At 62.4% G+C, this 115,343-nt stretch carries 101 protein-coding genes and 4 pseudogenes (2 of these 105 running past the window's edge); 77 read left to right on the top strand and 28 right to left on the bottom strand.

Annotation, left to right across the window (positions count from 1 at the left end; translation table 11 throughout):
* A protein-coding gene (locus tag BSE24067_RS02565; RefSeq protein ID WP_244130488.1) for a purine-cytosine permease family protein crosses the window boundary here: on the top strand, nucleotides 1–1,413 show its 3' portion. 105 nt of this gene lie to the left of the window's left edge; only the last 1,413 of its 1,518 coding nucleotides appear in the window; its start codon lies off the left edge, out of view; it ends in the stop codon at nucleotides 1,411–1,413.
* Here BSE24067_RS02565 and BSE24067_RS02560 read toward each other — a convergent pair.
* Nucleotides 1,395–1,805 (bottom strand): hypothetical protein, encoded by a 411-nt coding sequence (locus BSE24067_RS02560; protein ID WP_151064854.1) that lies wholly within the window; start codon nucleotides 1,803–1,805, stop codon nucleotides 1,395–1,397. The two genes, BSE24067_RS02565 and BSE24067_RS02560, sit on opposite strands and share 19 nt — an antisense overlap.
* A gap of 57 nt (nucleotides 1,806–1,862) precedes the next feature.
* Here BSE24067_RS02560 and BSE24067_RS02555 point away from each other — a divergent pair, with 57 nt between their 5' ends.
* Complete coding sequence (locus BSE24067_RS02555; protein WP_151064855.1) at nucleotides 1,863–2,474, top strand: cysteine hydrolase family protein; 612 nt, start codon at nucleotides 1,863–1,865, stop codon at nucleotides 2,472–2,474.
* A gap of 445 nt (nucleotides 2,475–2,919) precedes the next feature.
* Here the strand turns inward: BSE24067_RS02555 and BSE24067_RS02550 are convergent, their stop codons facing one another.
* Nucleotides 2,920–3,297 carry a YXWGXW repeat-containing protein gene (locus BSE24067_RS02550; RefSeq protein ID WP_151064856.1) on the bottom strand — a complete coding sequence of 126 codons (378 nt, stop codon included), beginning with the start codon at nucleotides 3,295–3,297 and terminating at the stop codon, nucleotides 2,920–2,922.
* A gap of 598 nt (nucleotides 3,298–3,895) precedes the next feature.
* On the opposite strand from BSE24067_RS02550, the gene BSE24067_RS02545 reads away from it, so the two are divergent.
* Nucleotides 3,896–4,978 (top strand): porin, encoded by a 1,083-nt coding sequence (locus BSE24067_RS02545; RefSeq protein WP_151064857.1) that lies wholly within the window; start codon nucleotides 3,896–3,898, stop codon nucleotides 4,976–4,978.
* 186 nt (nucleotides 4,979–5,164) lie between these two features.
* Here the strand turns inward: BSE24067_RS02545 and BSE24067_RS02540 are convergent, their stop codons facing one another.
* Nucleotides 5,165–5,563 (bottom strand): GreA/GreB family elongation factor, encoded by a 399-nt coding sequence (locus BSE24067_RS02540; RefSeq protein ID WP_151064858.1) that lies wholly within the window; start codon nucleotides 5,561–5,563, stop codon nucleotides 5,165–5,167.
* Nucleotides 5,564–5,659: 96 nt separating this feature from the next.
* Nucleotides 5,660–5,878 carry a hypothetical protein gene (locus BSE24067_RS02535; RefSeq protein ID WP_151064859.1) on the bottom strand — a complete coding sequence of 73 codons (219 nt, stop codon included), beginning with the start codon at nucleotides 5,876–5,878 and terminating at the stop codon, nucleotides 5,660–5,662.
* A 201-nt stretch (nucleotides 5,879–6,079) separates the two neighbouring features.
* Here BSE24067_RS02535 and BSE24067_RS02530 point away from each other — a divergent pair, with 201 nt between their 5' ends.
* Nucleotides 6,080–6,409 (top strand): DUF4148 domain-containing protein, encoded by a 330-nt coding sequence (locus BSE24067_RS02530; protein WP_151064860.1) that lies wholly within the window; start codon nucleotides 6,080–6,082, stop codon nucleotides 6,407–6,409.
* Between the two features lie 151 nt (nucleotides 6,410–6,560).
* On the opposite strand, the gene BSE24067_RS02525 is transcribed toward BSE24067_RS02530, so the two are convergent.
* Nucleotides 6,561–7,022 (bottom strand): CBS domain-containing protein, encoded by a 462-nt coding sequence (locus BSE24067_RS02525; protein WP_151064861.1) that lies wholly within the window; start codon nucleotides 7,020–7,022, stop codon nucleotides 6,561–6,563.
* A gap of 177 nt (nucleotides 7,023–7,199) precedes the next feature.
* Between BSE24067_RS02525 and ribA the strand changes: the two genes are divergently transcribed.
* Both ribA and BSE24067_RS02515 read left to right on the top strand, forming a co-directional pair.
* Complete coding sequence (gene ribA, locus BSE24067_RS02520) at nucleotides 7,200–7,850, top strand: GTP cyclohydrolase II (protein WP_151064862.1); 651 nt, start codon at nucleotides 7,200–7,202, stop codon at nucleotides 7,848–7,850.
* Nucleotides 7,851–8,070: 220 nt separating this feature from the next.
* Nucleotides 8,071–8,937, top strand: a pseudogene (locus BSE24067_RS02515) (integrase arm-type DNA-binding domain-containing protein); the annotation flags it as partial.
* A gap of 238 nt (nucleotides 8,938–9,175) precedes the next feature.
* Here the strand turns inward: BSE24067_RS02515 and BSE24067_RS02510 are convergent.
* From BSE24067_RS02510 to BSE24067_RS02470, 10 genes are all read right to left on the bottom strand, one after another.
* A complete protein-coding gene (locus BSE24067_RS02510; RefSeq protein ID WP_151064863.1) occupies nucleotides 9,176–9,766 on the bottom strand; it encodes a disulfide bond formation protein B in 591 nt (196 codons plus the stop codon).
* 14 nt (nucleotides 9,767–9,780) lie between these two features.
* On the bottom strand, nucleotides 9,781–9,936 hold the full coding sequence (locus BSE24067_RS32875; RefSeq protein ID WP_367647118.1) for a DUF5993 family protein: 156 nt from the start codon (nucleotides 9,934–9,936) through the stop codon (nucleotides 9,781–9,783).
* Between the two features lie 272 nt (nucleotides 9,937–10,208).
* Nucleotides 10,209–12,299 carry a flagellar biosynthesis protein FlhA gene (locus BSE24067_RS02505; RefSeq protein ID WP_151064864.1) on the bottom strand — a complete coding sequence of 697 codons (2,091 nt, stop codon included), beginning with the start codon at nucleotides 12,297–12,299 and terminating at the stop codon, nucleotides 10,209–10,211.
* Nucleotides 12,296–13,435 carry a flagellar type III secretion system protein FlhB gene (flhB, locus tag BSE24067_RS02500; protein ID WP_151064865.1) on the bottom strand — a complete coding sequence of 380 codons (1,140 nt, stop codon included), beginning with the start codon at nucleotides 13,433–13,435 and terminating at the stop codon, nucleotides 12,296–12,298. Before flhB ends, BSE24067_RS02505 begins: the two co-directional genes overlap by 4 nt.
* Nucleotides 13,432–14,229: a flagellar biosynthetic protein FliR gene (fliR, locus tag BSE24067_RS02495; RefSeq protein WP_151064866.1), complete on the bottom strand. Its 798-nt coding sequence runs from the start codon at nucleotides 14,227–14,229 to the stop codon at nucleotides 13,432–13,434. The genes flhB and fliR overlap by 4 nt, the downstream gene beginning before the upstream one ends.
* A 7-nt stretch (nucleotides 14,230–14,236) precedes the next feature.
* On the bottom strand, nucleotides 14,237–14,509 hold the full coding sequence (gene fliQ / locus BSE24067_RS02490; RefSeq protein WP_054928525.1) for a flagellar biosynthesis protein FliQ: 273 nt from the start codon (nucleotides 14,507–14,509) through the stop codon (nucleotides 14,237–14,239).
* Entirely contained in the window at nucleotides 14,509–15,255 is a 747-nt protein-coding gene (fliP, locus tag BSE24067_RS02485) for a flagellar type III secretion system pore protein FliP (protein ID WP_151064867.1), read from the bottom strand. Before fliP ends, fliQ begins: the two co-directional genes overlap by 1 nt.
* On the bottom strand, nucleotides 15,252–15,593 hold the full coding sequence (fliN, locus tag BSE24067_RS02480) for a flagellar motor switch protein FliN (RefSeq protein WP_151064868.1): 342 nt from the start codon (nucleotides 15,591–15,593) through the stop codon (nucleotides 15,252–15,254). Before fliN ends, fliP begins: the two co-directional genes overlap by 4 nt.
* Nucleotides 15,594–15,600: 7 nt before the next feature.
* Entirely contained in the window at nucleotides 15,601–16,389 is a 789-nt protein-coding gene (locus BSE24067_RS02475; protein ID WP_170297472.1) for a FliM/FliN family flagellar motor C-terminal domain-containing protein, read from the bottom strand.
* Nucleotides 16,390–16,586: 197 nt separating this feature from the next.
* Nucleotides 16,587–17,495: a flagellin N-terminal helical domain-containing protein gene (locus BSE24067_RS02470; protein ID WP_151064870.1), complete on the bottom strand. Its 909-nt coding sequence runs from the start codon at nucleotides 17,493–17,495 to the stop codon at nucleotides 16,587–16,589.
* A gap of 881 nt (nucleotides 17,496–18,376) precedes the next feature.
* Between BSE24067_RS02470 and BSE24067_RS02465 the strand changes: the two genes are divergently transcribed.
* From BSE24067_RS02465 to BSE24067_RS02380, 18 genes are all read left to right on the top strand, one after another.
* Nucleotides 18,377–19,120 (top strand): response regulator transcription factor, encoded by a 744-nt coding sequence (locus tag BSE24067_RS02465; RefSeq protein WP_151064898.1) that lies wholly within the window; start codon nucleotides 18,377–18,379, stop codon nucleotides 19,118–19,120.
* A 23-nt stretch (nucleotides 19,121–19,143) separates the two neighbouring features.
* Nucleotides 19,144–21,543, top strand: coding sequence for a sensor histidine kinase (locus BSE24067_RS02460; RefSeq protein ID WP_151064871.1), 2,400 nt, complete (start codon nucleotides 19,144–19,146; stop codon nucleotides 21,541–21,543).
* Between the two features lie 273 nt (nucleotides 21,544–21,816).
* Nucleotides 21,817–22,137, top strand: coding sequence for a flagellar hook-basal body complex protein FliE (gene fliE, locus BSE24067_RS02455; protein ID WP_151064872.1), 321 nt, complete (start codon nucleotides 21,817–21,819; stop codon nucleotides 22,135–22,137).
* Nucleotides 22,137–23,783, top strand: a complete 1,647-nt coding sequence (gene fliF / locus BSE24067_RS02450; RefSeq protein ID WP_151064873.1) for a flagellar basal-body MS-ring/collar protein FliF — start codon at nucleotides 22,137–22,139, stop codon at nucleotides 23,781–23,783. Before fliE ends, fliF begins: the two co-directional genes overlap by 1 nt.
* 25 nt (nucleotides 23,784–23,808) lie before the next feature.
* Nucleotides 23,809–24,819: a flagellar motor switch protein FliG gene (locus tag BSE24067_RS02445; protein WP_174904685.1), complete on the top strand. Its 1,011-nt coding sequence runs from the start codon at nucleotides 23,809–23,811 to the stop codon at nucleotides 24,817–24,819.
* Entirely contained in the window at nucleotides 24,816–25,493 is a 678-nt protein-coding gene (locus BSE24067_RS02440; protein WP_151064875.1) for a FliH/SctL family protein, read from the top strand. Before BSE24067_RS02445 ends, BSE24067_RS02440 begins: the two co-directional genes overlap by 4 nt.
* On the top strand, nucleotides 25,490–26,797 hold the full coding sequence (locus tag BSE24067_RS02435) for a FliI/YscN family ATPase (RefSeq protein WP_151064876.1): 1,308 nt from the start codon (nucleotides 25,490–25,492) through the stop codon (nucleotides 26,795–26,797). Before BSE24067_RS02440 ends, BSE24067_RS02435 begins: the two co-directional genes overlap by 4 nt.
* Nucleotides 26,794–27,258, top strand: coding sequence for a flagellar export protein FliJ (locus BSE24067_RS02430; protein ID WP_151064877.1), 465 nt, complete (start codon nucleotides 26,794–26,796; stop codon nucleotides 27,256–27,258). The genes BSE24067_RS02435 and BSE24067_RS02430 overlap by 4 nt, the downstream gene beginning before the upstream one ends.
* Nucleotides 27,259–27,273: 15 nt before the next feature.
* Nucleotides 27,274–28,635 carry a flagellar filament capping protein FliD gene (fliD, locus tag BSE24067_RS02425; RefSeq protein WP_151064878.1) on the top strand — a complete coding sequence of 454 codons (1,362 nt, stop codon included), beginning with the start codon at nucleotides 27,274–27,276 and terminating at the stop codon, nucleotides 28,633–28,635.
* Complete coding sequence (gene fliS / locus BSE24067_RS02420; protein WP_151064879.1) at nucleotides 28,632–29,021, top strand: flagellar export chaperone FliS; 390 nt, start codon at nucleotides 28,632–28,634, stop codon at nucleotides 29,019–29,021. The genes fliD and fliS overlap by 4 nt, the downstream gene beginning before the upstream one ends.
* A gap of 6 nt (nucleotides 29,022–29,027) precedes the next feature.
* Nucleotides 29,028–29,327, top strand: coding sequence for a hypothetical protein (locus BSE24067_RS02415; protein WP_151064880.1), 300 nt, complete (start codon nucleotides 29,028–29,030; stop codon nucleotides 29,325–29,327).
* Complete coding sequence (locus BSE24067_RS02410) at nucleotides 29,324–30,523, top strand: flagellar hook-length control protein FliK (RefSeq protein ID WP_151064881.1); 1,200 nt, start codon at nucleotides 29,324–29,326, stop codon at nucleotides 30,521–30,523. Before BSE24067_RS02415 ends, BSE24067_RS02410 begins: the two co-directional genes overlap by 4 nt.
* A 271-nt stretch (nucleotides 30,524–30,794) precedes the next feature.
* Nucleotides 30,795–31,523 (top strand): FliA/WhiG family RNA polymerase sigma factor, encoded by a 729-nt coding sequence (locus BSE24067_RS02405; protein WP_151064882.1) that lies wholly within the window; start codon nucleotides 30,795–30,797, stop codon nucleotides 31,521–31,523.
* A gap of 55 nt (nucleotides 31,524–31,578) precedes the next feature.
* The gene (gene motA, locus BSE24067_RS02400; RefSeq protein WP_151064883.1) at nucleotides 31,579–32,451 is read left to right on the top strand and encodes a flagellar motor stator protein MotA; all 873 of its coding nucleotides are present in this window, start codon (nucleotides 31,579–31,581) and stop codon (nucleotides 32,449–32,451) included.
* Entirely contained in the window at nucleotides 32,448–33,473 is a 1,026-nt protein-coding gene (locus tag BSE24067_RS02395) for a flagellar motor protein MotB (protein WP_151064884.1), read from the top strand. Before motA ends, BSE24067_RS02395 begins: the two co-directional genes overlap by 4 nt.
* A 78-nt stretch (nucleotides 33,474–33,551) precedes the next feature.
* On the top strand, nucleotides 33,552–33,839 hold the full coding sequence (locus tag BSE24067_RS02390) for a flagellar biosynthesis anti-sigma factor FlgM (RefSeq protein ID WP_151064885.1): 288 nt from the start codon (nucleotides 33,552–33,554) through the stop codon (nucleotides 33,837–33,839).
* The gene (locus BSE24067_RS02385) at nucleotides 33,836–34,261 is read left to right on the top strand and encodes a hypothetical protein (RefSeq protein ID WP_151064886.1); all 426 of its coding nucleotides are present in this window, start codon (nucleotides 33,836–33,838) and stop codon (nucleotides 34,259–34,261) included. The genes BSE24067_RS02390 and BSE24067_RS02385 overlap by 4 nt, the downstream gene beginning before the upstream one ends.
* Complete coding sequence (locus BSE24067_RS02380; RefSeq protein WP_244130487.1) at nucleotides 34,248–35,009, top strand: glucosaminidase domain-containing protein; 762 nt, start codon at nucleotides 34,248–34,250, stop codon at nucleotides 35,007–35,009. Before BSE24067_RS02385 ends, BSE24067_RS02380 begins: the two co-directional genes overlap by 14 nt.
* A 37-nt stretch (nucleotides 35,010–35,046) precedes the next feature.
* Here BSE24067_RS02380 and flgA read toward each other — a convergent pair whose 3' ends face one another.
* Entirely contained in the window at nucleotides 35,047–35,763 is a 717-nt protein-coding gene (flgA, locus tag BSE24067_RS02375) for a flagellar basal body P-ring formation chaperone FlgA (RefSeq protein ID WP_170297474.1), read from the bottom strand.
* Between the two features lie 238 nt (nucleotides 35,764–36,001).
* On the opposite strand from flgA, the gene flgB reads away from it, so the two are divergent.
* The 23 genes from flgB (at nucleotide 36,002) to BSE24067_RS02260 (ending at nucleotide 57,953) form a co-directional block, all read left to right on the top strand.
* Complete coding sequence (flgB, locus tag BSE24067_RS02370; protein WP_151064888.1) at nucleotides 36,002–36,370, top strand: flagellar basal body rod protein FlgB; 369 nt, start codon at nucleotides 36,002–36,004, stop codon at nucleotides 36,368–36,370.
* A complete protein-coding gene (gene flgC / locus BSE24067_RS02365; protein ID WP_012339176.1) occupies nucleotides 36,370–36,768 on the top strand; it encodes a flagellar basal body rod protein FlgC in 399 nt (132 codons plus the stop codon). The genes flgB and flgC overlap by 1 nt, the downstream gene beginning before the upstream one ends.
* A 5-nt stretch (nucleotides 36,769–36,773) precedes the next feature.
* On the top strand, nucleotides 36,774–37,499 hold the full coding sequence (locus tag BSE24067_RS02360) for a flagellar hook capping FlgD N-terminal domain-containing protein (RefSeq protein ID WP_151064900.1): 726 nt from the start codon (nucleotides 36,774–36,776) through the stop codon (nucleotides 37,497–37,499).
* Nucleotides 37,496–38,665 carry a flagellar hook protein FlgE gene (locus tag BSE24067_RS02355; RefSeq protein ID WP_151064889.1) on the top strand — a complete coding sequence of 390 codons (1,170 nt, stop codon included), beginning with the start codon at nucleotides 37,496–37,498 and terminating at the stop codon, nucleotides 38,663–38,665. The genes BSE24067_RS02360 and BSE24067_RS02355 overlap by 4 nt, the downstream gene beginning before the upstream one ends.
* Before the next feature lie 4 nt (nucleotides 38,666–38,669).
* On the top strand, nucleotides 38,670–39,395 hold the full coding sequence (locus BSE24067_RS02350; RefSeq protein WP_151064890.1) for a flagellar basal body rod protein FlgF: 726 nt from the start codon (nucleotides 38,670–38,672) through the stop codon (nucleotides 39,393–39,395).
* A gap of 51 nt (nucleotides 39,396–39,446) precedes the next feature.
* Nucleotides 39,447–40,232 carry a flagellar basal-body rod protein FlgG gene (gene flgG, locus BSE24067_RS02345; protein ID WP_170297475.1) on the top strand — a complete coding sequence of 262 codons (786 nt, stop codon included), beginning with the start codon at nucleotides 39,447–39,449 and terminating at the stop codon, nucleotides 40,230–40,232.
* Entirely contained in the window at nucleotides 40,232–40,897 is a 666-nt protein-coding gene (flgH, locus tag BSE24067_RS02340) for a flagellar basal body L-ring protein FlgH (RefSeq protein WP_151064892.1), read from the top strand. The genes flgG and flgH overlap by 1 nt, the downstream gene beginning before the upstream one ends.
* A 59-nt stretch (nucleotides 40,898–40,956) precedes the next feature.
* Nucleotides 40,957–42,081, top strand: coding sequence for a flagellar basal body P-ring protein FlgI (locus BSE24067_RS02335; protein WP_151064893.1), 1,125 nt, complete (start codon nucleotides 40,957–40,959; stop codon nucleotides 42,079–42,081).
* A 14-nt stretch (nucleotides 42,082–42,095) separates the two neighbouring features.
* Entirely contained in the window at nucleotides 42,096–42,428 is a 333-nt protein-coding gene (locus BSE24067_RS02330; RefSeq protein WP_151064894.1) for a flagellar biosynthesis protein FlgJ, read from the top strand.
* Between the two features lie 46 nt (nucleotides 42,429–42,474).
* Nucleotides 42,475–43,815, top strand: coding sequence for a flagellar hook-associated protein FlgK (gene flgK, locus BSE24067_RS02325; RefSeq protein ID WP_151064895.1), 1,341 nt, complete (start codon nucleotides 42,475–42,477; stop codon nucleotides 43,813–43,815).
* Nucleotides 43,816–44,233: 418 nt separating this feature from the next.
* Complete coding sequence (gene flgL, locus BSE24067_RS02320; RefSeq protein WP_151064901.1) at nucleotides 44,234–45,148, top strand: flagellar hook-associated protein FlgL; 915 nt, start codon at nucleotides 44,234–44,236, stop codon at nucleotides 45,146–45,148.
* 10 nt (nucleotides 45,149–45,158) lie between these two features.
* On the top strand, nucleotides 45,159–46,238 hold the full coding sequence (locus BSE24067_RS02315) for a hypothetical protein (RefSeq protein ID WP_151064896.1): 1,080 nt from the start codon (nucleotides 45,159–45,161) through the stop codon (nucleotides 46,236–46,238).
* A 1,052-nt stretch (nucleotides 46,239–47,290) separates the two neighbouring features.
* On the top strand, nucleotides 47,291–47,806 hold the full coding sequence (locus BSE24067_RS02310) for a CS1 type fimbrial major subunit (RefSeq protein ID WP_174904682.1): 516 nt from the start codon (nucleotides 47,291–47,293) through the stop codon (nucleotides 47,804–47,806).
* An 11-nt stretch (nucleotides 47,807–47,817) separates the two neighbouring features.
* Complete coding sequence (locus tag BSE24067_RS02305) at nucleotides 47,818–48,363, top strand: hypothetical protein (protein ID WP_151063587.1); 546 nt, start codon at nucleotides 47,818–47,820, stop codon at nucleotides 48,361–48,363.
* A gap of 365 nt (nucleotides 48,364–48,728) precedes the next feature.
* Nucleotides 48,729–49,241 carry a hypothetical protein gene (locus BSE24067_RS02300; RefSeq protein WP_151063588.1) on the top strand — a complete coding sequence of 171 codons (513 nt, stop codon included), beginning with the start codon at nucleotides 48,729–48,731 and terminating at the stop codon, nucleotides 49,239–49,241.
* Nucleotides 49,242–49,252: 11 nt separating this feature from the next.
* Complete coding sequence (locus tag BSE24067_RS02295; RefSeq protein WP_151063589.1) at nucleotides 49,253–49,807, top strand: hypothetical protein; 555 nt, start codon at nucleotides 49,253–49,255, stop codon at nucleotides 49,805–49,807.
* Between the two features lie 455 nt (nucleotides 49,808–50,262).
* Nucleotides 50,263–50,778, top strand: a complete 516-nt coding sequence (locus BSE24067_RS02290) for a hypothetical protein (protein WP_151063590.1) — start codon at nucleotides 50,263–50,265, stop codon at nucleotides 50,776–50,778.
* Nucleotides 50,779–50,789: 11 nt separating this feature from the next.
* Nucleotides 50,790–51,353: a hypothetical protein gene (locus tag BSE24067_RS02285; RefSeq protein ID WP_151063591.1), complete on the top strand. Its 564-nt coding sequence runs from the start codon at nucleotides 50,790–50,792 to the stop codon at nucleotides 51,351–51,353.
* 475 nt (nucleotides 51,354–51,828) lie between these two features.
* Nucleotides 51,829–54,330, top strand: a complete 2,502-nt coding sequence (locus tag BSE24067_RS02280; RefSeq protein WP_170297437.1) for a TcfC E-set like domain-containing protein — start codon at nucleotides 51,829–51,831, stop codon at nucleotides 54,328–54,330.
* Nucleotides 54,293–55,630 (top strand): hypothetical protein, encoded by a 1,338-nt coding sequence (locus tag BSE24067_RS02275; RefSeq protein WP_151063593.1) that lies wholly within the window; start codon nucleotides 54,293–54,295, stop codon nucleotides 55,628–55,630. Before BSE24067_RS02280 ends, BSE24067_RS02275 begins: the two co-directional genes overlap by 38 nt.
* Before the next feature lie 203 nt (nucleotides 55,631–55,833).
* Nucleotides 55,834–56,610, top strand: a complete 777-nt coding sequence (locus BSE24067_RS02270; RefSeq protein WP_151063594.1) for a fimbrial biogenesis chaperone — start codon at nucleotides 55,834–55,836, stop codon at nucleotides 56,608–56,610.
* A 271-nt stretch (nucleotides 56,611–56,881) separates the two neighbouring features.
* Entirely contained in the window at nucleotides 56,882–57,397 is a 516-nt protein-coding gene (locus tag BSE24067_RS02265; RefSeq protein ID WP_151063595.1) for a CS1 type fimbrial major subunit, read from the top strand.
* Between the two features lie 10 nt (nucleotides 57,398–57,407).
* Nucleotides 57,408–57,953: a hypothetical protein gene (locus tag BSE24067_RS02260; protein WP_151063596.1), complete on the top strand. Its 546-nt coding sequence runs from the start codon at nucleotides 57,408–57,410 to the stop codon at nucleotides 57,951–57,953.
* Nucleotides 57,954–58,277: 324 nt separating this feature from the next.
* Here BSE24067_RS02260 and BSE24067_RS02255 read toward each other — a convergent pair whose 3' ends face one another.
* Complete coding sequence (locus tag BSE24067_RS02255; RefSeq protein WP_170297438.1) at nucleotides 58,278–58,595, bottom strand: transposase; 318 nt, start codon at nucleotides 58,593–58,595, stop codon at nucleotides 58,278–58,280.
* Between the two features lie 85 nt (nucleotides 58,596–58,680).
* Between BSE24067_RS02255 and BSE24067_RS32870 the strand changes: the two are divergent.
* The 3 genes and pseudogenes from BSE24067_RS32870 to BSE24067_RS02245 all read left to right on the top strand — a co-directional run.
* Nucleotides 58,681–59,019 (top strand): annotated as a pseudogene (locus BSE24067_RS32870) (DUF2827 family protein); the annotation flags it as partial.
* Nucleotides 59,020–59,535: 516 nt separating this feature from the next.
* Nucleotides 59,536–60,210, top strand: a complete 675-nt coding sequence (locus BSE24067_RS02250) for a response regulator (RefSeq protein WP_170297439.1) — start codon at nucleotides 59,536–59,538, stop codon at nucleotides 60,208–60,210.
* On the top strand, nucleotides 60,207–63,566 hold the full coding sequence (locus BSE24067_RS02245) for an ATP-binding protein (protein WP_151063598.1): 3,360 nt from the start codon (nucleotides 60,207–60,209) through the stop codon (nucleotides 63,564–63,566). Before BSE24067_RS02250 ends, BSE24067_RS02245 begins: the two co-directional genes overlap by 4 nt.
* Before the next feature lie 200 nt (nucleotides 63,567–63,766).
* Here BSE24067_RS02245 and BSE24067_RS02240 read toward each other — a convergent pair whose 3' ends face one another.
* Together BSE24067_RS02240 and BSE24067_RS32255 are read right to left on the bottom strand one after the other, a co-directional pair.
* On the bottom strand, nucleotides 63,767–64,150 hold the full coding sequence (locus BSE24067_RS02240; RefSeq protein ID WP_151063599.1) for a type II toxin-antitoxin system VapC family toxin: 384 nt from the start codon (nucleotides 64,148–64,150) through the stop codon (nucleotides 63,767–63,769).
* Nucleotides 64,147–64,260: pseudogene (locus BSE24067_RS32255) on the bottom strand (type II toxin-antitoxin system VapB family antitoxin); the annotation flags it as partial. The gene BSE24067_RS02240 and the pseudogene BSE24067_RS32255, both read right to left, overlap by 4 nt.
* Nucleotides 64,261–65,227: 967 nt before the next feature.
* Here BSE24067_RS32255 and BSE24067_RS32865 point away from each other — a divergent pair.
* The 5 genes and pseudogenes from BSE24067_RS32865 to BSE24067_RS02220 form a co-directional block, all read left to right on the top strand.
* Nucleotides 65,228–65,776, top strand: a pseudogene (locus BSE24067_RS32865) (ESPR domain-containing protein); the annotation flags it as partial.
* Between the two features lie 141 nt (nucleotides 65,777–65,917).
* On the top strand, nucleotides 65,918–76,816 hold the full coding sequence (locus BSE24067_RS32740) for a YadA-like family protein (protein ID WP_279612897.1): 10,899 nt from the start codon (nucleotides 65,918–65,920) through the stop codon (nucleotides 76,814–76,816).
* Nucleotides 76,817–77,082: 266 nt separating this feature from the next.
* The gene (locus BSE24067_RS02230; protein WP_151063601.1) at nucleotides 77,083–77,811 is read left to right on the top strand and encodes a hypothetical protein; all 729 of its coding nucleotides are present in this window, start codon (nucleotides 77,083–77,085) and stop codon (nucleotides 77,809–77,811) included.
* Nucleotides 77,812–78,259: 448 nt separating this feature from the next.
* Nucleotides 78,260–78,985 carry a response regulator gene (locus BSE24067_RS02225; RefSeq protein ID WP_151063602.1) on the top strand — a complete coding sequence of 242 codons (726 nt, stop codon included), beginning with the start codon at nucleotides 78,260–78,262 and terminating at the stop codon, nucleotides 78,983–78,985.
* A gap of 98 nt (nucleotides 78,986–79,083) precedes the next feature.
* Nucleotides 79,084–79,608: a S8 family serine peptidase gene (locus BSE24067_RS02220; RefSeq protein WP_151063603.1), complete on the top strand. Its 525-nt coding sequence runs from the start codon at nucleotides 79,084–79,086 to the stop codon at nucleotides 79,606–79,608.
* 75 nt (nucleotides 79,609–79,683) lie between these two features.
* Here the strand turns inward: BSE24067_RS02220 and BSE24067_RS02215 are convergent, their stop codons facing one another.
* From BSE24067_RS02215 to BSE24067_RS02205, 3 genes are all read right to left on the bottom strand, one after another.
* Complete coding sequence (locus tag BSE24067_RS02215; protein WP_249043805.1) at nucleotides 79,684–83,154, bottom strand: ATP-binding protein; 3,471 nt, start codon at nucleotides 83,152–83,154, stop codon at nucleotides 79,684–79,686.
* A 302-nt stretch (nucleotides 83,155–83,456) separates the two neighbouring features.
* Entirely contained in the window at nucleotides 83,457–84,098 is a 642-nt protein-coding gene (locus tag BSE24067_RS02210; RefSeq protein WP_151063605.1) for a response regulator, read from the bottom strand.
* Between the two features lie 968 nt (nucleotides 84,099–85,066).
* Nucleotides 85,067–86,095: a hypothetical protein gene (locus BSE24067_RS02205; RefSeq protein ID WP_151063606.1), complete on the bottom strand. Its 1,029-nt coding sequence runs from the start codon at nucleotides 86,093–86,095 to the stop codon at nucleotides 85,067–85,069.
* A 728-nt stretch (nucleotides 86,096–86,823) separates the two neighbouring features.
* Between BSE24067_RS02205 and BSE24067_RS02200 the strand changes: the two genes are divergently transcribed.
* Together BSE24067_RS02200 and BSE24067_RS02195 are read left to right on the top strand one after the other, a co-directional pair.
* Nucleotides 86,824–89,730 carry a YadA-like family protein gene (locus BSE24067_RS02200; protein WP_170297440.1) on the top strand — a complete coding sequence of 969 codons (2,907 nt, stop codon included), beginning with the start codon at nucleotides 86,824–86,826 and terminating at the stop codon, nucleotides 89,728–89,730.
* Nucleotides 89,731–90,219: 489 nt separating this feature from the next.
* Nucleotides 90,220–91,275 (top strand): N-acyl homoserine lactonase, encoded by a 1,056-nt coding sequence (locus tag BSE24067_RS02195; RefSeq protein ID WP_244130485.1) that lies wholly within the window; start codon nucleotides 90,220–90,222, stop codon nucleotides 91,273–91,275.
* A gap of 446 nt (nucleotides 91,276–91,721) precedes the next feature.
* Here the strand turns inward: BSE24067_RS02195 and BSE24067_RS02190 are convergent, their stop codons facing one another.
* The 3 genes from BSE24067_RS02190 to BSE24067_RS02180 form a co-directional block, all read right to left on the bottom strand.
* Nucleotides 91,722–92,477: a hypothetical protein gene (locus tag BSE24067_RS02190; protein ID WP_151063608.1), complete on the bottom strand. Its 756-nt coding sequence runs from the start codon at nucleotides 92,475–92,477 to the stop codon at nucleotides 91,722–91,724.
* 52 nt (nucleotides 92,478–92,529) lie between these two features.
* On the bottom strand, nucleotides 92,530–93,138 hold the full coding sequence (locus tag BSE24067_RS02185; protein WP_151063609.1) for an acyl-homoserine-lactone synthase: 609 nt from the start codon (nucleotides 93,136–93,138) through the stop codon (nucleotides 92,530–92,532).
* Nucleotides 93,139–93,347: 209 nt separating this feature from the next.
* Nucleotides 93,348–93,791, bottom strand: a complete 444-nt coding sequence (locus BSE24067_RS02180; RefSeq protein ID WP_151063610.1) for a DUF4902 domain-containing protein — start codon at nucleotides 93,789–93,791, stop codon at nucleotides 93,348–93,350.
* 73 nt (nucleotides 93,792–93,864) lie between these two features.
* On the opposite strand from BSE24067_RS02180, the gene BSE24067_RS02175 reads away from it, so the two are divergent.
* Nucleotides 93,865–94,584, top strand: a complete 720-nt coding sequence (locus BSE24067_RS02175; RefSeq protein WP_151063611.1) for an autoinducer binding domain-containing protein — start codon at nucleotides 93,865–93,867, stop codon at nucleotides 94,582–94,584.
* A gap of 37 nt (nucleotides 94,585–94,621) precedes the next feature.
* On the opposite strand, the gene BSE24067_RS02170 is transcribed toward BSE24067_RS02175, so the two are convergent.
* On the bottom strand, nucleotides 94,622–95,329 hold the full coding sequence (locus BSE24067_RS02170) for an MgtC/SapB family protein (RefSeq protein ID WP_151063612.1): 708 nt from the start codon (nucleotides 95,327–95,329) through the stop codon (nucleotides 94,622–94,624).
* A 364-nt stretch (nucleotides 95,330–95,693) separates the two neighbouring features.
* Complete coding sequence (locus BSE24067_RS32735) at nucleotides 95,694–95,822, bottom strand: hypothetical protein (protein ID WP_279612896.1); 129 nt, start codon at nucleotides 95,820–95,822, stop codon at nucleotides 95,694–95,696.
* 230 nt (nucleotides 95,823–96,052) lie between these two features.
* On the opposite strand from BSE24067_RS32735, the gene BSE24067_RS02165 reads away from it, so the two are divergent.
* From BSE24067_RS02165 to BSE24067_RS02150, 4 genes are all read left to right on the top strand, one after another.
* Complete coding sequence (locus tag BSE24067_RS02165) at nucleotides 96,053–97,201, top strand: metallophosphoesterase (RefSeq protein WP_151063614.1); 1,149 nt, start codon at nucleotides 96,053–96,055, stop codon at nucleotides 97,199–97,201.
* A gap of 204 nt (nucleotides 97,202–97,405) precedes the next feature.
* Entirely contained in the window at nucleotides 97,406–98,008 is a 603-nt protein-coding gene (locus tag BSE24067_RS02160) for an alpha-ketoglutarate-dependent dioxygenase AlkB family protein (RefSeq protein WP_151063615.1), read from the top strand.
* A gap of 318 nt (nucleotides 98,009–98,326) precedes the next feature.
* Nucleotides 98,327–98,533: a hypothetical protein gene (locus BSE24067_RS02155; RefSeq protein ID WP_151063616.1), complete on the top strand. Its 207-nt coding sequence runs from the start codon at nucleotides 98,327–98,329 to the stop codon at nucleotides 98,531–98,533.
* A gap of 386 nt (nucleotides 98,534–98,919) precedes the next feature.
* A complete protein-coding gene (locus BSE24067_RS02150) occupies nucleotides 98,920–99,852 on the top strand; it encodes an IclR family transcriptional regulator (protein ID WP_151063617.1) in 933 nt (310 codons plus the stop codon).
* A gap of 124 nt (nucleotides 99,853–99,976) precedes the next feature.
* On the opposite strand, the gene BSE24067_RS02145 is transcribed toward BSE24067_RS02150, so the two are convergent.
* Nucleotides 99,977–101,056 (bottom strand): porin, encoded by a 1,080-nt coding sequence (locus BSE24067_RS02145; protein WP_151063618.1) that lies wholly within the window; start codon nucleotides 101,054–101,056, stop codon nucleotides 99,977–99,979.
* Between the two features lie 449 nt (nucleotides 101,057–101,505).
* Here BSE24067_RS02145 and BSE24067_RS02140 point away from each other — a divergent pair, with 449 nt between their 5' ends.
* From BSE24067_RS02140 to BSE24067_RS02070, 15 genes are all read left to right on the top strand, one after another.
* Nucleotides 101,506–101,823, top strand: a complete 318-nt coding sequence (locus BSE24067_RS02140; protein WP_011354710.1) for a non-heme iron oxygenase ferredoxin subunit — start codon at nucleotides 101,506–101,508, stop codon at nucleotides 101,821–101,823.
* A gap of 1 nt (nucleotide 101,824) precedes the next feature.
* Nucleotides 101,825–102,136, top strand: a complete 312-nt coding sequence (locus BSE24067_RS02135) for a recombinase-like helix-turn-helix domain-containing protein (protein WP_021161516.1) — start codon at nucleotides 101,825–101,827, stop codon at nucleotides 102,134–102,136.
* Nucleotides 102,137–102,196: 60 nt separating this feature from the next.
* The gene (locus tag BSE24067_RS02130) at nucleotides 102,197–103,267 is read left to right on the top strand and encodes an aromatic ring-hydroxylating dioxygenase subunit alpha (RefSeq protein ID WP_151063619.1); all 1,071 of its coding nucleotides are present in this window, start codon (nucleotides 102,197–102,199) and stop codon (nucleotides 103,265–103,267) included.
* Complete coding sequence (locus BSE24067_RS02125) at nucleotides 103,260–104,030, top strand: SDR family oxidoreductase (protein WP_151063620.1); 771 nt, start codon at nucleotides 103,260–103,262, stop codon at nucleotides 104,028–104,030. The genes BSE24067_RS02130 and BSE24067_RS02125 overlap by 8 nt, the downstream gene beginning before the upstream one ends.
* Before the next feature lie 34 nt (nucleotides 104,031–104,064).
* A complete protein-coding gene (locus tag BSE24067_RS02120; protein ID WP_059526452.1) occupies nucleotides 104,065–104,592 on the top strand; it encodes a cupin domain-containing protein in 528 nt (175 codons plus the stop codon).
* An 18-nt stretch (nucleotides 104,593–104,610) separates the two neighbouring features.
* Complete coding sequence (locus tag BSE24067_RS02115; RefSeq protein ID WP_151063621.1) at nucleotides 104,611–105,507, top strand: alpha/beta fold hydrolase; 897 nt, start codon at nucleotides 104,611–104,613, stop codon at nucleotides 105,505–105,507.
* Nucleotides 105,504–106,361 (top strand): IclR family transcriptional regulator, encoded by an 858-nt coding sequence (locus BSE24067_RS02110; RefSeq protein WP_151063622.1) that lies wholly within the window; start codon nucleotides 105,504–105,506, stop codon nucleotides 106,359–106,361. The genes BSE24067_RS02115 and BSE24067_RS02110 overlap by 4 nt, the downstream gene beginning before the upstream one ends.
* Nucleotides 106,358–107,155 (top strand): SDR family oxidoreductase, encoded by a 798-nt coding sequence (locus BSE24067_RS02105; protein ID WP_151063623.1) that lies wholly within the window; start codon nucleotides 106,358–106,360, stop codon nucleotides 107,153–107,155. Before BSE24067_RS02110 ends, BSE24067_RS02105 begins: the two co-directional genes overlap by 4 nt.
* Nucleotides 107,148–108,818, top strand: coding sequence for a thiamine pyrophosphate-binding protein (locus tag BSE24067_RS02100; protein ID WP_151063624.1), 1,671 nt, complete (start codon nucleotides 107,148–107,150; stop codon nucleotides 108,816–108,818). The genes BSE24067_RS02105 and BSE24067_RS02100 overlap by 8 nt, the downstream gene beginning before the upstream one ends.
* Nucleotides 108,811–109,650, top strand: coding sequence for an aspartate dehydrogenase (locus tag BSE24067_RS02095; RefSeq protein ID WP_151063625.1), 840 nt, complete (start codon nucleotides 108,811–108,813; stop codon nucleotides 109,648–109,650). The genes BSE24067_RS02100 and BSE24067_RS02095 overlap by 8 nt, the downstream gene beginning before the upstream one ends.
* Before the next feature lie 84 nt (nucleotides 109,651–109,734).
* Entirely contained in the window at nucleotides 109,735–111,225 is a 1,491-nt protein-coding gene (locus BSE24067_RS02090; RefSeq protein ID WP_151063626.1) for an aldehyde dehydrogenase, read from the top strand.
* A gap of 18 nt (nucleotides 111,226–111,243) precedes the next feature.
* Nucleotides 111,244–112,206 (top strand): VOC family protein, encoded by a 963-nt coding sequence (locus BSE24067_RS02085; RefSeq protein WP_151063627.1) that lies wholly within the window; start codon nucleotides 111,244–111,246, stop codon nucleotides 112,204–112,206.
* Nucleotides 112,203–113,447: an NAD(P)/FAD-dependent oxidoreductase gene (locus BSE24067_RS02080; RefSeq protein WP_151063628.1), complete on the top strand. Its 1,245-nt coding sequence runs from the start codon at nucleotides 112,203–112,205 to the stop codon at nucleotides 113,445–113,447. The genes BSE24067_RS02085 and BSE24067_RS02080 overlap by 4 nt, the downstream gene beginning before the upstream one ends.
* 38 nt (nucleotides 113,448–113,485) lie before the next feature.
* On the top strand, nucleotides 113,486–114,886 hold the full coding sequence (locus BSE24067_RS02075) for an MFS transporter (RefSeq protein ID WP_151063629.1): 1,401 nt from the start codon (nucleotides 113,486–113,488) through the stop codon (nucleotides 114,884–114,886).
* 283 nt (nucleotides 114,887–115,169) lie between these two features.
* Nucleotides 115,170–115,343, top strand: the start of a protein-coding gene (locus BSE24067_RS02070; protein ID WP_151063630.1) for a PPC domain-containing DNA-binding protein. It continues 228 nt past the right edge of the window; 174 of the gene's 402 nt are visible here — the first part of the coding sequence; it begins with the start codon at nucleotides 115,170–115,172; its stop codon lies beyond the right edge, outside the window.

The raw sequence follows: 115,343 nt of genomic DNA, 5'->3' as shown, positions 1-115,343 counted from the left end.
GGATGCAATACGTTTTCCACGTCGGTACTCGGCAGCTTTCCGGTGCTGGTCGGGCTGTCGTTCAAGGCGGGCGTCGCCGCGATCGTGCTCGGCGTGCTCGCCGGCACCTGCATCCTCGCGCCGATGAGCCTGTTCGGCCCGCGCAACGGGACGAGCGACCCCGTGTCGTCCGGCGCGCATTTCGGCATTCACGGCCGGATCGTCGGCTCGTTCCTCGCACTGCTCACGTCGATCGCATTCTTTTCGCTCGCGGTGTGGAGCTCCGGCGATGCGCTCGTCGGCGGCGCGCACGACATGGTCGGCGTGCCGGTCAACGGTTTCACGCTCGGCGCTGCGTACATGGTGTTCGCGGTGCTCGTGCTGATCGTCTGCATCTACGGCTTCCGGTTCATGCTGTGGGTCAACAAGATCGCCGTGTGGGCGGCGAGCCTGCTGTTCGTCGCGGGCCTGTTCGCGTTCGCCGGGATGTTCGACATGGGATACGCGGGTACGGTGAACCAGGGCAGTGCGGGTTTCTGGGCCGCGTTCGTCGGCGCGGTGCTGGTCGCGTTGAGCAACCCCGTGTCGTTCGCGTCGACACTTGGCGACTGGGCGCGCTACATCCCGCAGCACACGCCGAAGCGTCGCGTGATGGGCGCCGTGTTCGCTGCGCAGCTCGCGACGTTCGTGCCGTTCTTCTTCGGCCTCGCGACCGCGACGATCATCGCGTCGAAGGCGCCCGCGTTCATTGCGTCGAACGATTACGTCGGCGGGTTGCTTGCGGTGTCGCCACGCTGGTTCCTGCTGCCGATGTGCGTGATCGCGATCATCGGCGGGATGTCGACCGGCACGACCGCGCTGTACGGCACCGGCCTCGACGTGTCGAGCATGTTCCCGCGCGCCCTGAACCGCGTGCGCGCGACGCTGCTGATCGGTACGATCGCGATCGCGTTCATCTTCATCGGCCGCTTCTGGTTCAACCTCGTCGAAAGCGTCGCGACGTTCTCGACGCTGATCGACACGTTCAGCTGCCCATGGATGGCGATCATGGTGATCGGCTACGTGACGCGCCGCGGCTTCTACCTCGCGGACGACCTGCAGGTGTTCAACCGCGGGTTGCGCGGCGGCCACTACTGGTTCACGCACGGCTGGAACCTGCGCGCGATGGGGGCATGGCTGCCGGCGGCGTTCATCGGGCTGTCGTTCGTGAACCTGCCCGGCCAGTTCGTCGGGCCGCTCGGCCATCTTGCCGGCGGGCTCGATCTCAGCGTGCCGGTGTCGCTGGTGGTCGGCGGTGCGCTGTATTTCGTGCTGCTGACCGCCTATCCGGAAGCAGAAGGCGTGTATGGCCCGCGCGGACGCTTTCTCGTGCGCGGCGGCAAGCAGACGGCGCGCGCGGTCGGTGCGCCGGCGATTCAGCCGAAGGGGTACTGAGCAGCGAATGCAGTGGAATCCGCGATGCCGCCGTGCGGGAGAGCCGCCGGCGGCATCGTCGTTTCCGGATGCGCGACGGCTTGCGGGCATGTGAGCGTGGCCGCGGTCTCACGATGCAACCGGCGGAGAAATGCGCAAAAGGGGGCTTGTGGATGGGTGGCGAGGTTTCCGCCCGGGTTCGTGATGATGGTGTACGACGACCGCAGGCGTGGCACGAAGCGCCTGCGGCCGCACTGCCGCACGCGCACAGCGAGCAGGTTGGCCCGATTCTGTCGGACGTTGTCCTGCGGGCGGCTGTCGCGCGACGGCGCGCGGCCCGACACTGGCGCCTCGCGGTCGCGGCAGGCCGGTTCCCGGACGGCAATCTGCCGCGCGGCCGCGTACGGCGGCACCGGCGTTGCCGCACCGCCGTTCCATTCGACGTATCAACCTGGAGTAGAGAGCGACCCATGCAACATCCGACCATCCGCACCCTGGCCGGCGCGAGCGCGCTGACGTCGATCGACGCCGCCCGCACCGCGCTGCTGGCGATCGATTTCCAGAACGAATATTTCAGCGGCCGCCTGCCGATTCCGGAAGGGCCGCGTGCGCTCGCCAACGCGCAGCGCGTGATCGCGTTCGCCGATCGTGCGGGCATTCCCGTGTTCCACGTCCAGCACGTCGGCGCGACTGACGGCCCGCTCTTCGCCGATAGCAGCGACGGTTTCCGCTTTCATCCGGACCTGCAGCCGGCGCCGCATCATGCGGTCGTGAAGAAGACGTCGGTGAGCGTGTTTCCGACGACCGACCTCGACGCGCGTCTGAAGGCGGCCGGTATCGACACGCTGATCGTCACCGGGCTGATGACGCATGCTTGCGTCGCAGGCGCGGCACGCGATGCGGTGCCGCTCGGCTACGCGGTGATCGTCGTCGACGACGCGTGCGCGACGCGCGACCTCGACGTCGCGGACGGCAGCACGGTGCCGCACCGCGAGCTTCATCGCGCGACGCTGGCCGCACTGTCGGACACCTTCGGCGACGTGCTGACGACCGAGCAGGTACTCGCGCTCGACGTCGCCTGACGCGCGCGGCCGACGCCCGAGCGTGGCGCGCGTGCGCGACATGCTCAATCGGCGCGGCCGGGCGGGGCGTACACCTTTTGCCGCGGAAGCACGTTTCGATCGCAGGTGCGTGCGCGATCAGGACATCGTGTCGCGTTCGTGGTTTTTTCAGGTATCGGCTGGATCACGTCCCGGTGCTCGACGACCTGCGGTGGCGGCCGGGTCGCCCCTGGCCGCGCTGGCGGCTCACGCGGCTGTCGCAGCGGCAAGCAGGACGGCGGAGGCAATGGCGTCGGGGGAAGCGGAGCGATGTCCCGCAGCGGGCTGCTGAAGGTTCGTGGACTCGATATTGGCCGGGTCGCGCACGGCGCTCGCCAATGTGCGATCGAACGAGGCGGCTGGCCCGCCTTGCGTATCCGCGCCGGCCATCGGACCGGCGCGTGCGTCTTCCCGCCTGATTGTCTATTTATCGCCACGCGCCATCGACGTAGACCCACACCTGTCCCTGGCGGCGCCAGTAGCCGGGCACCCACCGATGCCCCGGGCGCCGCGCGAGCCATCGGCCGGGCACCCATATATAGCGGCCGCGCTGCCAGCGCCAGTAGCCGTCGGCCCACACATACCCGTGCGGCCGTGGCGGCGGCGGCCGGCGATCGCGGCGCGGGGGCGGCGGCGCGAAGCGCGGACGATCGGAATACGGTGGCTTGCCTGGCCCACGGTCAGGGCCGGGCGGTCGATATCCGGGCGGCGGGACGGGCTGGGCCGAGGCGGTGCGTAGCCAGCCGCCGGTGCCGACGAGGGCGGCAGTCAGTCCGATGGCACGCAACATCGAGCGTCGATTCATCGCGGATCCTCTTATATGTGATCGGAGCTGCCTTACATTAGCCTGCCGGTCCTGCGGACGGGTTACGGCCGTCGTTAAGCCTGTTACTGCATGTCACGACGCGCGGGCGCTCGAATGGCGGTTTCCCGCGGCAAGGGTGGACGTGCGTGCGCGGATCGGATCGGCCAAGCGGCCGCATGTTTACTGTTCGAGCCGCGCGTTTTAGGCGACCGGACCCAGTATTTGAGATTGGTTTAAGTAAAAATTACCGTTTTTGCGCGGTTCCGACGATTCCGCTTGTTGTTTCTATGCAACCGTCAAGACGATGACATGAAAGAATGGTGGGATGAAAGGCTCCAAAAAGCTGCCGTCAAGAAGACAAAAAAAGACGTTAAAACAAATACTTATAACTCGTCCCCACTTTCATTATTTCTAGTTCTGGAAAAGCTTATTTCTTTATTTGCAGATCGCTCCCCTAGGGTACACCCCTAAACTCACGGTTCCCAAACGGGCAACTATCCGGGCGCAGCCAGCAGGACCGATGGCGTTTCCGGGCGGTTGCAGACCGTTTATGAACAAGGTCGCGAGACCTGCCTCTTTTTAGAAGGGAGCTCCACGAATGAACAAGACTCTGATCGTTGCAGCAGCTGCAGCATCGTTCGCTACCGTCGCTCACGCGCAAAGCAGCGTCACGCTGTACGGCGTGCTGGACGCAGGCATCACCTATCAAAGCAACGTCGCCGGCAAGTCGCTGTGGTCGATGGGCTCGGGTATCGACCAAAGCCGTTTCGGCCTGCGTGGCTCGGAAGACCTCGGTGGCGGCCTGAAGGCAATCTTCACGTTGGAAAGCGGCTTCGGCATCGGTAACGGCAAGCTGGGCAACAACGGCGGCATGTTCAACCGTCAAGCATTCGTCGGCCTGTCGAGCCAGTACGGCACGGTCACGCTGGGCAAGCAGTACGATGCAACGCAAGACTACCTGGCGCCGCTGACGGCAACGGGCACGTGGGGCGGCACGTACTTCGCGCACCGCGGCAACAACGACCGCCTCAGCACGAACGGCGACGTCGCACTGAACAACTCGGTCAAGTTCACGAGCGCGAACTACGCTGGCCTGCAGTTCGGCGGCACGTACTCGTTCTCGAACAACCAGAACTTCGGCAACAACCGTGCGTACAGCGGCGGTCTGTCGTACCAGTTCCAAGGCCTGAAGCTGGGTGCAGCGTACTCGCAAGCAAACCTCGGCGACGGTACCAACGCCAACGGCGCGACGAACATCGCTTCGCAAGGTCGTATTCGTACGTACGGTGCGGGTGCTGGCTATGCATTCGGCCCGGCACAAGTCGGTGCTGCATGGACGCAATCGCGTATCGACAACGTCCCGGGTCTGGTCGGCGCGTTCCGCACGGACAACTACGAAGTCAACGCAAAGTACAACCTGACGCCGGCTCTCGGCCTGGGCGCAGCTTACACGTACACGAACACGAAGGTCGACGGTGGCAGCTCGCACTGGAACCAGTTCGGCGTGCAAGCTGACTACTCGCTGTCGAAGCGCACGGACGTGTACGCACAAGCTGTGTACCAGCGCGGTGCGAAGGGCAATGCGATCGGCACGTCGATCTACAACGGCGACAACACGACGCCGGCTAGCTCGTCGATCAACCAAACCGCAGCAACGGTTGGTCTGCGTCACCGCTTCTAAGCGTGACGGCTGGGTAACCAGCATCGCAGCATCTGAAAAGGCGCCTTCGGGCGCCTTTTTTTCGCTCATACGTTTCGATGGTGAAAGCTGCTGCCATGGTGGAATCGTGCGGACACAAAAAAGCGAGGCCTGGCCTCGCTTTTTCGTCATGCGGCGCCGATGCCGCGCGGTGAACCGGCAGCGGCGTCAACGCGTGTATTCGCCGTTGGCTTCCGGCTGGAACACGATCGCCGCGACCTTCATCAGTTTCTCGACGCCACTCGGCTGCAGCACTTTCACCACTTGGCCGCGTTGCGTACCCAACAGCGCCATGCCGACCGGTGAGAACACGTTCAGGCGACCGAGTTCGAGATTGGCGTCGTCCGGATAAACGATCGTCCACGTGGTTTGCTCATGCGAGCCCTCGTCGACGAGCGTGATCTGCGAATTCATCGTGACGACGTTTGACTTGACGGCGTCGGGCTGCACGATGTCGGCGCGTTCGAGCAGCGTATCGAGCATCGTCTGGAAGCGCGGGTTGTGCTCGGCGTGCTTCTCGAGGCGAGCGACATCGAGTTCGGTCAACTGATAAAGGCGTTGTTTCATGGTGGTTCTCCAAATGATCGGCAAGGGGCAGGCGTGGCGTGCCTATGAGGATCGCCCGGAGCCTGACTGACGTGGCTCCGGCAGGAGACCGAGGCGTCAGATCAGGCGCCGGGCAGGGGCGAGCGGTGCCTGGGCCGTGCGTCGAACGTAGGGGTGCGCCGGATGGCTGATGCGCGCACGCACGCCGGCCGAAACGGACGGCGAAACCGAAAGAAGCGTGGGCGCATACATGGCAGGCAGGGTACCGACGATGTGAAGATAACCTTTCGATTTTACAACAAAACCTTGCGAATCGGTGATTCGTCTGTCGGCCATTCGTCAGGCATTGTTGTCGAAATGATTCAAGTGAGAGCGTTCTCGTCGCGCAATCGCGATGGATATTTTCCAAAAACGCAACGCTGTATGTTCAAACCAAGGGTTTCCCCTTGGTATGGCGCGCACTACACTTGATCCATCGCTTCAGACAGTCCTGTGCCGGAGGCGACGCCAACAGAGAACACATTTCGGAGGTCCATCATGAAGTCGATCATCTACGCAGCGATTGCCGCGTCCGTCCTTGCCGCCCCGATCGCATCGTTCGCACAGTCCGATCAGAGCTTGACCCGCGACCAGGTCAGGGCCGATCTCGTGCAGCTCGAACAGAATGGCTACAAGCCGCTCGCGAGCGACGCGCAATACCCGCAGGACATCCAGGCCGCGGAACAACGGATCCAGCCGAACCAGCCGATGCTCGCCCACGCCGATACGAGCGGCTATGGTGCGGTGGCGACGGCCGCGGGCCAGTCGGGCCGGCGCATGACGCGCGAAGCCCCGAATCCCGTGAATTCGGTCTACTTCGGCAACTGAATACTCCCGGTCTGCCCGAGCACAGCATGTGACCGACGGGACGCGCGCGACTAGCGCGCGTCTGCGTCAGCAGAGCAGAACCTCCGTCGCCGCATTCCGGCGGCTTTACCGCCCAGACGCTCACGCGTTTGGGCCTTTTTTGCTGCGCGGCTCAGGCGGACGTGACGGCTGGCGTGCCGTGGATATAGTGCTCCAGCTGGCTGATCGTGAATTGCTGGTCAGCAATCACGCTCTTCACCAGGTCGCCGATCGAGATCAGGCCGACCAGCTTGCCGCCGTCCAGAACAGGCAGGTGGCGCATCCGGTGCTCGGTCATCAGCGCCATGCACTCGTCGGTGGACTGTGATGGTTCGACGTAGCGAACCTTGGCCGTCATGATCTCGTCCACGCGCGTGTCCTTCGACGAACGCTCCTGCAGCACGACCTTGCGCGCGTAGTCGCGCTCGGTGACGATGCCCGCGATTTCGTCGCCGTCCATGACCAGCAGTGCGCCGATTCCCTTTTCCGCCATCAGCTTGATGGCGTCGTAGACGAAGTCGGTTTTCGCGACGGTGTAGATGGTGCGGCCGGAATCCGGCTTGGCTTTGAGAATTTGCGCGACAGTCGTGCTCATTTGCTTTCTCCGTGTGCGGAACAATGCAGGGAAGGCAGGGCGTGATGCGCGGCACCCGACGGGCCCAGTATAGCCGGGCCGGCGGCGGCAGTCGCGTGACGTTTCCAGATTAGCGGTAAACTCCGGTCACGCACCATCCACACAACTCCTACATTCCTGATCGTTTCGACTGAATTCATGATGTCTTCGCGTTCCCAATCGCCCACGCCGGGCAATGGCCAGGCCGACGAGTGCGTGACGCTCGTCGCCACCGCGTCGCTGCCCACGCGCTACGGTACGTTCACGTCGTACGCTTTCCGCGTATCGGGCACCGATGCCGAACACCTCGCGCTCGTGATGGGTGACGTCGCCGGAGATCAGTCCGTGTTGACGCGGCTGCATTCCGAGTGTCTGACTGGCGACGTGTTCGGCTCCTACCGCTGCGATTGCGGCGAGCAGCTGGACCTCGCGCTGCGCTACATCGCGGCGGAGGGCCGCGGCGTGCTGCTGTATCTGCGCGGTCACGAAGGGCGCGGCATCGGCCTGAGCAACAAGATCCGCGCATACGCACTGCAGGAGCAGGGGCGCGACACGGTCGAAGCGAATCTCGACCTCGGCTTGCCCGACGACGCGCGCGAATACGATTCGGCCGCCGCGATCCTGCGGATTCTCGGCGTGACGTCGGTGCGCCTGATGAGCAACAACCCGAAGAAATTCGACACGCTCGTGAAGCACGGTATTCCCGTGTGCGAACGCGTGGCGCTCGCGGTGCCCGTGCGTGAGGAGAACGAGCGTTATATCCGGACCAAGCAGGCGAAGTTCGGGCATTACTTCGAGGAAAACGAGTAGGGGAATTTCGGACCAGTCCGGACTGGTCCGTGCTGATCCGGTAACTTATTTAAGTTGTTGAAATATAAAGATAATCATCGGGATTTCCGCGCTCTTGCTGCCGCTTCGACGCTTGTCTGCGCTTGGCTGAACTTGCCGCCTTGGCGTAGGTTTCTGTGGCGGTGTGCAGGAAACCTACGCCGCGTATGCTCCTCTTCCGGAAACCCTGCGCCGAGAGAAGATGCGCTTTGACGCCCGTATCGTCGCTAAGCCGCCGGTTGGCGAGCACATGACCTTGAGGAGCTTCCCGGGCTTCGCGTTCAGGCTTCGGCGTGTCGCAAATCGTGGACGTATCGCTACAAGTCGCCGGTAGACGGCCGCATGCCGCAGGTGAAGCTCGGCGAGTGGCCCACGATGGCATTTGCTGCAGCGATCTCCGCATAGGAAAAGAGTCGCGCCGAGCGCGATTCCGGCACTGAGCTTTCCGCTGCACGTCGAAACCGGGAAGAGGCGGCTGCTCGTCCATCACAGACCGGTTACACCGTCAGGCAGCTGTGCCGCGACTATCCGGAAGGTCATGTAGAACCAAATCGGAAGACGAAGGGAGCAGTTGAAGTCGCGCGTATGTTCAAGGCGATGCTGGGGCCTATTGCGGATGCTAGCGCTGCGACCATCACACGCGCCCAGGCGTTTGATTTCCTCGATTCATATCGGTCGACGCCGATGCTCGCGGCACGCCTTCGCATGGAGTTTGGTCGTGCCTGGAACTATGCGCTTGATGCCGGGCGTCTTCCCGACACCACTGCGAATTGGTGGAAGGATGTTTTAAGAGGGCGACTGAAGAGCAAAGGGCGCAAGGTCGAGGGGAAATACACAGGGATGCAGAAGCGAGTGCTCTCGGTGGGCGAGCTTGGCACATTGATCCGGTGGTTGCCGAATTTCAGTTTGACTGTTGCCGATGCGCTGACGCTCTATCTTTGGACTGGCACGAGCGGGGCGAGATCGTCGCCATGGAGTGCGCCGAGGTAGCTGAGGAATCTGACGGCCTCTGGTGGACTATCCCCAAACATGAGACCAAGGGTTGCAGAACGAGAGGGCAACGGATCTCGATCCGCGCATTTGAAATTGCGGCCAGTAACTTGCTCCAAGTAAGCGAAGTGGCATCGGAATCGATGCCACACGTGCCGGCCGTGCGGCGCAACACGTGCAGCGTGTCAAGTCGTGGAACAATTGATGGATGTGCTGGAGTTCGTCAGGTGCTTGGCCGTGCGTATCGTATGTGCCATTGCCTTTATTTTCAAACGTACCATCATTTCACATAGAATACTGCCCGCGTTCCGGAATGCTCAATTCTTGCGGAAACGTTCGAGCAGCTCGTACACGACTGGATCGCTCGCGCACTGACCGCCGCCGCATTCGAGCAACGTCGATACGAGATTGGCGACGATCGTAAGCCCGAAGACAGCCATCACGATTCGCCCGCTGGTACTCATCATCGACGCGGGTTGCACGGTATTGCTTGTGCGGCGGACAGCAAGCAGCAAGGAAACATACAAAATGATCAATACCGACGCGATAAAGCACCATGTGTAGAAATGCAAACCCCACAGGGCTGAACCATACGCTCCGGAATCAGGCGTGATGTGCAAGAGTACCTGACGTCCTGCGATGACGCCGGTTGCGACAGCACTGACGAGCACGCAGCAATAATGTGCGCCGCGTACACCGTATCTGACGTTCATTGCGAATCCAATCCCGGCGAGGATCAACCCGACGCGCTGCAGTAAACAAAGTGGACAGGGCAGCTCATCGAACGCAAGTTGATAATAGAACGCGATGAGCAGTGCCGCACTAATGCCAACCAATGCAAGGATGTCTAGCGTATTATTCGTCGGAGCGATGTCGCTCCTATCGTCTCGGAGGATCTTCATTTCCATTATCGCTATGTCCTTTAGAAGAATAGATTGAGCGAATCTGTCGCGTGATGAGCGAATGAGGAAAGTGCCGAGATCAGCGCGACGACGAACAAATAGATCGTCGTGCGTGAACGTCTGCCGTATATCGTCGAGATGAACGATGCTAGTGACAACAGGAACGGAAGAAACATGAAAATTTCGAGTCCTTCTGGTGGTGGTTAACACGAACAACGTGACGAGGTTGGGTCAAGCGACCGTAAATAGATTACCTGTCACAGGCTGGAATAGAGAGCCGGGAAGGTCGCCGTAGCGATCGTGGAAGATGCCGCATTTGCGCTCCCCTTATCTTGGGATGACGCTACGATCGGCGCTCGTCATAAGTAGTTTTCCATTCCTCCTGTCAGCGTCTGTATTGCCGATTTGGCGATTACACGGGTCCTCAGTTGAGCTTTCCCCTCGAGCGTCATCCGAGCGCGCCGACAATGTTGACCTCCTTATTGTCGGGAACTTCGTTGTAGGAAAGCACGGTGAGGTCTGGCGAGAACAATTTGGCGTATCGCGCGAGCATCGGGCGAATGCGTGGCACCACGATCAGCACCGGAGCGGAGCCCATTTGCTTCAATTGTTCGACCACCGCCGGCATATGGGTCTGCAACTGCGAGAGCACGTTCGGTTCGACAGGGAAATTGTCCAGCGGCACACGCGTGCCCGATTGCTCCGCGAGACTTAGCGCATTCAGCAGAATGTTCTCGAGTTCCACCGTCAGGCTGAAGCCTTTAAGCGCCTCGTGTTGGGCGCCAAGTCCGGCCACGATCTGGCGGCGCAGTGCGCAGCGAACTTCAGCTGCGAGCAGTAGCGGGTCCTTGGTGGTTTCTGCGGCCTCCACCAAAGTGGCAGACACAGTTTCGATGTCCTTGATCGACACGTTCTCGGCCAACAACGTACGGAATACCCTGCGCAACTGACTGTGCGTGAGGCATTTTCCCAGCGCATCGGCCAGCACTGGTGCAATGGCCGCCAGGCGTTCGATGATGGCTGTCACATTGTCGTAGCTGAACAGGTCGGGGATCGTTTCGCGAATCAACTTGGCCGCATGCGTGGCGATCACCGTCGCGCAATCGACGACCTGGTAGCCGAGGCCGAGTGCTTGGGCCTTCTGGTCGGGCTCGATCCACGTGACCGGCATGCCGTAGGCAGGGTCGATGTCGGGTGTGCCATCCAATTCCCCGTAGACGGTAGGTGACGGAATGGCCATCAGCTTTCCCGGTTGCACTTGGGCCTGAGCCAGTGTGGTGCCGTTGAGCATGATGGTGTAACTGGAGGGGGGCAGGCTCATGTCGTCGCGCGCGCCGATGGGCGGTAGCAGGAAGCCGAGTTGTTCCGATAGGGTTTGTCGGGTGCCATGCAGGCGGCGCACCAGCGGCGCGCCCTGAGCGCGGTCCAACATCTCCACCAGCTTGTAGCCGAGGGATACCGAAAGCGCGTCCACATACGGCAGGCTGCTCCAGTCGAACGATTCGTTGCCGGGCGCCGCTAGCGTGGCTTGCATGACGCGGGCGGTTTCTTCCGCCTCGACCGCTGCGGACGGCGAAGTACGCTGCGTCATCCGATAGCCGACGTAACCGAGTACTGCTGCAAAGCACAGAAACACCAATGTCGGCATGCCCGGGATCAGGCCCAGCGCGGCCATCAGTGTGGCGGCGCTGAACAGTACCAACGGCGAAGCCAGCAACTGTTGGCCGACCTGTTCCTCGAAGTCGCGTGCATCGTCGATGCGCGTGACAATCACCGCGGCGGCGGCGGACAGCAGCAGGGCGGGTATTTGCGCGACCAGGCCGTCCCCGATGGCCAGCAGCGCATACTTGTGGAATGCGTCGCTTGCAGGCAAGCCGTGCATGATTACGCCGATGATCACGCCACCGATCATGTTGGTGATGAGAATCAGAATGCCGGCGATGGCGTCGCCCCGCACGAACTTCGATGCGCCATCCATGGCGCCGTAAAAGTCGGCTTCGGTCGTAACATCTTTGCGGCGTTGCTGGGCCTGTGTCTGTGTGATGACACCGGCGTTCAGATCGGCGTCGATGGCCATCTGCTTGCCGGGCAGCGCGTCGAGCGTGAAACGCGCCGACACTTCCGAGATGCGCTCCGCGCCCTTCGTGACCACGACGAAGTTGATGATCATCAGGATCACGAACACGACGAGCCCGACCACGAAGTTACTGCCGATCACCACATTGGCGAACGATTCGATCACTTGGCCGGCTGCGCTCGCGCCCGTGTAGCCATTGAGCAAAACGACGCGTGTCGATGCGACGTTCAATGTCAAACGCATCAGCGTGGCGGCCAGGATAATGGTCGGGAAGGCCGAGAAGTCCAGCGGTCGCTTGACGGTCACGGCCACCATGACCACCACGATGGACAGCACGATGTTGAACGTGAACATGATGTCCAGTGCTGCTGGCGGAAGCGGCAGGATTACCATCGCCAAGATGGTGAACAGGGCGAGAGGCGCAGCGAACTTCAGGCGCTTGAGTAGGTCGTTCACGTTCATCGGGATTGGGACTTTTGCAAGTGTTCGGGAATGGTGATGCCAGTGGGCAGCGATGGTGAGACGTCGCGTCTACCGCTGCGGAATGCCTGGATCTGCAGGACGTAGGACAGCACCTGTGCTACCGCGCGATACAGCTCCGCCGGAATTTGCTGATTGACCTGGCTGGTGTGGTAGATCGCACGGGCCAGCGGCGGCAGTTCGAGTACCTCGACGTTGTGTCCGCGGGCGACGTCGCGAATGTACAGCGCGGCCTCATCGACCCCCTTGGCTACCACGTACGGCGCTTGTGCACGCGTTACGTCGTACTTGAGTGCGACTGCATAGTGGGTCGGGTTCATCACCACCACGTCGGCGGTCGGCACCGTCTTTCGGATCCCCTGGCGCGCGAGCTGGCGCTGGATTTGGCGGATGCGGCTCTTGACCTCGGGCTTTCCTTCGGACTGCTTCATCTCCTCTTTGATGTCACGCTTGCTCATGCGCTGGCCGCGCTTGAAGATGATTTGTTGCACTGGTACGTCGACTAGTGCGAACACGATGATGATGCACGTCAGCGTGAGCGCGGAGGACAGGAACAGGTTTGCCCCACCGGTCAGTGCATCGGCTAGCGGCGCGCCTTGCAGGCGAACGAAGCCGCTCAGGTTGGAGCGGCAGACGAGGAAGAGCGTAGCCATCAATACGAGGGCCTTGAGCACGGTCGTGCCGAACTGCACGTAATGCTTGCCGGACACCAGGCGCTTGAGCCCGGAAAGCGGGTTCAGGCGGTTCAGCTTCGGCATGACGTTCTTGTGGCTTATGCTCCAGCCACCCGGTACCAACGACGCGACGACGATGCCGGCGGGCACTGCGGCCAGCGGGGCAAGCATCTTGCACAATAGCAGCACCGCTGCAGGAAATAGCATCGACGCAGCATTGCCGATCGTGTCGTCGCCGGAAAGGTCTGCAAACGACAGCGCGAAAATGTGCTTGAACTCGACCAGCCACGCCGGCGTTAGTACGACGATGAGCTTGAGTGCAACCAGAATTCCCACGCACGTGCCGATATCTCGCGAACGTGCAACCTGGCCTTCCATTCTGGCTTTGCGCAGTTTCTGCGGGGTGGCCTTTTCGGTCTTGTCGCCGGTTTGCCGCTCGCTCATTGCATTGCCCCGTTGCCGATGGGTCGCGTCGCGAGTCCATCGTAGAGTTCTAGAACGTGCTCCACCATGCGGCCGTAGTGATCCGGCAGTGACGGCAACAGCAGCGTCAGCAGTAACAGCCCGAACATGGTCGTAATCGAAAAGCCCAACGCGAAAAGATTCAGTGCTGGTGCCACGCGATTGAGGAGGCCGAGGCCGACCTGTACAACCAGCGTGGCGAACATTACCGGGAGCGCCAACGCCACGGCGGCGGAGAAGACCCAGCCTACTGCGAATGCGAGATGCTTGAGCGCGTCGAGGTCAAAGGCAAAACGACCGACCGGCCAGACTGCAAAGCTGCGCGCGATGACACCCGTGAGAATCAGGTGGCCGTCAACTGCGAAGAACAGCAGGATGAACACCACGTACATAACGCTGGTGAGTACGTCGGCCATCTGACCATTCATCGGGTCGTTGATCTGCGCCATGGACAGGCCCAATTGCGACGACGCGATGGTGCTGAAAACCTGCAGTGCGCACAGCACGAGATGGAACACGAAGCCGAGCAGGCCGCCTATCAATACCTGTTCGGCGATGGCAGCCACACCTTCGAGCTGCAGCAGGTCGAGCACGGGCATCGCCGGAATACCGGGCTGTATGGCTAATGCGAGGATGAGGGCGATCAGCAGGCGAATGCGCACAGGGACCATCGCGTCACCCAGGATCGGCGACGCTGCCAACGCGGCGGCGATTCGGCAGAAAGGCCAGAAGATCGTGTTCGCGAGCGGCAGGAGCTGGGCAAGGACAATTTCCATTGCCGAGTCACCCGGTCAGTTGTGCGGCGCGGCTGAAGATCTCAACCGTGTAGTGCATTACGCGGCCGGTCATCCACGGGCCAGCCAGCGCCAGCGCGACCAGCGTCGTGATCAGGCGCGGAAGAAAGCTCATCGTCTGCTCATTGATTTGCGTCGCGGCCTGGAATATGGCCACCAGGACACCGGTGATCAGGCCTGGTGTAATCAGCACGAGGATGATGACGAGCACCAGGCGCAACGCGTCGACGGCGAAGCTGGCGGCCAGATCGGGAGTCAGCATCAGTAGGCCTTCACGCTGGTAATGAGGGTGTTGACGGTAAGTGACCATCCGTCCACCAGTACGAACAAGAGCAGCTTCAGCGGCAGTGAGATGACGAGTGGCGACAGCATCATCATTCCCATTGCCATCAGCACGGACGCGACAATGATGTCGACGATCAGGAACGGGATGAACAGCATGGCGCCCATCTGGAACGCAGTCTTCAGTTCGCTCAGCACGAACGCCGACAATTTGACCAGGAACGGCTGCTTCTCCGGATCCGTGATTTTTTCGGTGCCGGAGAGTTTGGCCATCTGCGCGAGCGTGGCCTTGTTCGTCTGCGCAAGCATATAGCGCCCCAGCGGTTGTTCTGATGTCGCGAGCGCGGCCTGCATGCTGATCTTGCCTTGGTCGTATGGCACGAAGGCCTTTTGCCAGATTTCCTCGCCGACCGGGCGCATCGTAAGCATGGTCAGCACCAGCGCGACACCAGTAACGATGCGCCCCGGCAATCCTTGCTGCAAACCTAGCGCCTGCTTGACCAGCGACAGCACGATCACATAGCGCAGGAAGCTCGTCATCGTCATCAGTAGCGCGGGCAGTAGCCCGAGCAGCGTCATCAGAACGAGGATCTGAGTTTTGACCGTGAAGCCCTGGCCGCCGACGCCATCGGACGCGAGCGTCAGCGTGTCGGCCTGCACGAGTGCGGGCATGGCGAAAACGGCTAACGCCAGACCCAGATGGGGCATGAGGTCGCGATTCTTCATGTCGCAAGAGAATTGAGGTCGTCGAGTTCGATGATGCGTAGGCCGTAGTGTTCTCCCGAGACGACGACTTCGCCCAAGCCCACCGGCGTACCGTTTACCTTGATGATCAGTGGTTCGCCGGCAAGGCGATTGAGCTCCACCGTCGAGCCGGTTTCGTACGACAGCAGATCGGCTAACGGTACGGTGGCCTCCCCCACCTCCAACGTCAAGCGCACGGGAATGCGGCGCAGCATACGCATCGGGTCGCGCGGAGAAGCAGGTTCGGCGATGGATTGCGGATCGCCGCCCAGATCCAGATCGCCCAACGCGGAGAGATCAAGGTCGGTGGTCGAAGTCATGTTGGGGTTACTCCACGGGTTCGAAAGAAGTAATCCACAGCGCGCCTTGGTGTTCGGCCAAGGCTGCGCGGTAGAGGCGGACGTTGTTGACGAGCACGTCCACGGTATCGGGCAAGCGAACAGGCAACACGTCGCCTGGCCGCATACGAAGCAGTTCGTCAAGGCGCATGTTCTTGGACACCACGTGCACCGACATCGTGACGGGGATGCACACGTTGGCCGGAGCGCTATCGGGTGCACGACGCAGATGCTTAGCATCGAGGCGTGCAAACAAGTGGTCGAGCCACATATCGTCCAATGCGAATTCGACGTCGCCGCCAACCCTGCGCAAGCGGTCCGAGATGGTCATGCGCAAGACGCGGCCCCCCGGGCCGGGCAGAATGTCCCCACTTGGCAAAAAGGTTTCTGCCTGATCGCCGAGCATCGCTGACGCAAACGCGGTGAGCAGCGCGGTGTGTTGTTGTGCCGCAAAACGCCGTTCCGCCCCAGTTTCTGGCGCTGGAGCGGTCGGTACGGCTTCGTCGAGCGAAGTGCCGTAATGACAGGCCAGTAGCGCCAGCAGTAGCTCGCGATCGCAGCGCACTGAAATCTGTCCATGGTTGCATGCGTAAGTGCGCCAGACGTCCGCATTGCGCGACCGCATCGCGGCGATAGAGACCTCAGTAACGACGAAGCTCGTGCCACGGCGCAGATTGAACCGTTCGTGAAGGGAGTGTTCGATTCTGCGCTTGATATCTTGCAGCACATCCTCAAGCAGATGGTATGGACGCCCCAGCGTGCACGGATCAAGCACCACCGGAGATGCGGCTCGGCTGCTGCGGGAGTGGGAGGGAGATGCTGACACGGTCAAGGGGGTGCTTTGAAGAAGAGTTGGCGCCATTGTCTGCAGCGTGCGGCACGGAGCGGAGAATGTTGAACAGAGTTTGAACACCCAAAAAAAACGACCCGCTTGTGGCGGGCCGGTTTTGGACTCCAGTGAATCGGGGGTAGTGCTTACTGGAGCAGCGACAAGACCATCTGGTTCATGCTGCTGGTTTGCTTGAGCATGGACATGCTGGCTTGCAGCAGTACTTGCTGCGAGCTCATCTTGGCGGATTCCGATGCCATGTCGGCGTCCATGATGCGGCCTTCGGCGTCGGCCGTGTTCGTCGACATGTTGGCCAGGTTGTTGTGGGTGTGCTCGAGGCGGTTTTCTGCCGCACCGATGGCCGAGCGCAGCGCGCCCACGTCGTCAAGCACGTTGTTGATCAGATCGATCGTCGCGTTGGCGGTGTCGGTCAGTTCCGTGCCGGGCACTTCAGGCTTGCCTGCATCCGGGCCCTTGTAAGTTGCCGACAGGCCTTCGAACTTGGTGTGCGCGTTTGTGACGTGCTTGGAGAAATCGACTGTCATCGTTTCGTCCTTGGTCGCGCCGATCTGGAAGGTGATTTCCTTGGTCAGGCGACCGCCCTCGCTCGTTACCTTGTCGTCTGCACCTTTTACTTCCTTCTGCATCAGCTTGGCGCCGCCATACGACGTGTTTTTCATGATGTTGGACAGTTCCTTGCCCAATGCATCGTACTCGGCCTGCATGGCAGACTTTTCGTTTGCCGAGGACGATCCGTCAGCGGCCTGCGTGGCCAGATCCTTCATGCGGTACAGAATGTTGGTGACTTCCTTCATCGCGCCGTCCGCCGTCTGGAGCAGCGACGACGCATTTTGCGTGTTCTGCATGGCCATGCCCATGCCGCGGGTTTGCGCTTGCAGGCGCACGGCGATCTGCAGGCCGGCGGCATCGTCCTTCGCGGAGTTGATGCGCAGGCCGGTGCCCAGGCGGGTCATCGTGGTGTTCAGGCTGCTGCTCGTGTTGCCGATGGCCTTCTTGATGTTCATGGCGGCGGCGTTGGTGTGCAGGCTCAGCATGGTATGTAATCCTTAAGTCTAGACTAGGTTTGGGGTATTTGTTTGTCGCTGCTCACTTGTCAGGAGGCGACGCCTGTTCAAGACGGCAGGCGATCCACAGACGTTAAATCGAATCGAGTGGGTCTGGCTGGAGATGCGGCGCGGCGGATGTGCAACGTCGAGATTGCTTCTCCGCTGGCTGCGGAATTCTTTCCATTTGAGCGATGCCCAGCGATGGCGCGATGAGTTGCTGCAATAGCGTCAGTGCAAACTGGCCGCGGCTTTGTGCCGCGGACTGATCTCCCGTATGTCCGTGCGCGCTGAGATAGGCAAGCTCGCCACGGGGGAGGCATTGATTACCGCTGTGCTGACGTTCCCTCGCGTAGCGACATGCTATTGATCTGGTCCGTCTAATGTGGCGACTCCCGGAAATAAGAGTTGTCTGATATTGGGCGCAGCGGATTTCGCTCACACTTTAGCTATGCAGTGAGATCTGTATCGCAGGTACGAATGATGTTGGCTTGAGATTCGGATCTGGCCGTGCGAACTTCAGACTTGGCATTTTTCTCGACGCTGGTCCGAGCTCGGGTTGCCCGTCTGTTGTTGAGAAACGTACGAGTTCGGTTTGACCGATGCGTGATCTTCGATCCCAGGGCGTTTCTCGCACCATGTGCATGCGCGGGCTGCTGATGCAGCGCCGAGCGATTTCAGCTGCGCTGAAATGTTTGCGGCCTCGCGATATTTTTTCGCGTCAACGACTCCGCAATTCGTAGTGTGCATTCTGTCTACCCTCGCGGGGAAAACTCCGCTGCTTAACCGTGGGCTCCATGAATTCCGTTCGATCGCGTATTGACGGGATGCGACAGTGGGTGCCTCCCAAAACCCTCATCAGTCTCGCAATCATGTCGACAGTCCCGCCCGCCGATGCAAAAAAGCCGCGCATTGCGCTCCTGGAAGACAACGTCGCACATGCGAGAACCGTTCGGCACTGGCTCGAGGCCGCGGGCTACGATGCCATTGTCGAGCACGACGGCAGCCGCTTTATCGACCGCATCGGCCACGAGAAGGTCGATATGCTTCTACTCGATTGGGATGTGCCCGGCATGACCGGCATCGACGTACTGATAGACATGCGCAAGCGGGTCGACTATCTGATTCCGATCGTGTTGCTCACTCAGCATGACGACGAGCGCGATATCCTGCACGGCTTGAGCTGCGGGGCAGATGACTATCTGGTCAAGCCTATAAGCGAGCGAATGTTGATTGCGCGCGTTATCGCACAGTTGCGCAAATGGTACCCGGGGGTCCAGCGCAATCAGCAAATCAAATTTTCCGGCTTCATCCTGGACGAGACCACGCGCACGGCGACGTTGCCCGACGGCGAGCAAGTCTCGCTGCCTGAGCGCGAATTTTCCATTGCGCTGTACCTGTTCGCGCACGCCGGGCGCGTGGTGAGTCGCGATGTGCTGCTCAAGCAAATTTGGGGTGCCGCGGATTCGTCGAATGTCGGCACGTTGGCGACCTATATCACGCGGGTGCGAAATGGCCTTCGCCTGCGTCCGAACGGGCTCAGGATTTCGAGCGTGTATCGCTACGGGTATCGCCTCGAGCGGTTGGCGGATGGTGCCGACAACGACCTGGATTGAGCTTGCAGCAAGCTGGTGGATCTATGCGCGCACTCATTTCCCGCTTGATGGCGATCGGCCCCTTGCGCGGCCTTATGGTCCTTGCGATGCTGGCACTGGCTGCGTTGAGTGGCAATCCCAGCAGCGGCGTAGTGTCGGGCGCGCTTGATCGTGTGCTGTTCGATATGATGGCGCAGGTGGTTGCGCATCGGTCGACGCGACAGGTGGTGGTCGTCAACATCGATGAAGGTGCGGTCGCGCAACTGGATCCGCATGGCATGGACGCGTATTTGGCTCAATTGCTCGGCGCGCTTGGTAAGGCGCGCAGCGTCACGCTCGATTTGCCGCTGTGGCCCGGGTTCGATTATTCGAGTCTGCGCGCCGGCATGCGAGCATGTCGGCATACCGTGTTGGTCGAGCCAAGCCTCGCTGGGCACGCAGGGAGCTGTTCAAGCTTGCTGCCGTCGGCACTCAGTTCGCTTGCTGCCGCGCGCAGCCAGCGAATCGTTACGATGGGCCACTATGGTGTGGTGAGTGGTTTCGTACCTTACCGTCAGTCTTCGGGTGTTCGCTATGCACACGTTGCGCTCGACGCGCTGCGGGTGGCGGGCATCGAACCGCCGTTGCCGGTCGCTGATTTCGTCAAGCCGTACGCGCAGTCGATTGGGGCTGCACGCACGCCGGCGGTGATGACAATGCTGCCGGCATCGATGCACCTGACACAGTATTCGGATATTGATGTGCTGCAGCAACGCGTACCCGCGGATGCGTTCGATGGGAAGGTGGTATTCGTCGGTAGTCAGGCGTGGGGCGCGGGGGGGATGTTCCAAATCTCGTCGCTCAATTCGCACGAGGTCACGCGCTCACAACTCGACGCGCTCATCGCTGACGCCGTGGCTTCGGGCAATCTTGCGCGCGAAGCGCCCGCTGTCGTCGGGGTATCGATCTATCTGGTCCTCGCGTTCGGCGTCGTGCTGATCTGCGTGTTTGTTCCCGGTCGGGCGGTGCATCTGGCGGCGCTCGGCTGGGGCGTGCTGATCTTCGCCGTTCCACTGGGAATGTTGGTATTCCATATCTGGTTGCCGCTGGGGCTGCTTCCGGTTGTTTGCCTGCTGATCTACGGCTTTTTTGCGTGGGAGAGACATGCTCGCATGCTCTCGATGTTGCGGGGCGAGTTGCGCGAATGGGGGGCAATCGCGGCCACGATTCGTCCGCAGGACGGTGCAGCCGCGGTCGCTGCCCCTTCCGAGCGGTCCGACGAGTTGGCCGGCATCAAAGCAGCGTTGCTGCAGGTACGCGGCTGGCAAAAGCTCTATGTCGACATGGTCAACCAGTTTCCGTATCCAGTCTTTCTCACGATGGGCGGCCACGTTGCTGTATGGAACGCGAAGGCCGCCACTTTGATGCGCGAGGACGCCGCAGGTGAGCTGACTGACGCTCGATTGCCATTCATGCAGGTTGAGCGGCTCGTGGCCGAGAGCGTATGCAAGGGCGGAGACACCAGCCGCGAAATCGAATGGGGCGGCCGCACCTACATGCTGATGTGCGAGCGGCTGTCGAGTGGGGCGAGCGGGGACCCTTCTTCCGACGGCGACACGCAGATGTCCCATCTGGTTTGTCTGATCGATCTTTGCGATCTGAAGGGCTTTGTCTCGCACGACAAGTGGATGTTGCGCCATATCGCCCATGACCTGCGCAGTCCATTGACGGCCATCCTGTCGTTGATCGACCGCCGGGGCGCGTCCGTCGGCAGCAGTCCTGACGTGGAGTCGGATCGCGCTTTCCTGAGCGATCTACGGCAGCAGGCTTCGTATTCGTTGCGTATTGCGAAGGACTTCATGCAGTTGAGCCGCGCGGAACGGCTCGATCGGACCGAATTCGAACCAGTGGCGCTGAGCGAGGTGGTCGAAGAAGCGGTCGACCAGAACTGGCTCGCGGCCGAGCAAAAGGGCGTCGTGTTGCGCGCACCGGTATTCCTGGTCGAAGACACCCTCGTTAGCGGAAATGGTGACATGCTCATGCGTGCGGTCGTCAACGTGCTGGACAACGCGATCAAGTATTCGCCGCCTGGTGCCGTAGTGTCGCTCACCATCGGCTCGGCTGGCGACGGCGCACTGGTACTGAAGGTGACTGACAGCGGCATCGGGATGACTGACGACACGGTCCGTCGCCTGTTCGAGCCGTTCTTCCAGGCCGAGCGCAAGGCAGACGGCAGCGCCAGCGTCGGATTGGGGTTGCCTTTCGTCAAGGCCGTGATCGAAAGGCACGGCGGCACGGTTGCCGTGCACAGTGTGCCAGGGAGCGGCACCGTGTTCGAGCTGATCCTGCCACGCATCCCGGCGGAGAAGCGATGCGTTGGAATGCCGGAAACGGTCGGCGCAACCCGTCCTGCGACGATGGCCATGACTGCAGCGCTCGCGCGTGACTGTCGGTTCGCGATATAGCGCGATGCCGGGGTCGCACGTGAGCCGCGCGTCATACTTTCGACCGCAAGGGCCTGACGTCTGACGGCACGGACGCTCGGGACCGGGCTCGCCTCGAAGCGCGTTCCTCCGGTTGTACCGGCTCATTTGCCGTATGGTCGTTCTCTGCCCGATTGAGCACGAGCAGCAGTGACAGGCTGCCGTTAGCGGGCCAATCAATGTTTCGTTGAACATTCTCGTTCTACGACGGATGACGTCCCAGAATCTGCGCCAGATATCCAATCTGGAGCCGCCATGACTGTCGACCTCTCGAGCGCGATGCTCGATTCGATTCGCCAATCCGTCATCCCGAACAACGATGACCCGAAAACCGAAGCCGCCTCTGCCGACATCGCGGGAGGCTTCGCCGATTTACTCAAGCAGGCCGTGCATCGCACGGATGCACAACAACATCATGCCGACGATCTCGCCGCCGCCGTGGAAACAGGCACCAGCGATGACCTTGTCGGTGCCATGCTTGCCAGCCAGCAGGCAAGCCTGTCCTTCTCCGCAATGGTCCAAGTACGCAACAAGGTCATGAGCGCTTTTGACGACATCATCAAGATGCAGGTTTGATGAGGACCGCAAACGTGCTTGCTCAAGTCAAGGCTTACATCGCGCGCTTCGCGTCTCGCGGCCATTTTCGATTGCCGTCCCCCGCGACGCTGTCCAGACTGGCGCCCATCGTCATCCTAGCGATTAGCCTGTCCGCGTTGACCATGATGCTGATGCATCGTCAGGACTCGCGCTACAAACCGCTTTTTGGCTCCCAGGAAGCCGTGGTCGCCGCCGACATGATGGCCGCGCTGGACGCCGAAGGCATTCCGTACCGTATCCACCCGGACAGTGGCCAGGTGCTGGTGCCGGAGCAGAAGCTCGGTGCTGCGCGCATGATGCTGGCCGCCAAGGGCGTGGTAGCCAAATTGCCGGAGGGGCTGGAGCAGGTAGACAAGAGCGATCCGCTGGGCGTCAGTCAGTTCGTGCAGGACGTCCGTTTTCGGCGTGGTCTCGAAGGCGAACTGACGCAGAGCATCATGGCGCTCGAGCCGGTGTCGTCGGCTCGTGTGCATCTGTCGATTGCCAAGTCGGCGTCATTCATTCTGGCCGATGGCGACAAGAGTTCGGCGTCGGTAGTGCTCACGCTCAAGCCGAACCGAAAGCTGACCAAGGAGCAGATTGCCGCGATAGTCGCGCTGGTGGCAGGCAGCGTGGCAAACCTGGACCCGGCGCGCGTGACGGTGATAGATCAGGCAGGCAATCACCTGTCTGCGCAAATCGATCCGGTACTGGGAAATTCCGCACTCGACAGCGAATTGGGTTCGCAAATGCGCGAACAGGTATTGCGCAATATTCGCGAGTTGCTCACGCCTGTGTTGGGTGACGGCAACTTCCGCGCGAGCGTTGCCGTCGAGCTGGACCACGATCGCGTGGAAGAAACCCGCGAGCAATACGGCGAGGCGCCGAAGATTACACAGGAAGCGATTCGCGACGAGAAGGACATCGGTCAGGCCGCGTTGGGTGTACCAGGTTCGTTGTCGAACCGCCCGGCGCCGCCATCGGCTGCCAGCATGCCCGAAGCGCCACACTCGGCCAAGAACGCGCAGACACGCCAATACGCTTACGACCGCAATGTCGTACAGATCAAGCGCAGCCCCGTGCGCGTAAAGCGCCTGAACGTCGCGGTGGTTCTGAACAACGCCGCCGCACCCGGCGGTGGAAAAGGGTGGGCGCCCGCGCAACTTGCGCAGGTGGACACGATCCTGCGCAATGGCTTGGGCATCGATGCCGACCGTGACGATGCACTGACGGTGTCGTCGCTGGACTTCCGCGGCACGCCGGTGACCGTATCGCAGCCGTGGTGGAAGCAGCCCGACAACATCGTGACGATTGGTACGTGGGCAGTATGGGCATTGGGTGCGCTGCTCGGATTCGTATTCATCTTCCGCCCGCTGCTCAAGGTGCTTCGCATTTGGGCCAACGGCGGGCGTGATCCGCAGTCACAGGGCGCCAACGCTGTATCCGGCGGCGCGGAAACCCCGGCGCTTGCGGCAACCGCCGACGGCGACACGCAACCGCTGCTGCTGGCCGACGCCGATCTCCCGCCGATTGGCTCCGGCGCAGACGTGCTGATTGCACACCTGAAGCATCTGGCAGCTCAAGACCCTGAGCGCGTTGCCGAAGTCATCAAACCCTGGATTCGAGACGATGAGCACACCAACTGACGTACCCGCGACCGTGGACACCGCCATGACGGCAGGCTCGCCAGCCCGGAATCTTGCCGCGGTGGAGCGTGCTGCCATCATCCTGCTCAGCATCGGCGAGGAAGCCGCAGCGGGCGTGCTGCGATGCCTGTCGCGCGAGGAGCTGCTGGACGTGACACTCGCCATGTCGCGCATGCAGGGCGTCAAGGTGGACGCTGTGCAGGACACCATCGAGCGCTTCTTCACGAATTTTCGCGAGCAGAGCGGCGTACGTGGTGCTTCGCGCTCGTTCTTGCAGCGCTCGCTGGAGATGGCGCTCGGCGGTGTGGTGGCTAACAGCGTGCTCAACAAGATCTACGGTGACGCGATAGGCCCGAAGATGGCGCGCCTGCAGTGGGCACAGCCGCAGTGGCTTGCCGACCGCCTGCGCGATGAGCACGTACGCATGCAAGCCATGTTCCTCGTTTTCTTGCCGCCTGAGCAGGCGAGCCGGGTGATTCAGGCGCTGCCCGAAGCACGGCGCGAGCAGGTCCTGCTCGACATCGCGCGTCTGACCGAGATTGATCATGACCTGCTGCGGGACTTGGAAGACGTGGTCGACTGTTGCATCGCAAACCTTGGCACACAAAGCACGGCCGTCGAGGGTGTGCGGCAGGCCGCCGACATCATTAACCGTATGCCGGGCGACCGTGCCCGCATGGTGGAAATTCTGCGTGCTCGAGACCCGGAGCTGGTGGCAGCGGTGGAAGACCTCATCTACGATTTCGCGGTGATCGCGAACCAGGATGATGAGGTGATCTCCGTCATTCTCGAACATGTCGACACGGCGCTATGGGGCGTGGCGCTTAAGGGTGCCGACCCGGCAGTGCGCGACGCATTGTTGCGCTCGATGCCGCGGCGCGCGGTGCAGGCCTTCGAGGAGATGTTGCGCCGCACGGAACCCGCACTCCCCAGCAAGGTTGAGTCGGCGCGCCGCGACATCATGGACATCGTACGAAGACTTGCCGACGACGGTGACATCGAACTTCGGCTCGTGGCGGAGGAAGAACTTCGATGAGGACGTACCGACGCTACGCGTTTCCGTCGCTGGCGCGCATTCGCGCGGCAAGCGAGCAGCTTGACGGATTCACCGCGCCCGACGAGGTTGGCCAGCGCTCTGAGCAACTGCATGTACCACCGGCCGCAGAATTGCTTGACGAAGCTCGGCACGCGGGTTACGCGGACGGCTTTGCCGCCGGTGAACAAGTCGGTGCCGAAGGCGCACGCCGGGATGTGCGTTCTGCATTAGATGCGTTGGTAGCGCCAGTCGACGCGCTGATCCGTGGCTTCCAGTGCGCGCAGCAAGCGTATCGAGCCAAGGTGCGCAGCGAAGTGGCTGAGCTCGTTGGCGATGTTTCCCGTCAGGTCGTGCGTGCGGAGCTTGAAACCCGTCCCGAGCGGATCCTTGCGTTTGTGGACGAGGCCGTCGGCACGCTGACCAAACCGCCCGAATCCGTCAGCGTGCGGCTGAACCCGGCCGATTACGCGCGCCTGGCTGAAGCGGCGCCCGACCGTGTGCAGGGCTGGCAACTGGTGCCGGACGACCGGCTCGAGCCTGGCGAATGCCGCGTGCGGGCCGACGACATTGAAATGGACGCGGGCTGTGGTCAGCGCCTTGTCGCCTGCATCGAACGGATTACCTCGCAGCTTGCGCATGCCCATGCCGAGGACTCGGACGGGGTGCCAGCATGAACCATTCCATACTCGGCAAGCTCGACCTTGGCGACGTGCCCGTCGCGAGGCCGGTAGGGCGCTTGTCCGCCGTCTCGGGCCTCCTGCTTGAAGTGACCGGCTATGCATTCGAAACCGGACAGCTCGCACGTATCGAAACCGCTTCGAATGACTGGCTCGATGCACGAGTGGTCGGCTTTCGGGAAGGCGTGTCGTATCTGATGCCCTTCAGGCCTGCGGAAGGTTTGACCGCGGGCGCACGTGTGTTCGGCGATGAAGGTGCGCGCACGCTGTCGATCGGCGCTGCTTGGCGGGGCCGCATCGTCGATGGCCTCGGTGAACCGATCGACGACCGTGGTCCGCTCGTCGGCGACGCGGTGCTCGATCTGGCTCCGCCGCGCGTGAACCCGCTGCGCAAGCAGCCGGTGGAGGGTGTGATCGACGTTGGCGTGCGCGCGATCGACGGCATGCTGACGTTGGGCCGCGGGCAGCGCGTTGGCCTTTTTGCGGGCAGTGGCGTTGGCAAGAGCGTGCTTCTCGGCATGATCGCGCGCCAGGCCGCGGCCGATGTGGTGGTGGTCGGCATGATCGGCGAGCGTGGCCGCGAGGTGCGAGAGTTTATCGAGCACTCGCTTGGCCCCGAAGGCTTGTCCAAAGCCATCGTCGTGGTCGCACCTGCCGATGAATCTCCGCTGATGCGTTTGATGGCGACCGAGCTGTGCCACGCCATTGCCACACACTTTCGCGATGCCGGCAACGATGTGCTGCTGATGATCGATTCCCTCACGCGTTACGCGATGGCGCAGCGGGAAATCGCGCTGGCGCTGGGCGAGCCGCCAGCCACACGCGGCTATCCGCCGTCGGTGTTCGGCATGTTGCCACGCCTGGTGGAGCGTGCGGGCAATGGCGAAGGTGTGGGCAGCATGAGTGCCATCTACACCGTGTTGGCTGAGGGCGACGACGAACAGGACCCGGTGGTCGACACGGCGCGTGCGATTCTTGATGGCCACATCATGCTCTCGCGCGATCTCGCCTCCCAGGGGCATTACCCGGCGATCGACGTGCTGCGCTCGGTCAGCCGCTGCATGTCACTCGTGGCGCCGCGCGAGCAGATCGACGCGGTGCGCAAGGTGAAGCAAATGATGTCGCGCTACGCCAATGTTCGCGATCTGATCCCGCTGGGAGGCTACGTGGCCGGCGCGGATCTTGTCACCGATCACGCCGTGAAGATGCACGACCGGATCGAAGCCTTCCTGTGTCAAGCACAGGACGAGGTCGCGCCGCGCCAGGCGACGCTCGATATTCTGACGGAGATTGCTGCATGAACGCCCGACATGTCGTTGCCGGACTATCGCAACTCGTTGCGATGCGCGCGAAGGAGGTGGATCGGCTGGCAGTCGATGTCGCCGCGCGCGACGCGGAAGGCGCTCGCTATCGTCATCATATTTCGCAAATGACCGTGCTGATGCAAAGCGTTGGCACCGGTACGCAAGTACATCCCGAGCACGCAATGAACGGTGCGCGCTATCGCTCCGCGCTCGCCAATCTGATTCATCTGCACCAGCGCCGATTGGCAAAGCACGAGGCATTGGTCGCGGGCCTGCGCGAGGATTTGTGCCGCGCACGCCTGCGGTACGAACAGATCGATCGGGTTCGCAGCAGAAAGCTTGGCGCGCTCGAGCTCGAGAAGCGCGCACGCGATCGCAAACTCGAAGACCAGCAGGCTTCCCAGGCATGGCTGCGCAGGCGGCTGTCGCAGCGACGTTCGATATCCAACCCATTCTGATCAAGCGAGGACGCCATGTTCGGCAATATTGGAGACCCGGTGGTAAGCGCCAAGGAGCTTACCGAAAAGTACATGCAGAATGCAGTTCAGCGCCTGAAAAGCCAGAAAGCGGGCAACGCGGTTGCCCAGGCCGGGCTCACCCGGTTACAAGGCGCGTTGATTTCGTTTCAGACCGCGTTGAAGGGCTTGTCCGGTGTCGGTGGCATCGTCAAACAAAAGGCTTCGCTGTCGAACCAGGCGCTGGGCGAAGCCACAGCGGCGGCCGGTGCACAGCCCGGTCGTTACGCGTTCTTCGTCAAGCAACTCGCGTCGGCGCATCAGGTGGCCTTCAAGGGCCTCTCGTCATACGGCGCCAAGGACGCGGGCACACTCGGGATCGCACTCGCGAACGGCGAATCGTTCAGGGTAGATCTATCGGCGGCCAATGCCGACGCGAACGGCAACGTGTCGCCGGCCGAACTGGCTCGCGCGATCAACCAGGCCGTCGACAACAAGGGCAAGGTGTCTGCGTCGATCGTCACGATCGAAGGCGAGCAGCGTCTCGTGCTGACCTCAGGCGGGACCGGCGAGGCCGGTGCCATTTCGCTCGACACCAGCGGCATCCGCGATGCAGCGCTGTCTGCTGTGCTGTCGGGTGCGCCAGACGAACTGTCGATGGCACGAGACGCCATATTCAGGCTTGGCGGGGAGAGCGGGGTCGAGATCAAGCAGTCCAGCAACACTTTCACCGGCGTTCACGGCGTGTCCGTCACGTTCAAGCAGTCGATGGTCGAAGGTGACGCCCCGTTGTTGCTCGATATCGAGCTCGACCAAGGCGGCACGGCCGACACCGTGCAGGCGTTTGTCGATGCATATAACAAAGCAACGGGCGTACTGGCCGAGTTGACGAAGGTCAACCCTGACGATCCGTCCAGCGCCGGGCCGTTCGTCGGCGATGCCGGTGTGCGCAACCTCCAACAGCGGATGAACGCGCTGTTGCGCGCCACAGTGGGCGAGAAACGGATGTTGGACTACGGCATCTCGGCGGACCGTACCGGCAAACTGTCGCTCGATACGGGCAAGCTGAACGCCGCGCTGGCCAAGAACCCCAACGGCCTCGACGCGCTGTTCGCCGATTCCGAGAAGGGCATCGTCGCGCGCATGGACGCCTACCTGAAGACATGGACCTCGTCCGTCGACGGTCAGGTCAAGCGCCGTCAGGATTCCGCTGAGCTTATTGAGCAATCGTTAAAGAAAAAGGAGCGCTCGCTCGAAGTGCAATACCGTCAGGTCTATGGCCGATATCTGACCCAGTTCACGCGCGTGGCGGAGCTGCAGAAGCGGATGGAATACACGAAGCAGTTGCTCGACGACCTCCTTGGCGGAAACAAGAAATGATGACCCGAAATGGTTATGGCAATTACCAGACGACGAACCTGGCGAGTCAGGCGGCAAGCGCTTCGCCGGTGCGGTTGGTGATTGTGCTGATGGATGGCCTGCTCGACGAGATGGCGCGCGCGCGCGCCCATATCGAGGCCGAACGCTACGAAGAGAAGGGAAACAGCCTGAACAAGTGCATCGGGATGCTGCATGGTTTGGCCAGTGCACTCGATTTCGACGCCGGCAACGAGGTCGTCGTCAACCTTGCTCGGCTATACGAGTACTGCACGGTACGCTTGAATGAAGCTGGACTCACTCTGGATCCGCTCCTCATCGATGAAGTCTCGACGCTGATCCGCACGCTGCGCGCGGCGTGGGAAGGCGTCGATCAACGATTCGGATGATAGACCATGGACCAGAGCGACTATGTGCTACGACTTGCAATGCGCGTACGACAAGCGATTGCGAAGTGCGATTTCGACGCGCTGGTGTGCTTGAGCGTCGAAGTACACGATATCGTGAGCAACATGGCAACCGGAACGGCGTTGACCGCTGCCGAACTGGAAGCACTGAGACTTCTGACGATTGCGCACCGCGTCGCTATTTCGTTATTGGAAATTGAATCCGAACGGCTGATCGAGGCGATGAACGATCTCAATGATCGCCGCGAAGCCTGGCAGGCCTATGCCGTTCAAGGGAGCCAGCAATGATGACCGGTCTATCGGCAGTGGCCGACCTTGCACCGGCAGCAGCTACCGACGGCAGCGCCGTGCTGGCTGCAAGGCTCAGCGTGCAGCGACCCGTATCAACCGATGATTTCGAGTCCTTGCTGGTGGAGGGCTCCGAATTGGACGACAGCCCGGAAGCCGCGGCGGATCCGGTGCCGGTGCTGGACCCGCGGCCGACACTGGCGCGAGCACCTGAAGCCGAACCTCCGGCTATCGACATGCCGTCGTCGCAGGACGGCGCGGTGGCCGCACCGGGCCTTATGCAGGCGCCGGAAGCACGTGCAGTCGACACGGTCTCACCGGGCCGGACGACAAGCGACACACCGGTCGCCATCGAAGCAATGCCGCGCCTTCCCACCATCGCTTCGTTGCCGGCACATACGCACAGGACCGCGCAACCAGTGGACTTGTACCGGCGCGGCGCGATCGAGCAAGGGGTTTTGCCGCTAATTGATGCGAACGAACCGGTGGCGCCCATGCTGGCCGCGCGCCTGTTCAACCATCGGTCGAGTGCGGTACCTGGGGCGCTGTTGAACCGAGGCATGAATGTCGCGACGACGCACGTCTCGCAGATCTTCGGCCCGCTGGCATTCGGTGACGCAACCGCGCCGACCGGGCCATCTGCCGTCGTGCCCCACAGCGAGGTAGGCACGGGCGCAACACAAGCGGAACTGTTGACGGACGCGGCAAGGGTGCCGGAAACGGCACAGGTAGTGATACCTGCAACGGCAACGGGCGTGCCGACCGCGCGTCAGCAGAAGCTGATCGATGCGCTGGGAGAGCGCCTGAGCGTACAGATGGCTCAGGGCATGCGCCAAGCCGTGATCCGACTCGAACCGGGTTCGAACGGATCGATACGCATCGAATTGCGCCAGAACGCCAACGGCATGGCAGTTCACTTGTCAGCCACTCACCCCGAGGTCGTTTTCCAGTTGCAGGCGATCGGAGAAAGTTTGCGCCAGGATCTCTGCGCGCGACACGGTGGCGACGTGACCGTGCAGGTCTCGGCAGGTCGGCAAGGCCATGGGGACGCGAGCGGCTCGGGCGGCCGTGAGCACCACCCACGCGATGACGCGCCCACGCGAGGGCCTGGTGGCGGATTGGCCTCCGCCGGCGGCGATTCGTCATTCGAATTGGCGGCGTGCGAACTGGCGTACGTGAAGAGCGCGACGACATGAACCGGAATGCACGGCAACAAGGGCGACACGCGCCGTGCAATCTGATGCCGGATCTGCTGCTTTCGGCTAACGGAACGAGTTGCGCGAACGGCCGCCGGCGCTGAGCGAGATGGCCCGAAGCGTACCGGCCGCGCACGCTGGCCGATGTGCGGTGCATTGAACAGCCCGAATCAGCAGCATTGCTCAATTTGGAATACGAACATTTTGCTGCGGCACCAATCGCACGCTCTCGTAACGTGACGGTAACGAAGGCCATGATGGACCGAATACGATGACTGCAACGATCTACACCGAATACCAAAGTGTACAGCGCGAGAACCAGACGTTGTCCCCCGCTGATGAGGCGCGCTGGATGGCGCAGTATGCGCCGCTGGTGAAGCGCATCGTGCGCAAGCTCGCGTCGCAGGCGGGTGGGGCGATGGAGGCCTGCGACCTCGAGCAACTCGGGCTGATGGGCCTGCTCGAAGCGCTGCGTCGCTACGGTGAGCCCGATGACGAATTCGAGCATTTCGCTCTATTTCGCGTGCGGGGCGCGATTCTGGACGAACTGCGCCGCCAGGACTGGCGTCCGCGCTCGGCACGCCAGGGTGCTCACCGTCTGCGCAGCACCGAGCGAGCACTGCGCCGGGAACTGCGCCGCGATCCTACGAAAGAAGAAGTGTGCAACGCGCTGGAAATCGGCGACGACGAATACGAGCAGTTGCAACTGGACGACTGCGCACAAGAGTTCGTCAGTTTTGACGCGTTGCTGGAAGAGGACGCGGAACGGTACGAGTGCGGCGGCAGCGATGGCATTGAACACCGCGCCATGCTGCGCCACTCGCTTGAACAGGCGCTCGGCGTGCTCGATGCGCGCGAGCAGCAGATCATCCAGCTCTATTACGAATTCGATCTGAGTCAAGCGGAGATCGGGGCGGTGCTGGGCCTGACGCGGGCTCGAGTCTGTCAGATCAACAAGAGCGCTCTGGTCAAGATGCGCAAGCGCCTCGCTCAGCATTGACATTGAAGAATATTGCGCCGCTCCCGTCGGACGGCGCCCAGGTCGGGAAGGAAACATGCAACAGATATTTGGAATTTTGATCGTGCTTGGCTGCGTATTCGGCGGCTTCATATTCATGGGCGGCGACTTCCGCAAGCTCTGGCAGCCTGTCGAATTGCTGATCGTCGTCGGCTCGGCCATTGGTGCGCTGGTCCTCGGTAATTCGCGCCACGTGCTCGTCGACATGGGCAAGCAATTGCGTAAGGTGATGGGCAGGCGCAAGCGCACGGCCAACAAGGAGCTCCAACGCCAGCAACTGCTGCTGATGTATGAGCTCTTGAACATTGGCAGAGACCTCAAGGCGCTCGACAACCACGTTGAGAACCCGCACGAAAGCCGGTTGTTCCAGCGCTACCCGCTGGTGCTGCAGGGCCCCGAGCTGCTTACCTTCATTGTCGACAACCTTCGCTTGATGGCGATGGGCAAGATCAGTTCCCACGAGCTGGAAAGCGTGCTCGAGCAGGAGCTGGTTGCCATTCAAGAAAACATTGAGCTGCCATCGCGCTCGATCAAGAAGATTTCGGAAGCCATGCCCGGCTTTGGCATTGTGGCTGCGGTATTGGGCGTGGTGATTGCGATGGGCAGACTGGGAGACGGCGCCAGCGCGGCCGAGCTGGCCGAGAACGTCGCAGCCGCCATGATTGGCACGCTTATCGGCATTTTCTTCTGTTATGGCGTTTTGGATCCGGTGTCGAACCTGATCAAGCAGGCGATGAAGGCCGAGATGTCGGAAATGGAATGCATGAAAGTGATACTGGTGGCCTTTGCTGGCGGCAAGCCACCGCTGCTGGCGATCGATGCAGGCCGTCGCATGATGCAACCGGCCTGCAAGCCAAGCTTCGCGCAGCTCGAGGGCTGGATCGGACAATTGGACGCGGGGCGTGAATGAGCTTTGATAGTACTCACGAAAGCGTCACAACCGAAGAAGCACCCGTCGCGCCCGCGGCGGCCAATCCTGGCAAGCGAGGCGAGCGCCGCGCGGCCCCGGTGGACTTGATCGTCAAACGCTCGCCGCGGCGCGATCACGACGACGATCACGACGGTGGCTGGAAAGTTGCGTTCGCCGATTTCTGCCTCGCACTGCTGTGTGTGTTCATGTTGTTGTGGGCGCTCAGTGCGCGCGACGAGGAGACGCGCCGCAAAATGGACGCGATGGTCGACAGTGCACTATACGACGACGACACGGACATGTCGGCCGGCCCGCCGTTGGGGCTGAATACTCACGCGTTGCAGGACGCCTCGGCGTCGCGCATGGCGGGCGAGGAGGCTGGCGACGTAAAGCGCGGCCAGCCGATGGCGGACAGCCGCGAGGCGATGGACGCGCTTGCCGAGCGTGTGCGCAAGCTCGGCAAGGACGCGGGAGTGCTCGACAACGTTCAAGCGATCGTTACGCCAATGGGCCTGCGGGTCATGCTGCACGATACCGAAGAGCGTGGCGTGTTCGTCAGCGGTGGCGCGGTACCATCCGAGCCGTTTCGACCGATGCTGATCAAGCTGGGCGCGCTCATGGGCTCGATCGGCAATCCACTGTTCGTAATGGGGCACACTGACTCGGTGCCCTATCGCAACTCGGACTCTGGCGCGCGTTCGAACTGGGATCTGTCGGTGGATCGCGCGATGTCCGCCCGGTCGTGGCTGTTGCAAGGTGGCGTGAACTCCGGGCAAGTGATGCAAGTGATCGGCATGGCCGACCGGGCGCCGCTGGTGAGCAATCCCCGCGCCGCAATCAATCGGCGCATTGAATTTCTGGTGCTGACGCCGGAACGCGCCCGTGCTATCTGCGCCATGTTCGGCCCCACCGGCCAGGTAGTGCCGCTGACGCCGGGCATTAACGCCACGTCGGCCGGCGATCCTGACGCGGGCCGCGTCGGTGCGGAGGTCGGTGTCGAGCTCGACAAAAAAAGGACTTAACAGATCGATCCGCTTGCTCGTTCTGAAGGAGTGAGAACGGGTAACAATTTTGAGGGCCGCGGGCCTTAGGGTGACATCATGCGAATTGCTAATCTGGCGGCACACGCCGCAGTCAATGGAGCGGAAGGCGTACAGCGTTCCGAGGGCGCGCGCCACAACCGTACTGTGCCGTCTACTGAGGTGGTGCACGAAAAGACCCGTGATCGCCTGGCGCTGGATGCAGCCCGCGCCGCGCTGGACGAGGCGCCGGAAATCGACATGGTTCGCGTGGCTCGCGTTCAGGCCGAGCTGGCTGCCGGCAAAATTCGGTTCGATGCCTGCAAGCTGGCGGGCACGATTCAACGTTATCACGGAGGTGGTGAATGACGGGAGCGGGTTCCCTTCAGCAACTGCTCGTGGATGTTATCGCCGACTGCGTCGGCTACCGCAGGCTTGTGCAACTGCTGGAAGATCAGTTTGCAGCGGCGCTGCAACTCGATACCGTGAGGCTTGGCGTACTTGCAGGTGTGATCGCGGCCGAGACCGATGCGATCGACATGCGGCGTCGCCACCGCATCGAGCGGCTCGGTCACGCTCGGGGTGCGGTGGTCGCGCTTGGCCGGCGTCTGTTGGGCGACGACAGGCACGCAATGCAACGGGCATCGTTCGTCGAGCGATGTGAGGAAGTGAAACTGCTTGCAGCGCGATGCCAAGCCCTCACTCGGCGCAACAGCGGCCTCTTGGTCGCGCAGTACGAGGTGATGCAGCGCCTGATGTACGGGGAAAGCCACATCTATGTTCCGACCTGACGTCGCATTCGTGCCCGCCGCGGCGGGTCCGATTGCCCGCGAGCCCTCTCCCGTTGCGCCCGCAAGCGAGATGGCGATGGGCTTTGGTTCGTTGTACGCGTCGCTGAATCGCGATATCCACGGCACTATCCGCAACGGCTTCGGCCGCTCGACCGAGCCTCAGCTTTCGTCGCAGACGGCAACGTGGACCAATGTGATGCGAGCCCGCGCGGAAGCGCTCGCGAAGCCGCAGCAGGGTGTCGTGGGAAACGGCGCTCCTGCGACGGGGCCGAACTTCGCCGATTCAGATCAGCGGGCCTTTCTGGCCGAGATCATGCCGCACGCTCGTCGTGCGGGCGCGATGATCGGCGCGGCACCGGAACTGATTGCCGCGCACGCGGCGCTTGAATCCGGCTGGGGCAGCAAACCGCTGAAGAACGTACGCGGCGAGACCACGCATAACCTGTTCGGTATCAAATCGACTGGCGGATGGGCGGGCGAGTCGGCTGCTGCCGTCACCACCGAATATGTGAATGGTTCGGCCGTTAAGATCGTCGACCACTTCCGCGCGTACCGGAGCTATGGCGGTGCGTTTCACGATTACGCGAAGCTGCTGCGCGATTCGCCCCGCTATGCCGGCGTGCGCAACGTAGGCGACGACGCCAGCGCATTCGCCAGCGCACTCGAGCGCGGTGGTTACGCGACCGATCCTGCGTACGCGGCCAAGCTCGTGGACATGGTAGGGCTGGTCAAGCGGATGGTTCGCTGACGTTCGTCGCGGCCGCGTGCCGGCAGCCGCTTTACCGCTACTTCGTAACGCCAACCGGCTCGACGGTGTCGGCACCCGTCACCCGCGCGAAGATCACTTTGCCAGTACTCGCGTTTTTCACGCGGATAACCTCGTCGATCGCGCCATTCTGCATGGCCGTGCCCGGCACGGATACGTGTATCGGCCCGGTATTCGCCTCGATTTGGACCGCCTGGCCGCGGCGGATGGTTTCCGCGCGGTCGAGTAGCCGCGCCTGGATCACCTGGCCGGCCTTTACCGTGCGGCGCAGCATGCGCCCAACAGCGAGGGTGGGATCGGTCAGCGCATCGGGGGTGAGCGCAAAGTCGCGGACATCCTGCTTGAAATCCGCTTCGTTGAGCGTGTGCCCGGAGCGCAACGCTGTTGCCGCTACCAGCACGGGCGTGTCGATGTGAGCCTTCACCAGATAGGTCGTGGCGCGCGGTTCACCCTTGCAGCGCACTGAAAAACGCATGCGGGTCAGCGTCTTGGTGTCCGTCGCGGCGATTTCGTAGGGCTCGCTGCACGTCGGGGCGGGCCGACGCGGGGACGACACCGCGACTGAAGCATCGGGTTTGGCCAGCGCGCGATCGGCAACATAGCGCGCGAGCCACGTCAGAGCCGCTTTCTCGACCTGCGGGACGGCCGGATCGCCTGGATGCGCCGTGGCGGGGGCGGGTGCCTGCGCAAAGGCTGCAAGCGGCATCGCCAACGCTGCGATTACTGCTGCCAGCACCACATGCTCGTGCGGTCGATTGCGGGAGTGTGTCGGAGGCATCGCATCCTTTTTCTTGAACTGAATGTCGCTCGATTATAGGGCGCGGCGCGGCTGTAGCGAACGCTCGAGCGCCGTGTTCAAGTTCTGTAAAACCTCTTCGCGGCAACGTTCGCTGGCCCGTAACCTCCACCCGGTCTATGACTCAACCGCTGCCCGGTAACGACCGCGTGGCACTTTCCGGAGGCAAGCCGCCACTATGGGATTGAATCTCGAACAAGCACTCGGCGTACATTCGGCCGCACTCAAAGTGCGTGCCGAACGCACCAGGCTCCTTGCATCGAACTTGGCCAACGAATCGACGCCGGGCTACCAGGCGCGCGATCTGGACTTCCGTGCGAGCCTCGGCTACGTGCTCGCCAACGATGCCTTCGATGCCGCGCTGCGATTCGGTGGCGATGAACCGATGTATCGCGTGCCCAGCAGTCCCTCGCAAGATGGCAACACCGTCGAACTGGGTGTCGAGCAGGCGGCGTTTTCACAAAACGCGGCAGATTTCCAGGCAAGCCTGACATTCGTCAACATGAAAATCAAGGGTCTGAAATCCGCCATCACGGGGAACATCTGATGAGCTTCAAGGACATTTCGCAGATCGCGGGTTCGGCGTTGTCCGCGCAAACCGTGCGACTCAACACCATCGCCAGCAACCTTGCCAATGCAGGTACGTCCGGCACCGAGGAAACCGCGTACCGCGCACGCAAACCGGTATTTGCGTCGGTGTTCCAGAATGGTGGTGCGCGCGTGCAGGTGCTGGATGTGATTGCCACCGACGATGCGCTCGCTGCTCGACATGAGCCGGGCCATCCGCTGGCGGATGAAAACGGCATGGTGTTTTACTCGAACGTCAGCGCCGTCGAGGAAATGGCCGACATGATGGCCGCATCACGCGCTTTTTCGACGAACGTCGAGGTGCTCACGCGCATCAAGGGTATGCAGCAGGACCTGCTGCGCATGGGTGAGGGTTGAGCGCGGTGGATATCCGGAACAATGTCAACAACCTCACTGGCACCGCCGGTTCGGTCGCCACGCCGACGGCCGGCAATGGCGGAGGCGATGTGTCCGCCATGTTCACCCGGCTGTTGGTCGCGCAGGTCAAGAATCAAGATCCGCTGGCGCCGATGGAAGCCAACCAGTTCGTGACGCAGTTCGCGCAAATGAGCCAGGTGGAAGCCATGCAAACGCTTGCCAACCTTGGCGCCGCCAACGCCCGGACGCAGGAAAGCATGCTGGTGGTGACGCTCGGGTCACAAGTCGGATCACAAGTGCGCGTGCGATCGGAAAAGGTCGAGTTGGGCGATGCGGTGGTCGAAGGAGGCTTCAGGCTCGAATCATCGGCGTCGGAGGTCGGCGTGATCCTGACCGATCGGAGCGGCACCGAGTACAGGGTTTCGCTCGGCGCAAAACAGGCGGGCGACGTCGGCTTCAAGATCGACCCCGCGGAGCACGGTCTGCCCCCCGGCAATTACATGCTCCGTGTGGTCGCCGACTCCGGCGAGAAGCCCCCCGTCGAGCTCGATGGCAATCTGCAAAGCGTGCGTCTCGGAACGGATGGTCGCGTGATCTTGACGATCGCGGGCATTGGTGATGCGGCGGCCACGGACATCACTCGCTTTCTCGGCCGCTCGAATCAACAACGTATGTCCTCGGAAACCGCGTCTCCCCAGAGTCTCCCCATTTCAAAGAGGTTCCAGTCATGAGTTTCAACATCGCGCTCGCCGGCATCAACGCCATCAACGGGCAGCTCAACCAGATCAGCAACAACATCGCCAACAGTGGCACGCTCGGCTTCAAATCGGGCCGCGCCAACTTCGCGTCGAGTTACATCAATGCGATGCCGTCGGGCGTATCGATCGGTTCGACCTCGCAGTCGATGGACGTCACCGGAAATTTTTCCGCGACGGGCCGCGGCATGGACGCCGCGATCGCAGGCAAGGGGTTCTTCATCTCTCGCGACACCGACGGCTCGATGGTGTATTCGCGCGCCGGTGTGTTCAACATCGACAAGAACGGCAACGTGACCGATTTCATGAGCCGCATCGTGCAGGGGTATGGCGCGGACGGCGCATTGGGCAGCCTGACGATTCCGACGGGCGCGATTCCCGCACAGGCGAGCAGTTCGCTGGAATACGTCGGCAATATGTCGGCCGACTGGACCAAGCCGACGGTTTCGCCATTCAACAAGGATGATCCGAAGTCGTACAACGGCATATCGGCCGCCACCGTGACGGATTCTCTCGGCCGCGAGCACACCGTCACCCAGTATTTCGTGAAGGATGCGGGCAACAAGATGCAGGTCTATTACGCGATGGACGGCCAGGCTGTCGGCAGCCCCGTCGAGCTGAGCTTCGACAACGCCGGCAAGCTGGTCACGCCGACCGCCACCGTTGAGCTTGACCTCGGCACGCCGACCGACGCCGCACCGATGTCGATCGCAGTCAGCTACGCCGGCACGACGATGTTTGGCGGCAAACAGACGACCGACAAGAGCCGGGTGGACGGCTACAAGGCCGGCACCGTGACCGGGGTGTCGCTGGCTGAGGACGGCTCGATCGAGGTGCAGTACAGCAACGGCAAGAAGCTGTCGGCCGGCCAATTGGCCATCGCGACGTTCCAGAACGAAAACGGCCTGGTGCCGGTGGAGGGTTCCGGCTGGCAGGCCAGCTCCGCTACCGGTGAACCGCTGGTCGGCAAGCCGGGCACCGGCATGGCCGGCAAGCTTGCCGTGCGCGCAGTCGAGCAGTCGAACGTGGACATGACCGCGGAGCTCGTGAGCCTGATGGGCGCGCAGCAGAACTACCAGGCCAACTCGAAGGTGCTGTCGACCGAAAACGAAATGATGCGCGCGTTGATGCAGGCGCTGTAACGCGATGGACAATTTCCTCTACACCGCGATGACGGGCGCCGAGCATTCGCTGCGCGCGCTCAACGTGCGAGCCAACAACCTTGCCAACGCGCAGACCAGCGGCTTTCGCGCCGATCTGGCCAGCGTGACAAGTGAGGCAGCCAGGGGTTATGGCTACGACTCGCGTTACCACGCAACGCTCACGTCGACGCATGTGAATCACGAACCGGGCAAGATCAGCGAAACGGGCCGCACGCTGGACGTGGCCATCGACGGAGCCGGCTATCTTGCGGTGGAAACCCCGCAGGGCGTCGCATACACGCGAGCTGGCGCGCTCACGCTCGACGGCGACGGCGCGCTGACCCTGAACGGTAACGCCGTATTGGGAGAGGGCGGTCCGATCGTGCTGCCCGAGCACGATGCGTTGACGATCGGCGCGGACGGCACGATTTCCGTAGTGACGGCGGGCGAGAAGGGTGTGCAGGACGCGGGTCGCCTGCTGCTGGTGAACCCGGAGCCGACCGACCTGGTGAAGAACCCGCAGGGCCTCATCGTTTCGCGCACCGGTACCGACTATCCGGCCGACGACAGCGTGACCGTCAAGGGCGGCCATCTGGAAGCCAGCAACGTGTCGGCCGTCGAGGAAATGATGCAGACGATGTCGCTCACGCGCTCTTTCGAGATGCAGATGAAGCTATACAAGGTGGCCGATGAAATGGCCGATGCCGGCAACCGGCTCATCCGTGGGTAAGCGGTCGGGTGGACCGACGCCAAACGAATCAACCAACACTCAAGAGCGACGATGAATCACGCAATGTGGATCAGCAAGACGGGCATCCAGGCCCAGGACGCGAAGCTGCAGGCGATTGCCAACAACCTTGCGAACGTCAACACCGTCGGCTTCAAACGCGATCGTGCCGTTTTCGAAGACATGTTCTACCGTGCGGAGCGCCAGCCCGGCGCGCAGGTATCGGACAACGCAACGGGGCCGGGTGTGCAACTCGGCAACGGCACGCGGATTGCCGGCACGCAAAAGGTGTTCACCACCGGCGCGCTTCAGGAGACCGGCCAGCCGCTGGACGTGGCTATTGTCGGCAATGGCTTTTTGCAGGTGGAAATGCCGAACGGCGAGGTGGGCTACACGCGCGCCGGCCAGTTGCGCCTGAACGACCAGGGCCGCCTGACCAATGCACAGGGCCTGCCGCTCATGCCGGGTATCGACATTCCACCTGAGGCGGTGGGTATCACCATCAGCGAGAACGGGACTGTGTCGGTTTCGACGGGCGCAGGCAAGACGCTGGCCGAAGTCGGCCAGCTTCAGCTTGCTCAATTCGTGAATCCGGCTGGCCTGCTCGCATTGGGCGGCAACCTGTATGCAGAAACCGTTGCCAGCGGCGCGCCCACCGAAAGTGAGCCCGGTCAGAATGGTATCGGAACGATCAAGCAGGGTGCGCTCGAGGGCTCCAACGTATTGGCCGTGGAAGAAATGGTCGAGATGATCGCTGCCCAACGCACGTACGAGATGAACACCAAGGTGCTGTCGGCTGCCGACAACATGATGCAGTACCTGTCGCAGGCTGCGCGCTGATGACGCTTACCCGCTTCGTTGCCATGGGCGGTGTGCTGGCCTTGCTGGGCGGTTGTGCGACCGGGCCGTTCGATCGTTCGCTGCCGGACTTCGACGACAGCATGCCCGATACCGTTTTCGATGTCCGTCGAGGCACGGCGGGCGGCGTGCTGGTTCCCGATCAGGCGTGGTCGCTGACGTCGGACGTGCGCGCTTTCCGCGCCGGCGACGTGTTGACGGTGGATCTCGAAGAGTCGACCCAGGCGAGCAAGAAGAGCGGCACGCAGGTTGGCAAGGACAGCAGTCTTAGCGCCAAGAAGCCGTCACTATTCGGCAAGGCACTGCCGGTCGAGGCCGAACTCGGCACGAAGAGCGGGTTCAACGGCGCGGGTTCCAGCTCGCAGCAAAACACGCTGCGCGGGTCGGTGACGGTCGTGGTGCTGCGCGTGATGCCCAACGGCCTGCTGCAAGTGCGGGGCGAGAAGCGCCTCGTGCTGAACCAGGGCGAAGAGAACGTGCGTCTGGCGGGTTACGTGCGTGCTGCCGACATCGATTCGAACAATCGTGTGTCATCTCAACGCGTGGCGAATGCGCGCATTACCTACGCGGGCCGCGGGTCGCTGGCGGACGCAAACCAGCCCGGCTTGTTGACCCGATTCTTCAACAGCCCCTGGATGCCGTTCTGAGTTGGCGACGACGAGCGAACCGAACCAGGTCGACGCCCGATCGACCGCAGGATGAAACGATGAAACCATTCCGACTAACAACCCGTGTCGCCGCCCTGGCTATCGCAATCGGTATCGCGCTAAGCAGTACGATCGAAGCGCACGCTCAGACCGTCGGTAGCCTGGTCGACGTAGAGGGCGTGCGTGAGAATGCGCTCGTCGGCTACGGTATCGTGGTTGGCTTGGCCGGATCGGGTGACGGCACGCAGGCCAAGTACACCACCCAATCGCTGACGAATATGCTCAAGCAATTCGGCACGCGACTGCCGGAAAATATCAACCTGCGTTCGCGCAACGCGGCCGCGGTGATAGTGAGCGCGACTTTCCCGCCGGGCTATCGCCGCGGCCAGAAAGTGGACGTGACCGTTTCATCGCTCGGTGATGCGAAGAGCCTGCGCGGCGGAACACTGCTGATGACGCCCTTGCGTGCGGCGGACGGCGACGTCTATGCGCTGGCGCAGGGCAACCTGGTGATTCCCGGTCTGAATGTGCAAGGACGCAGCGGCACCAGCGTCACCATCAATACGCCCACCACGGGCCGGATTCCCAAGGGTGCAACGATCGAGCGGGAGATCGCCACCGATTTCGCCGATACGCCTACCGTACGCTTGAACCTGAAACGTCCGGATTTCCAGACGGCCTCCAGTATCGCCGACGTGATCAACAACGCACTCGGCAGCGAAGTCGCCAGCACGGTGGACGCCACCTCGGTGGATGTGGTCGCCCCCCAGGTGGCGAGCCAGCGCGTGGCGTTCGTTGCCCGCCTGAACGCGTTGAAGGTGAGTAAGGGCGCAGAGGTGCCGCGCGTCGTCTTTAACTCGCGCACCGGTACGGTCGTTATCAGTCAGGGAGTGACGGTCAAACCGGCGGTCGTTTCGCACGGCTCGCTGAAGGTGACGATCGCCGAAGGCACGATGGTCAGCCAGCCGAATGCATTCGCCAACGGCAGCACCGTGGCGGCGCCCGTGAGTGAGATCGGGGTGACGCAGGCGGGCGGCAATGCGTTTCAGTGGACATCGGGCGCTAGCCTGCAAGCGATCGTCGACACGATCACCCGCACTGGCGCCACGCCGGATGACCTGATGGCGATCCTGCAAGCCCTTTCCGAAGCTGGCGCACTGACGGGCGACCTGGTGGTGATCTGACGAGGAATTCGATTATGACGCTTGAACCCGGATACCTGCCACACGCACAGTACGCTGCGATTGAGACCACGGCCGTCAAGGCGTCGGATCCAGCTTATCGCGCGCGCGTGGAAGATGCAGCCGTGAAGTTCGAAGGCCTTTTCATCGCGCAGATGTTGAGCGAAATGAAGAAGGCGACCGACCAGCTCAAGGGAGACGACGGCTTTACCGATCGTTCCAGCGAAGCAATGCTTGACTACGCGAACCGTGCGGTGGCCGATGCTATCGCGAAGCAACGTGGCTTTGGCATCGCGGACACGCTGGTCGCGCAGATGCTGCCGCCTGACGCGACGTCGTCGACAGACTGACGCATTAACACTTTCATCGCCACACTTTTTGCACTTGAACCTCAGTATGAACATTACCCAAATTGGTTTGTCAGGCGCGCTCGGGGCGCGAGCAGCGATGGACAGGTCGGCACGCAACACGGCAAACCAGCAGACCGCGGGCTACACGCGCCAGGGTGTGCTGCGAACCTCGCGCGTGAGCGGCGGTGTCGATGCGAGTTCGGTGATCCGTTTCGGCGATCACACCAACACGCAGCGGAAGTGGGCCTCGCACGGGTCGGTCGGCGAGCATCGGGCGGCGGAATCGTACTTCCGTCAACTCGAGGAAGTGATGGGGCTCAAGGACGGCAGCATCAAAGTCTCGATGGGCAAGTTTTTCGGTGCGCTGGACGCGGCCAGTGCCGATGTGGCCAACTCTGCGCTGCGGCAGCAGGTGCTGCTGGCTGCCGGCGGCATGGCGAAGAGTTTCAACAGTGTGCAGCAGATGATGCGTGGCCAGCTCGATACGCTGCGCCAGCAGAGCGCGGCCACCGTGGAGCAGATCAACGGTCTGTCCCGAACTGCCGCGGAGTTGAACCGTCTCGTCGCCGACGCGGAAGCCAACGGTGGCGCACCGTCCGAGCTCATCGATCAGCGCGACCAGGCCATCGACCAGTTGTCGGCGCTGGTCGATATCCGCACTGTTCGTCAGCCCGACGGCACCGTCGACGTGAGCCTTGCGGGCGGTACACCGCTCATTGCGGGCCATCAGGTCGCAAAGATGAGGGTGGAAACGCTGGCCGGCGGCACGTTCGAACTCAAGCTGGAACTGGCCGGCACGCAGTATCCGGTGGACGGCGCCACGGTCGGCGGTGAGCTGGGCGGCTTGTCGTCGTTTGCAAAGGACACGCTGCTGCCGCAGATGGAGGCGATCCGCTCGCTGGCGGGCGAGCTTGCGGGCAGCTTCAACGCGCAGGTCACTGCAGGCTTCGGCATGGGAGGTTCGCCGGGCAAGGCGCTGTTCACGTTCAATCCGGTAACGGGCCACCTGACGGCTAACGAGATGAAGCCCGAGGAACTCGGCTTTTCGGGCGATCCAAAGACCCCGGGCAACAGCGACAATCTTCTCAAGCTGATCGAACTGCGCTCCCGACGTATCGATTTGCCGGGCTTCGGCGAGGCTTCGTTGGGCGACGCGTACGTGCTGCTGGTCGGGAAGCTCGGTGTGCAGAGCGAGCAGAACCAGTCGAGCTTGGCAATTGCCGTGAACGTTCGCCAGCGAGCGGAAGAAGCGTGGCAGTCGCTGTCCGGGGTCAGCATGGACGAGGAAGCCGTCAATCTTTCCGAGGCCCTTCAGATTTACTCGGCCAACATGAAAGTGATTTCCGTCGCAAAGGAATTGTTCGACGCGACGATGCGCGCTTTCTAAGAGGAATGGTATGGATGGTTCGCACCTGCGGGCGGTGTGAGCCATGACGGGACGCCAGGAAGCCGTTCTCTCAGATGACGGCGTATGGTCGCCCATACCGGAAGACTGCGTGACCGTGACGTCGGCGTAAGCGGCAGCACGGCGCGTCGAAGATTAACGTTCAACACAGGGAGAACGTCGAAAGATTGCAAAGTCATCGCATGTGGTTGAAGGCGAGGTAGCACCGGGATTCACTCGATCTGAATGGCGCTACGGGTTTCGGGTTCGTCAGGAGAATCAGGCACGAGTCGGCGCATTCTGTCGGGAAACCGTGGCGCGTGGACTGTCTGAAAAGGAGGCCGGATATCGACAGGCAGCCGAGCCTCGGTACGACCACACGAAAGCCATTGCAGTCGGGATGCGTTCAGTACAGAGCACCATGCGTATCGCCAGCCAACACTTCGGCAACACGATGCTCGCGACGCTACGCGCGTCGAACAGCAAAGCCGCCGATCTCACGTCCAAGATAACCACGGGCCAGCGAGTGCAGCGCGCATCGGACGACCCGATTGCGGCCGCGCGATTGCTGCTGATCGAGCGCGACACCTCGGTGCTTCAGCGTTATCAGACCAACATCGATACCCTGTCGGTGCGCTTGCAAAAGAACGAAGTGCATCTCGACGGCATGCTTGACACGGTGATGTTAGTGCAGGATTCGTTGCTGTCCGCCGCCGACGGTAGCCGCAGCGCGGCTGATCTGAATGCGCTCGCCGCGCCGCTGCGCATGCGGCTCGACAACCTGAAGCAGGCCGCCAACGCCAAGGATGGCGACGGCAACTTTCTTTTCTCCGGTTCTCAAACGAATACGGCGCCGATCGCATATGACGCGACCGCGCCTGTCGGCAGCCGCTACTCGTACGCCGGCAATGGTGAACTGCAGCAAGTGGTGATCGGCCGCGGCGTCACGCAGCACGCCAACGTCACGGTCGAGCCTCTGGCCGATGTGATGAACAAGCTGGAAGCAGCGATCGCGGCCATGGAGGATCCTGAAGTCAATCCGAGCGCACCGGCGGTGCGAGACGTCTTGACGGCGGCATTGGACTCGGTCAAGCGCAACGGTATCGATGCCCTCAGCGTGAAGATTACCGATCTGGGTGGTGCCCAGAACACGCTGGATCTGATGAGCGAGAATCATTCGGCGCAGCTAGTCGCTAACGGGCAAGCCGTCAGTCTGGTAGGAGAACTGGACTTTGCCGAGGCGATCGACCAGTTGAACAACTACGTCGCAGCCGTGAAAGGTTCGTACGCGATTTATACGCGCATGACGCAGTTGTCGCTGTTCGACGCAATCTGAGGCCTCGCTCATGAAGATGGGATCTGCCACACCCGTTCGCGGTCAGCTGGTTTCCCGGCGTGCCGATGCGCATGTGGCCAGCCGCGCGCAGCGTCGTGCTCGTACGAAGGAGGTCGCCGCACTTACCGCGGCGCCGATCGCCCACCTACCGGCATCGGGAATTTCCGCCGTGGCGCCGCGCTTCGCGGACGCGTCGGTCGCCTTCACCGCACGCCACGCACAACTGAACGCCGACGCGACTGCCGCGCAGCGCGCGCTGGCGTTCGTCGAGACGGCCGCTGGGCAGTTGCACGGGTTGAAGAGGGCGATCAGCACGGTCTTGGGCGATGCGGAACACAGGCGCGACGGTGCTGCTGCGCTGATCGCGAAATTCGGCGCGCTCTGGCGCGACCGCGCAGTGCTGACGGGTGGTGTGCTGGACGCGCAGTTGGTGGTGCATCCGGCTGCCGATGCAGTGTGTACGTTTCGCATGCGCGCGCTCGATGTCGAGCAATGGCGAAGCGGCGGTGCGGAAACCCTGGTTTTCCACCCGGCCGGCTTGGGAAAGCAGCCGGTGTCGGTCAGCTTTGGAGATGCGCCGCTCGACGCAGCCGCCTTTGCGCGCGGGCTGGACCGTGCGCTGGCCTGCACCGGCGTTCGCGCGGCGCTGGCCGCGGACGGCCAGATCGATTTCACGGTGGCAGAATCGCGTTGGCCCACCGTGCGCGATCATCTGATGGTGCAGGGTGGGGGCAGGCGGTTTCCTGGAGGCCGTCCCAGCCGCGCGCAAGTCGACGCGGTGCCGGAAGCCATCGATCCAGCGCGCTGGCGAGTTACCGACCGCGTGGCGCAGCGCGCGGCATTGCGCGACGTGGTGCACGCGCTCGACGGGCTGACGCAAGCGGACCGCACGCTGCGCGCCCAACTCGATACCGCGGGACAAGCGCTGCAAGGCGACAAGTACGGGCCCGCAGTCGCGCAGGCGGCGACGGACATTCAGTCGGTATCGGATGCGCTTGCCGAGGCGGCAGACTTCAAAGTGCTGTCCGTCGTCACGTCGACGTTGTTTGGCCTGAGCCGCGGGAGAGTCGAAGCATTACTTGAGCATTGATGGTGTGGGGGCGAGGAAAGGCCGGATGGGTCTGATGCGGGCAGGCAGGTAGGTGAAGTACGCTCCGGGATCGATGCGGCTCAATGTCGTAGTGCCAATCAGACTGTCCATCGCTGCCGCGTTCGACGCCAGGGTCTGAACTGACGAACAAGTAGTTGCGCCTCCCGATTGCGATTCCGCGCAGCGCTTGCTCGGCACTCCGGTTGGCGATCGCTGCCCGCACGTCGCTGCGGGTTCCCGGCACGATTGGAAGAGCGCGATGACGATTCCGCGCTGCTTTACCTGGAATAATTCAACATTGGGGCCCGAATCTCAACGCGCTCCTCACACCCAGTTCTAGAAGTTGGAACCGAGCGGCACGGCACCAGTGCAGCGCTCATCAATCACGCACGCCGGGCTGCTCACGTCCTACCGACTATTCTCTAACGCCGCAGGCTCGAAACCTGCGCCGAGGCCACCCCGAAGCTCTTTTGAGACATTTCTGATCGATGTGGCTTGCCACTGTCGGTACCATCAGATTCCTTATTGGACTCCGCCGACAGGGTTCAAATCTTGGCCACTGGAAACGAAAGGAGAGGGCTTCGGTGAATAACAGTCGATGCGAAAACAAGGTAGTCGTTTTGGAGGTCCATCCCGGCGACTATCACCATGTCGAGCGCGCCGCAGAGAGGTTGGGGTACGGAACCTCGGAGTTTGTGATGTTGAGCGCCTCCCTCGTCGCGTCCGCCATCGCGAACGGCGACGATGCACTAAGGACGCCGGCCACATTGAACGGTAGAACTGATCTTTTGTCTCGATGACACGAGGCGTCCGACGGTACCCCAGGCGGCAACCCTCGCCCGACGTTCTGGTCGTCAATCGTAATGCGTAGCCGTTAGTCGATGGTCGCGGGGGATGGGATCGTCTCCGATGATCTCAATTAGTGATCCTTTATTAATTGATGGTGCGCAAATAAGAGTTGTCTGATTGGTTCGGTCTGACCAGGGGCTGAAAATGTGGTTGGCAGGGCGCACTCCATTGCGCGGCCCCTATTAATCATTCTTGGAGTATGTATGCATCAATCAATCATTCGTGCGTGTCTGCTGGGCGCGGTCGCAATCGGTGGTACTGCGCACGCAGAGGTCAAGGAGAAGTCCTTTGAGATCAAGCTGAGCGCCGAGGTGCCGCCAGTGAGCGTCTTCGATGTCAAGGAAGAGGGTGGGTGGGACCGTACCAAGGCCCAGGAGCTCACGTGGAACGCCGAAAAGAAAAAGTTCGATCCACTGACGCTGAAGGTAAATGCGAAAAGCACGGTGGGCAACGTGCAGGTGAAGTTCTCGAGCGCCGAGGTGCCGCGCCTCGCCCTCAAGGGCGACGCGGAGGCCTACTTCGAGGTGGGTGCCAAGGTCGGCGATAAGGACGTCGGCACTGACGCCGCGGAGGTTGTGACGAAGGCCGAGGCGGCGCAGGGCAAGTCGCTCGATCTGGTGATTACGCCCGGGGAGGCGAGCGACAAGATCAAGAACGATGTGCTGGCGGGCACCTATGAGGGCACGGTGCCGCTGATGTTTGAGTCTGAGATTGACTAAGGAGTGATCTGGTGAAGAAGCTGATTTTGGCAATTGCCGCGAGTGCATGTGCAATGTCGGCGTATGCGGCAAATCCGGACCCGATTGATCTCAAGGTCCAGCTCGCGGGCAAAGTCCCGCCGCAGGACGTTTTTACAGTAACGCCAGTCGGCTGGGCAAGTGGTGATGAGGCCAAGTTTGACATTCCGGAGGGGTGGAATGGCGAGGCGCGGCTTAAAGAATTTCCATTCCAGGTGAAAAGCAGCTATGGCGCTATTCATATGAAGTTGTCGTTGAATTCGGGGGGGGAGTCGACTACCACAGGCAGCTGGAGTCTCCTGAGCGACGATGGAACCTCGAAGATCAGCGTAAAGCGACAGATGGCCATTGCCGGCAAGACGGGTTGGTTCTGGGTAGATAAGGAGAAAATGGAGGTCGCAAGTAAAGAGTTTGCCGCAAAAGGCGCTGAAATAAAATTGATTCTGAGTGTTTACTCTAACGACGCCGGGCTTGTGAAGAGTGGCATCGCACATAAAGGGGATGCGTCTGTGGTTTTTGAGACTGATCTCGATGGGTAAGGGTATTGTATATGCGATGTGCCTCGGTATTTAGTGTAGATCTTGCTCGTTGCCGAGGTTAATTTCCGACGCCTTCGCAGTTCGTGCGGGCGCACGACGCGAAGCATCAATTTTAACCTCGTCTCTAACCGCAGGTCAGGTTAGAACTGTGCGCCGTCCAGTCAATCGATATGCATGGCCGTTGGTCGACGGCCATCGCGAGATCCACGAGGATCGGCCGCGATGCTCTCTATCAGTAGTGCTGTCTTAATCGGTGGTGCGCAAATAAGAGTTGTCTGATTGAGTCAGGCTGACCAGGCGCTAAAAATGTGGTTGCCAGGGCGCATTCCATTGCGCGGCCCCTATTAATCATTCTTGGAGTATGTATGCATCAATCAATCATTCGTGCGTGTCTGCTGGGCGCGGTCGCAATCGCCGGTACCGCGCACGCAGAGGTCAAGGAGCAGTCCTTTGATATCAAGCTGACCGCCGAGGTGCCGCCGGTGGGCGGCTTCGAGGTCAAGGAGGAGGGTTGGGATCGTACCAAGGATCAGGCACTCACGTGGAACGACGACAAGAAAAAGTTCGATCCACTGACGCTGAGGGTGACTGCGAAAAGCGGTGTGGGCAACGTGCAGGTGAAGTTCTCGAGCGCCGAGGTGCCGCGCCTCGCCCTCAAGGGCGACGCGGAGGCCTACTTCGAGGTGGGTGCCAAGGTCGGCGATAAGGACGTTGGCACTGACGCCGTGGAGGTTGTGACGAAGGCCGAGGCGGCGAAAGGCAAGTCGCTCGATCTGGTGATCACGCCCGGGGAGGCGAGCGACAAGATCAAGAACGATGTGCTGGCGGGCGACTATGTGGGCACGGTGCCGCTGATGTTTGAGCCTGGGGTCGAGTAAGGAGTGATGTGGTGAAGAAGCTGATTTTGGCAATTGCTGCGAGTGCATGTGCAATGTCGGCGTATGCGGCAAATCCGGACCCGATCGATTTCAAGGTCCAGCTCGCCGGTAAAGTCCCCGCGCCGAGCGTCTTTGACGTAACTCCCGACGACAAGTGGGATGGCTCCAGCATAGCGATGACCACGCCAGACGGCTGGGATGGCGCGGTTGCGGGCCACCAAGCGGAAGTCGCGTGGAATGTCAAGAGCACCTATGGGCCTGTCCGTATCAAACTCCAGTCTCCGCTGCAGGGGAAAGAAGTGTCGGGAGAAAATCGTGGGGTGCTCGTACACGTCAATGGCGAGTCTATCGAATTTCAAGCGGCCGTATTTCAGTCGAACGGCTGGTGGGGGACCTGGGGAGCATTGAATCGTGAAGACGGATTTGAGGCCTTGGCGGCTGAATCCGCTGCAAAAGGCGGCAAGGCCCGTCTCCGTTTGAGTCTTGGCGCGCCTGGCGGCACTCCGCGTAGCGGTACTTACACCGGCTCGATGACTGCGATCTTCGAGACCGGGGTCGAGGGCTAACGTCGGACTGTCGCACGTGCATGCGTGCGCGGTCCTCCGCGCCACCGCACGACGACGGATTCGCGCTGTAAATAGTGGCGAATCCGTCGTTCCGCAGGCGTCGTTTCAATGGCCATTGCGTGCCAGCATGGCGCTGGCCTGTCCAAACACACCTCGCCCCTTCTCATCATTTAATAATCTGTCGATTTATCAGGCCGCCTCGGCCGCGTCTTGGCTTCCTAAATCGGACTTCTCTGATCTCTGATTCATTTCGGCCAACTTCCCGCACATTTTACCGTTGGTCGTTGGTCACGGGGGCTGAGATCGTATCCGATGATATCAATTAGTGATCCTTTATTAATTGATGGTTCGCAAATAAGAGTTGTCTGATTGGTTCGGTCTGACCAGGGTCTGAAAATGTAGCGGGCAGGGCGCACCCCATTGCGCGGCCCCTATTAATTATTCTTGGAGTATGTATGCATCAATCCATCATTCGTGCGTGTCTGCTGGGCGCGGTCGCAATCGCCGGTACCGCGCACGCGGAGGTCAAGGAGCAGTCCTTTGAGATCAAGCTGAGCGCCGAGGTGCCGCCAGTGAGCGTCTTCGAGGTCAAGGAGGAGGGTGGGTGGGACCGTGCCAAGCCGCAGGAGCTCACGTGGAACGCCGAAAAGAAAAAGTTCGATGCACTGACGCTGAAGGTAAATGCGAAAAGCACGGTGGGCAACGTGCAGGTGAAGTTCTCGAGCGCCGAGGTGCCGCGCCTCGCCCTCAAGGGCGACGCGGAGGCCTACTTCGAGGTGGGTGCCAAGGTCGGCGATAAGGACGTCGGCACTGACGCCGCGGAGGTTGTGACGAAGGCCGAGGCGGCGCAGGGCAAGTCGCTCGATCTGGTGATTACGCCCGGGGAGGCGAGCGACAAGATCAAGAACGATGTGCTGGCGGGCACCTATGAGGGCACGGTGCCGCTGATGTTTGAGTCTGAGATTGACTAAGGAGTGATCTGGTGAAGAAGTTGATTTTGGCAATTGCTGCGAGCGCATATGCAATGTCGGCGTATGCGGCAAATCCGGACCCGATTGATCTCAAGGTTCAGCTTGCGGGTAAAGTTCCAAGGCCGGATATCTTTGTGGTAAAGCCCAGGGGCGAGTGGGATGGTGAGAACAAGACGTTGACCGTGCCCGACGACTGGGACTGGAGTGGCAAGGGCGGGAACGAGATGGCGGAGCTCCAATGGGATGTGAAAAGCTCTTATGGCCCCGTCCATCTTAAACTTCGGTCTCCGCTGCAGGGCAAAGACGTGTCGACGGAAGGCCGTGGGGTGCTGGTGCACGACAGTGGTGATGATTTTGTCGAGCTTGACGGGAATATAACCAGTGCGAAAGGCGGATGGCGAAATTGGGGCTGGGTGAACTACGAGGACGGCGGAGAGGTTTTGATGGCCGAGTCGGCCGCGAGAGGCGACTGGGTCGGTGTCCGATTGCGTCTTTACGCTCCGAACCGCGTCCCGCGTAGCGGTACCTATACCGGCACGATGACTGCGATCTTCGAGACCGGGATGGCGTCTTAAGGTGGTGCTTTCGCACGTGCGTAATGGTCCTCCCTCGTCAGCGCACGACAACGGATTCGTCCCTATAAACAGGGGCGAATCCGTCTTTCCGCAAGCGCCGGTTCAATGGCCATTACGTGCCGGCATGGCGCTGGGCTGTCCGAAACAAACCGCGCAGCTTTTCATTATTTAATAATCCGTCGCTTTCTCAACCAGCTTCAGCGATTTCTTGGCCTCCTAAATCAGACTTCTCTGATTCGTTTCGGTCATTCAATTTCCCATAATTCCCTCAGTCGACACCGACCGCATGCCGTCGGCTTTGCGCTTCCCCGCCGTCCACACCGATAAATTGCCGCGCGCCCGTTGCGGTGGTTCTGCTCGCGTGGCTCTGGAGCGCATTTCGCCCATACGGTGTGTCCAGTTTCGATTGTCCCGCGTATCCATCGGGTTACCCATTTAACGGAATTTAACGAATGTTGGAGCAGCTATGCCAAAAATGAGCAAGATCAGCGTCGCTATTTTTCTTGCCATTGGTGCGCTGTGCCAACAGGGCGCGTTCGCGCGTGCGGAGGTTGCCGGCTCGGGAGCGGACCTGTTCGAGCAGGCGGAGCAGCTTCCGGCGGATTTTCTCGAGCAACTGTTCGATTCACCGCTGATCGTGCGTATCGATTTCGATGGCCATTCGGCAGGCGAGGGCACGATCACGTTGAGTCGCGACGGAAAGGTCCAGTTGGTGGCGCTCTCGAATGAGCAGCGCGGCGGCATCGAACAGGGCGATCGCGAGCTGATCGAAAAATTTCTCCGTGAGCCGCGTGCGCTTGGCGCCTGCGATACCAACTGCGACGGCGTGCTCGCGCTTCACTACAACCTGCAGGACTCCGTTTTATCGATCGTGACGCGCCATGCGGAACAGGATGGCGAGCAGAAGAAATATCACCCGCTGCCGGCCAGTGGAAGCACCGGCCTGATTACGTACAACTACCTGAATCTCACGGGTGGCCAGGGCCGTGAAATCGGCGGACGGTATTCGTTCGACGCCATCGGTAGCGTGGGGAACTGGTCCATCACGAGCGGATTGCAGGCGACGCAGAACCGCGGCATGCGGCGAGCCAGCGAGATTGAATACTCGGTGCCGCGCCTATACGCGCAGCGCGAGTTCGAGGGCAAGTTCGCGCGCGCGGGCTTCTTTACGCCGGACCTGGCAACCGGTATCCGGCCTCCGCGCATGCCGGGCGGAGGCGCGGCGACCACACTTGGGGTGATGTTTGGCACCTCCGAGGCGCGCGAGGTCGAAGGCGCGCGCCCGAGCCTCTATCCCGTTTATGTGACCGCCAATCGCCAGGGCATGGTGGAAATCTATCGCAATGGCGCGTTGATCCACAGCCAATCGGTGCAGCCGGGGCTGCAGGTGGTCGATACGCGCCCGCTGCCCAGCGGCATCTATGAAGTGGAGATCCGGCTCGTCGAGGATGGTCAGGTTACGTCCACGCAGAACGAGCTCATCTACAAGCCCGCGGCGTGGAGCGATCCCACACAACGATGGAAGTACGCATTTTTTGCTGGACAGGAACGCAACCTGATCGGCGAGGATCGCTCGCACGCGTTCACCGCGGGTGGCGCGATCAACTACCTCGCCCATCCGCGGGTCGTGCTCGGTGCGTCGGCGCAGCATGTGGCCGACGCCAACGTATTCGGCGCGTCGGTTGACTGGCAGTTTACCGACCGTGCGCGAACGTACTGGAACGTGTACCACTCCTCGAAACATGGAGTGGGCGGCGACGTGCAGATCCTGATGCCGTACCGGGACGGGAGCGTATCGCTGAGCCACAGCCAGCGCTGGCAACGCAGCGACCGGCGCCATCGGAATGCGCGCTCGAGCGTGCGCAGCGGCAAGGTGCATGACTCGGCGATTACGTGGAGCCATCGCTTCACGGCGCAAACGAGCATCATGTCGCGCGCTTCATACGCCAGCGGTGCGACGAGCGGCCTCGGTGTCGACCTGTCGGTTTCGCATCGACATAGCTTGTTCGGCAACGATCTCACCTGGCGTTTGTCCGGCTTCGATCGCCCCACCGGGACGTTGGCGAGAACCCGCAACCGGGGCGTCGATCTTGGCTTGAGTATTGCGCTCGGCAAGGAAAAACGCAGCTACAACGTGAACCTCGGAACGCGAAGCGGCTCGGATGGCCGGCGTGATCAGTATGCGTCGCTGGGCGTGCGGCAGGAGCTCGACACCGGCTTCTTCAGGTCGGTGGGGGCGAACGGAACCGTCGACCGGTATGGCTTGAGCGTGGGCGCCACCACGCAGTTCGAACATTCGGTGGCGCGCGGCGATGCGTTCCTCCAGCGCTCGTCCAAGGAAGGCGGCATTGCCGGCGGGATGAACCTGTCCAGCACCGTTGGCACGAACGGCAAATCCGCGGCCGTGTCCGGCAAAGGCAACGCCTTCAACGGCGAGTCCGCAGTGATTGTGGACCTGGCATCCGATTTCGAGGACGTCAAGGTGCGTGCCCAGGACACCTCGGGCGGCAGCATTGAACTGCACCCGGGTCGCAATCTGGTTCCCGTGTCGGCTTATCGCGCGGGTCGACTCCAGTACTTCTTCGATCGATCGCAGGCGCCGGCGGCGACGCTGCAGCCGGCCGCGACCCATTACCACCTGAACAAGGGCGGCGTCGGGTACGAGAAGGTGCACGTCATGAAGACACTGACGGTGATCGGTCGACTGGTCGACCGTGCAGGCAAGCCGGTGCGAGCAGCCCACCTGTCTAGCCTCGCGGGGCGGTCGGTCACCGAGGCCGACGGATTTTTCGCGCTCGAAGTGAGCCACGCCGATCCGGTCATCAAGGTCGAGAAAGGGGGCAAGCCGCTCCGCACGCTTCACCTGAAGCCGCAGGACCATCAAATGGAAGGTGACTCCCTGATTGTCGGGGAGTTGGAATGTGAACAGGAGCAGACCAATGCCGATTCAGGGGAAAGCCGTGATGAACAGGGGTAATCAGACGGAGAGCGCCAATCGAGGCGCACGCGCATCCACCGCTCGAGTGCTGATCGTGCTCATGCGATGGCTGGCCGGTTCGGTTTTGGTGCTAGCCGGCGCAACCGTCGCGTGTGCCGCCGATATGTCGATCGAGGCTGAATACCTGCCCGGTGCGCAGACCCAGGGCGAAAACGGCTTTCGCAATATCACGAGGCCGGCAGGCTTTTGTGCGGCCGATCCCGGTGGCTGTGCAGGTGTGACGACTGTCGATCTGCCGGTGGGCGATGTGAGCTACGGTGCACTCGATAGCGGTGCGAATGGGCAGGATGGCGTCTATCTTCGGGCGCCGGCCAATCCGGTTCGTGTGGAACTCAGGGACGAACGCACGAATCGGGTCACTGCGGTCACCTTCCGGGTCGCGGGCATCATCGGGCAATACACGCTCCGGCCGGACGTGTACCAACTGACCGGTACGCCGGCAGGAAGCGCTGAAACGGCACATGCGGCCCTGTGGAATGGAGGCGGTTGGCTACAGCCGCCGGCAGGATGTACGGCGCTCTCCGTCCAGCCGATCGCCACGGCAAATGCCTACCGGTTCGGCTGGCGTTTGCCCCGCGACGGTGGGGGCTGTTTCAAGACCCCTCGCCAGTCGCTTCCCGCAGGCGCAGTCGTGCTCGATGGAAATTCACTTGCCGTGGCCTACGAACTCGTCACGCCGGATCCCGTATCGCTGCCCAATGGCACTTACCAAGGGGTGCACACGTTCACGGTTGGACCGGGAAAGGATTTCGACTTCGGCGCGCATGCTCACGTGGCGCGATCGAGCGTTGATGTCGCGTTCGTCCTGAAGGTGCGCCACAAATTCATGATCACGGACTCGGGCGCCGGTAACGACGTCAAGCTTGCCCCCGCTCAGGGCTGGTTGAACTGGATAGCCGAAGGCAAGCCCTCTACCAGGATCGAGCGTGATGTCGCGTACGGACTGTCTACGGGCGAGCCGCTGCGGGTAAGCCTGCGGTGCGAGGACGGTGAAGACGCGGCGGGCCGCTGCGTCATGCGCAACCCCCGTGGCTCGGTCGTACCGGTCGATCTTGCGTTGACGGTGGCCGGAGCGACTACTGACCGTAAAGCGCCGTTCAGTCGGATTCCACTGACCACGCGGGCACCCGCGTCACTCGATGTCGACCGGTATCTGGACAATGCCGTGGCAACCGCCCATGTCGCCATTGACGGCCCGGGGGTATCGGAGATGGGCCAGCATCCCGGGACGACCTATACAGGAAGGGCCTCCGTTGTATTCGATGCGATTGCCGAGTGACGCGAGGAGCAGGGCCGCGGCCGCCGCTTTCAGACTATTCCGATATTCGCCGCACCGTGGAGTTCGGAAAATGGAATCTCTGACATGCAGCCGGTCCACGCAATCGCTGCATATTTTTGAACTGGCACACACGCAATGATCGAAAGACCGGCCCTGGAAGCATTGGGCGAGATCGCATTCAGTGCCGATAACAGGAGTGTCGAATGAAAGTCAATCTCGCGAAATGTATGTTTGCTGGCCTACTGGCCATGTGCTCGCTTTCGGTCAGCGCGGGCGCGCCGTCGATCAACATTGGCCCCATGTTCGAGTACATGGGCGGAAAGCAGTCGTCGATCCTCAAGCGGATCCGGAACAAGGGGGATGCGACTGCATTCGTACGGGTCGAGGTGAGCGAGGTAGTGTTCAACGATGACGGCAAGCAGGAAGAGGTGCCGCTCGACCCCGCGCTGTTGACCCAACGAGACGGCCAAGGGCTGATCGCGAGTCCCTCGCGCCTGATCGTGCCGGCCGACGGTGCCCAATCGGTGCGTCTGCTCTATCGCGGCAAGCGCGACGCGGAGCGCTACTATCGCGTGCGCTTTGTACCTGTCGTGCCGAAGTCGAAAGACGACTTCGTGCTGAGCAACGATGAAATCGAGCAATACAAGGAATCGCTGTCCGCGGGCATCAACGTGCTGACGGGATACGGGGCCATGGTGATCGTGCGTCCGGGCGATGAGGGCTATCAAACGGAGTTCAAGGTGGAGGGCGGCAAGAGCATCGTCGAGAACAAGGGGAGTTCGATGGTGACGCTCGAGGCCTATCGCGTGTGCAAGGAGAAGAACGGTGCATGCGGCGAACCGACTGCGTACTACATCCGCCCGGGGAAAACGAAGGAGCTGCCGTGCGAAGCCGGCTCGCGTTGCGAGTTCGAACTGCGCGAAGGTGAAAAGCGAACGAGGATGCATGTCGAGGCCGGGCAAGTCGCGTCGGCGACGTGAAGGTGACTTTCCATCGCTGAAGTATTCCACCGCGACGCAAGTCGCAAGACAGCAGTGAGGCGGGCCACAAACTTGCACGCGGTGAGCTCCCAGAGATAGGTCAGTTGGCCGACAACCGTCGAGCGCTCCTGGATGACCTGTATGAGTTCTCCTTCTTAATCGGGAGTGCATAAATAAGAGTTGTCTGATTGGGTCAGCCTGGCTCGGCCCCGAAAATGGGGTGGCAGCGCCAGTCTGATGCGCTGCCCTATTAACCGCTCTTGGAACATGTATGCATCAATCTGTCATCCGCGCGTGTCTGCTGGGTGCGACCGCAATCGCCGGTGCCGCACACGCAGCCCCGCTGAAGCAGCAGGAATTGGAGATCAAGCTGAGCGCCGAGGTGCCGGTGGCGAGCAGCATCGAGATCAAGGCGGATGGTTGGGACTTGACCAAGCAGCAGCCGATCAAGTGGGGCGCCGACCAGAAAAAGTTCGAATCGCTGAAGCTAAAAGTGACCGCGAAAAGCAAGGTGGGCAGGCTGCGGGTCAAGTTTGCGGACGCCACGGAACCGCGCCTTGTCCACGGAGACGATGCGGAAGCCTACTTCAAGGTGGGTGCCAAGATCGGCGGCAAGGACATCGGCACTGATCCTGTCGAGGTTGTGACGAAGGACGAGGCGAAGAGCGGCTCGTCGATCGAGCTGGTGATCACGCCGGGGGAAGCGAGCGACAAAATCAAGGCCGCTCCGGTGCCGGGCAAGTACGCGGGCACGGTGCCCCTGATGTTTGAGACTGAAGTGGAGTAAGGAGTAGTCGGTGAAAAAGCTTGCTTTGGCAGTCGCTGCGAGTGCATGCGCGTTGTCGGCGTATGCGGGAAATCCGAAGCCGATCGATTTAAACGTCCGGCTCGCTGGTCAAGTACCGCCGCAAGGCGTCTTTGAAGTAACTGCCCAAGGCTGGGAAAGTGGTTACGAGGCCAAGTTTAACATCGGGGACGGGTGGAGTGGCAGTGAAAAAATGGAACACATGCCAGTCAAAGTAAAGAGTAGTTATGGCGCTGTTCATTTGAAGCTGACGTTGACTTCGGGCGGGGAATCAATGACGACAGGCAACTGGTATCTCGCTGGCGAAGATCGAATATCGAAAATCGGCGTACGGCGACGGGTGCTGACCGCCGAGATGAATTTTCTGGAATCGATAGAAGAGGAAAAGGTAGAGGTCGCAAGTAAAGACGTTGCCGCCAAAGGAGGTGAAATACAATTGATTCTGGGGATCTATTTTAACAAGGATATTCCCGTGAAAAGAGGCATGACATATAAAGGCGTTGTGTCTGCGGTCTTTGAGACGGCTCTCGATGAATAAGGGGCTTGTATTTGCGGTAGGTCATGGTGTTTAGTGTCTTTAGCCTGTTCGTTAGTGAGGCTACTATCTCACGCCTTCGCGGTTCACGCGGACGCATGACGCGTCGCATCAGTTTTTAACTCCGGAATCTAACTGCCGTCCGAAATAAACCCGGGGAGCGGGCTATTAATCCCTATGGGTAGTCGTTGCTCACTGGCGCTTGGCTGGCAGCGCTTTCGATGGGGGCAAAAATTTCCGTGTTTGACGCGAGTTGAGATTCATACGGATGGTCGAACGAATCGATCCTCGTAGAGGATGGAGAACCGGCCCATAGCCGCCTTCCAATCATGAACAGCACGCCCCAATCGGTAGTGATGTTGCGCAGTGCCAGCCAGACGAGCTTGGTGGCGGCCTCATCGGTCGGGAAGTGCCCCGAGTCCTGATGATCCTGCGCAGCTGCGGGTTGATGTTCGCGATGGCGTTCGTAGTGCATACAACCTTGCGAACCGCCGGCGGAAACGCGAAGAACGGAATTACACGACCCAGGCGTTGCGCCACGCCGCGCTGACCGTGGGGACTCCGGCTCCATGGCCCTCCAGCAAAGGCATAAAGCGCTGCTTGAGCTGCCTCCGCGCTCGGGACGGTGTATATCGGGCGAATCACGGCGGCTAGTCTTCGACTGTCTTTCCAACTGGCGCAAATATGTTGGCCGGCACACGAAAGCCAAGGACGTATACAGGTGACGCCGCGCTATCCGGTGTACGTGTTCATGGCCGCCTACGGCAACGCGGTGGTTCCGCGCACATAGGAAAACGCGCAGAACGGCCTGTGTTACGAACTGCTGCACGGCAGACCATTTGCTGACCGACAACTCGCCGTTCCTCGGCAAGGCTGGGTATCTCTATCCGGACTTCGACGCCGGTCCGGCCGGCGCGTGCTGTTACAGGCATTTGCGGAGCACGACGCGAAACTCGCGACGCGTGCCACGAGCGCTCGAAGCACCTGCTCAACTCGGTTGAGCATCCGCAACCCCCGCAACGTCGCTGTGTATTCCCACGCGATCGAATCGCGCTATCGCGATACATGAGACATCGTATATTCTTTGGTGGCTTTGGCGTGTGTCTCAGGACTTGCGCGCCGATGAATTTATCCACCGGACGTGGTGATGCGAGCCTGATTATTCGCGGACGGTCTAGATTTCGAATGCGGTCAACGAACGGTTCGTGGGGCTGAAATAGACGAGCAAGGTGCGTCGGCACGGACTTCGGTTTTTTAAATAAATTCCCAAGAAAAATTGGGGCCGAGTATTCTATGTGAACGCGACTCATGGACGTTGTGCATCGCAAAATTACATGTTCAAGGCGAGACGTCGAGAAAGGCGGACTGGCGAGTGCCGTCACATCGCGGTGTGTCGTTGCTCCGGAAGCCACCATAGAAAACATGAATCCTGCGCATGCAGGCGCGACGTTCGAAGAGAAATCTCGACTTGGTCGGTATCCGGATAGAAAGTTGATTTAGATTGACAGGGCGCCGAAGGGCGAGCCCGCGGATTGCAACAAGGCATCGAAAGGATAGACAGCTATTTTTTTTTGGGAAAATGTTGATGAATGCATCCACTGAAAGTGGCAACGCTCGTCGTCGCATCAATGTCGTCGTGGCTGATGACCATCCGGTAGTTTCTACCGGCGTCGCCGCGATCCTGTCGGCCGAGATGGATATCAATGTCGTCGGTGTTGCATCGACAATTTCGGACCTGCTGCATCTGTTGCAACAGCAGTCTTGCGATGTCTTGATCTGCGACTATTCATTCAGCGGAGATCAGCAGCCGGATGGAGTGGCACTGTTCAAGCGACTAAGGCGTAGCCATCCAGAGGTTGCGATTGTCGTGCTGACCGCACATCAAGATATCGCGCTGCTTGTCTCTCGCGTCATGAATACGGGCGTTGCAGGCTTCCTGAGAAAATCAAGCCAAGATTTCGCGCGCTTGGCCGCAATCGTGCGCCGTGTGCATGCCGGGCAAACGTTCGTTGATCCAGCCGTGGCTGTCGACCTGCTCGAGGCCGGACATGCGGCGCAGACTTCAATCGAATCGCTTAGCGAGCGCGAGCTCGAAATATTCCGCATGCTGGGGCGCGGGATGTCGGTTACCGAAATCGCGATGCATACGAATCGCAGCATCAAGACGATCAGCCACCAGAAAATGAGAGCGATGCATAAGTTGGGGGCGAGATCCGAAGCGGACCTTTACCGCATCTACACGGAACATTTCGGCTCATGAGCCAGTCTCGCCGCAACGCGGAAGAAACTCCGGGTGGGGCCGACGACGGAATCGCGACGGCAACCCAAGCTTACGCCCCGCTCAGGTTGACGTTTTCAAAGCGCCTGCTGATTGTTTCGACCATAACGCTGACGTGCCTTATCCTGGTATGCGCCGGGGGCGTGACCGAACTCCTGATATCGCATCAGCACGAGGAATTTGCGCAGCAATTTTCCGCGCAGAGAGAGGCATTGAAGGAGGAGGTCGACAGGCGCGAGGCCCGCATTCGCCAGTTGGTCGTGACGTACCAGATCGCAAAGGAGTACCTGGAGTCAGGTGACTCGCAGGCGCGGAAGGTTCCGTTGCCCAGAAAGAACCAGTTGGCTCAGACAGTGCCCGGATCTGCGGCGACCCGCGCATTCTCGGTCGTGTCGACGCTCACTTCACCCCTGGATTCGGGTCGCCAGACAAACTTGATCGATCTGGCAAGATATGCGTCGACGTTTTCGCTTTCGCAGCAGGACAAATCGCCACCGCTATCCGAGGGGTTTATCTATACGCCGGATAAGCGATTTCTGGCTACGCTTCCGCCGCTCGCACCGGACCAGATTGCTCGGCTGAACACTGAAAAGGCCGCGGAAGACTTCATTGGGAAACGCATGGAGGCTGTCGAAGAAGAGATGCAGCGCGATGCGCAGAGCGGAGTTCGCGGCAAGGTTGTGTGGGTGACCGGATCGAAGGATCCACTCAACGACATGACGACCACCTATTTTGCGACATCCGTCTACGACGGTGAGCAACGCAAGGCAACGATCGCATTGTCGATTCCGTGTAATCGATTCAATCAGTATTTTCTGCACAACGAAGGCGATCCGCATTTCTTTGTTGTTTCGTGCGCGGTGCAGCGACTATTGGGTATCGACGAAACGAATCCGCAAGAGGCGCATTGGGCGGAAATCATATCGAGAAATCCGTGGGTATACCAGGCGGCGAACGGACGGCCCCAACGCATCTGGCGCGAGGGCAGCTTCTTCGTTATTCAGCGCGTGCCGGGCCCGCAGTGGGTGGCGGTATATGCCTATACCTGGAGCGACCTTCTGGGCGCAATCAGACAACAACTGCTGCTTGTTGTACTCGCGACGCTGAGTGGATGCGGTCTGGTCATTGGCGGCGCGTTCTGGATGAATCGCGAAGTGATTCGGCCGTCCAGGGAGCGGCTGCATAGCCTTTTGGAAGGCGAGGCGTTCAGTCGCTCCATCATCCAGGTCGCGCCAGTGAGCTTGACCGTCGTGGCCAGGAAGAGCGGTGCCATCCTGTTGCAGAATGCGGAAGCGCAAAGCCTTCAGATGGCCTTTGCCAGCCAAGGGGAACAGGACTCCAGCCCCGACAACGTACTTGCACGTGCCGGCGCACTGGTCAGGTTTCACGCGGGGAGTGCCGAGCGCTCCGGCGTGGTAAGCCGGTTTGAGATGGAGCCTGATCTCGAGGTTGCCTATGCGCAGGCAAAGTATCGCGGAGACGATGTTTTCGTGATCGGGATGGTCGATTTGGCGAAGCGAAAGGAAATCGAACGGCGGCTGCGAGAGTCTCGAGCGCGTGCTCAGGCCGAAAGTCACGAGAAGGGCATGTTTCTGGCGACGATGAGCCATGAAATCAGGACGCCGTTACACGGGGCATTAGGGAATCTTGAATTGCTTTCGCGGATGGGATTGACCCAGGAGCAGCGCTCGCGCTTGTTGATTGCGCAGGACTCGTTTGGCTCACTCCTTTCGCTGATCAACGGCGTGCTCGATCTGTCCAGAATCGAGGCAGGCGAGTTCCTGCTGCAGGAACAGCCACAACACATTGATCAACTCGTCGAGCAGGCAAGCCGGACGTTTGCGGTGGATGCGCAGAAAAACGGCGTGCGGCTTCTCTGCCTGATCGATCCGGCACTGCGGGGCACGTGGATTTGTGACGGGTACCGGTTCACGCAAATAGTCACCAATCTCATTGGCAACGCCGTCAAGTTTACATCTCACGGTGCGATTACGGTTTCACTCGGCTTGACCGGGGACGGACAGGTTCGGCTCCGCGTCGCCGACTCCGGCAGGGGGATTCCCGAAGACGAGATTGAAAAGATTTTCATGCCTTACGTCCAAGGCTCGGCCGGCCCGAAAAGTTCGCGGGCAGGTACCGGGCTCGGCTTGTCTCTTTGCCAGAAAATCGCCGAACGAATGGGTGGTGGTATCACCGTCGAAAGCGAGGTTGGCGTCGGATCGATTTTCACCGTCGTGTTGCCACTGCATCACGATTCAGCGGCGCAAATCAACGGCAATGCCGGCCAAGGCGTCCATTTCGTCGTGAATTGCGATATTCCCAGTTGGCGTGGGCAACTGGCGGCCCAGCTCAGCGCGTGGTATCCGGCTGCCCGCGTCACGAGTGGTCAGGATGACGGGCGGGAGGAAGCGCATGCATCCACCGTTTTCATCGACGCGCGCGACTGGCTCGAACATGATGGTTCGCCTGAAGCGCCCGGTGTCTACCGTCGCATTACGATCGGACTGGACGGGCCGCTTGTCCCGATCTCCACAGGCCATGCCGTCACAATTAGCGCCTACAGCGGTCAGTTGCTTCTAGACGCGATCGAAATGGTCCTTTCCGGAGCGGACGCTGATGGCAGCGAGGGCACGGACGGTTCCGGCGAAATCACAGGTGGTGCGTGGAGTGATGCCAGCGTTCTGGTGGTTGAGGACGACCGAGTCAGTGCGCAGTTGATGTGCGATCAACTGCGGATGCTCGGGATCGGACACGTAGAAGTCGTCGGTAGCGCGGAGGATGGCATTCGACGTTGCCGGTCCCGAATCTACGATCTCGTCGTCACCGATTCCAATTTGCCGGGCAAGGGCGGGGCGGAGCTGTTGTCCGACTTGCGAGCAGCGGGGATATCATGGCCGGTCGTTTTGTGTACTGCCGATGCGACACTCGCAAGCGTGGCGAACACCCGGTTCGATGCGCTCATCACAAAACCGTCGACTATGGGCGACCTTTCTCTCGTGTTGCAAAACGTGCTCGGACCTGGCGACGTTCAGCAACCGACAGTGGCTACACCTGATGTCAACCGACTTCTGTCGTTGTTCATCGAATCGTGGATTTCCGACAGAGAAGCACTCCGATTGATGGTGCAGGCGGGTCACGTGTCCGAGGTGCTGGAGCGATTGCACCGGATCCAGGGCGCCCTGATGATTCTCGACAGGGGCGAGCTGGTAAGTCACTTGGAAGAGTGGTCCGCGAAAATAGCGGAATCCAAATGCGTCGAGGAAGCAGATTGCCAGTCGTTTGTCGATGCGGTGGAGTCGTGGCTGGCACTGCATGCTACAGCCAAAAAGGGTTCCTGAAAGGTGATGCCAGCGGTCGAGATGCGCGCTCAACAGCCTTCAAGTGGCGAGTAATTCGACGCCGGCACGAAGCGACGGCCGCGTCGAGTTCTGCCCGAGCCGCCTCCGCGCTCTGTGCGGTGTAGATCGGGCGAATCACGACAGCTGATCGCGCCTCAGCAAGGCGCGAGATCATGCAACAGGCCCGGTAACGTTTTGGCTCAGGGCAGGTCAGGGGGTACGTAGTGAACCCCGAATTGCTCCGCTAGTTCCGCGAGCCGACGATCACGCGTCCAAAGGCGAGTGCTCGCGGTCAGCAGTACCGAGGCCAACAGCGAGCAATCTACTGCGCCACATCCGCGTCCATACAGACGTTCCCGCTCGATCCAGTCTGCTACTTCACCCGGCATCGCGAGCCGCGTTTGACGCAACAGCGCGAGGTCCCCAAGGGTTCTGGCCCGCGGCTCGGGCGGCGTCCCGCAGGCGAGCTCGAGCATCACCAGCGGGTGCGTCAAGACGTTATCGCTGCGCAGCAGCTGGATGAGCGCCGGGAGCGGCCGCCGGAAATGGTCGACCCACACGGACGTGTCGACCAGGACACTCATCGGGCCGTCGCCGCGGGATTACGGCGCGGCACATTCGGCATGTCGGGCGCGAGACCGCCAAGCGCCGCAAGGCGTCGGCCGGCCTCGACACGGACGAACGTTTCCAGGGCGGTCCCCAAGCGACAATGGAGCCCGCACAAATACGGGCTGAGGAAACCGGCTGCATCGGAATGCAAATTGTCTTGCGGAGCTAGCAATCGACACGCACAAACGATGCAAACGCGAGATTTTTACGCCGACCCTAATTCAAGATAACCTGAACTATATAAACGGTGAGGCGCTCGACGCGCTTGCCGAAGACCGGCGCCGGCCGCGCGTGTCGCGGCCCTGCGGCGTCTCTATCGCGATCCGCTGACGGGGTTCGGCGGACTGGGGAATCGTCGAGACGCCGGGCGGTGGCGTGACGGGCGTGTGCAGCCGTGCGAAAGGGCGACCGCTGAAACGGTGCGGGGTTCCGGATGACTATGCTGCATTCGACGACAAGGATGCTTGTTCGGATATTTGCCTTCGGTGCAGGGGAGTGGCGCGTCCGGTGCCGATGCAGCGCTTTTGGTCAGTAGCTCCGACTATCGTTGACCGTTGCGAGAAGCCCTTGGGAATCTATTCCCGGTAGGCGATACAAGTCGGAAAAATTAATTTCGTCCTGAAATAATCAAATAAGCCTGATCCACACTTTAAAAGTGGTTTGTGAAGACGTGCGTTATTTCCACCTCCCGGTGAGCGCCTCCAATATAAATTCAGTTTTTAATTGAATCGACTCGTCTCGGGTGGACCTTCGGCGTTCGAATAGGAAATGGCCTATGTTTTCGTCGAAAAATCGGACATCGGGCGACTTTTTTGCGTCGCTTCCTATATTTCGCGGCATTGGATGGAGCAGATAATTCGATGGACTTTGGAGTCGGACCGTCATTGCGTCCATGAGCGTAAAGCAATGGGCGCAAGCATGAAGCCCGGCGGGTCTCACGGCCATTACCCGAATCGAAGTGGGGCGGGATTTCGGTCAGCTGTTCGTTCGATAGCGATGGTCGTCCATGCTGATGGATGAGCGCTATTTTGTGTTGAGATAGAGAGTGTTATATGAATAAGTCGTACAAGGTGGTTTGGAACGCATCCAGCGGCACATGGACAGCGGTTTCTGAAACTGCGAAATCTCGCGCCCGCGGGGCATCGTCGAAAGATGTTTTGCGAAAAACCCCGGTTGTGTTGGCAGCTGCTATAGGGGTTGGAATGGTGGGGGCGACGGGGCATGCTTATGCGTCCAACGCAGAGGCTAGCCAGTACTGCGAATCGGAAAGTGGTAAGCCAATTGAATGTGACAGTGGCAAAAATAATTATAGAAAAGAAGTAGCGTCGTCGTTGTCGAGTGGCGTTGACGTTGCTAGCTCGACGGTTACATCTTCCGCAGCAGGGGAGGCAGGAGCCGATGCGGCGAATGTTAAACAGTTGTATTCGGTGGGCGATGTGAGTGTCGTGATTGGTACCGGCGCGCGTGCTGACAAGTACAACGGTTGGGACGTTGGCAGTGTTGCGATCGGACCGAAAGCGGTTGCCGGTAGATTCGACCAAGTCGTGATCGGCAATGAGGCGAGTGCTTCGGAAGACTACGCTGTCGCAATCGGCTTGAATGCAAACGGTGCGGGTCAATACGGGGTAGCGGTCGGGCCTTGGGCAAGCGCACAAGAATCTGCTGCGGCTATCGGGTCTGGAGCGGGAGCTGAGGACGAGGGTGTGGCTATTGGGGCCGGAGCAAAGGCGGTAAGCGGGTCGGTGGCTCTCGGCTACTACGCGAAGGCGGACCGTGTCGATACCGTTTCGGTCGGGGGCGGGAAGTACGGGGCGCTTCAGCGCCAGATCGTGAACGTGGCAGCGGGTACGCAAGACACCGATGTCGTGAACGTGAAGCAACTTAATGGTGTAGCGACTGCGCTGGGGGGCGGTGCAGGCATTGCTGCAGATGGCAGCGTAAAGGCACCGACGTACACGCTGGACAGCGGCAAGACCGTTGTTCAAAACGTTGGCGAAGCGGTGTCGAGTCTCGACGGCCGCGTGACAACGAGTGCATCCGACATTGAGAGCTTGAAGGGCGAACTGTCGGACTCCGGTAAGTACATGAAAGCAAGGGGAACGACTGCGGCGCAAGCGACCGGGGCTCGGAGCATTGCTATTGGCGATAACGCAGTTGCAAAAGACTCGTACGGAGCCGGGGAAGGGGGAGACACCAATATCTCCATCGGCGCAAACTCATTCACGTCTACGGAATGGCACCAGGTAGCGCTTGGTGAGGGTGCCTATGTTTGGGCGGCCAGGTCGGCTGCCATTGGCTTCAATGCCAGTGCTGCGGCCATCGATAGTGTCGCACTGGGCAGTGGCTCTGTGGCAGACCGCACGAACACGGTGTCAATTGGATCGGAGAAGAATCAGCGCCAGATTGTCAATGTCGCGGCGGGTACACAAGGCACCGACGCGGCTAACGTGGCGCAGCTCACTGGCGTAGCGACGGCGCTGGGTGGTGGCGCGGGCATCGACGCCAACGGCAGTATGACGGCACCGACGTACACGTTGGACAGCGGCAAGACGACTGCAAACAACGTAGGCGAAGCGGTGTCGAACCTGGACGGTCGTGTGACGACGAACGCGACGAACGTCGAGAAACTGCAAGGCAACTTTGCTGATACCGGTCTACTGGATACGAAGACGGGCAAGGTGGTTGCCGCGGTGACGGCTGACCAGATGAATGCCTCGATTGCGAAGGCGAGTAGTGACCGGCTCGATGCCGGTTGGGTCACGGTCGGGAAGGATGCGTACGCAACCAGTAAAAACGTCGCGGTAGGCGTCGGTGCCAAGGCAGATACTGCGGGAGCGGGAACGGGCGTGATTGCTATTGGCGATAACGCAGTAGCCGGTCGGCAGGGGTATTCGGGTGCTATTGCGATTGGCCAAGACGCACGCGCGGTCGATGGCTCGCAAGGCGGTCTTATGCGTGCAATAGCAATCGGATCAGGCGCGCAGGCGCAAGGGGTGTCTGTTGCCGTCGGACCCGATGCGCAGTCCAGCCCAGGTAATGGGGTCGCGTTAGGGCACCAAGCCAGCGTAGGCGCGGATGCCACGTGGGCAGTCGCGCTTGGCACCGGCTCGGCGGCCGATCGAGCCGATACGGTCTCGGTGGGGAACGCCGGACGCCAGCGTCAGATTGTGAACGTTGCAGCGGGTACGCAGGACACCGACGTCGTGAACGTGACGCAGTTGAAGGGCGTAGCGACGGCGCTGGGCGGCGGTGCGGGCGTCGGCGCCGATGGCAGCGTGACGGCACCGACGTACCACGTCGGCGACAAGACCTACGGTAACGTGGGTGACGCGATCGTTGCCGCAGCCGAAATGGGTAGCGGTACGGATCCGAACGCGGTTGCATACGACGATGCGGCGAAGAGCACGATCACGCTGGCTGGCGAGAAAGGCACGACGCTGAAGAACGTCGCAGCTGGCGCGGTGAGTGCGGATAGCACGGAAGCGGTGAACGGCTCGCAGCTGTATGGCGCCGCGCAGAGTATGGCGAGCGCGCTGGGTGGTGAGTCGAAGGTAGACGAAGCCGGTAAGGTGACGGCGCCGACGTACACGCTCGACGGCGGCAAGACCACTGCGCGCAACGTCGGCGACGCGGTGTCGAACCTGGACGTCCGTGTGACGACGAACGCGACGAACGTCGAGAAACTGCAAGGCGATATTGCCGAGTCCGGTCTGATCGACAAGGGCACGGGCAAGGCGATTGCGGCGCTGACGTACGACCGCAAGGTAGACGGCACCGCCGACCGCGGTTCGGTAACGCTTGGCGGTGCGGACGCAAAGGCCCCGGTGGCGTTGAAGAACGTTGCGATGGGCATCGGCGACACCGATGCGGCGAACGTGGGCCAGTTGAAAGGCGTGACAACGGCGCTGGGCGGTGGTGCTGGCATCGGCGCGGATGGCAGCGTGACGGCACCGAAGTACCACGTCGGTGACAAGACCTACGGCAACGTCGGCGACGCGATCACGGCCGCGGCGGAAACCGGCGGCGGTGGCGGTACGAATCCGAACGCGGTGTCCTACGACGACAAGACCAAAGGCGCGATCACGCTGGCTGGCGAGAAAGGCACGACGTTGAAGAACGTCGCAGCCGGCGTGGACGCGACCGACGCAGTGAACGTCGGCCAATTGTCGGATGCAACGAAGTCGATTCGCGATTCGCTGTCGGACGGCAGCCTGTCGATGCGTTACATCAAGGTCAAGGCAACGGGGCAGGCCGCAAACGCCATGGGAGCCAATACCGTCGCGATCGGCTCGGGCGCAAACGCAACCGGCAACGGCTCGCTGGCCTTGGGTACGGGTTCACGCGCGAACGGGCTCAACTCGGTCGCGATCGGTCTGAATTCGGTTGCTACGGAGGCGAACCAGGTATCGGTTGGCGACGTCGGTCGCGAACGTCGCATTTCGAATGTGGCCGATGGTACGGAAGATACCGACGCAGTCAACGTGAATCAACTGACCGAAGCGATCGAAAAGATGACCGACCGGACCGACAAGCTGTCGTCGGAACTCAGGTCGCGGCATGGCTCGCTGACGGCTAACGTCCTTGCAGCCAAGACAGACTTGGCATCGGTCGACCCATCGAAATTCTTGCAAGTTGCCGGTGCGGGCGCGGACGGTAGTCAGGAAAATACCGCGAACATCGTTGGCGGCGATCCTGCGAGCGACACTGCCGCAGCGATCGGTGTAGGTTCCATTGCTTCGGGCGCGAATGCGGTCGCCCTCGGTGTGCGTAGCTACGCGTACTCGGATGGCGCAGTGGCTATCGGCAATATGGCCCAAACGGGTGCCGGCCAGGCGAACGCGGTAGCCATCGGTTCGAATGTGACGACCAATGGTGCGGGAGCGCTGGCGGTCGGCTCGAACGCGAAGGCAAACGGCGACAACGCGATCGCGCTCGGTAATAACAACGTGGCGGCAATCGGCACGAATTCCATTGCGATCGGTAACAAAGCCAGCTCTGCTGCAGGTGCGACCAATGGCATTGCGCTGGGCGCGTCTGCAAGTGTTGCTCGCAACGTGGCCGACTCGATGGCGCTGGGCGCAAATGCCAGCGTCGAAAAAGGCGCGAATAGTGCAGTCGCACTGGGTACCGGTTCCAAAGCGACGCGCGCCAATACCATTTCGGTGGGTAGTGCCGGAAGCGAGCGCCAGATCGTGAACGTTGCGGCGGGTACGCAAGGTACCGATGCGGTGAACGTGGCACAGCTCAGTGGCGTAACAACTGCGCTGGGCGGCGGTGCGGGTATTGGCGCCGATGGCAGTGTGACGGCACCGAAGTACCACGTCGGCGACAAGACCTACGGTAACGTCGGCGACGCGATTGCGGCCGCAGCGGAAAGCGGCGGTGGTGGCGGTACGAATCCGAATGCAGTTGCATACGACGATGCGGCGAAGAGCACGGTCACGCTGGCTGGCGAGAAAGGTACGGCGCTGAAGAACGTTGCAGCGGGTGCTGTGAATGCGACGAGCATGGAAGCGGTGAACGGCTCGCAGCTGTACGATGCGTCGCAAAATGTGGCGAGCGCGCTCGGTGGTGAGTCGACGGTGGACGCAGCAGGCAAGCTGACGGCGCCGACGTATACGCTGGACGGCGGCAAGACCACTGTGCGCAACGTTGGCGACGCGGTGTCGAACCTTGACGTCCGTGTGACGACGAACGCGACGAACGTCGAGAAGCTGCAAGGCGATATCGCTGAGTCCGGTCTGATCGACAAGGACACGGGCAAGGTGATCGCGGCGGTGACGTACGACCGCAAGGCAGACGGCACGGCGGATCGCGGTTCGGTGACCCTTGGCGGCGCAGACGCAAAAGCGCCGGTGTCGTTGAAGAACGTTGCGATGGGCATTGGTGACACCGATGCGGCGAACGTGGGCCAGGTGAAAGGCGTGACAACGGCGCTGGGCGGTGGTGCGGGCATTGGCGCCGATGGCAGCGTGACGGCGCCGAAGTATCGCATCGGCGAAAAAACCTACGGTAACGTCGGTGACGCGCTCGCAGCCGCGGCAGCTAGCGGTGGCGGTGGCACGGATTCGAATGCGGTTTTGTACGACGATGCAGCCAAGGGCGCAATCACGCTGGGGGGCGAGCATGGCACGACGCTGAAGAACGTTGCAGCTGGCGCGGTTAATGCGACGAGCGCGGAAGCGGTGAATGGCTCGCAACTGTATGGCGCCGCGCAAAGTGTGGCGAGCGCATTGGGTGGTGAGTCGAAGGTAGACGAAGCCGGTAAGGTGACGACACCCACGTACACGCTGGACGTCGGCAAGACCCTGGCGAAAAACGTTGGAGACGCGGTGTCGAACCTTGACGGCCGTGTGACGACGAACGCGACGAACGTCGAGAAACTGCAAGGCGATATTGCCGAATCCGGTCTGGTGGACAAGGACACGGGCAAGGTGATTGCGGCGGTGACGTACGACCGTAACGACGGCACGGCGCATGGCAGCTCGGTGACGCTGGGCGGCGCGGGCGCGGCAGCACCGGTAGCGTTGAAGAACATTGCAGATGGCGCGGTGACCGGGACGAGCACGGATGCGCTGAACGGCTCGCAGCTGTACGGCGCGTCGAAGAGTGTGGCGAGTGCGCTGGGCGGTGATTCGACGGTGGACGCGGGCGGTACGGTGACGGCGCCGACGTACGCGCTGGACGGCGGCAAGACCAAGGCGAAAAACGTTGGAGACGCGGTGTCGAACCTTGACGGCCGTGTGACGACGAACGCGACGAACGTCGAGAAACTGCAAGGCGATATTGCCGAGTCCGGTCTGATCGATAAGGACACGGGCAAGGCGATTGCGGCGCTGACGTACGACCGGAAGGCAGACGGCACGGCGGATCGCGGCTCGGTAACGCTTGGCAGTGCAGACGCAAAGGCCCCGGTGTCGTTGAAGAACGTTGCGATGGGCATTGGCGACACCGATGCGGCGAACGTGGGCCAGGTGAAAGGCGTGACAACGGCGCTGGGCGGTGGTGCGGGCATCGGCGCCGATGGCAGCGTGACGGCGCCGAAGTATCGCATCGGCGAAAAAACCTACGGTAACGTCGGTGACGCGCTCGCAGCCGCGGCAGCGAGCGGGGGTGGCGGTACGGATTCGAATGCGGTCTTGTACGACGACGCAGCCAAGACCGCTGTCACGCTGTCCGGCGAGAAAGGCGCGACGTTGAAGAACGTCGCAGCCGGCGCGGTGAATGCGACGAGCATGGAAGCGATGAACGGTTCGCAACTGTACGGTACGTCGCAAAGTGTGGCGAACGCGCTGGGCGGTGGGTCGACGGTGGATGCGGCCGGCAAGGTGACGGCGCCGACGATCCGCGTCGGCAGCAAGACCTACGGTAACGTCAGTGACGCGATTGCGGCCGCGGCAGCCAGCGGCGGTGGCGGTGGTGGTAAAGGCCCGAGCTTCGTCACGATCGATGGTATGGGTTCGGACGGTAGTCGGTTCAACACCGCGAGCATCGCGACGGGCGATCCCGAAAGCACGACAGCCGCCGCGATCGGCGTGGACGCGCATGCGGCCGGGGCGAACGCGATTGCGCTCGGCCTGAACACCGGGGCGCTGTCGAACGAATCGGTTGCGATCGGCAATATGGCGCAAACGGGCTCGGATCAATCGTACTCGGTTGCCATCGGTTCATGGGTGACGACCAATGGCGCGGGAGCGCTGGCGATCGGCTCGAATGCGAAGGCGAACGGCGAGAACGCGGTCGCGCTCGGCAATAACGGCATCAAGGCAATCGGTGAAAGCTCGATTGCGATCGGCAATGCAGCGGAAGCCGCAGTAGGCGCGACCAATGGCGTTGCGCTGGGCACGGGTGCGAGCGTTGCACCGAAGGTGACCAATGCGATGGCGCTGGGTGCCAATACGAGCGTGGAGGGCACGGCGAACGGTGCCGTGGCGTTGGGCGCAGGCGCGAAGGCGACGCGTGCCAATACCATTTCGGTGGGTAGCGCCGGAAGCGAGCGCCAGATCGTGAACGTTGCGGCAGGTACGCAAGGCACCGACGCGGTGAACGTGGCACAGCTGAGCGGCGTAACGACTGCGCTGGGCGGCGGTGCGGGTATCGGCGCTGATGGCAGCGTGACTGCGCCGAAGTATCACGTCGGCGACAAGACCTACGGTAACGTGGGTGACGCGATTACGGCCGCGGTGGAGATTGGTAGCAGCAAGGATCCGAATGCGGTTGCGTACGACGATGCGGCGAAGAGCACGGTCACGCTGGCTGGCGAGAAAGGCACGACGCTGAAGAACGTTGCAGCTGGCGCAGTCAATGCGACGAGCACGGAAGCGGTGAACGGTTCGCAGCTGTATGGCGCCGCACAAAGTGTGGCGAGCGCGCTGGGTGGTGAGTCGAAGGTAGACGAAGCCGGTAAGGTGACGGCACCCACGTACACGCTGGACGGCGGCAAGACCCTGGCGAAAAACGTTGGCGACGCGGTGTCGAACCTGGACGGCCGTGTGACGACGAACGCGACGAACGTCGAGAAGCTGCAAGACGATATCGCCGAGTCCGGTCTGGTGGACAAGGGCACGGGCAAGGTGATCGCGGCGGTGACGTACGACCGCAAGGCAGACGGCACGGCGGATCGCGGTTCGGTGACGCTGGGCGGCGCGGACGCAAAGGCGCCGGTGGCATTGAAGAACGTTGCAGCCGGCGCGGTGAACGCGACGAGCATGGAGGCGGTCAACGGCTCGCAGCTGTACGGCACGTCGAAGAGTGTGGCGAGTGCGCTGGGCGGTGAGTCGAAGGTAGATGAAGCCGGTAAGGTGACGACACCCACGTACACGCTGGACGGCGGCAAGACCCTGGCGAAAAATGTTGGCGACGCGGTGTCGAACCTTGACGGCCGTGTGACGACGAACGCGACGAACGTCGAGAAGCTGCAAGACGATATCGCCGAGTCCGGCCTGGTGGACAAGGGCACGGGCAACGTGATCGCGGCGGTGACGTACGACCGCAAGGCAGACGGCACGGCGGATCGCGGTTCGGTGACCCTTGGCGGCGCGGACGCAAAGGCGCCGGTGGCATTGAAGAACGTTGCAGCCGGCACGGTGAACGCGACGAGCATGGAGGCGGTCAACGGCTCGCAGCTGTACGGCACGTCGCAGAGCGTGGCAAGCGCGCTGGGTGGCGGTTCGACGGTGGACTCGGCCGGCAAGGTGACGACACCGAAGTACCACGTTGGCGACAAGACCTACGGTAACGTGGGTGACGCGATCGTTGCCGCAGCCGAAATGGGTAGCGGTACGGATCCGAACGCGGTTGCGTACGACGATGAAGCCAAGAGTGCGGTCACGCTGGCTGGCGAGAAAGGCACGACGCTGAAGAACGTTGCAGCGGGCGCCGTGAACGCGACGAGCATGGAAGCGGTGAACGGCTCGCAACTGTATGGCGCTGCGCAAAGTGTGGCGAGCGCGCTGGGTGGTGAGTCGAAGGTAGACGAAGCCGGTAAGGTGACGACACCCACGTACACGCTGGACGGCGGCAAGACTCTGGCGAAAAACGTTGGCGACGCGGTGTCGAACCTGGACGGCCGCGTGACGACGAATGCGACGAACGTCGAGAAGCTGCAAGACGATATTGCCGAGTCCGGCCTGGTGGACAAGGAGACGGGCAAGGTGATCGCGGCGGTGACGTACGACCGCAAGGAAGACGGCACGGCGGATCGCGGCTCGGTGACGCTGGGTGGTGCGGGCGCAGCAGCGCCGGTGGCGTTGAAGAACGTTGCAGCGGGCGTGGATGATACCGACGCGGTGAACGTCGGCCAGCTGAACACCGGATTGTCCGATGTGAAGCGCGAGCTGGCTGAAGGTAACATCGATCTGAAGTACATCAAGGTCCGGGCCAGCGGCGCACCCGCGACCGCGACCGGCGCTCAGTCTGTCGCGATCGGTTCAAAGGCCCTGGCAGGCGGTTCGAATACATTGGCGTTGGGTACCGGTGCGCGTGCGCTGGCGAGCGGAGCGGTTGCGCTGGGTGCCAATTCCGTTGCGAACGAAGCGATGACGGTGTCCGTCGGTGATGACGGGACCGAACGCAGGATCGTCCACGTGAAAGCGGGGGACGTCACCGCCAGGAGTACGGATGCGATCAATGGATCGCAGTTGTTCGAGGCGCTGGGCAAACTGAAATCCCATGTCGCAGCTGAGCAGTCGCACCTGTTGTCTCGGGTCAATGCGCTTGCGGATTCGGACGAGCCGAATTCCCTGGTCGTGGTCGACGGTATGGGGGGGACGAACTCGGCGAGTATCAGCGGGGGCGATCCGGATACCACGACGGCCGCTGCGATCGGCGTGGAGGCTCATGCGGCAGGGGCGAACGCGATCGCGCTCGGCCTGAACACCGGGGCGCTGTCGGACGAATCGGTGGCGATCGGCAATATGGCGCAAACGGGCGCGGACCAGGCGTACTCGGTGGCTATCGGTTCGAAGGTGACGACCAATGGCGCGGGAGCGCTGGCGATCGGTTCGAACGCGAAGGCGAACGGCGAGAACGCGGTCGCGGTCGGCAATAACGGCATCAAGGCAATCGGTGAAAGCTCGATCGCGATTGGCGACGCAGCAGAAGCCGCAGTAGGCGCGACCAACGGCATTGCGCTGGGCACGAATGCAAGCGTTGCACCGGACGTGGCCAATGCGATGGCGCTGGGTGCCAATACGAGCGTGGAGGGCGCGGCGAACGGTGCGGTGGCGCTGGGCGCAGGCGCGAAGGCGACGCGCGCCAATACCGTTTCGGTGGGTAGCGCCGGAAGCGAGCGCCAGATCGTGAATGTCGCGGCGGGTACGCAAGGCACCGACGCGGTGAACGTGGCACAGCTGAGCGGCGTAACGACCGCACTCGGCGGTGGCGCGGGCATCGGCGCCGATGGCAGCGTGACGGCACCGAAGTACCACGTCGGCGACAAGACCTACGGTAACGTCGGCGACGCGATCGCGGCTGCAGCGGCAAGCGGCGGCGGTGGCGGCACGGATCCGAACGCGGTTGCATACGACGATGCGGCGAAGAGCACGGTCACGCTGGCTGGCGAGCAAGGCACGACGCTGAAGAACGTTGCAGCTGGCGCGGTGAATGCGACGAGCATGGAAGCGGTGAACGGTGCGCAACTGTATGGTGCGTCGCAGAGCATGGCCACTGCGCTCGGCGGCGGCTCGCAGGCAGGCGCCGACGGCACGATCTCCGCGCCGAGCTACTCGCTCGAGGGTGGCACGACGACGGTGAAGAGTGTCAGTGCGGCGATCGGCAATCTCGACGGGCGCGTGACGGCCAACGCGAGCGATATCTCGACCCTGAAGGATACGATCGAGAACAGCGGTCTGATCGATCCGGAAACCGGGCACGCGGTCGCAGCGGTACGCTACGATCGCAACGAAGACGGTTCGGCGAATCGCGCGTCGGTCACGCTCGGGGATGCCGGTACGGCGGTTGGCCTGCACAACGTGGCGGCCGGAGCGGTCAGCGCGACGAGCACCGATGCGGTGAACGGCTCGCAACTGCACGGCACGGCCACAAGCGTCGCGAATGCGATCGGAGGCGACACGACCGTCGATGAAAACGGGCACGTTGCCGTCAATTCGATCGAAGTGGGCGGTCACAAGTACGCGACCGTCTCGCAGGCGGTGCAGGCGGCTGCGGCGTATGGCGCGACCGATTCGCTGGCGGTGCGCTACGACGTCGACTCACACGGCAACCCGAACTACGGTTCGGTGACGCTGGGCGGGCCTGCGGCGGCGCCGGTGATGCTGACCAACGTTGCCGACGGCAAGAGCCAGTACGACGCAGTGAACTACGGCCAGCTGTCGTCGCTGAAGAGCGACTTCGAAAACCGCCTCGGCACGATGGACGATCGCGTCAGCAAGATCGAAGCCACCGGCGGTTCGGGCGGTGACTCGCGCCGTACGGTCAGCAACGACCTGATCAGCGGTTCGGGCGAAGCGGGCCAGGCGGTGACGGCGGCCCAATCCGGCAACGGCAGCAACAACGTTGCGATGGGTTCGGGCTCGACGATCAACGGCGATGCTGGCAACGCCACGGCAGTCGGCGCGAACGCGACGGTGCGCGCCGCGGGCGGCACGGCGATTGGCGCGGGTGCTGATGCGCACGCGGCCAATAGCACCGCGATCGGCCAGGACTCGTCGGCTCGCGGCGAGAACAGCACGGCGATCGGTCAGGGTGCGAAGGCCCGGGGCGACAACAGTGTTGCGATTGGTGCGGGCTCCGTCGCGAACGAGGACAACACGGTCTCGTTCGGTGACGGCTCCGACCAGGGCAAGCGCCGGATCGTCAATATCGCGGATGGCGTGAATGCGTCGGATGCGGCCACCAAGGGGCAACTCGACCGGGCGGTTGGCGGGCTGCAAGGTCAGATCAACGGCGTATCGCGCAATGCCTATTCGGGTATCGCGGCGGCAACGGCGTTGACGATGATCCCGGGTGTCGACCCTGGCAAGACGCTGTCGTTCGGTATCGGCAGTGCGAGCTACAAGGGCTATCAGGCGGTCGCGTTCGGCGGGGAGGCTCGCATCAACAAGAACCTGAAGATGAAGGCCGGTGTGGGCTTGTCGAGCGGTGGCAACACCGTTGGCCTCGGTGCATCGTATCAGTGGTAATGGCCGACTGACGGAGCGGGGCAACCCGCTCCCGTATTTCCGGACCCGCCTCGCGCGGGTCTTTTTTTATGTGCGTTCCGCATGAGTGCGCGCCTGCCGGTGCAACACGGAGCGGATCGGAATCGGCCGACGCTGGCCTGCGGTGATTCGTCCTTGGCTGATTTACGGCGGTCGGAATCAACAGTGATACTCGCCTTTTCATTCAAAGTGATGGAGGGGCGAGGCGACACGTCATGTGTCGGCGGATTCGTCGCTCGTATACGGATATGCAGGACATCACCGGTCATTTCGCACTACCGCTCGTCGCCCCTTTTTCCGACGTGCCGCCGCCGTACGGCCGGTGCGGCAGCGCGCTCGAGAAAATCCGGGAGCCCGGGCCGCGCGTGTTCGACTTGTGCCCCCACGGAGTCCCGCGCGAACAAGCAAAAGCATCCGCCGCGGACTTCGGATCCGGCAACGCGCCATGGCGACGCCACCGTCCTGCGCGCCGCTCGTGGCGGCGAACGCTTGCCGTTGGCCTCGCGTTCGCGGCGCCGTGCTGCGTTGCTACACATATGCTCGAAAGCGGCGACGCGTATCCGTCTCCCGACAGCGTTTATCGCGGCATGATCTCCGTTGCATCGACGCAGCAATCCGCACCCGCGCGCATACCTGCCGCGGAGGACGCAAATAGGGGGGCGGGTTCGCTCGCGATGCCGGAATATCAGCCATCGCATCGCGACCCGGTGCGCAACGCTGCCGTCCCGACGACCGCGACCAAGTCTTACAACCCTGGCCGGCACGCCACGGTACGCGCGGTGCCCAAGAGCGAGCGATCCAAGGCCAGGCATGCAGTCACCATGGACGACGTGGCCGAAGGGCTCGACATGACGAACGCGGAATTCGCGTACTGGCGTGAAGCGACACGGGATCACCAGCTCCATCGAGAGATCCGCTCCAAACGCGGCGAGTGGTATTTCAATTCCATCGACCACCCCCGCCTGATTCCCTATTGATGGTGGGCGACGTCTGCTCGATCCAGCCGAAATCCATGCGATCCAGAATCCGTTCAACAAGCGTGTGCTCGCGAACGTGGGATCGGGCAATGCCATTCGGCCGGGCGTGACCGGCCATCTGCGCTGAGAAGGGCAGGCATGAGCCACGCGCACCTGCCGGACGGTGGGCATGCGGACCATCGACCCATCTCGGCGCCAGTCGCGCGCCATGGTCGTCGTACATCCAATGATGCGCGGCGGATGCGCTTTTTTCGCGCTGACGATGAGAATTTTCCAGTCCCTTGAGGGGGTGCCGAGCGCTATTGTTCAGGCATTGGATGTCGCGCGACCGTCTGTGTCGCGGTCTCCGGCCCGGGATGGCGCACTGTCGCAGTGACCTGATACCTTCTGTCGTGTCGGAGGCGTCATCGAGGCAATTTTTTGATAGCCATGTTCGGAATTTCCATCGATGAGTTTTATTGACCGAGAGAGTTATTCGATTTCGCCTTCGTCCGGTACGAATCGGGACGACTTTATTTCGGCGCGAAAAATAGATATTGTCGTTGCAGACCCTTATCCGATGATCGTGCAGGGCCTGCGCCACATATTCTCACGTGTGGATGGTATGCAAATCGTCGCCGACGCGCATACGTTGTCCGGTATGGCCTCGCTGTTGAGCAGCTGTGCATGCGATGTGTTGATTTGCGATTATGCATTTGGCGACGATCCGGCGCCGGACGGGATGCGAATGCTTGAAAGGATCCGCAGAAATCATCCGCATGTGAAGATTATCCTGTTGGCCGAGTTGAAGGATGGCTTGTCTATCCGGCGTGCGCTGAAAAACGGTGTTTCCGCGTTCGTCGTGAAGTCGAGCGACGATTCGCTTTTCCTGCCCAAGATCGTTGATAAAGTCATGCGGGGGAAAAAGTATGTGGATCCGGACATTGCGGGCGATATGCTGTGCGATTCCAGTCGTGGTAGTGGCCGACAGGCGAGAACCAATTTATTGTCGCCGCGGGAGCTTGATGTGGTCCGGCTTCTCGAGCGCGGATTGGCAGTGGGAGAGATTGCGGAAAAACTCAGTCGGAGTCGGAAAACCATCAGCACTCAAAAAGCAAGTGCAATGAGGAAGTTCGGCGTGAGGACCAATGTCGATCTGGTAGATGCTGTACGAGACATGCTTTGGCGAAATTAACTGATTTTGTCTTCTGGTTCGCTCTTCCCGTCGGCGCATGCTTACGTAATTAAAAGAGCGGGTCGCGTCATCGTTGAATCAATTTTTCTAGTGTTGACATGATTGAAAATTTCAGCGGATATTTTCGCCTATTCACAATTTTTTTGTTGATTATCGCCGGGCAAGGCGTAGCCATTGTCGCTGCCGCCGGCAATGATGCCGGTAACGAGATCGACGCACCTGCAAATTGCCCGCGCGTGATTTCATTGGGGGGAAGCGACCCGGCCGGCCGTCGCGTTGTGAACACCAATACGCAACCACGCATGACGCCGAGCGCACCGGCGACGGACATCCGGGCATTCTCCAACACCGGTACGCGAGCTCCGGCCGATGCATCCTACGGCTATATGCATCGCACGAGGGTCGCGGCGCCCCAGGTGTCGGGCGTGGTATCGCTGATGTTGACGACCAACCCCTGGTTGACTCCGGCTGAGGTCGCGAGCATTTTGAAACGCACGGCATGTCTTATGTCCATTGTGTCGAAGACCCGACCGTGCACAGTGATTTCGCCGGGGGCGGGCGTACTTGATGCGGAAGCTGCCGTATCGGCTGCTGCAGCCGAGCGAAATAGCCTGGCTCGCTAATGAACGGACCGACATTCATTCGCTAGGCGGCTACTGCTCCGGGTGGAATTTTCAGGCTGAGCAGCGGCGCTATCGCTATTCATGCCGTGCGGCCATCAACGTGTTGAGTCTGGTAGTCAACAGCTCGACTTGTCCGAAAAACGCCGACAGTGCCGCCTCCTGGCCGATCACGCCATCCGCTCGAAGTCGCGACGATAATTGCTCGCCCGCTTCGGCCACGACGTCCGAACCGAACAATTTGCTTGCGCCGGAGATGCGGTGAATATGCTCGGCCGCTGCCACTGCGTCGCCGCTTCGTACTGCGGCCTGAAGGAGGGCAATATCCTTCGCGGTCTCGACCAGAAATCCCGGAATCAACGTCTGCACGTGCGTGGCGTCTTCGGGCGAGAGGGGCGGAGCAAGACAGTGCATGGCGTCCGTCAGTGTCAGGCAAGGCGACGGCGGTAGCCAGCGTGCAAGCTGCTCGCGCAGTACGGTCAGCGTCGTGGGTTTGACGAGGAGATCGTCCATGCCGGCTTCGGCGCAGCGAATTGCTTCGTCGGGCAATGCGTTGGCCGTCAACGCAAGAATGGGGATGCGCCGCGACCCGGGCTCGCCTGAGCGGATGCGTCTCGCCAGCTCGTAGCCATCCATGTCCGGCATCGCGCAATCGCTGAGTACCAGTGCGATATCGTACTCATCCAGTGCATCCAGTGCGTCCGCACCGTTGGAGGCGGCAACGACGGTATAACCGAGTCGGGCGAGTTGCGCCTCGATGACAAGCCGATTGATCGGATGGTCGTCAACGACAAGAATGCGAACGCCTGACGACGGACATTCAGCGGATGGAAGACGGGTATCGGTCTCTGTGAAGCTAGGTACGGCGACGGCATGAAGGCACAGTGCTTCGATTGCGGCGCTCGTCAACGGATTGTGGCTGAGCCGACAGATGCCGTCCGGCGAGATCTCATATCCCGTCGGGATGGGTTCGTCCGTCAGGCCGATAACGAGCCTGTCGTCGCGGATGTCCGAGGGCTGGCATTCGTCCACAAAGCGTATGTCCGCCTGCGAAGTATCGCTAGTCACGACGACGCCGAGCGGCACCAGGAGTTCGCGCAGCGCGGATGCGAGCGCCATGTCGGATAGATCGATACTGGCCTGCTTGCCTGCCACCGGTGTAGAACGAACCATGAGATGGACGTTCAGGTCGAATTCGACGATCACGTGCGTACCGATACACGGGGTGCTTTCGATGCGAATGGAGCCCTGCATCAGTTCGACGAGCCGTTTGCAGATGGCCAGCCCCAGGCCGGTGCCGCCGAATCGGCGTGAGATCGACGTGTCGGCCTGGGTGAAAGGCGTGAACAGACATTGCAGTTGCGCCGGGGTGATGCCGATACCCGTGTCATGTACCGTGAAGCGAACGCGTTGGCGCCCGTTGCGGCAGTCGATGATCTCGACGCGTATGCCGACCTCGCCGCTTTCCGTGAACTTGATTGCATTGCTCATCAAGTTGAATAGAATCTGGCGAAGACGCAGGCCGTCCATTTCCAGTTCGGCGGCGAGTCGGTGGCTGACGAAATTGCGCACGACGAGGCCCTTGTCGTGGGCGAGCGTAGCGGCCACGGCACTGACTCCGTCCAGGAGCGCACGCAGGTCGGTCGGCTCGGGCACGATTTCCAACTGTCCTGCCTCGATCTTCGAGAAGTCCAGAACGTCGTCGAGAATCTGCATCAAGGTCATCGCGGATTCCCCGATCATGTGAAGCATCCGCTGCTGCTTGATGCTCAACGATTCGTGTCGCAACAGCTCGAGCATCCCTACGATCCCGTTCATCGGTGTGCGTATCTCATGGCTCATGGTGGCCAGAAATCTCGCTTTTGACGCCGCGGCCAATTCGGCTGCTTCTTTCGCACGGGCCAGTTCCCTGGCTTGCGCCTTGATGTGAGTGATATCTGACCAGACGCCGCTCCAGAATATCGTTCCGTCATGCTCGGCTTGCGGCGTCGCTTCCGTGTGAATCCAACGCTCGCATCCATGGGAAAGACAGCGAAAATCGATGGAGACGGGCGTCATGGTCAGTGCGGAATGCCTGACAGCCGATTTGATGAGGGGGCGGTCATCGGGGTGAACGCGTGAAAGCGCCGTCAGCGCATCGTCTTCCATCGCCTGTGCATCCAGGTCCCACATGGCATGGGTATTGCCTCCGATATAAGGAAAATGATGCAAGCCCTTTGGCGTGCGACGCAATTCGAAGACGACTGCTGGAAGATGGGCGGTCACGCGCCTCAATCGCTGGTCCAATGCGCGTGCGTGTTGTTCTGCATCGCGAATGGTGGTGACATCCACCAACGTGACGAGAAGTCCGCCCGGCTTCCCGCTCGGTAATTGAAAGGGATGCATCCAGTACAGCCAGGACCGCTGTTTCTGGTCGCCATCCATCAGGTTGACCTCGGCATGATGTGGTTGTTGCTGACCCTGCACTTGTTCACTTATTGCATGGATGCGCCTGCTCCATTGGGGATCCAGCGGGGACGCCTCGAGCGTCGTTTTACCGATCAGCTCGTCGCGCTTTACCGAGAATGCGGTTTCATAAGCGTGATTGAGTGCGATATATCGGTTCGCGCTATCTTTCGCGACCAGCGGGTATGGAAGAGACTCCATCAGCGCTTCGCGGAAGCTGAGCTGATCTGCCAGTTCACGTTCAACGGCCAATCGCTGGCGGATCTCGCGGCGCAGCCGGACGTATGCAGTTGTGATGGTTGCCAATACGATCGCGGTGCCGAGCAACACAAGTTCGAACGTTTTCCATGGCAAACCCGCCGAATATCGAGGCCATAGCCATCGGCTTCGAATGCGTTGCCGTTCCCGTTTCGGGATAGCGGCAATCGCACGGTTGATCAGAGGAATCAGTCGTTCGTAGCGACGGTTGACTGCAATACTCAGCCGGCTGTCGAGATCGGCCGGCGACGCGATTTTGAGAATGCCGGGAAAATAGTTCCGGATATTGAAATCGACGATGGCCGCGTTTCCGACGTAGGCATCGGCACGTCCTTCTGCCACTGCGCTCATTGCTTGATGGGCGCTCGCAGCCACGACAATTTCCGTTTCGGGCATCTGTTGCCGTACCGTGGCGGGAAGTTCGCTGGGATCCGAGATGGCTACCCGGCGGCCGGCAAGGTCGACGATGCCTTGCGGCGACGCGTGAGGTCGAGTGACGACGACGTCGGGGAGGGTGATAAACGGGACGCTATAGAGCAAGACCCCGTCACGGGCGACCGGCGTATTGACTGGTATCGCTGCATCCAGCTCACCCGACTGTGCGAGCGACAAGGTTTCGGCCCACGAATTCGTTTTCACGACAGCAAAGCGAATGCCGAGCGATGCCGAAATATGTTCCAGGTAGTCCGCAGCAATGCCGCTCGGCCGATCCTTCGCGTCAAGGTAGGCAATGGGTGCCCATTGCGGGTCCACGCCCAGCTTGATCGGGGGAAGCGAGGCCAGCCAGCTACGCTCGTCCGGTGTAAGCGGCAAACGGTCGGCCGTTCCATGAATTTGAGTCTGCACCGCCGGTTCCTTCGGCCACGGCACAGCTGACCGGAGCGTCGATTCTTCGACATTTTCTAGAGTCACGGACTCGATCGGGCACGTGCTCAGGACTGCGAAGACGACGGCAGCGCTCAACCGGAAGCTGACCCAGAAGCTGTTCTTCAAAATTGACTTACCGTGCGATTGAATTGCGATGTTGCCGCCGATGCGGCACGCACATTTCAGTTGATTGGGGAGTGGGCCGAATCATTCCGGTGGACATGACCCTGAACCGAGACTATCCATCACCTCCGACCGTCGTTGCGACCGGGCAAACGATATCAGCCATTGAGCCCCAGATTGACGACATACTCGTAAAGCGCAGCATCGCTTTTGAGGCCGAGCTTGCGCTTTGCCGATGTTTTGGCCCAACTGACGGTCTTGATGGTCCGATGCAGTATCTGGCCTACTTCCGTTGGTGATTTGCCGCTGGCAAGAAGGCGCAACACTTCCAACTCTCGCGGCGTCAAATTTGCAGCCCTCTGGCTTTCCATCTCGGTCAGTCCAAGTTTCGTCAACTCCCGCTGCAGTCTGGCACTGATGTAGATCGCGCCTCGCAGGGCGGTGCGAACGGCAGCGAATAGTTCGCTTTTTTCCGCTCCTTTTTCCACGATGCCCAGTACGCCTTCGTTCAACATTGCACGCAACAAACCGGCGTTCGCCATATTGGTGAGCACAATGACGGGTAAGGCTCCGTGATCCCGCCGTAGGGTCGACAGCATTGCGAGTCCATCGGCGCGCCCCGTGTTGGGCATCGAGAAATCCGTGATCACGACATCGCAAGCAACCTGGGCCAGGATTGACATCAACTCGCTCGGGTCGCGGGCCTCTCCCACGACCTCCATGCCATTCTGCTCGATCAGAAGGCGGCAACCGAGCAACATGATCGGATGGTCATCTGCGAGCACAACGCGCCAAGCCATTTCAGAATCCCCCCAAATTAACTTCGGAGAAGTTTAGCAAGCGATAGAGCACCTATGCTCATCAAATAATAAAATCAGAATACGCCTACAAATTTTGTGAAAAATAAGAATTGTCTGATGCCATAAATGACGAATTTGCCGTACAGTCGCATCGGGAGTACTTTGTATTTATCCATTTTCTATTAATCTATTTTTGACGGGCTTTGGGTGAGTGTAGCGGCAATTAGAATGCTGATCGTTACGGCCCTTTTTTGGGGTGTTTCGGTGCCGAGCGACGTTGGCGATGGTATCGATGACGAAACCGAGTAGATTCGAGATTGAAGCGGTCCGACGTAATCGGGCAGGTTCGATATCGTGCGGACTCGCGCTGGAGTTCCGTCGAAACATGGACTACGCATCGGATGACATGGCTCACGCGCATCAGGTCACGTTTGCCTGCGGGAGCATCACCGGCGATCACGGCGCGATCCGGCGCCTACGGATTTGCCTCCTCGGTGTGGATCAAGTAACGGGCCCGTCCGCCCGCGTAAGCATCGGGTGCGCGAGCAACTTCGCGTGGGCGCGCCGATGCGCACGTCTGCCTCGACCCAACCCGTATCGGGCTACTGGGCAGCACCCCCGCGGGCCGGCCACCGCGCCCCTCCGTCAGCATGGGGCGGGCGCGTTCATCTGTTTCATTACCTGATCGCCAACTATCGACGCTCGCTATTCCTCTCGAGTGCGACGGCACGATGCTCGCATCAGCGACATCGATGTTGATGAAGAATCGACGGCGCCGTGTTGTCTCCTTTCAGAAACCACAAGCCACCCGCCATGCCCGGTGACAACACCTATGGATCATGGCTGCATTGGGGCGAGAATCCTGCCGGGCGTGGCTTGTCAAAGCCCCAGATTATCGAAGCGTGGAAAAGGTAACGGCGCGTGACGTCGTCGACAGATGGCCGATATTTCAGGTTCTCATATAACGGTTACAAAACTTCCTGAGATTGATCGCTGCGTTTATAGGAAAAAGCGGCTTTCTCTCCTTTTGATGGCGGGAGTGTGATCGCAATAACCGGAACTACAATTCCATATTCTTGATAGAAGGTTTTTTGATCGTATTTGGCATTGGTTAGGGCCTGGCTGTCTCCTGCTATGTAGAAAAACGAATGAATCGGAAGCTTTTCGCCATTGTTCTGCTTCCATGTGGCGACCCGTAACTCGTTTTGGATCTCCCACCATGGCGAAAGCATCTTTTGCCTTGCCAGAATACTTTGATAAAAATGATCTGCCGTGCCCGCGTGTCCTTTGGTGACGTCCCAGCCGCATTGATCGCTGTATTTTATCTTCAGGGAATTGAAATGTTCTACCCACTTTTGAGCATCCGTGATTCCCTGTGCGGCGCAGGGCCGGCTTTCGGCGGGGTGGTTCGTGGACGCGCCACAACCATTTCCGGGGCGCTGGTCGGTGCCGCCATCCATTGAATAAGCGCAAAGAACCATGATGCTGTCCTTGCCTTTAAGTGCGCTATATCCGGGGTATAGTATGAATCCGTTTTTGTAACCAAAAACAAGCTTTGAAAAGTTACTGTCGGCTCTGATCCAGGAGAAAGAAACGCCGCCACTGGCTTGTGAGGCCGGGCTTGGGTTCCACGGCCGGAAAGCGGGGCTTTCTACGGTGGCGCGCAACATTACTCCGCTACACAGGAAAGCTGGTCGATACTGGCCGCCGCAGCTTTTGGGCGTTTTGTAATACCAATCGTAAAGTTGGCTGATCGCAATAGGTCCGACGTAATCGATAACTTTGGGTTGTGCCTGGGCCGCGGTGTTTTGTGCGGCCGCAGTTTGGCTGATAAAAAAGAATGCTATTGAAGACAGGTGGATTTTAAGAAAATGATTCATGGTGATGCTATTGGTGTAAAAATTTCTGGCGGTGCCTTGTTGCGATTTCAATCGTCGTTTTCTGTTCGATAAGTTCCTCCATATTGTTCCGATGTTGCAGGGGTTGTCGTGTTTCAAGGAAAAATCGTTTGCGGTGGAAAGGTTGAATGGCTTTTATCGACGTGTTGTCTAGCGCAATCGAGGGCGCGGACGTGATATTGCTTACGCCCTTAATTAGATTTTCGACAGATAAAACACCGGGAATCGGTGCTCCAAGGACGCTATGCATCGAATCCGTCGTTACACCGCGCAGAGTGGTTGGCGCCAACCGGATTTATGTAGCCGCACGGCCGGAACAATAAGCGCATTCATCCCGAAACGCTGCTGGATAATTCTGGAAATCGAAAAATTTCCGAAATTACAACGGTACGAAGACTATGTGTTGAGGCTGGCCCCCGGATGCCGGTATTCTGCCGCCGATGCAGCCAGATTTCAGAAACTGCATAATTTTTATTGGTTTTCGGTTTGTGTTGTAATTATCGGAATTGATTGGTATGCGATGTAAATTTGTTTCGGGCATGGTGTTGCATGTGGGAACGCGCAGGCTGTATAAGGTTCCCGTCGTGCTTGCAATGGTCGCCGGCGGCGGGTGTGGCGTCCTGTTCTCTTCTGCTGCGTATGCGCATAATCCATATATTGGATATGAAACCCCTGCGGCCAGTAACTGCATAAATAGCGGCTTGCTATTTGAAAGTTGCGCTAGATGGGATAATTCAAAATATAGGGGGTTGCGTGGGGCGCATTTTTCCCAGATGGCGGGCCGATATTTTTCTTATCTTGCCTCCGGGAATGGGGCTGATACATATTTGTGGTCGGGAGTATGGGCGGGAAGTAAATCAGCCGGGCTGTTTTATGGTGACGATCCGTTCAAGGCGAATCGGATAATCGTCGATGCGGAAGGAGCGACCATTGCCGGCAATCGGCTTGTGTTGTCGTCCAAGGACGGAATCAGCGTTTCGGGTTCCAGAGTCTCCAACGTCAGGAACGGCGGCCGCGCCGGTGATGCGGTCAACGTCAACCAGCTTTCGAGGGTGGCGAACGTGCTTGGCGTGAACATCGACACCAACGGCCACGTATCGGCGCCGACATATCAAGTGGGCGGCAAATCATTCGACAACGTCGCGGATGCGATCGCGGCAGCCGCCGATAGCGGTACGGATCCGAATGCGGTCGTTTATGACGATTCTGCAAAGCGTTCGGTCACGCTTGGCGTGAAGGGCACGACACTGAAGAACGTGGCGGCCGGCACGGTCAGCGCGACGAGTATGGAAGCGATAAACGGTTCGCAATTGCACCGTGCGTCACAGAGCGTCGCGACGGCACTTGGGGGCGGTTCGACGGTGGACACGGCAGGTAACGTGACGGCGCCGAAGTATCGCGTCGGTGACAAAACCTACGGTAACGTCGGCGACGCGATCGCGGCAGCCGCGGACAGTGGCGGCGGTATGGATCCGAACGCGGTGACGTACGACGGTGCCGCCGGCAGCACGATAACGCTGCGTGGCGAGCATGGCACGACGTTGAAGAACGTCGCGGCAGGCAGCGCGGATACCGATGCGGTCAATGTGGGGCAATTGACTGCTGCTACGCGGCCGATACGGGATGAGTTGGCTGACGTCAGCCTTGCGATGAAGTCCATCCAGATCAAGCCGCAAGGTGTAGACGCGATTGCGACGGGAACGAATGCCGTTGCAGTTGGCGCCGGTGCAAATGCGATAGCGAACGGCTCGATCGCTTTGGGTGCTGGTTCGCGCGTGACCGGACTCAATTCGGTCGCGATCGGTATCAACTCGGTCGCGATGGAAGCTAATCAAGTGTCGATTGGCGACGTTGGGCGCGAGCGCCGCATTTCGAATCTCGCGGCGGGGACGAAAGGTACCGACGCAGTCAACTTGAATCAGCTGACTGATGCGATCGGGAAGGTGTCGAGCCGTACCGACAAGCTCTCGTCCGATCTGGCGTCGCGGCGCAGCTTGCTGGCTGCCAATCCCTCTGCCATCGACGAGCAACGTTTGTCGAATTTCGTGCTGATCGACGGCCAGGGCGCTGACGGCAGCCTGCCGAACGCGGCGAGTATCGCCGACGGCGATCCGGCGAATACGACCTCGGCTGCAATCGGTGTCGGGTCAGTTGCGTCGGGCGCAGACACGATTGCCATTGGCATGCGTACCATCGCGAACTCGGACAACTCCGTGGCGATCGGCAATATGGCGCAAACCGGTGCCGGCCAGCCGTACTCGGTGGCGATCGGATCGCATGTGACGACGAATGGCGCCAGTGCACTTGCAATCGGTTCGCAGGCGAGGGCGAACGGCGAGAACGCGATCGCTGTCGGCAATAACAATGTGCACGCGATCGGGGAGAGTTCGATTGCGATCGGCAGTGGCGCCGAGGCCGTGGCGGGCGCGACGAATGGCATTGCGCTGGGCACGGGGGCGAGCGTTGCCCGGAACGTGACCGACGCGATGGCGCTCGGCGCGAAAGCCTTGGTGGAAAAAGGCGCGGACGGCGCCGTGGCACTCGGGGCAGGTTCCCGGGCAAGTCGAGCCAATACCGTTTCGGTGGGCAATGCAGGAAGCGAGCGCCAGATCGCGAATGTTGCGGCGGGTACGCAAGGCACCGACGCGGTGAACGTGGCGCAGTTGCACGGCGCGGCTGCGAGTCTTGCGAGCGCGATCGGCGGCGACACGACGGTCGATGGAAGCGGCCACGTGGCCACTCATTCGATTGAAGTGCACGGTCACCGGTACGCGACGGTATCGGAGGCGGTGCAGGCGGCTGCGGCGTATGGCGCCACGGATTCGCTGGCGCTGCGCTACGATCTCGACTCGCACGGCAATCCGAACTACGGCTCGGTGACGCTGGGCGGTCCGTCGGCTGCGCCGGTGATGCTGACCAACGTTGCCGATGGCAAGAGCCGATACGACGCGGTGAACTATGGCCAGTTGTCGTCGCTGCAAAGCGACTTCGAAAACCGAATGGGCGCGATGGACGATCGCGTCAGCAAGATCGAAACCGATGCAGGCGACCCGCGCAAGGATAGTCAGGTCATGACGATGGCCAATCTGCGCCAGGACGTTAGCGACGTCGGGACTGGCTCAGGCTCCATCATCAACAGCGATGCCGGCGACACCACGGCAATCGGCGCGAATTCGGCGCATCAAGCGTCGGGCGCGACAGCGATCGGCGCTCGGGCGGATGCACGTGCAATCAATAGCACGGCGATCGGGCAAGCTGCATCGGCTCATGGCGAGAACAGCACCGTGGTCGGCCAGGGAGCGACGGCTTGGGGCAATAACAGCGTTGCGATTGGTGCAGGTTCCGTGGCTGACGCGGACAACGCCGTCTCGTTCGGCAACAGCGCCACGGGCATGACGCGCACGCTGACCAACGTGTCGGCCGGTGTCGCACCGACGGATGCCGTCAACGTCCAACAGCTCAACGAATCGATGGGCGGCTTGCGATCGCAGATCGAACACGATCGTGCGGATGCAAATGGAGGCACCGCGTCAGCCGTGGCCATTGCGTCGCTGCCGCAAGCGCCAGCGCCCGGAAAGAGCGTCGTCGCGGTGGGCGGCGGCACGTACGCCGGCCAGTCTGCTCTTGCGGTGGGGCTGTCCACCTACGCTGGGCGCTGGATCATCAAGGCTTCCGGCTCGACGAACACACGAGGAACCGTGGCGGGTGGTGTCGGCGCCGGTCTCGTATGGTAAGCAACCGGAATGACGCTGTGACCTGCGTTGCGGGTGGTGCTTAGGACGCACCTGATTGCCAGGGCTGGTCCTGTCGGCAGCACGCGACAGGACCAGCAGACATGGAGCGATGAGACAGAGGCCACCGACGAGCCGTTGGCCTTGGGCAAATATGCTCAGTGACGGCGGCGCCGAACGAGCGTCGGGACCTCAACGATCGATCGCCTGCGAGTACTGACGATATCCGCAGCAACCACCCGGAAATTCTCCCGCGCGGCTCATGACAGGCCGCGGGCGGTTACCGTGCGCCGAAGCCGTCGCTAGCGAGAATCGCGGAAACGCATTATTCACTCCCATACGCAATGCCGCCATCGGGCTGCCCATCTCGTCGGTAAAGTTAACGGCGCCATGTCGTCTATTCGACACCGTTTCTGATTATTTGCCATTTCGGCATATCCATGTCGAGGAGCGTCCATTCCATTGGCGTCCGGTCGAGATGGTGGAGCTCGCTTGCTAAATCATATTAAGAGTGCCGATTATGAAAAGTCGGCATGTCTCGTCGATTTTATCCATTTCAAGAAAAGTGGAAAAATGAAATTAAAATCGTTTTGTATCTTGATGGTAATGGCGTCTTCCCTCGCTGGGATCTCACTCGCCCGCGCATACTCGGGCGAAAGTGGCTCGGTCGCGCTTGTCGGAGTCGCTGGCAACAAGGTCGCACAACAGCTCACGGACAATTACAATAATCTGGCCGGAGATTGCGGTAGTGCGACAAACCCAGCGTTTCGCTGTTCCGGGGTAATGCTTCGCGGGACCATGCATTCGTCTCAGTACCACTCGTGGAACCCGAGTCCCGCTTCCGTTGTGAGTGGAGGAGTCTCGTTCTCCTATCTTCGAAAAGATTCGAAATTCAGCAAACTGGCTTATGGGTACAGTAATGGGTTAATTTTCGTTCCTTATAGGTATAATATAAAGCCGAATGTCATTGAGCCCGAAGTTCTATGCTCATTCCCGATCGACGCCAACACTGAAAATCGAGTGGACAAAGGATGCGGCGCGGATAACTCTTTTCCGACTGACAGCGGTCCATGTCAGGCGCGAGGCATTTCAACTGCTTCGGAATGGCTTTCACACTACCGCAGCACAAGTGGCAATAAGCACGCACACCAATGTGGCTTCGATGTACATCACGGCGCCCCAGCGACCGCCGCGATTTTCAAAACCAGCATTGAGGCAATGGCATTGATCGGCGAAGAATCCATGCACGAGCAAAATGAGCTGCGTTTGGCTACATGGGAGCAAGATATCCCTGAGAAGCTGCCAATCATGGCATTTTTCTATCTTGCAGGTCGCACAAATGGACTCAAAGGCGCCCAAGGTGACCAAGTGGATTACCAGCAAGCCTCGAAGCGCATCGTACCCATCATCCGGATAACGCTTCCGTCATCGCGGTCAGACGAGGCTACGTTCGTCTATGACAAAAATGATCAGATGGTTGTGCCTCCGCAAATTGCGGATCCGCCAGTTGATCCGGTTTCGCTGGTTCCACCGATTCCTCCCGCGTGATATTGAACTGCTCAGGGCTCGGGACGGGTTGCTGATTTTCGCATCCACTTCGGGGCCCATGCGGTCGCGCGGACATGCACTGCTATGGAATGCGGCGTTTGTCGCGCACGCGGCGCCCTGCGTACTGCTCGCGCTGGTACTTGCCCTGATCTGCTTCTACGGATGTGAACGCGAGCGCCGCAAGCAGATAGGGAGATATGGCCCCTATAATTTCTTGCGGGCAAGAAAAAGCCCGCTACTGGAGCGGGCTGAATCCATGTTTGGAGACATGGAGGAGACAGCTGCAACTTTAAGGGAAAACCCGAGGGATGGCAAGCCCTAGTTGTAATTGTGCAACGCAGCGTCGGCGGCTTTTTGCCGCAAGGGCGCGCAACGCGTCGTTGATCCGTGCCGGCGTCCCGCCGGCCGCTGCAAAACCACAGCCGGTTGCACGGCTGACTTCGTCGTCACAAGCCACCCGCACGTGCATGCGCGGCATACCCGCCGAACCGCTCCTGCGCAACCGGTACCGCATACTTGTCGCGCATCTCGCTCTCGATCCACGCGCACGCCTCGCGCGCGCAATCGTTCAGTACATGGCGTGTCGCGTGCCCGTCGATGTCGTAGACGAAGCGCACGCCGACCTCGTCGTCGGCTACCTGCCGCTGCAACTCGTTGAGCTGCAATTGCGGCCCGCGCTGCTGTGACAGCGCGCGCAGCTCGTCGAAGTGATATTCGAGCCAGTCGGCGAAGAACAGCGCATCGCTGTGGCAACGCAGACGGAACGCCGCACTGCGCGACGGCCGCGGGACGTCGGCAGCCGCCGGCGCGCCATTCGGTGCGATGGCCGCATCGACGGGCGCGAGCGGCTCGCGGATCCGGCGGTACGGTTCGCGCTCTCGCAGCGCGTGCCACAGCAACTCGTCGCCGGCGGCGCCGGACGGCTGCATCGTCAGATCGTGCTGGCCGCCGCCGGCCGCGGCGACGTCGCGGATCACGAGACGCAGCGAGCAGAGCGGCTCATCGGCAGCCAGCAGCGTGGCTGCACGCGGCAGCCCGCATACGAGCGGCGCGGCACCGGCAGCGCGGAACACGAGCCCGCGGCGATCGAGCCGCACGAGCGGCAGCGGCCGCGGAAACGACGGGTAGGCGACCGCGATGCGGGCACCGCCGGCGCTAGTCAACCCGGGCATCATCGCGCGAAAGACCTGAGACTGGTCCACGGTATTTCTCCTTCGTTACGATGCCGCCCGGCCGGACTACGCGCGTTCCGGCTCAGGCGGCGATGGCTTCCCGGGCGGCCCGTCCCGGCTCGATTCCAAGTGCGGCAAACGTTTGCGGATCGATGTCGATCCAGCACGCGACCACCAGACGACCGTCCACCTGCCTGGGCGGCCCTGCGCGGTGCGCGTGCACACCGATCCGGCGGAACAGCCGCTCCATGCTCGCGAAGGTCACGCCGATCAGCTGCCGCGCACCCAGCTGCGCCGCGCATTCGACGACGGCGGCGAGCATCGGGCGGACGGCCCACTCGGCGTTTCCCGCGCCGTGTTCGTCGCCGGTGGCCGCAAACCGCGACAGCTCCCAGACGGCAGCCGATTGCGGCAGCGCGACGTCTTCGGCGATCAGGTCGGCGAACAGCGACTTCAGCAGATACGGGCGCGTCGTCGGCAGCAGTCGCGCACATCCGCACATGTCGCCGCGGGCGTTTCTCGCGAACACGTAGACGGTATCGTCGCGATCGAACTCGTCGCGCTCGAAGCTTTCGTTCGCCGACGGCAGCGCCCAGCCGAGCTGTTCGACGAATACACGGCGCCGGTAGCGCCCGAGATCCGCTGCAAGTTCGTACGGCAACCGCCCTTCCTCGTGAACGAAGGTCCGCATGGTGTCCTCGGATTGGTTCTTTGGTATGCACGCATTACATCGCGCGTCCCGAGGAGGCGGTAACTGGTAACTCTTACAGGGTGACGATCGGCCGATGCGATTTGACCGGTGGTAACGGTTTCTTGATCGGCGGGATTGAAATACGCTCGGCTTTTGCTTATAAAGAGCGCCAGTCTTGTGGAAATGTCAGACGAAAGCGTGGCCGGTTGTCACTGGAGCGTCGGACCGGCATGATAGGCACCGTCGCGGCCGGCGAGTGCCGACGCGACCGCCGCGGGCCAGTCGACACAGGCGAGCCGCGCGACGAGCGCGGCGGCGGTGCGGAACATGCCGAGGTCGGCGCCCGCGGCGTCGACGGCCATGATGTTGCTGCGGACGTCGCCGCCCGCGATGACGAACGCGCCCGTCGCGCGCTCGAGATACCAGTCCCAGCCGACCGTCACGTAAGCGACGCCGGCGCTGGCCGGGCGGTGCCATTCGGTATAGCCTGCCAGGCGCGCGTCGATGGCGCTGTCGCGCAGTTCCGCGAGCAGCGATGCATCGAGGCCGCTCGCGACATGGTCGAGCGCGAGCGCGGCCAGTGCGCTTTCGGACAGGCGCACGTAGCCGTCCGGAGACGGGCCGCGGACCGGATGCAACAAAGGTGAAGTCATGCGCGGAATGTATCAGCCCCCAACCGGTGCTGGCACCTGACAGGTATGACAGCGTGACGTTGTCGGAGAAAGAATGGAATTGCGCTGGCAGGATGCCTACCAACAGTTCAGTGCCGCGGAAGACGAGCAGCAGCTCTTCCAGCGGATCGCCGCCTATTCTAAACGCCTGGGCTTCGAATATTGCTGTTACGGCATTCGCGTGCCGCTGCCCGTGTCGAAGCCGGCGGTCGCGATCTTCAATACCTATCCGGATGGCTGGATGGCGCACTATCAGGCGCAGAACTACATCGAGATCGACTCGACGGTTCGCGACGGCGCGCTGAGCACCAACATGATCGTCTGGCCGGACGTCGACCAGATCGATCCGTGTCCGCTGTGGCAGGATGCGCGCGACTACGGGCTGTCGGTGGGCGTCGCGCAGTCGAGTTGGGCGGCGCGCGGCGCGTTCGGCCTGCTGAGCATCGCGCGTCATGCAGACCGGCTCACGCCGGCCGAAATCAACATGCTGACGCTGCAGACCAACTGGCTCGCGAACCTGTCGCATTCGCTGATGAGCCGCTTCATGGTGCCGAAGCTGTCGCCCGAGGCGAGCGTCACGCTGACCGCGCGCGAGCGCGAGGTGCTGTGCTGGACGGCGGAAGGCAAGACGGCGTGCGAGATCGGCCAGATACTGAGCATCTCGGAGCGCACGGTCAACTTCCACGTGAACAACATCCTCGAGAAACTCGCCGCGACCAACAAGGTCCAGGCGGTGGTCAAGGCGATCTCGGCCGGGCTCATCGACGCGCCCTGACGGGCGGCCGGAAACGGTGCGGCCGGGCCGCCGCCGCTCACTCCATCATCGGCTCCGCTTCCTTCGCGGTCCAGCTCACGCTGGAAATGCTCTTCTCCATGCTCATCCGGCTCGCGATCTGCTCGAGCTTCTGCTGATCCTTCGGATGCAGCTTCAGCGTCGCCGTCACCTTCAGCCGGTCCGGCTGCTCGGGTACGTCCTCGCTCGTGAGGCTCTGGAACGACAATGGTTTCGCGTACATCGAATTCGACAGCAGCGTGCGGATGTGCACCTCGTCGGCGGCCACGCAGATCACGGTGATCTGGTATTCGCGCACGAGATCGGCGTTCGACACGGGCGTCGCGTTGATCGTCTGGCTGACGCCGCGCAGCACCGTGTTGGTGAGCAGCACGACGCCGGTGCCGGCCAGTGCAGGCACGTAATGGCCTGAGCCGGCCAGCACGCCGACGGCGGCCGAGCACCACAGCGTCGCGGCCGTGTTGATCCCCTGGATCGAGCCCTTGTCGCGCATGATCACGCCGCCGCCGAGAAAGCCGACGCCGGATACGACGTACGCGGCGATCTGAGTGACGCCGGCCACGCCGTTGCCGGTCAGCACGCCGAGCGTGACGAACAGGCACGCGCCGCTCGCGACGAGCGTGATGGTGCGCAGGCCGGCCGTGCGTTGCCGCATCTGGCGTTCGAGGCCGATCGCGACGCCGCAGGCGAACGCGGTGAAAAGACGAAGTGCGAAATCGAAAGTCATGAGTGTCCTGCCGTGCAAGGCGCGCCTGACGGCCCGCGTCGCGGCGGCGCGAGGCCGCGCGCGGCACCATGGCCGTCATCGCGCGGTACTGTACCGCGCGAATGCGTCATTCAATGTGAAACGGGCGGCGTGCGGGCTCGCGGAACGCGAGCCGCGGCAGGAGGACTGCGTCGGACAGGCGTTCAGGCGGCAAGCGGCGCACGCAACGGAGTGCTGCAACTGTCCACGATGGTTCCTGAAGGAAGAATGGGCGGCATTCTAGTGGGCCGCCCGCATGCGCGTCAACCGCGCTGGCCGCCGGCCGCGAACGTCCGCGCCGCCGCGGGGAAGAGGTCGCGACGGCGCGGACGTCCCGCATCACGCATCATGCGACCAACGCAACTGACGCGACCGACGCGACCGACGCGACCGACGCGACCGACGCGACCGACGCGACCGACGCGACCGACGCGACCCACGCGACCCACGCGACCAATCCGACCAATGCGACCAATGCGACTAATGCGACTAATGCGACCAACTCGACAACCAACCAGCCCGCCGGCAACCGTTCACCGTGCGAGTGCTCGCAGCGCCTGCCGCAGGGCACGACCGTCGTTCCGGCCGGTATCTGTGTACCATCCTGCGTAGGGCGCGACCCGTGGCGCGCGGCATGACGACACCTTTCGTCACCGCCTCGCGCGACGCAGCGCGGAAGCGGTATCGCAACGAGGACGAGTTTCCATGCGAAGTTTCTTTGTCCGGTTCATTGCAATCGGCGTGCTGTTCCATCTGTATGTCGGGCTGCGGATCGTCCCCGACGCGTTCGCGTCGCCGCTCGCGCGCACGATCGCGGCGCTCGTGCTCGCGAGTTTCGTCGTGCTGATTCCGGTCGGCATGTTCTCGCGCCGCTTCGATGAAGGCTGGCCCGCGACGCTCGTCGGCTGGGCCGGCTCGCTCGCGATGGGGTTCTTTTCGTCGCTGCTGGTGCTGACGTTCCTGCGCGAGCCGGTGCTGCTCGGTGTGGTCGCGTGGCGGCATCTAGGCCACGACGGCGCATGGAGCGGTGCGGCGTCCGACACCGCGCTCGGCGTGCTGGCCGGTGCGGTGCTGGTCACTGCGATCGGCTTCGTCGGCGCGCGCCGCACGGCCGCGGTCAAGCGCGTGTCGATTCCGGTCGACGGGCTGCCTGCCGCGCTCGACGGACTCACGATCGTGCAACTGTCGGACATCCACGTCGGGCCGACGATCAAGCGGCCGTACATCGAGCGGATCGTGCGCGCGGTCAATGCGCTGGACGCCGATCTCGTCGTCGTGACGGGCGACGTGGTCGATGGCTCCGTCAAGCGGCTGCGCGAACACACGGCGCCGCTCGGCCAGATGCGCTCGCGCCACGGCAGCTTTCTCGTGACGGGCAACCACGAGTATTACGCCGGCGCGCACGCGTGGATCGACGAATTCCGCCGGATCGGGTTGAAGGTGCTGCTGAACGAGCACGTGGTGATCGAGCACGACGGTGCGCGCGCGGTGCTCGCGGGCGTCACCGACTTCACGGCCGGCGGATTCGATCCCGCGCATCGCAGCGACCCGGAACGGGCACTGGCCGGCGCACCGCGCGACGTCACGACGAAAATCCTGCTCGCGCACCAGCCGCGCAGTGCGGAAGCGGCGAGCCGCGCGGGTTTCACCGTGCAGTTGTCCGGCCATACGCACGGCGGCCAGTTTCTCCCGTGGCCGCCGTTCGTGCGTCTGCAGCAGCCGGTGATCGGCGGGCTGGACCGGTTCGGCGCGATGTGGCTCTACACCAGCCGCGGCACCGGCTACTGGGGACCGCCGAACCGCTTCGGCGTGCCGTCCGAAATCACGCTGATCCGGTTGACGCGCGGCCGATAGCACGCATCGGGCGATGCGTGCGGGGCTTGTGCTCATCGACGTCAGACCGAATTTGATCGCGTCGATCAACCGCGGCGTAGCGGCGCGCTTCATCCGCACCCGCGTGCCGATTGCCGGAATGACAGCGCATGGCGGTGCGCGTCGCCGGTGGCTACCATGCAGACATGGCCCGTCCGCACCGTTCATTTTTTGCCTGATTCCGCCATGTCGACGCCCGATCTTTTTGCCGATGCACCCGTGCCCGACGTGGATTGGTACCCGGACTGGCTCGGATCGTCCGACGCCGATCGCGTGCTGGCCGCGCTGATCGGCGAAGTCGCGTGGCGGCAGGACACGATCCGCACGCCGCGCGGCCGCATTCCGCTGCCGCGGCTCACCGCGTGGCAGGGCGAGCCGGACGCCGTGTACGTGTATTCGGGAATCCGCAACGTGCCCGCGCCGTGGACGCCGACCGTACTCGAACTGAAGCGCGCGGTCGAGGCAACCTGCGGCGCCTGTTTCAACAGCGTGCTGCTGAATCGTTACCGCAACGGGCAGGACAGCCTCGGCTGGCATGCGGACAACGAGCCGGAGCTCGGCGACGCGCCGGTGATCGCGTCGGTGAGCCTTGGCGCGATGCGCGTGTTCGACCTGCGTCATCGTGTGACCGGCGTCGTGCATGCGTACCGGCTGACGCACGGCAGCCTGCTGGTGATGCGCGGCCGCACGCAGGCCGAATGGCAGCACCGCGTGCCGAAGGCGCCGGCCGTGCACGGCGAGCGCGTCAATCTGACGTTCAGGCGGGTGGTGTCGGCGGCGAGCCGCTGATCGTCGGCGACGCCGATCGCTTCACCCGGGCGCCCGGGGCCGCGCCCCTTTTGCGGCCGAGCCGAGCAATTCGGTGTCCATGTGGCACGTTGCCGCACGCCGTATGAAAAGTGCAGTGGAATGGGCCGGGAAGGCCGGCGGCATATGGATTCGCGAGGTATGCGATCGACCGCCCGGTTTCGATAGGCAAGTGTAAGCCCTGATGGTGCGTCGCAACATTCCTTGTCTAAACTATCGAATGACCGAAACGTGCCGCGAGCCGGCACATATTTACGACATGCCCGCGCGCAGGCCGGCGCGCCGGGCAGGAGCATATCCGTGACCGTACTGGACCCATCCCTGGAACCCTCGCTGCACGTCTTCGAACAAGACGGTGGATGGCAATGGGCGCTGACGGTGAAACGGGCGTCCGGCGTCGGTGTGAAAGTCGTCGCATTCAGTACGGAAGGCTTCCGCGGCGAAGCCGACGCGTACGCCGCCGGTCAGCGCGCGCGCGCCGAGTATGACTACGCGATGACGGCCTGACGCCGTCGAGCCGATCGCGTTCGCGGATCGGCGTGGTCGTTTGTTTCCATCCGTTCCGTTCTTCGTTTCCCCGTTCGTGGTCGCTGCTGCATCGGCACGCGATCGTGCCGCTGAATGCCAGGACGTGATGCGCGCGCAACGCATGTCGTGCACGCGCAGCTCGGCGCTGACCGATGGCGACGTTCCGGTGGGCGGCCCTGTCCGTCGCTGTTATCCTTCCGGTCGCATCGGGCCATGCGGCTGTCCGGCTGGCCCGGCCACCCATCGGCCCGTCGGCCGCGACGCCGGATCGTGTTGATCCGGTCCGGCCGAAAATCCATAATCGAGCATTGCGGGTCTTTCGTGAACGCTTCCATTCCGTCCATGTGCACAGGGTCAATCCAACGATGAGCGGCGCATCGAAACCGCCGGCGAAGCCGGCAAGCGCGCCGCGCGACGACGTCGGCCACGACGCATCGAAGCCGGGCGCGGGCGACGACGAATCGTCCGGCGGCGCATCGTCGTACCTGGTTCCGGGCCTCGAGCGCGGGCTGCGGATCCTCGCCGAATTCTCCGCGCGCGAGCCGGTGCTCGGCGCGCCGGAGCTGTCGAAGCGCATCGGCATCCCGCGCACGACCACCTTCCGTCTGCTGCAGACGCTCGAAGCGCTCGGTTTTCTCGAGCGCGTGAACGGCGACCGCTATTTCCGGCTCGGCGTCGGCGTGCTGCGGCTCGGCTTCGAATACCTGAATTCGCTGGAACTGACCGATCTCGGCACGCCCGTGCTCGAACGGCTGCGCGACACGACGGGCCTGTCGACGCATCTGCTGATCCGCGACCAGCGCGATGTCGTGTTCGTCGCGAAGGCGCAGAGCAACACGTCGATGTTCGGTTCGGTGAAGGTGCACGTCGGCACGCGGCTGCCCGCGCATGCGACCGTGCACGGCCACGTGCTGATGGGCGACCTCACGCGCGACGCGCTGCGCCAGCTGTATCCGGAGAAGCGGCTCGAACAATTCACCGAGCGCACGCCGGGCACCGTCGACGAGTTGTACGAGCGCGTGCGTCATTACGCGCGGCTCGGCTATGCGGTCAGCGAGGCTGCATTCGAGAGCGGCATCTCGGCCGTGACCGCGCCCGTGCGCGACCATTCGGGCGCGATCGTCGCGGCGATCACCGCGACGGTGCCGCGCTCGGAGATCGGCGAGGCGGGCGAGAAGGAGCGGCTCGTCGAAGCGGTGTGCGGCGCGGCGGTCGACCTGTCGCAACGGCTGAACTACCGGCCGCTCGAAAGCGACCCGACGTTCGCGCATGCGCGGCACCGCGTCGCGATGTTCTGATCCGTCCGACGATCCGCTTCGCGCGGCTCCGCGAGTCATCAACAGTCCGCCGTCAATGACAAAAGAGCAGCCCGCCGGCTGCTCTTTTCGTTTCCGGCATCGCGCGGAGCGCGCCCGGCGCCGCTCAGAACGAGTGGTGAATGCCGGTCAGCACGATCACCTGATTCGCCGTGCTCGACGTGCCGGCCGTGAAGAACGCGGCCTTCGCGCCGCCCGAACCGTGTTCGTAAAGTACGTTCGCATAGAGCTGCGTGCGCTTGGACAGCGCGTAGATGTCGCCGAGCTCGACCTGCGTCCAGCGGCGGCCGGCCAGCGTCGTCGTCGCCGCGCCGCCCGCGATCGTGTTGAACGCGCTGCTGCGATAGTTCACGCCCGCGTCGTAGCTCTGGAACGTGTCGGAAAAGCCGTTCGACTGCATCTTCACGCGCGTGTAAAGGCCGTGCACGAGGAAGTCGCCGATCTGGTACGACGCGCCCGCGCCGATGTTCTCGACCTTGTTCGCGAGATAGCCGTTCGCGGTGTTCTGCCCCTGGAACGACGCGATGCCGGTCTGGCCGATCAGGATCGCGCGGTCGTGCTCGTTCGAGTACACGGCCGACGCCTTGAACGGCCCGTTCGCATAGTTCAGCGCGACGCCGACCGACTTGCCGGTCGAGAAGTTCGTCGTGTTGCCGAGCGCCATCGTCGCCGCCGCCGACAAGCCCGCGAAGCTCGGCGACCGGTACTTGACCGCGTTGTTGTACGGCACGTTGCCGGTCGCGGCGAGCCCGTCGATGTTGCCGGGGTGGAACGCAAACCAGCTCAGCGCGAGGTACGCGGTGCTGAGCGGATCGAGATAGTCGAACGTCAGCGGCGTCTGGCGGCCGAGCGTCAGCGTGCCGTAACGGTCCGAGCTCAGGCCGACGTAGGCGGCGCGGTTCCAGATCGTGTTCGCGGTCGCGAACTGGCCGTTGTTCGTATAGAAGCCGTTTTCGAGCTGGAAGATAGCGGACAGGCCGCCGCCGAGGTCTTCCTTGCCTTTCAGCCCCCACCGGTCGGGCTGGGTGTTGCCCTGGATCATCGCCCACTTCGCATGTCCGCCGACGTTGTTCACGTACGCGACGCCGGCATCCAGGCTGCCGTACAGCACCACGCTGCTCTGCGCCCACGCGCCCGACAGCGCGCCCATTCCGATGACTGCTGCTGCTACCGCTTGCTTGACCATTTGATCTCCTGACTCTCCAAACCTGGTGGAAAACATGCTGTGGCGGCGGGCGCGGGGGACGGCCGGCCGTCGCGCGATCTGCACCACCGAGCGGGCATTTTTATGTTCCATATAAGGAACATCGTGCCTCTGATGGAATGGAGTATAGGGGCGTCGTGCCGAGTATCAAAAATAAATTTATCGGGCCGGATGGCGGTGCGGGTCATCCCCGACGCGGGCGGGAGGATCGCGTAAATCAGACTTAAACCCCCGTCAATAAACAAAAAATTAAACGTGATACGGCCCGGGCGCGTGATCGCCCACCGCGCGTTCAGTGTTTTCCCTAGGACATGCAGCTTTTTGTTTTACTCGTGAAGCGTCACTCCTATAATCACCATCCATAAACTGCTGTTCCGGATATGGAACAAATCCGGAGCGAACCGAGAGTCGATCAGAAGGAAGGGTGTGAGATGTCTGAACAATGGGTTTGCGCCGGTCATGCCGGCGCGCTGTCGGAAGACACGCCGATCGAGTTCAAGCGGACCGACGGCGTCGAAATCGGGATCTACCGCGTCGGCGACGACGTGTATGCGCTCGAGAACGTGTGCCCGCATGCGTACGCGCTGCTGACGCAGGGCTTCGTCGACGAAGGCACGGTCGAGTGCCCGCTGCACGAGGCCGTGTTCGACATCAAGACCGGCGAATGCCTGAAGGGCCCGGGCGGGCGCGCGCTGAAGCAGTACGCGGTGCGCCTCGCCGGTGAAGAAATCCAGATCAAGGTGGAGTGACATGAAAGAAGCGACCGTCAATTTCAATCCCTTCCTGAAGCCGTGGGTGGCGCCGCAGCCGAACAACGTTGCCGGCAAGGGGCAGATCGAGATCCCGGGGCAGGCCGAGAACCAGGTGTGGCAGAACCGCAAGGCCGCGCCGACGCAGTATGAGAACGACCTCGGCGATGCACTCGAACGCGTGTTCGAGAGCGGCGCGACCGAGCTGGACGACGTCGTCGCGGGCTTGAACCGCATCGGCTTCCGCGCGCCGGACGGCACGGTCTGGACACCTGAGCGCTTCCGCGCCGAAATGGCGTCGCTGGCGGAATGAGCGCACCGACCGCGCCGCGCGCGTGAGCGCCGACCCGACAACCGCATCCGGAGCACACTGATGACGTCCCCCGCACAACACGAAGTCCAACACGACCCGGTCCGCGATTACCTGGACCGCGGCATCAAGAACTACTGGTATCCCGTCGCGCCGAGCTGGCAGGTGTCGAACGCGCCCGTCGGCCTCACGCGGCTGTCCGAGCAGATCGTGCTGTGGCGCGATCACGAAGGAAAGGTCCATGCGCTGGAAGACCGCTGCCCGCACCGCGGCGCGCGCCTGTCGCTCGGCTGGAACCTCGGCGGCAACATCGCATGCTGGTATCACGGCATCGAAGTCGACGGCGGCGGCACGGTCAACCGGGTGCCCGCCGTGTCCAACTGTCCGCTCGAAGGCACGAAGTGCGTGAAGTCGTATCCGGTCGAAGAGAAGGCCGGCGCGATCTTCCTGTGGTTCGGCGACGAAGCGCACGGCGAGCCGGCGCCGCTGAACCTGCCGGAGGAACTGGTCGCCGACGAATACGCGCATTTCCTGTGCGTGTCGAACTGGAAGTGCAATTACCAGTACGCGATCGACAACGTGATGGACCCGATGCACGGCGCGTATCTGCACGCCACGTCGCACTCGATGGCCGAAGGCGACAAGCAGGCCGAGATGCGCGTGCGCAAGACGGAAACGGGGCTGATGTTCGAGAAGATCGGCCAGCGCGACGTGAACTTCGACTGGGTCGAGCTCGGCGAAACCGGCTGCCTGTGGATGCGCCTCGCGATTCCGTACAAGCAGAAGTTCGGCCCCGGCGGCAATTTCGGGATCATCGGCTTCGCGACGCCCGTCGACGGCGACAACTGCCAGGTCTATTTCTGGCGCACCCGCAAGGTCAGCGGCTGGCAGCGCGACGTGTGGCGCTTCATGTACCGCAACCGCCTCGAAGGCCTGCACTGGGACGTGCTCGAGCAGGATCGCTACGTCCTCGAAAGCCTCGCGCCGCATGCGCGCGATCACGAATACCTGTACCAGCACGACGTCGGCATCACGCGCGTGCGCCGGATGCTGCGCCAGCGCGCGCAGGAACACCTGGCCGCGCTCGACGCGCACCGTGCGGCACGCGCCGCGGCGGAGCCGGCGAATGGCTGAGCTCGCATCGGTCGTGTCGCTGCCGGGGCGCCGCGTGCTCGTCACGGGTGGCGCGCGCGGTCTCGGCGCGGCGTTCGTGAAGGCGCTGGTCGCGGCGGGCGCGCACGTCGCGTTCGGCGACGTGCTCGCCGACGAGGGCCGCGCGCTCGCCGCGCAACTCACGCGAGCCGGCCACACCGCGCATTTCTTCGCGCTCGACCTAGCCGAGCCGGCGAGCGTCGATGCGTTCGTCGCGCAGGGCGCGGCGGCGCTCGGCGGCATCGACGCGCTGATCAACAACGCGGCGATCACGAACTCGGGCGGCAAGCTGTCGACGGAACTCGACGTGACGACCTGGGATGCCGTGATGAACGTGAACGTGCGCGGCGTGTGGCTCGTCAGCAATGCGGCGCTGCCGCACCTCGCGCAATCGGGCCGCGGCGCGATCGTGAACCTCGCATCGGACACCGCGCTGTGGGGCGCGCCGAAGCTGCTCGCGTACGTCGCGAGCAAGGGCGCGGTGATCGCGATGACGCATGCGCAGGCCCGCGAGTTCGGCGTGCACGGTGTGACGGTCAACGCGATCGCGCCGGGGCTCACCGAAGTCGAGGCGACGGCCTACGTGCCCGCGGAGCGCCACGCGTTCTACCTGCAGGGGCGCGCGCTCGCACGCGCGCAGGTGCCCGACGACGTGACGGGCCCCGTGCTGTTCCTGCTGTCGGACGGCGCGCGTTTCGTGACGGGTCAACTGCTGCCGGTGAACGGCGGCTTCGTAATGAATTGAATCGAAGTTTTCACTGGAAATGAAGGAGAGGACGATGGCGGACGCAGATCTCGAACGCAAGTCGTGGGACCAGCCGGACGGCGCAAGCTTCGGCGACTGGATGGAAGGGCGCGTCGCGCGCTATGCGACGCGGCGCTACGACTGGGACGCGCTGAAGTTCCAGGCCGACTACGACCCGAAGTACCGCCGCGCGCAGATGCGCTACGTCGGCACGGGAGGCACGGGCGTCGCGAAGGACGTCAACACGGTGCCGGCCGGCAACTTCACGTTCTCGACGATGGTCATCCCGGCCGGCAACATCGGCCCGAGCCACATCCATATCGACGTCGAGGAAATCTTCTTCGTGCTGCGCGGCAAGATGAAGGTGATCTGCGAGCGCGACGGCGAGACGTGGGAAGCGATCCTCGGCGAGCGCGACCTGATCTCGGTGCCGCCGGGCGTGTATCGCACTGAAATCAACATCGGCGAGGAAGACGCGCTGATGTGCGTGATGCTCGGCTCGCCGAAGCCGATCACGCCGACGTATCCGCCGGATTCGCCGCTCGCGAAGATCAAGCGCTGACAGCGGGCGGAGCAAGCAATGAGTGTCATCGACAAACGTGAACGCGACCGCACCGCGGCGTTCGCCGCGCTGCTCGGACAGTTTCCCGAGCAGCGTTGCGCGGCCGGCGCGGCGGGCACGATCGGCTACCGCGAGGCCGGCGCGCAGCATGCGGGCCACACGCTGCCGGTCGTGCTGCTGCACGGGATCGGCTCGGGCGCCGCATCGTGGGTGCGCCAGCTCGACACGCTGAGCGCATCGCGGCGCGTGCTCGCGTGGGATGCGCCCGGCTACGGCGTGTCGACGCCCGTGCGCGGCGCATCGCCGACGGCCGCCGATTACGCGGCGTCGCTGAATGCGTGGCTCGATGCACTCGGCATCGAACGCTGCGTGCTGGTCGGGCATTCGCTCGGCGCGATCGTCGCGGGCGGGCTGGCCCGCATGATGCCCGCGCGAATCGCCGGCCTGCTGCTGATCTCGCCCGCGGGCGGCTACGGCAGCGCGCCCGCCGAAACGCGCGACGCGCGGCGCGACGCGCGCCTCGCGATGCTTGCGGAACTCGGCCCGGCCGGGCTCGCCGACCAGCGCAGCGGCAACATGCTGTCGGCTTTCGCGAGCGAGGAGGCGCGCGCATGGGTGCGCTGGAACATGGCGCGCATCCTGCCGGCCGGCTATGCACAGGCCACGCACCTGCTTGCGAACGCCGATCTCGCTTCCGATCTCGCCGGTTTTCGCGGCCGCACGGCGGTCGCGGTCGGCGCGAACGACGCGATCACGCCGCCGGCCGCCTGCGAGCGGATCGCCGCGGCCGCGCACGTGGAGTTGCAGGTGATTCCGCAGGCCGGTCATGCGGGGTATGTGGAAGCGCCGGCGGTTTATTCGTCGCTGATCGATACGTTCTTCCGTCAATGCGACCGTCAACGGGGGCTGGAATGAGCGAACCGTTGCAACGACAGGACGCGGATAGCGCGAAGTCCGAAGCCGGCTACGTGGTGCCGGGCCTCGAGCGCGGTTTGCGGATCCTCGCCGAATTCTCGCCGCGCGAGCCGGTGCTCGGCGCGCCGGAATTGTCGAAGCGGCTCGGCATTCCGCGCACGACGGTGTTCCGTCTGCTGCAGACGCTCGAGTCGCTCGGCTTTCTCGAGCGTGCGGACAAGGATCGCAACTACAAGCTCGGCATCGCCGTGCTGCGGCTCGGCTTCGAATACCTGAGCTCGCTGGAGCTGACCGATCTCGGGCTGCCGGTGATCGAAAGCCTGCGCGATGCGACGGGCTTCACGACGCACATCGTGATCCGCGACGGCCGCGACGTCGTGTTCGTCGCGAAGGCGCAGAGCCAGGCGCCGGTGTTCAGCTCGATTCGCGTGAACGTCGGCACGCGGCTGCCCGCGCACGCGACGACGCACGGCCACGTGCTGATGGGCGACCTGTCGCTGACGGAGCTGCGGGCGCTGTATCCGGAACGCACGCTGAACCAGATGACGAGCGCGACGCCGGAAACGGTCGACGCGCTGTATGAAGTGATCCGCGAGGATGCGCTGCGCGGCTACGGCATCAGCAATTCGTCGTTCGAGCGCGGGATTTCGGTGGTCACGGCGCCGGTGCGCAACGACACGCAGAAGATCGTCGCGTGCATCACGGTGACGGTCCCGCGGCCGGAGATCGATGCGACGCTGATCGCCGACGGCCTGATCGACAAGGTGCAGCGCGCGGCGGCGGAGTTGTCGCGTCGGCTCAATTACCGCTCGGATGACGAGCACACGTTTCTGAAGGCTTTAGGACTCCGATGATTGAGATCGACTTGACCGGGCAGGTGGCGGTGGTGACGGGCGGTTCGTCCGGCATCGGCCTCGCGACTGCCGAACGGTTCCTGCAGGCCGGCGCGTCGGTCGCGATTTGCGGCCGCGACGGCGAACGCCTCGCGCGCGCCGAAACGATGCTGCGCGACAAGTACGCAGATGCACGACTGCTTGCCGTGCGCTGCAACGTGCTCGACGAAGCCGACGTGACCGCGTTCGCGCAAGCCGTGTCCGACCGCTTCGCCCGCGCGGACATGCTGGTCAACAACGCCGGCCAGGGCCGCGTGTCGACCTTCGCGGACACGACCGACGACGCGTGGCGCGAAGAACTCGAACTGAAGTACTTCAGCATCATCCGCCCGACGCGCGCATTCCTGCCGCTGCTGCGCGATGCGGCCGCACCGACGATCACCTGCGTGAACTCGCTGCTCGCGCTGCAGCCGGAGCCGCACATGGTCGCGACGTCGTCGGCGCGCGCGGGCGTGCTGAGCCTCGTGAAGTCGCTCGCGACCGAGCTGGCGCCGCAGCGCATTCGCGTGAACTCGATCCTGATCGGCATCGTCGAGTCTGGCCAGTGGCGCCGCCGCTACGACGCGCAGGCGCAGGCCGGCGAAAGCTGGGAGGACTGGACGGCCGCGCTCGCCCGCAAGAAGAACATTCCGCTGAACCGCTTCGGCAAGCCCGACGAGGCAGCCTGGGCCCTTTTTTATCTCGCAACGCATCTGTCGTCCTACACGACGGGCAGCCATATCGACGTTTCTGGAGGCTTTGCACGCCATGTCTGAAAAAACCACGGTTGGCGAGCTGATTGCCGCCTTTCTCGAGCAGTGCGGCGTCAAGACCGCATTCGGTGTCATCTCGATCCACAACATGCCGATCCTCGACGCGATCAACTCGCGCGGCAACATCCGGTATGTCGGCGCGCGCGGCGAAGCGGGCGCGGTGAACATGGCCGACGGCCTGGCCCGCGTGTCGGGCGGCCTCGGCGTCGCGTTCACGAGCACCGGTACGGCGGCCGGCAACGCGGCCGGCGCAATGGTCGAGGCGCTGACGGCCGGCACCGCGCTGCTGCACATCACCGGGCAGATCGAGACGCCGTACCTCGATCAGGATCTGGCCTACATCCACGAAGCGCCGGACCAGTTGACGATGCTCGACGCGATCTCGAAGGCCGCGTTCCGCGTGCGCACGGTCGAGACCGTGCTGCCGACGATCCGCGAAGCGGTGCGCATCGCGCAGACCGCGCCGACGGGCCCCGTGTCGGTCGAGATTCCGATCGACATCCAGGCCGCCGAAATCGAATGGCCGGAAGACCTCGCACCGGCGCACGTCGCGGTGCGCGAGCACGACGAAGCACGCGTCGCGAAGCTCGCCGACGCGCTGGCGGCCAAGCGCCGTCCGCTGCTGTGGCTCGGCGGCGGCGCACGCCACGCGCGTGCGGAAGTCGAGCGGCTGGTGAAGCTCGGCTTCGGCGTCGTGACGAGCGTGCAGGGCCGCGGCGTGCTGCCCGAGGATCACCCGGCGACGCTCGGCGCGTTCAACGTGCATTCGGCCGTCGAAGCGTTCTACCAGACCTGCGACGCGCTCGTCGTCGTCGGCTCGCGCCTGCGCGGCAACGAGACGCTGAAGTACAAGCTCGCGTTGCCGCAGCCCTTGTTCCGCGTCGACGCCGATGCGCTCGCCGACAACCGCGGCTATCGCAACGCGCTGTTCGTGCACGGCGATTCGAAGCGCGTGCTGGCCGAGCTGGCGGATCGCCTCGAAGGCCGGCTGTCGGTCGATCCGCAGTTCGCGGCCGATCTCGCCGCCGCGCGCGAGCAGGCCGCCGCGAGCGTCGCGGAAGGCCTCGGGCCGTACAGGAAGCTGGTCGACACGCTGCAGGCCGCGGTGGGCCGCGACTACAACTGGGTGCGCGACGTGACGATCTCGAACAGCACGTGGGGCAACCGCCTGCTGAAGATCTTCGAGCCGCGCGCGGGCGTGCATGCGCTCGGCGGCGGCATCGGCCAGGGCATCCAGATGGGCATCGGCGCGGCGCTGGCCGGCTCGGCCGCGAAGACGGTCTGCCTGGTCGGCGACGGCGGCCTGATGGTCAACGTCGGCGAGCTCGTGACGGCCGTGCAGGAAAACGCGAACGTGATGATCGTGCTGATGAACGACCAGTGCTACGGCGTGATCCGCAATATCCAGGACGCGCACTACGGCGGCCGCCGCTGCTTCGTGCAGCTGCACCAGCCCGATTTCGCGCAGTTCTGCGCGAGCTTCGGCCTCACGCACTACCGGATCACGTCGCTCGACCAGGCGGATGCGATCGTGCGCGAAGGGATCGCGCAGGAAGGCCCGGTGATGGTCGAAGTCGACATGCTGTCGGTCGGCTCGTTCGCATCGGCGTTCGCGGGGCCGCCGGTGAAGAAGGAAGAAACGCCGTCGGAGCAGCAATATGCTTGACGGACGCCATCCGGGCCACGCCCGCGCGCATGTGCCCGTCGACGTCGCGATGATCGGCTTCGGTGCGATCGGTGCCGCCGTGTATCGCGCGGTCGAGCACGATGCGTCGTTGCGCGTCGCGCACGTGATCGTGCCCGAGCACCAGCGCGATGCGGTGCAGCGCGAGCTCGGCGATGCGGTGGAGGTCGTGTCGTCGGTCGACGCGCTGGCCCGCCGCCCCGAGTTCGCGCTCGAATGCGCGGGCCACAGCGCGCTCGTCGATCACGTCGTGCCGTTGCTGAAGGCCGGCACCGACTGCGCGGTCGCGTCGATCGGCGCGCTGTCCGATCTCGCGCTGCTCGACGTGCTGTCGCAGGCCGCCGACGAAGGCGACGCGACGCTGACGCTGTTGTCCGGCGCGATCGGCGGGATCGACGCGCTGGCGTCAGCGAAGCAGGGCGGCCTCGACGACGTGCTGTACGTCGGCCGCAAGCCGCCGCTCGGCTGGCTCGGCACGCCTGCCGAGGCACTGTGCGACCTGCATGCGATGACCGAAGAGAAGGTGATCTTCGACGGCACCGCGCGCGACGCCGCCCGGCTCTATCCGAAGAACGCGAACGTCGCGGCGACGGTCGCGCTCGCGGGCCTCGGGCTCGATGCGACGCGCGTGCGCCTGATCGCCGATCCGGGCGTCGCGCGCAACGTGCATCGCATCACCGCGCGCGGCGCGTTCGGCGAGATGTCGCTCGAGATGAGCGGCAAGCCGTTGCCCGACAACCCGAAGACGTCCGCGTTGACCGCGTACAGCGCGATCCGCGCGCTGCGCAATCGCGCGGCCCGTTGCGTGATCTGAGCGCGAAGCCTTCGGACCATTGAGCGCCCCGCCTGCGCGACGACGCGAGCGGCCGCGCAGAGACAGATTTGTGGGACTTGTGACATGACTCCATTCGATACGCGCCTCGTACCCAACGGCGACATCCTGATCGGCGGCGAGTGGCGGCGCGGCCGTGGCGCGCCGTACGCGAGCATCTATCCGGCCGACCAGTCGCTGAACATGGAGGTCTCGACGGCGAACGCGGAAGACGCGGCCGACGCCGTCGTGGCCGCCGACGCCGCATGGCGGCGCGCGGACTGGGCCGGGCTCAAGCCGCATCAGCGTGCGCTGGTGCTGTACCGGATCGCCGACCTGATCATGCAGCGTCACGATGCACTCGCGCACCTGCAGCGCCGCGACAACGGCAAGCCGATCGGCGAGACGCGCGTGCTCGTGGCGAGCGCGGCGAACACGTTCCGCTATTTCGCCGCGTGCCTGGAAACGCTCGACGAGGAACTGACGCCGTCGCGCGGCGACTACCTGACGATGAGCGTGCACGAGCCGATCGGCGTGATCGCCGCGATCACGCCGTGGAACTCGCCGATCGCGTCCGATGCGCAGAAGCTCGCGCCCGCGCTCGCCGGCGGCAACGCGGTGGTGCTGAAGCCGGCCGAGGTCACGCCACTCGTGTCGCTCGCGCTCGCGCGGATCTGCGAGGAAGCCGGCGTGCCGAAGGGCGTGCTGAGCGTGCTGCCGGGCAAGGGCTCGGTGATCGGCGACGTGCTCGTGCGTCATCCGCTCGTGAAGAAGGTGTCGTTCACCGGCGGCACCGAAGTCGGCCGCGGGATCGCGCGCATCGCGGCGGAGAAGCTGATGCCGGTGTCGCTCGAACTCGGCGGCAAGTCGCCGACGATCGTGTTCGACGATGCCGATCTCGATCACGCGGTCAACGGCGTGCTGTACGGGATCTTCAGCTCGTCGGGCGAAGCGTGCATCGCGGGTTCGCGCCTGTTCGTGCAGCGCGCGGTGTACGACCAATTCATGCAGCGGCTGGTGGCCGGTGCGCGCAAGCTGCGCGTCGGCGACCCGATGCGCGCCGATACGCAGATGGGGCCGCTGATCACCGCGAAGCATCGCGAGTCGGTGGAGCGCTACGTCGCGCTCGGCCTGGAAGAAGGCGGCCGCCTGCTGTGCGGCGGCGAGCGGCCGTCGGGCGACGGGCGCGAAGACGGCTTCTTCTATCAGCCGACGATTCTGGAAGGCCTGTCGAACAGCGCGCGCATCTGCCAGGAAGAAATCTTCGGGCCGGTGCTGGTCGCGATGCCGTTCGACGACGAAGCGTCGCTGATCGCGCAGGCGAACGACAGCGTGTTCGGTCTTGCCGCCGGCATCTGGACGCGCGACTACAAGCGCGCGTGGCGCATCGCGCGGGCGCTGGAGACGGGCACCGTGTGGATCAACACGTACAAGCTGTTCTCGATCTCCACGCCGTTCTCGGGCTGGAAGGAGAGCGGGATGGGGCGCGAGAAGGGACGTCTTGGCATCCGCGAGTACATGCAGCAGAAGAGCCTCTACTGGGGCTTGAACGACGCGCCGCTGCCGTGGGCGAACTGAGCGAAGGGGAATGACGCAATGACCATCTTGGGTATCGAACAGATCACGTACGGTGTCGACGACGTCGCGACGTGCCGGCGCTTTTTCGCCGACTGGGGCTTGAAGGAAGTCGCGCACGACGACACGCGCGCACGTTTCGAAACGCTGAACGGCTGCACCGTGCTGGTCGTGAAAGCCGGCGATCCGTCGCTGCCGCCCGCGTTCGAAGCGGGCCCGACGCTGCGGGAAGTCACGTGGGGCGTCGCGACGCAGCAGGAACTCGGCGCGCTGCGCACGAAGCTCGCCGGCCAGCCCGGCTATTACGCGGATGACGATGCGCTCGGCTGCATCGATCCGAACGGGATGGCGATCCGGATCGAAGTGACGCGCAAGCGCGCACTCGACATCACCGGCTCGCCGTCGAACGTGTGGGGCCGCACGGCGCGGATCGACCAGCCGAGCCCAATCTATGCACGTGCGGAGCCGGTGGAGGTTGGGCACGTCGTGTTCTTCACGAACTGCCTCGACGCGCAGGAAACCTTCTATCACGAGCTCCTTGGCTTCGAAACGTCGGATCGCTATCCGGGACGCGGCGCGTTCATGCGCTGCGCGCCGCACGGCGGCCATCACGACCTGTTCCTGCTCGCGCTGCCCAATGGCAAGCGCGGCCTGAACCACGTCGCGTTCACCGTGCGCGATATTCACGAAGTCTTCGGCGGCGGCATGCACATCGACCGCTGCGGCTGGGAAACGCAGCTCGGGCCGGGGCGTCACCCGGTGTCGTCCGCGTACTTCTGGTATTTCCAGAATCCGGCCGGCGCGCTGATCGAGTACTACGCGGACGAGGACGTGCTGACGCCCGAATGGCAGCCGCGCGAATTCGAACCGGGCCCGACCGTGTTCGCCGAATGGGCCGTCGACGGCGGCCTCGACGGCAACACGCGCCGGCAGAAGAACGCGAAGGCGCCGGAAGGCAAGTTCATGACGGAGCGGAAATCATGACCGAAGCGAATACGCCCGCGCAGCCCGCGCCGGGCACGATCGTCGTGATCGGCGGCGGCCAGGCCGCCGGCTGGGTGCTGAAGACGCTGCGCGCGGAAGGCTTCGCGGGCCGCCTCGTGATGATCGCCGACGAGCCGCACCTGCCGTACGAGCGTCCGCCGCTGTCGAAGGCCGTGCTGGCCGGCGAGGCCGACATCGAGACCGTGCGCGTCGTGCGTCCGGACGAATTCGACGCGCTGAACGTCGAAGCGTGGCAGCCGCAACGGGCGGCGGCGATCGACCGTGCGCGCCGTGTCGTGAAGACCGAAAGCGGCCTCGAAGTCGAATACGATCGCCTCGTGATCGCGACCGGCGGCACGTCGCGCCGCTTGCCCGATGCGCTCGTCAGGACGACGAACCTGCACTACTTGCGCACACTCGACGAAGCGGCGGCGCTCGGCGAGAAGCTGCGCGCGAGCCGGCGCGTGCTCGTGATCGGCGGCGGCTGGATCGGCCTCGAAGTCGCGGCGACCGCGCGCAAGCTGGGCGTCGAAGCGGTCGTGGTCGAAGGCGCGCCGCGCTTATGCGGGCGCTCGGTGCCGCAGATCGTGTCCGACTTCCTGCTTGATCTGCACCGCGCGAATGGCGTCGACGTGCGGCTCGGCGCGGCACTCGAATCGCTCGATGCGCAGCCCGACGACGCATCGAAAGTGCGTGCGACGCTCGCCGACGGCACGACGATCGACGCCGATTTCGCGGTGGCGGGCATCGGCCTCGCGTTGAACGCATCGCTCGCGAGCGACGCGGGGCTCGCGGTCGACGACGGCATCGTCGTCGACGAATACGGCGCGACCAGCGACCCGGCGATCTTCGCGTGCGGCGACGTCGCGAACCATCACAACGGCTGGCTGAAGCGGCGCGTGCGGCTGGAATCGTGGGCAAACGCGCAGAATCAGGCGATCGCGGCCGCGAAGGCCGTGCTCGGCGTGCGTGCGCCTTACGCGGAGATTCCGTGGTTCTGGTCCGATCAGTACGACGTGAACCTGCAGATCCTCGGCGACCTGCCGGCCGATGCGCAGATCGTCGTGCGCGGCGATCTCGCCGCGCGCCGCGCGACGCTGTTTTTCGTGGGCGATGGGCATGTGAGAGGTGTCATCGCCATCAACAACGCACGCGAGCTGAAGCTTGCGCGCAAGTGGATGAACCAGGGCCGGGCAGTGGACACGGAAGCCCTGGCAGACACGACCCAAGCGCTTGCCTGACCGGCAGCACCGGCAAAAGACCCAGGAGATCACCCCGCATGAGCACTTTCGACAACGTCGTGGCCGGCAGCGCCACGATGGAAGCTGCCGCCTCCACGCCCGGCGCGATCATCGCGCGGCTCGAGCGGCTTCCGGCCAACGCGATGCAGATCCGCGCACGCGTGCTGATCGGCACCGCGACGTTCTTCGACGGCTTCGACGTGATCACGATCGCGGCGACGCTGCCGCTGCTGATTCATAAGTGGGGGCTGTCGCCGACGCAGATCGGCATGCTGATCGCATCCGGCGCGATCGGCCAGCTGATCGGCGCGTTCCTGTTTCCCGCGCTTGCCGAAAAACACGGCCGCGTGAAGGCGATCGCGTGGAGTTCGGCCGTGATCGGCATCACGAGCATCGCGTGTGGCTTCGCGCCGACGTTCGAAGTGTTCGTGCTGCTGCGGATCCTGCAGGGACTCGGGCTCGGCGGCGAACTGCCTGTCGCGGCCACGTACATCAACGAAATCACGCGCGCGCATGGCCGCGGCCGGTTCGTGCTGCTGTACGAGATCGTGTTCCCGATCGGCCTGCTGGTATCGATGGCGCTCGGCGCGTGGCTCGTGCCGCGATTCGGCTGGGAGATCATGTACTTCGTCGGCGGGATGCCGTTGCTGCTTGCGCTGGTGCTGACGCATCTCGTGCCCGAATCGCCGCGCTGGCTCGCGTCGCGCGGGCGGCTCGCGGAAGCCGGGCGTGCGGTGGGCGTGTTCGAATCGTCGGTGCGCGGCGAACTGCAGCCCGTCACGCAGGTGGCCGCCTACGACGAGATGGTGCGCCAGCATCCGAAGCGCCGGATGAGCGACCTGTTCAGCGCCGCGTATCGCAAGCGCACGCTCGCGGTGGCGACGCTGTGGGCGACGTGCGGATTCATCCAGTACGGATTGTCGACGTGGCTGCCGACCATCTACAAGAACTTCTATCACGCACCGCTGCAGCTCGCGCTGAATCTCGCGGTGATCGGTTCGGTGATGGGCGTGCTCGGTTCGCTCGCGTCGGCGCTGCTCGTCGACAAGCTCGGCCGCAAGCCGGTGATCGTGTGGTCGTTCGTGCTGTGCGCGCTGTCGCTGGCGTTGGCGGGCGTCTATCACGCATCGTCGGTGTATGTCGTCGCGGTCTTCTGCTCGTTGTCGCTCGGGCTGATGGCGTCGGGCTTCATCACCGCGTACGTCTACACGCCGGAGCAGTATCCGACGAGCATCCGTGCATCCGGCTGCGGGCTTGGCAGCGCGTGGCTGAAGATCGCGTCGTTCGCGGCGCCGATGATCGTGCCGCACGCGATCATCGGCGGGAACCTCGCACCGGCGTTCTACCTGATCGGCATCGTGCCGCTGATCGCGGCGCTGACCGTTCATTTCGTCGGGATCGAGACGAAGGGGAAGGTGCTCGAAGCGCTCGAGGCGTAAGCGCTGCCTGCAGTGGCGCACGACACGGAGGCCCGGACGATGTCCGGGCCTTTTTGCGTTGGGGCGGTCGGGTTGCCGCCGCTCGGGGAAGGCGCGCGCGAAGTCGTCGCCGCGGCCGGCATCCCGGGCGCGCAAGCCGCCGGCGAGCGGTTCCCCATGTGATCCGAACGCCGTGTGTCGCGCGTGTCGCGGTCGCGGCGTTCGATCGGCCAGGCGGCTTGCCGGATTGCGTCGCCGAACGTACTCTTGGCCGATACCCGGCTTCACCAGCAGGTGATCGACCATGCAAGCCCATCCTCTGCGTCTTTCCCCCGGCAACGATCTGCGCGCGTCGATCGAGCACGCGTTGCATCGGCTCGATTCGCACGCGGCCTTCGTGATCCAGGGTATCGGCAGCCTGAGCGCCGCGCAGTTGCGCTTCGCCGGCGTCGATGCGCCGACCGAACTGCGCGGCGAC

This window comes from Burkholderia latens (assembly GCF_902499045.1).
Classification (GTDB): Bacteria; Pseudomonadota; Gammaproteobacteria; order Burkholderiales; family Burkholderiaceae; genus Burkholderia; species Burkholderia latens.
The sequence above is the reverse complement of the archived record's forward strand: the minus strand, read 5'-3'. Positions and strand labels throughout refer to the sequence as shown.

What these genes read in the sequence shown, in the direction of transcription:
- BSE24067_RS02555 (WP_151064855.1), top strand. Translation starts at nt 1,863, where the DNA reads ATGCAACATCCGACCATCCGCACCCTGGCCGGCGCGAGCGCGCTGACG.
- BSE24067_RS02550 (WP_151064856.1), bottom strand. Translation starts at nt 3,297, where the DNA reads ATGAATCGACGCTCGATGTTGCGTGCCATCGGACTGACTGCCGCCCTC.
- BSE24067_RS02545 (WP_151064857.1), top strand. Translation starts at nt 3,896, where the DNA reads ATGAACAAGACTCTGATCGTTGCAGCAGCTGCAGCATCGTTCGCTACC.
- BSE24067_RS02540 (WP_151064858.1), bottom strand. Translation starts at nt 5,563, where the DNA reads ATGAAACAACGCCTTTATCAGTTGACCGAACTCGATGTCGCTCGCCTC.
- BSE24067_RS02535 (WP_151064859.1), bottom strand. Translation starts at nt 5,878, where the DNA reads ATGGCCGACAGACGAATCACCGATTCGCAAGGTTTTGTTGTAAAATCG.
- BSE24067_RS02530 (WP_151064860.1), top strand. Translation starts at nt 6,080, where the DNA reads ATGAAGTCGATCATCTACGCAGCGATTGCCGCGTCCGTCCTTGCCGCC.
- BSE24067_RS02525 (WP_151064861.1), bottom strand. Translation starts at nt 7,022, where the DNA reads ATGAGCACGACTGTCGCGCAAATTCTCAAAGCCAAGCCGGATTCCGGC.
- ribA (WP_151064862.1), top strand. Translation starts at nt 7,200, where the DNA reads ATGATGTCTTCGCGTTCCCAATCGCCCACGCCGGGCAATGGCCAGGCC.
- BSE24067_RS02510 (WP_151064863.1), bottom strand. Translation starts at nt 9,766, where the DNA reads ATGGAAATGAAGATCCTCCGAGACGATAGGAGCGACATCGCTCCGACG.
- BSE24067_RS32875 (WP_367647118.1), bottom strand. Translation starts at nt 9,936, where the DNA reads ATGTTTCTTCCGTTCCTGTTGTCACTAGCATCGTTCATCTCGACGATA.
- BSE24067_RS02505 (WP_151064864.1), bottom strand. Translation starts at nt 12,299, where the DNA reads ATGAACGTGAACGACCTACTCAAGCGCCTGAAGTTCGCTGCGCCTCTC.
- flhB (WP_151064865.1), bottom strand. Translation starts at nt 13,435, where the DNA reads ATGAGCGAGCGGCAAACCGGCGACAAGACCGAAAAGGCCACCCCGCAG.
- fliR (WP_151064866.1), bottom strand. Translation starts at nt 14,229, where the DNA reads ATGGAAATTGTCCTTGCCCAGCTCCTGCCGCTCGCGAACACGATCTTC.
- fliQ (WP_054928525.1), bottom strand. Translation starts at nt 14,509, where the DNA reads ATGCTGACTCCCGATCTGGCCGCCAGCTTCGCCGTCGACGCGTTGCGC.
- fliP (WP_151064867.1), bottom strand. Translation starts at nt 15,255, where the DNA reads ATGAAGAATCGCGACCTCATGCCCCATCTGGGTCTGGCGTTAGCCGTT.
- fliN (WP_151064868.1), bottom strand. Translation starts at nt 15,593, where the DNA reads ATGACTTCGACCACCGACCTTGATCTCTCCGCGTTGGGCGATCTGGAT.
- BSE24067_RS02470 (WP_151064870.1), bottom strand. Translation starts at nt 17,495, where the DNA reads ATGCTGAGCCTGCACACCAACGCCGCCGCCATGAACATCAAGAAGGCC.
- BSE24067_RS02465 (WP_151064898.1), top strand. Translation starts at nt 18,377, where the DNA reads ATGTCGACAGTCCCGCCCGCCGATGCAAAAAAGCCGCGCATTGCGCTC.
- BSE24067_RS02460 (WP_151064871.1), top strand. Translation starts at nt 19,144, where the DNA reads ATGCGCGCACTCATTTCCCGCTTGATGGCGATCGGCCCCTTGCGCGGC.
- fliE (WP_151064872.1), top strand. Translation starts at nt 21,817, where the DNA reads ATGACTGTCGACCTCTCGAGCGCGATGCTCGATTCGATTCGCCAATCC.
- fliF (WP_151064873.1), top strand. Translation starts at nt 22,137, where the DNA reads ATGAGGACCGCAAACGTGCTTGCTCAAGTCAAGGCTTACATCGCGCGC.
- BSE24067_RS02445 (WP_174904685.1), top strand. Translation starts at nt 23,809, where the DNA reads ATGACGGCAGGCTCGCCAGCCCGGAATCTTGCCGCGGTGGAGCGTGCT.
- BSE24067_RS02440 (WP_151064875.1), top strand. Translation starts at nt 24,816, where the DNA reads ATGAGGACGTACCGACGCTACGCGTTTCCGTCGCTGGCGCGCATTCGC.
- BSE24067_RS02435 (WP_151064876.1), top strand. Translation starts at nt 25,490, where the DNA reads ATGAACCATTCCATACTCGGCAAGCTCGACCTTGGCGACGTGCCCGTC.
- BSE24067_RS02430 (WP_151064877.1), top strand. Translation starts at nt 26,794, where the DNA reads ATGAACGCCCGACATGTCGTTGCCGGACTATCGCAACTCGTTGCGATG.
- fliD (WP_151064878.1), top strand. Translation starts at nt 27,274, where the DNA reads ATGTTCGGCAATATTGGAGACCCGGTGGTAAGCGCCAAGGAGCTTACC.
- fliS (WP_151064879.1), top strand. Translation starts at nt 28,632, where the DNA reads ATGATGACCCGAAATGGTTATGGCAATTACCAGACGACGAACCTGGCG.
- BSE24067_RS02415 (WP_151064880.1), top strand. Translation starts at nt 29,028, where the DNA reads ATGGACCAGAGCGACTATGTGCTACGACTTGCAATGCGCGTACGACAA.
- BSE24067_RS02410 (WP_151064881.1), top strand. Translation starts at nt 29,324, where the DNA reads ATGATGACCGGTCTATCGGCAGTGGCCGACCTTGCACCGGCAGCAGCT.
- BSE24067_RS02405 (WP_151064882.1), top strand. Translation starts at nt 30,795, where the DNA reads ATGACTGCAACGATCTACACCGAATACCAAAGTGTACAGCGCGAGAAC.
- motA (WP_151064883.1), top strand. Translation starts at nt 31,579, where the DNA reads ATGCAACAGATATTTGGAATTTTGATCGTGCTTGGCTGCGTATTCGGC.
- BSE24067_RS02395 (WP_151064884.1), top strand. Translation starts at nt 32,448, where the DNA reads ATGAGCTTTGATAGTACTCACGAAAGCGTCACAACCGAAGAAGCACCC.
- BSE24067_RS02390 (WP_151064885.1), top strand. Translation starts at nt 33,552, where the DNA reads ATGCGAATTGCTAATCTGGCGGCACACGCCGCAGTCAATGGAGCGGAA.
- BSE24067_RS02385 (WP_151064886.1), top strand. Translation starts at nt 33,836, where the DNA reads ATGACGGGAGCGGGTTCCCTTCAGCAACTGCTCGTGGATGTTATCGCC.
- BSE24067_RS02380 (WP_244130487.1), top strand. Translation starts at nt 34,248, where the DNA reads ATGTTCCGACCTGACGTCGCATTCGTGCCCGCCGCGGCGGGTCCGATT.
- flgB (WP_151064888.1), top strand. Translation starts at nt 36,002, where the DNA reads ATGGGATTGAATCTCGAACAAGCACTCGGCGTACATTCGGCCGCACTC.
- flgC (WP_012339176.1), top strand. Translation starts at nt 36,370, where the DNA reads ATGAGCTTCAAGGACATTTCGCAGATCGCGGGTTCGGCGTTGTCCGCG.
- BSE24067_RS02355 (WP_151064889.1), top strand. Translation starts at nt 37,496, where the DNA reads ATGAGTTTCAACATCGCGCTCGCCGGCATCAACGCCATCAACGGGCAG.
- BSE24067_RS02350 (WP_151064890.1), top strand. Translation starts at nt 38,670, where the DNA reads ATGGACAATTTCCTCTACACCGCGATGACGGGCGCCGAGCATTCGCTG.
- flgG (WP_170297475.1), top strand. Translation starts at nt 39,447, where the DNA reads ATGAATCACGCAATGTGGATCAGCAAGACGGGCATCCAGGCCCAGGAC.
- flgH (WP_151064892.1), top strand. Translation starts at nt 40,232, where the DNA reads ATGACGCTTACCCGCTTCGTTGCCATGGGCGGTGTGCTGGCCTTGCTG.
- BSE24067_RS02335 (WP_151064893.1), top strand. Translation starts at nt 40,957, where the DNA reads ATGAAACCATTCCGACTAACAACCCGTGTCGCCGCCCTGGCTATCGCA.
- BSE24067_RS02330 (WP_151064894.1), top strand. Translation starts at nt 42,096, where the DNA reads ATGACGCTTGAACCCGGATACCTGCCACACGCACAGTACGCTGCGATT.
- flgK (WP_151064895.1), top strand. Translation starts at nt 42,475, where the DNA reads ATGAACATTACCCAAATTGGTTTGTCAGGCGCGCTCGGGGCGCGAGCA.
- flgL (WP_151064901.1), top strand. Translation starts at nt 44,234, where the DNA reads ATGCGTATCGCCAGCCAACACTTCGGCAACACGATGCTCGCGACGCTA.
- BSE24067_RS02315 (WP_151064896.1), top strand. Translation starts at nt 45,159, where the DNA reads ATGAAGATGGGATCTGCCACACCCGTTCGCGGTCAGCTGGTTTCCCGG.
- BSE24067_RS02310 (WP_174904682.1), top strand. Translation starts at nt 47,291, where the DNA reads ATGCATCAATCAATCATTCGTGCGTGTCTGCTGGGCGCGGTCGCAATC.
- BSE24067_RS02300 (WP_151063588.1), top strand. Translation starts at nt 48,729, where the DNA reads ATGCATCAATCAATCATTCGTGCGTGTCTGCTGGGCGCGGTCGCAATC.
- BSE24067_RS02290 (WP_151063590.1), top strand. Translation starts at nt 50,263, where the DNA reads ATGCATCAATCCATCATTCGTGCGTGTCTGCTGGGCGCGGTCGCAATC.
- BSE24067_RS02280 (WP_170297437.1), top strand. Translation starts at nt 51,829, where the DNA reads ATGAGCAAGATCAGCGTCGCTATTTTTCTTGCCATTGGTGCGCTGTGC.
- BSE24067_RS02275 (WP_151063593.1), top strand. Translation starts at nt 54,293, where the DNA reads ATGCCGATTCAGGGGAAAGCCGTGATGAACAGGGGTAATCAGACGGAG.
- BSE24067_RS02270 (WP_151063594.1), top strand. Translation starts at nt 55,834, where the DNA reads ATGAAAGTCAATCTCGCGAAATGTATGTTTGCTGGCCTACTGGCCATG.
- BSE24067_RS02265 (WP_151063595.1), top strand. Translation starts at nt 56,882, where the DNA reads ATGCATCAATCTGTCATCCGCGCGTGTCTGCTGGGTGCGACCGCAATC.
- BSE24067_RS02250 (WP_170297439.1), top strand. Translation starts at nt 59,536, where the DNA reads ATGAATGCATCCACTGAAAGTGGCAACGCTCGTCGTCGCATCAATGTC.
- BSE24067_RS02245 (WP_151063598.1), top strand. Translation starts at nt 60,207, where the DNA reads ATGAGCCAGTCTCGCCGCAACGCGGAAGAAACTCCGGGTGGGGCCGAC.
- BSE24067_RS02240 (WP_151063599.1), bottom strand. Translation starts at nt 64,150, where the DNA reads ATGAGTGTCCTGGTCGACACGTCCGTGTGGGTCGACCATTTCCGGCGG.
- BSE24067_RS02230 (WP_151063601.1), top strand. Translation starts at nt 77,083, where the DNA reads ATGCAGGACATCACCGGTCATTTCGCACTACCGCTCGTCGCCCCTTTT.
- BSE24067_RS02225 (WP_151063602.1), top strand. Translation starts at nt 78,260, where the DNA reads ATGAGTTTTATTGACCGAGAGAGTTATTCGATTTCGCCTTCGTCCGGT.
- BSE24067_RS02220 (WP_151063603.1), top strand. Translation starts at nt 79,084, where the DNA reads ATGATTGAAAATTTCAGCGGATATTTTCGCCTATTCACAATTTTTTTG.
- BSE24067_RS02210 (WP_151063605.1), bottom strand. Translation starts at nt 84,098, where the DNA reads ATGGCTTGGCGCGTTGTGCTCGCAGATGACCATCCGATCATGTTGCTC.
- BSE24067_RS02185 (WP_151063609.1), bottom strand. Translation starts at nt 93,138, where the DNA reads ATGCGGACCTTCGTTCACGAGGAAGGGCGGTTGCCGTACGAACTTGCA.
- BSE24067_RS02180 (WP_151063610.1), bottom strand. Translation starts at nt 93,791, where the DNA reads ATGACTTCACCTTTGTTGCATCCGGTCCGCGGCCCGTCTCCGGACGGC.
- BSE24067_RS02175 (WP_151063611.1), top strand. Translation starts at nt 93,865, where the DNA reads ATGGAATTGCGCTGGCAGGATGCCTACCAACAGTTCAGTGCCGCGGAA.
- BSE24067_RS02170 (WP_151063612.1), bottom strand. Translation starts at nt 95,329, where the DNA reads ATGACTTTCGATTTCGCACTTCGTCTTTTCACCGCGTTCGCCTGCGGC.
- BSE24067_RS02165 (WP_151063614.1), top strand. Translation starts at nt 96,053, where the DNA reads ATGCGAAGTTTCTTTGTCCGGTTCATTGCAATCGGCGTGCTGTTCCAT.
- BSE24067_RS02160 (WP_151063615.1), top strand. Translation starts at nt 97,406, where the DNA reads ATGTCGACGCCCGATCTTTTTGCCGATGCACCCGTGCCCGACGTGGAT.
- BSE24067_RS02150 (WP_151063617.1), top strand. Translation starts at nt 98,920, where the DNA reads ATGAGCGGCGCATCGAAACCGCCGGCGAAGCCGGCAAGCGCGCCGCGC.
- BSE24067_RS02145 (WP_151063618.1), bottom strand. Translation starts at nt 101,056, where the DNA reads ATGGTCAAGCAAGCGGTAGCAGCAGCAGTCATCGGAATGGGCGCGCTG.
- BSE24067_RS02140 (WP_011354710.1), top strand. Translation starts at nt 101,506, where the DNA reads ATGTCTGAACAATGGGTTTGCGCCGGTCATGCCGGCGCGCTGTCGGAA.
- BSE24067_RS02135 (WP_021161516.1), top strand. Translation starts at nt 101,825, where the DNA reads ATGAAAGAAGCGACCGTCAATTTCAATCCCTTCCTGAAGCCGTGGGTG.
- BSE24067_RS02130 (WP_151063619.1), top strand. Translation starts at nt 102,197, where the DNA reads ATGACGTCCCCCGCACAACACGAAGTCCAACACGACCCGGTCCGCGAT.
- BSE24067_RS02125 (WP_151063620.1), top strand. Translation starts at nt 103,260, where the DNA reads ATGGCTGAGCTCGCATCGGTCGTGTCGCTGCCGGGGCGCCGCGTGCTC.
- BSE24067_RS02120 (WP_059526452.1), top strand. Translation starts at nt 104,065, where the DNA reads ATGGCGGACGCAGATCTCGAACGCAAGTCGTGGGACCAGCCGGACGGC.
- BSE24067_RS02115 (WP_151063621.1), top strand. Translation starts at nt 104,611, where the DNA reads ATGAGTGTCATCGACAAACGTGAACGCGACCGCACCGCGGCGTTCGCC.
- BSE24067_RS02110 (WP_151063622.1), top strand. Translation starts at nt 105,504, where the DNA reads ATGAGCGAACCGTTGCAACGACAGGACGCGGATAGCGCGAAGTCCGAA.
- BSE24067_RS02105 (WP_151063623.1), top strand. Translation starts at nt 106,358, where the DNA reads ATGATTGAGATCGACTTGACCGGGCAGGTGGCGGTGGTGACGGGCGGT.
- BSE24067_RS02100 (WP_151063624.1), top strand. Translation starts at nt 107,148, where the DNA reads ATGTCTGAAAAAACCACGGTTGGCGAGCTGATTGCCGCCTTTCTCGAG.
- BSE24067_RS02095 (WP_151063625.1), top strand. Translation starts at nt 108,811, where the DNA reads ATGCTTGACGGACGCCATCCGGGCCACGCCCGCGCGCATGTGCCCGTC.
- BSE24067_RS02090 (WP_151063626.1), top strand. Translation starts at nt 109,735, where the DNA reads ATGACTCCATTCGATACGCGCCTCGTACCCAACGGCGACATCCTGATC.
- BSE24067_RS02085 (WP_151063627.1), top strand. Translation starts at nt 111,244, where the DNA reads ATGACCATCTTGGGTATCGAACAGATCACGTACGGTGTCGACGACGTC.
- BSE24067_RS02080 (WP_151063628.1), top strand. Translation starts at nt 112,203, where the DNA reads ATGACCGAAGCGAATACGCCCGCGCAGCCCGCGCCGGGCACGATCGTC.
- BSE24067_RS02075 (WP_151063629.1), top strand. Translation starts at nt 113,486, where the DNA reads ATGAGCACTTTCGACAACGTCGTGGCCGGCAGCGCCACGATGGAAGCT.